A 115343-nucleotide genomic window follows, 5' to 3' on the forward strand; every position below is an offset into this window, starting at 1 on the left:
GAGTCTATGGGTCTTAATCCCTTCAAAGTCAGGGACGTTCCGGAACGGGTCAGTTGCTTAGGATCGCCTTCATCCAGAAGTCTTAATCCCTTCAAAGTCAGGGACGTTCCGGAACGATTGTCCAGTAGGCCAGACCGTATTCATCGACGTCTTAATCCCTTCAAAGTCAGGGACGTTCCGGAACTCTTTTTGGCCTCGGGGTAACTGTTTGCTAAAGGTCTTAATCCCTTCAAAGTCAGGGACGTTCCGGAACGGATGGGAATTACTTGATCTTGATGTTAGGTTGTCTTAATCCCTTCAAAGTCAGGGACGTTCCGGAACGCACAAACTTTCTTTTCATAATGAGAACCCAGTCTTAATCCCTTCAAAGTCAGGGACGTTCCGGAACTCTGAGGAGACATCTACTACAAAGGAGTGACTAGTCTTAATCCCTTCAAAGTCAGGGACGTTCCGGAACGGATGAAATAAAAAAAGAGTTGGAAAGACAATTGTCTTAATCCCTTCAAAGTCAGGGACGTTCCGGAACACATTGGGTGCGGGTGTGGTGAATTTGGCAAGTCTTAATCCCTTCAAAGTCAGGGACGTTCCGGAACCACTGGCGGAGCGTGCAGATTTAAATTAACTCGTCTTAATCCCTTCAAAGTCAGGGACGTTCCGGAACACAACGCAAACAGGGCAAGGTGTTTATACCCTGTCTTAATCCCTTCAAAGTCAGGGACGTTCCGGAACGATGAACAGAATCCCTTCATCCCAACTGCTAATGTCTTAATCCCTTCAAAGTCAGGGACGTTCCGGAACGATCATCACTGGTCGCATCTTCATAAAGAAATCGTCTTAATCCCTTCAAAGTCAGGGACGTTCCGGTACTGAAAGCCGGTGCCATCATTACCGAATTCTTCGTCTTAATCCCTTCAAAGTCAGGGACGTTCCGGAACTCAGGGTGTTGTTCATTGCAATTTTTCTCTCTGTCTTAATCCCTTCAAAGTCAGGGACGTTCCGGAACTTAATTCAGACGTGCAGCCAGCTAAGGCCAAGGTCTTAATCCCTTCAAAGTCAGGGACGTTCCGGAACAAAGAAATCCGGTGCATTGCAGGCTCCCGGTCGTCTTAATCCCTTCAAAGTCAGGGACGTTCCGGAACGTCTACGAACAGAGAAACGGCTCAAAGTGGTATGTCTTAATCCCTTCAAAGTCAGGGACGTTCCGGAACAGTCGCTGAGTATTATTGAACCTATTGAACTAGTCTTAATCCCTTCAAAGTCAGGGACGTTCCGGAACGGAAGATTATTGATGGACTGGGTGTTGAGCATATGTCTTAATCCCTTCAAAGTCAGGGACGTTCCGGAACTCGCTATGCCGCAAACAATCCAAACAACCTTGTCTTAATCCCTTCAAAGTCAGGGACGTTCCGGAACTTCATGGGAGAGTCAGGCACTGGAGAAGACGGGTCTTAATCCCTTCAAAGTCAGGGACGTTCCGGAACCTCAAACATCTGGTCAGGAACGCCGTGATCCTCGTCTTAATCCCTTCAAAGTCAGGGACGTTCCGGAACCCTGCCAGAAATGATCTGGCAGACCAGCAAAGTCTTAATCCCTTCAAAGTCAGGGACGTTCCGGAACCGAAGGCTAGTATGCAGGATCAAATCGACGTGTCTTAATCCCTTCAAAGTCAGGGACGTTCCGGAACACTTTGTGGTGCAAATAGATCAAAAAACAGAGTCGTCTTAATCCCTTCAAAGTCAGGGACGTTCCGGAACAGATCGCCAAAGGTCTCACATCACAGGTCTATGTCTTAATCCCTTCAAAGTCAGGGACGTTCCGGAACATCAAACCGACGCGGTTAAAGACCGAGTTGGAGTCTTAATCCCTTCAAAGTCAGGGACGTTCCGGAACATTCACTCGAGAATGACCCCTGCCCTCTGCCATGTCTTAATCCCTTCAAAGTCAGGGACGTTCCGGAACACATAACTGAGCAGGATGTCGAAAATGCAAGAAGTCTTAATCCCTTCAAAGTCAGGGACGTTCCGGAACGCAACCCGATGTGAAACAAAAGAAATGGCCTGTCTTAATCCCTTCAAAGTCAGGGACGTTCCGGAACTTATAGAATTTCATGGTGGAACTCCTTTTCGGGGTCTTAATCCCTTCAAAGTCAGGGACGTTCCGGAACTCAATTCAGACGTGCAGACAGCAAGGGCCAAGCGTCTTAATCCCTTCAAAGTCAGGGACGTTCCGGAACTGTAACCTCCGGCGATCTGATCGTGGAATATGTGTCTTAATCCCTTCAAAGTCAGGGACGTTCCGGAACTGAACCTGAATGGTATGGAAGTCAAAGACGAATGTCTTAATCCCTTCAAAGTCAGGGACGTTCCGGAACGACACCTACGGGGTCAGTCAGGAAATTGAGCTGTCTTAATCCCTTCAAAGTCAGGGACGTTCCGGAACAAAAAACAATAACTTAACCTATGTTTTTTGTTGTCTTAATCCCTTCAAAGTCAGGGACGTTCCGGAACAGAACAAGCCTTTAAAACGTGCGTGGTCGCTCGTCTTAATCCCTTCAAAGTCAGGGACGTTCCGGAACAGGTACTGGAATAAAAAGGTAGTCCCCTGCGGGTCTTAATCCCTTCAAAGTCAGGGACGTTCCGGAACGCTTTGAGGCAGAAAACGCCCTTGAAGCCATGTCTTAATCCCTTCAAAGTCAGGGACGTTCCGGAACGGGCGATGGGAGGTATCAGCGACTGTACCATGGTCTTAATCCCTTCAAAGTCAGGGACGTTCCGGAACTTATGTCGGGTGCTTCAAAGAACCACGAAGTTGTCTTAATCCCTTCAAAGTCAGGGACGTTCCGGAACTTTTAGGGGGGCTGAGCAACCAAAAGAAGCGGTCTTAATCCCTTCAAAGTCAGGGACGTTCCGGAACGCGTAAGCAAACCCCATATCAAACTGGGCCGTGTCTTAATCCCTTCAAAGTCAGGGACGTTCCGGAACGGCGCAACCGAGTGCAAACCAAACAACACCCCGTCTTAATCCCTTCAAAGTCAGGGACGTTCCGGAACTAATTAAACCGAAAAGGAGTTCATTATGAACGGTCTTAATCCCTTCAAAGTCAGGGACGTTCCGGAACGAATATCTGGCTGACATCAAGAACGAAGACCTCGTCTTAATCCCTTCAAAGTCAGGGACGTTCCGGAACTATTTGCCAGAATCCCTGACCCTCAACCAGATGTCTTAATCCCTTCAAAGTCAGGGACGTTCCGGAACAAGGACCTTTGTCGAGGGACAAGGACAAAGGTTGTCTTAATCCCTTCAAAGTCAGGGACGTTCCGGAACTCCAGAGTCAAAATAGTACTTTAAACTCAATGGGTTGCAAAGAGGGTTAGCTAGTACTGTAAAAATGAACAGTAAAAAACAGCCGTTTTTCATACTTTTCATACCTTAGTTGGCAAGGGGATCTGTAAGTGACTGATTTATATCTTGCTTGTATAAAAGAGCAACAAAGTCGCTTCCAAAAACTGAGCTAGCTCTGTTGTTGGCCCAATTGAACATGGAATTGCTCGAAGCGAGCATTAAACCTCCGCATTTCTTCAATACTTAACTCCTGACCGCGTTTGTGTTCGGGAATATCTATGCAAAGATGCCAATATTCGGCCCCCAAGTCACACACAATAGCAGCCAGGTGCACGGGCAGTAATCCATAAACCCTATCGCCGCAATTAATAGTGCGGGCATTTATATGTTGGATGGTATGGTCAAAAACCAGCCCGGTTGACTTTGCCCATTCTACAGCACCGGGGTGACGGGTTATCAAATACACAGCCATATATTATGTTGCTACAAATCGATATAACTTGATTTGAATTTACTATAAGGTGTATTTCCAAATAAGTCTCACAAGCTTGTGAAACATCACATTGGCCGCAAAGCTTTCATGATTATGGTTGACGTTTTTCAGGGGAACTTAATGACAAAACCAACCGCTTACCGAAATATATTGTTTGTGGCGTCCGGAATGTCGCCACAGATACTGACTGAAACGCTGTATGCTTTAGTTGTGCAGGATACGCCTTTTATTCCTGATGAAATACATCTTGTTACCACTCTGGAGGGGCGTGAAAAGGCGCAGGCAGGCTTACTGAATTCTGGCCAGGGCCAGTTTTATCAGTTTTGTCAGGATTACGGGTTTTCACCAAACGCTTTCAGCGAAGGCAATATTCATGTCATATGCGATGCACAGGGAAATGCCTTACCTGATATTAAAACCCCTTCCGACAATGAAGCTACTGCAGACACTATTACTGGCCTTATTCAGCGATTCACCGTCGACCAGGATACCCGGCTGCATGTATCGCTGGCTGGAGGGCGAAAAACCATGAGTTATTACACAGGTTATGCTCTGTCGCTTTATGGTCGCAAGCAAGATCAGCTTTCGCACGTCTTGGTCAGTGAGGGCTACGAGAGTTGTCACGATTTTTATTATCCGACACCTGAGAGTCGCAAAGTTAGGAACCGGCATGGTGAAACCTGTGATGCAGCTGATGCCGAAGTAACGCTGGCACAGATTCCTTTTGTGCGGTTACGTGAAGATCTGCCCGAGCGTTTTTTACAAGGTAAGGCGTGTTTCAGTGAAACCATCCGTATTATGGGCAAGATAGACGAGCCTCGGTCACTGGTTATTAATGTCCAGGAGTCCACCATTACCGCATCGGGTTGCGTTATATCAATATCCGACCTTGAGCTTGCTTTTATCTTAATGTTTGTTCGAGACTTGCAAGATCATGGCGATGAGGCAGGGTATGAATTGCCTGGCATAACGGCCAGCCCTGCGATTGGACGAGCTTATTTACGATCTTTGTGTGAAATCAAAGGCATTGACTATGTCGAGAATTGGCAACAGCTGGAGGGCAAGCTGATTGACCAGGATGTGAATTCCAGAACACTTAAATCATTAACAGATGGAATGATGAAAGCTTCATTCTATAGTCAGCGTCGTAATGAGTTAATGCGATTGCTGAAAATTGAACTGGGTAAAAAGCTGGCTGAATGTTATTTACCCCAGCCTGCGAATGGCCGGGGTGGTGAACATCGCCTGCTGCTGGATGCCAGTCAGGTGTCTGTTATTATTTGAATTTCAAACTATCAAAACCACAAATTATAAATAGAATATATGGAAAAAGAATCTCTGCAAAAACTTGAGGCACGTTATCTACTTTCGACTCCCGTATTTCTCGGCGGGGCAGAGAGTGACAGCTGTGCGAATAAAATCAGGCCACCTTCTGTCAAAGGCGTATTGCGCTTCTGGTGGCGAGCGTTGGCATGGAGTCGTTTATTTAATGGCGATGCAAACCAGACACTAAAGCAGGTTCATCAGGAAGAGGGCGCTCTGTTTGGTCATGCTGCCGGAGGGAGCAGCAACAACAAAGCCAGTAACAAAGGCTGTCAGGCCGCTTTTCGTTTGAGAATACATGAAGACAACAGCGAGCAAGGTAAAGATCCACTGAAACGGGTTGATTATCTGCTTGGTCAGGGAATGATAGAACGTAATAAAAATTTCAAGTATCTGAATTCTGGCGGCTGCTTCTCAGTAAGCTGTTATCCACGGCAAATAATGACTAAGCAACAGCATAAGGAACTGGAACTGGCATTGCTGTGCCTTGGCTTGTTTGGAGGGCTTGGGGCTCGTTCTCGCAAAGGTTTTGGGAGTTTGTCCATCCAGTCTTTACAAGGTGGTCGTTATTCAGCACCTGCAAATGCCGAAGCTTATAAGGCTTTGGTCAAAGAGTTGTTGAAAAGTGTTGATGGTGCCCGAGCGCAACCCGTCTATTCCGCTTTTTCATCCTGTAGCCGGGTTGATGTGTCCACTATGGGCAAGCAGCCGGAATTGTTGTTGGAGAAATTGAACAAAGAGTTGCAGCAATACCGGGGCTGGTTTACCGAAGAGAAGAATTTTTACAAGGATCATGATTGGGCATATGAAGTTGCTGAAGGACAGCAAAAATCAGACTTGCCTAAGCGAACCGTGTTTGGATTACCTCATAATTATTACCTGAGTAAAGCCAGGGTTAAGGTTGGTATAAACGCCGACAGTGGTCGTCGTGCAACCCCGCTGTTCTGTCATGCTCACCAGTTTGAAGACGGCAGTGCGCTATTAGTGCAAACCTTGCTGCAATCTGATTTTTTGCATCACAGCCTCAAGGTTGAAGTTTCTGCTAACCGAAAAACGAGCAAGGTTAACGCTGATGTGGACTGGTCGGTTATTCGTACCTTTATGGACCGCTTTGAAGATAAAGAGGTGATCTATGGAAAGTAAGTATTTTCATATCACTCTGGGTCCCGTTCAAGGCTTTGTTGCTCAGGCGCGAAGAACCCGTGACTTTTGGGCAGGTTCATTTTTGTTGTCCTGGTTATCGGGTGTTGCCATGGTGGCCGTCAAAAAACAGGAAGGCGACATAAAATTCCCCATCCCGGCTGAAGGATACCTCGAGTGGCTGGAGGGCAACGGGGAAAATGCTGCTCCACAACAAGGCTCTATTCCTAACCGCTTTAAAGCCGTGAGTATGAAAGTGCCGGCTGACTTTAACCCCGAGCAGGTGGTTCAGTCTATTCGTGAAGCCTGGCAGGCTCTGGCGGAGCATGTCTGGCAAAAAGACCTGAAATCACTGGACGTTGACTTGACCGAAACCCGCAAAATCTGGGACCGGCAGATCAATAATTTCTGGGAAATCAGCTGGTGTCTGAGCGATGAGGCAGTTGCCTCCAACCTGCTTGACAGGCGTAAGAACTGGCGAACTTATCAGCCACCTCAGGAACCGGGTGTTAAGTGCATGATGATGGATGGCTGGCAAGAGTTGTCTGGTGCCAAACGTCCTGGCCGGGCAGGTCAGGGAGAGCGCCCATTCTGGAAAGCGGTCAGGCAGCAAATAGGAAAGGTTGATCTGCGTTCAGGTGAAGAGCTGTGCGCCATTGCTTTTGTTAAACGTCGGTTTGCTCATAACTTTGCAACCTTTCAGGCAGAAATGCCGGGAAGCTGGATGCTGTACGGCTGGCAGGTTCCTGTCAATGTGCCTTCCGTGAGCTATCTGGCTGCAACACACTGGCTGGAAGAAACCTTTAAACAGGCAAAAAAGCCGGAGCAATGGGATGCTATCTGGGCACTGCATCATGCTTTGGAACCGTTTGAAGCTAGCGACGGTCATTGTGCAGAAGTACCCGTATGCATTCGCAAAGCGACAGAGGATCATTCTGAAAAAGATCAGTGGCAGCGGTTTGACGGTCAATACCTGTTTGACTTTATCCTGCAATCAAAAGGTTGGCAGGAACCTGACTGGCAGCCACAGATGGAGGATGTATATCAGTGCCTGAAAAAAGTGCAGCAGATAACCGACTCCAGCCCTAGTCCTTTTTATGCAGTATTGCTCATGGATGGTGACTCACTGGGTAGCCAGATGAGTGATCCCGAGAAGCAGGTACCTATCAGCCAGGCCCTTAACCAGTTTACCAGCAATGTGTCGGACATTGTTCGCAAGCATAACGGATTTCTGGTGTATGCAGGAGGTGACGATGTCCTTGCTCTGCTGCCTATGGAAGACGCAATGCCCTGCGCATTAGCACTGCGCAGTGACTATTTGGAATGTTTCAGAAAGTTCGGAAAAGGCATGGCAACCAGTACTTTGTCAGGGGCTATTGAGTACTGTCATGTAAAGTCGCCTTTGATGAAGGGCCTGTTCGATGCTCATGGCCTGCTGGATGATATTGCCAAGGATCAGACAGGCAGGGATTCACTGGCGGTCAGAGTCTGGAAGCCGGGTGGTTTGCATCTGGAGTGGAGCTGCCCTTGGGAAAAAGTGCTGAACGGCAACAAGCTTGTGATTAACCAGTTAGCCAGCAAGCTCTGTCACACTGATGCAGAAGCTGAACAAGACCAAAAAGCCATTAACGGTTTTGCTTGGGGCTTTTTTCAGAAGGCGGAAAAACTGTTCAAGGATATGCAGCTGAATAAAGGTGAAGACGTTTTGCCTGTAGATGCAGTGCAGTCATTGCTCACAGCCATGTACCTGCATACCGGTCAACTGTCTAATAAAGACCAGGAAGCAGCGGGTCAGTTGGCTAAAGAGTTGATCAGTCAGTGTCAATTATGGGTGCGCGAATATCATGGGAAGGACAGCCAATACCATGAGCGTGCTGGCTTGTCGATAGACGCACTCAAGTTAGTCCGTTTTCTGGTAACCAAGGGACAGGATAAAGAGGGGCAAGCATTATGAGTACACATTGGCGTTTAACGTTTACCCCGGTAGATAGCTGGTATTTCCGAGAGTCAAGGCCACACGGTGCGGCTGGTGCTGACCGCCTGGAAAGTCTGTTTCCTCCCCCTGTAAGAACGGTTGCCGGTGCGATTCGTACCCGCATAGGGGAATGTCTGGATGTAGACTGGCAGACATTTCGTGAAGGTGAAGCGTGCTTTGGTGATATCAGCATTAATGAGTTGCTGGGCGACAGTGTAGATACAGGATCATTATCGTTTTCTCCAGTGGCAGTGACCACAAACAATCAGCCACTTTTTTCCTGGCCTGCCTGTTTGCTGGAGAAGAAATCACTGGCAACAGGTAGCCAAAGTGCCGACTATGTCCGGCTGGTACCCGGTAGTCCTGTGATGTGTGATCTGGGTAACGTCCGTCTGCCAGAACTGGCACAGCCTTGTTCCGGTGCCAAAGTGCCGGAGCGTGATTACCTTGATCAGACATTGCTGCAAAAGATATTGGCTGGCGGTTTGCCTGCTGACTCTGGCAAGGGTATTACCCGCCAGTCTGACCTGTTTTCACTGGAACCACGACTGGGTATCGGCCTGGATAAGCAAAGTGCCACTGTTGAGCAGGGGTTGTTGTACCAGACCAGCCATCTGCGGCTCGCAGATGAGGTTGCTGTGAGTATTTTGGTGAGTGGGCTGCCAGAAATTGTGGCAAAAAAAATGCAGGAAAACTTGCAGGCATCACCCTTTATACGCTTTGGTGCCGAGGGACGAATGGCCCGTGTCACTCTGCAGCCGGAAGCACAACCTGCTTTGCCTGACTGCCCCAAGGCCAAGGGCAATGAGCAGGGTCTGATGTTGATGCTGCTGTCCGATGGTGATTTTGGTGATACACAGCAATCTCCATTGCCCGGATTTAAGCCCGTTATTCAAGATGGTGTACAGCACTGGCAAGGTTCCATTAATGGCCTTGAGGTTGTTTTGCATTGTGTTATGACAGGCAAGCCGCTTCGACGAGGTGGCTGGGACTTGAAACAGGGTTGCCCCGGTGTAATGAAAAGCTATGTGCCAGCCGGTAGTTGCTACTTCATCAAGCCACTGGAAGGCACCCTGACCGAAGCGCTGGCATTACACGGCACCCGCATTGGTGATCAGACATCATGGGGTTACGGGCAAATTGCCTGCGGACTCTGGATATAATTCGAATCAAAAAAGGTATTACCATGACCACAGAAACCGCATTCTTTACCCTGATGGCTGAAACGAGCATTCACGCCGGTGCCAGTGAAGCAGAAGGTGCCGTAGATTTGCCCATTCAGCGCGAAAAACACACCGGTTGGCCCTGTATTTTTGGCTCCGGTGTTAAAGGCGCTATGCGTGCTAAAGCTGAAAACATTGAAGGTATAGACTCGAAAACAGTATTTGGACCGGGTCCCAAAGAGAACAACGGCAGCGACCATGCCGGAAGCCTGCTGGTAAGTGATGCACGTCTTTTATTTCTGCCTGTTCGTTCCCTGACAGGGCACTATCGCTGGGTGTCTTGTCCGGCACTGCTCAGGCGACTGGAGAGAGATTTGCAGCGGGCTGGACGTGAAGGCTTTTCCTTCGATATTGAATTGAATGACAACGAGGTGTTAGTGGGCAAAGCAGGTAAAGCTGACCGTCTGTACCTTGAAGAGTACGCCTTTGATGTGAAAGGCCATGTGGACGATTCTGTTTTGAAACAGCTGCAAGGTTTGCTGGGCGATGACTATCAGAATGACCTTTCAAACAAGCTGGCCATTGTCAGTGACGATAACTTTGTTCATCTTTGTCAGGCTGCTGTGCCAGTGCATGCCCATATTGCGATTGAATCCGAGACTAAAACGGTGCGTGACGGCGCACTTTGGCACGAAGAATCTCTGGCTCCGGATACGGTAATGTACATGACACTGGTTGCCCATAAAGGACGTTCAGGGGCAATGACTGCAAAAGATGTGATGAACGAAATCAGTGAGAAATTGTTCCGGGAGCCCTACCTTCAGGTTGGGGGCAATGAAACCACAGGTATGGGATGGTTCAAAGTTAACCCTGTGGAGGAGGTAGCCTGATATGAGTCTTAAGGTTAAGGTCCGCCATAAGGGTGAAGGTGTAAAAATTGATAAGCCCCGCACCGTTCAGCAACAGCGGGCAGCGTTCTCTTATGAAAGGGTTTCACAAGTAGTAGCACTCAAGAACCCTGATGCTGCAAAAGTATTCAAAGCCAAAGCCAACTCATTGCCTGCCATGGTGCAGATGAATGGGCTTGGCCAGTCTCTGGCATTTGCCAAAAGTAAAGCTGATCCGCAAAAAGCGGAAGGCATTGCCTGGCAGCATTTGTATGATCTGGTTAGCGACTGGCATGGCCGTGAAACAGGTTGCTATCCGGATACTGATGTTCTTGAAGGCATCATGTCTCAGGACATGCACGTCTATCGCCAGGCTCAGGCTGAAACTCAGGCATTAATGGTCTGGGTAAAGCAGTTTGCCAGAGCAGAAATTCGCATTAGTGAAGAAGGTGGTGAAGAATGACACTGTTTTTACCACTTTATGACCAGTCTCAATGCAGTAAGCCAGCGTTTCCCTACCACAAGGGACTTTATTTTGAACGTTTTTTTTCATACCCCGGGCAATGGTCAGTTGATACAGACAAAAACCGCAAAAAAGATTGGATAAAATACATAACCGGTTCTTGCGGTGATGGCAATGAGATAACCCGTTTTGCCGAACGTCAGGTTCGTCTGGTTAATAGCCTGAAAGGGTTGTATCAGGTGTATCAACTGGATTGGCATTTTGTAACGGGTATGGGTAATCCGCATCCGGTGGAAAACGGTTTTCTCTGGCATCCCACGCTGGGTACTCCCTACCTGCAAGGGTCATCAGTAAAAGGTTTGCTGCGCAGCTGGATGGAGCAGGAAGGGGCTGACAAAGCTCAAATGCATCGCTGGTTTGGCAGCGAGTCCAAAAAAACAGAAGAACAGTTTAAGGATAATCAGGCCGGTGGTTTGATTTTTCATGATGTTGTGCCAACGAAATCTCCAACTGTTGCCCTTGATATCATGACACCACACATGGACAAGTGGTACGAAAAAGGTGGGTCTGGCAAGCCCGCTAATGATCCTCAGACTATTCCTGCCGACTGGCATAACCCGGTGCCGGTTCCGTTTTTGGTCACTAAAGAGGCCAGCTTTTTGTTTGCCATTTCACCGCGTACCAAAGCTATGGAAGGAGAAATGGAGGCCGTGATGGAACAAATGGCTGGGGCTCTGGAATGGCTGGGGTTAGGTTCCAAAACATCGGTTGGTTATGGTTCCATGAGTCCTGACGAAAGGGCTCAAAAAGACTTTGCAGATGAGCTGGCAGAGCAGTTGGAGAAGGAACAGGAAGAAAAACATAAGTCCAGCCTGACTCCTGCACAGTTATCACTTTTCGATCTGGAACAGCAATTGAACAGTGATATTGACAGAAAAATTGTAGAAGCTGGTGGTGTCTGTAAACAGCAGTTAAAACGGGTAGTTGATCAAGCTGATCAGGAGGGCTGGATTATCGGTGAACTGGAGGAACTGCGTGAGCTTGCGATTAAAGTACTGAAACAACATGGACCCGACCCGAAAAAAGGGAAAGGTAAAGAGTTGATGAAAACCATCCGTGCTTTACAGGAGCGGGCAAATTAATGCTGACATTACCAATGGCACGCTATCGTTTCCGGGTTCGCATGCACGACACACTGAAACTACCGGAGTTTTCCGGGTCGCTGATGCGTAGCGTGTTTGGAAGCGCTCTGAAACGATTAGCTTGTTCTAATCACGAAAAGCAACCTTGTACAGACCAATGCGCCTATAGACGGCTGTTTGATCCGGAGCGTCCTGAACAGGGGCGTTTTCCGGAAAACCCACCTCCCTATGTGATTCAACCTCCAAGGCAAACACTTGTGGAAGCTGGGCAATGCCTGCAGTTTTCTATGGTGCTAATGGGAAAAGCGCTGGAGGATTTTCCTATTGTTGTGCAGGCTTGGCAGCAAGCATTGGCAGCAGGGCTGGGTAAAAAGAGGGTAACGGGACAGTTGCTGGACATTACTCTGGTAAACGAGGAACAACCCCAGAGGGTGTATTCTTCCCTTGACTGTCAATATCAGCCGCATAAACCGGAAGTATTGTTACCTGCAGACTATTCTGGCTCTGTCACGATGAATCTGCTCACACCGCTCCGGTTGCAGCAACAAAAGCAGTTTATTAAACCTCAGGGTCTCACTACAGAGATGCTGGCAAAAGCACTGTTGCGCCGTACTCGCCTGGCAGGTGAGGTTTATCTGGACCTGAAATCACCGGACTGGCACCAGTTTGCTCAATGGTTTGAACCGGTAACAATGCAAAGTGAGCTGAACTGGCAAACAGTTGAACGCTACTCAAGCCGACAGAAACAGTCTATGAAGCTGGGCGGATTATTGGGTGTTATTCGATTGAATTATGTTCCTGCTGAATTGCAGCCCTGGTTAAAACTCGGGGAATATTTGCATCTCGGCAAGAACAGTTCATTTGGACTGGGGCAATACTACTTGAGTGTCGTATAACTGCAAGAGCAGTTGTTATAGAAGGATTAAAGAATGAATAATAAAAATTGCAAGACATTAATGGTGTGCATTGCCAGCAAACAGAATGCTGCTAATATTCTGCCAGTTATGACTATGAAACCTGACATTGTTGTATTAGCTGTGTCTGAAGAAATGAAATCTGCGTCAGAATCGCTGGAGCAATGGTTTCAGACACATGGTTATTTTCATCGCGAGCAGGTTATTTGCAGACCGGGTTTGCCGAGTCAGGGCATTGAGAGTATCAGCGAGTACGCACTGGAGCTTTTAATCAATATCGAAGAGCAGTGGCCAGAACATAAAGTGATACTGAATACAACCGGCGGCAACAAATTGATGACGCTTGGCATTGTGGATGCTTTTCGGCAAGGTGGCGTAAACAATATCATCTATGCTGACACCCAACACAGCGTTTTGGAAGTCATTGAGCCTGCCAAGACAGCACCTGTTTCCATTCCTTCTGTCTTCAATATTGAAAGCTATCTTGCAGGTAACGACCGAATTGCCCGAAAAGCAAAGAGCGATGATCAGGCCTGGTGTGACTTGGCGATGGAGAGAAAACCCCTGACAAAGTGGCTTGGTAATAATATTGATAAGCTATTGACCGAAAAAAAGAGGGGGATTTTGCGTCAAATTAATATTGCAGCCTCTCGTGCTTTGGAAGGAGGTGAAGCCATCAAGCCTTATGAAAACCAACAGGAGCTTGGCCATGTCAATAAAGATGCAAAAACTGTTTTGAAAAAGCTGAAAGAGCACGGTGTATTGCAGTGGTCTGAAGATCATGAAACAACGATTTACTTTGATGATGAGGAATCAGCAAATTATTTAAAGGGAGGCTGGCTTGAGGAGTATGTCTGGCATATTGCCCAGGACTCTAATGCTGAATATGTTGCCAGTGGTTTGCAAATTCATAGTGAGAAGTATCGTAAAGACGACCCTAGAAATGAGCTCGATCTGGTACTGGTACATAACAACCGTGCGTTACTTGTAGAGTGTAAAACAGGTCAAATTCAGAACGAATCTGACATTATTTACAAACTCGATAGTATTGCTTCACACGCTGGCGGTTTATTCTGCGAACGATTGTTAGTGAGTGCCAGTAAGTTGGATTATGAAAACCGGGATGGGCGAAAAATTAAGGTGACATCCCGTGCAAATAGTTACTCTATTGATGTACTTCAATATCTTGAAATAAAAAAATTCCGGCAATTGATTGACCACTGGTTGCTTAATGGTGAGTTACCCAGAGACTGAAGTAGCTTATAGAATCATTGCAGAGGGGAAAATGAATCATTTTTGTTGTTTTTTACTGTACAAAATAACAGTATATGCTAACCTCCTTTGCAAGTCTTTGAATTTAAAGTACTATTTTGGCTTTGGAGGTTCCGGAACATCCCTGACTTTGAAGGGATTAAGACTTGATCTCTTTCGCTTTGCCTTTGCCGTAGGTCGGTTCCGGAACATCCCTGACTTTGAAGGGATTAAGACGTGCCACTCCATGATGTAGTGGTCAAGTAAAAACGGACACCTCATTAAGCTGCTTTTTTCAATTTTTGCTTCTCGAAGTCTACTGGACTCATATAGTCCAGATGGGAATGCAATCTGTTATTGTTGTAGAACAAAATGTAATCAATAACATGCGCCTCTACTTCTACCCGAGTATCATAAATATAATGATCCGTTCTTTCCCTTTTCAGGCTGCCAAAGAACCGCTCCATCACAGAGTTATCCCAGCAATTACCCTTGCGACTCATACTACAGACCATCCCATACTCCCTGAGTTGATTCTGATACTCCAGAGACGCGTACTGGCTGCCACGATCTGAATGGTGCATCACGCCATCTCCAGGCTTTCTGCCCCAGTAAGCCATTCTCAAAGCTTCCAGAGGCAGCTCCGTCGTCATACGGTTACTCATCGACCAACCGACGACTTTCCGCGAAAACAGATCAACGACAGCCGCCAGATAAACCCAGCCTTCACGAGTCCAGAGGTAGCTGATATCAGCTACGTATACTCTGTCCGGTGCTGAAACTGAAAACTCACGATTCAAAAGGTTTGCCGCCACTGGGCAGTTTGTGTTTGCTGTTGGTTGTCACCTTGAATTTTTTGGCCACCCGAACCCGCAGGCCAAGCCGTCGCATCAGGGTTTTGGCCTGATAATGCCCTATGCTGTAACCTTTTGAACGCAGGGCTTTCGCCATTCGACGACTTCCATAAGAGTCATCTGATTGAGCAAAAATCTCTCATTTGTTAGCTACCTTTTTCTGTGCTAACGTATGTGAGTACATAAATAATAGGAATTTGCTATGGAAACTAGAATTCAGTTCCGGGTTGATGAGGAAACAAAGCGTCTGGCACAACAGATGGCTAAGAGCCAAGGGCGCACTATTAGTGATGCCTGCCGTGAATTTACAGAGCAATTGGCTGAGCAACAGCGAAAAGCTTTGTCTCAAGATTCTTGGATTACCAAACAAGTGAATTTGGCATTTGAGAAACTAGATTCTAATAACTCCGATTTTATTGACCATGAAACAGCCAAAGATGAAATGACAAAACGCAAGGCGAAAATTCGTAAACGAGGTGGTCATTAATGATTTATTGGGAAGTTGAATCTTTAAATGATCGAGAAAAAATATTTGAATTCATTTACGAATTTAACCCTATTGCTGCTGAAAAGACTGATGAAATCATCGAAGCTAAAGTTGAGAACTTGCTAGAACAACCAAATATGGGTGTCCAGCGTGATGGAATTCGTGGGAGATTATTAATTATTCCAGAAGTATCAATGATTGTTTCTTACTATGTGGATGATTCGAATATCCACGTTATGCGTGTGCTTCATCAAAAACAGAAATTTCCAACGGACTGATTGTTTGGTATTGGCAGCTAACGCCAATTTCAGCCGCGCGCCGCCAGGCGCGTCGGGTGGAGGGCGAAGCCCGGAACGAACTGGAAATTTTTGGTACGCCCGGCATTGGCATGAACTTATGGGGTGAAAGTCCCCTGTGGGTAAACCAGCATCGGATCTTGCGCCTAATAAGCCAACCGATGATAACCACTAGCTTAAGGCAAGTGCAATCCCGCGAGGGATTGTGCGGAGGCAGTCTGACTGCAAAGGTGCGAGCCGACGGTCAGAAATCGCATACAAGGCCGAGTCTCGTGGGCGAGTAGCCAACGATCACAAAGCCCTCTGGTTTGAGAGACACGGTAAATGCGGCGGTTGTGCACTGACAGTTCATGTTCTTATCCGGAGAGGTCTGTTCAACATGCGATTGGTTATCCCCAGTTCTCAGCCACTGGTTACAACAGGCTCGGCGAGCAAGATTCATCACCCTGTTCGAGCAAACCCGATGACAACCAATAGCGCCCAAAGGAGTAATCCTGTGTGGTGATTGAACAGAAGTCAGCAGACGTCATAGTAGTTGTTCGACAGGAGTCGTCAGCGAAGGACTGAACACCGATGACAAAGAGGAGACTGATTCCCTCAGCCCAGTGCAGCCGTCCGGCGAAACACTGTGTCTGGCGACAGAATCTTTAACCAGCTTTGAACCACGATCTACTAAGTTGTGCACTGGAGCCTGCCAACTTACTGAAGGCATGGAAACAGGTCAGAAGCAACAAGGGTGCTCCCGGCATTGATGGAGTCACCATTGAGGCTTACCCTGACTTTGCTAAACAGCATTGGTCCTCAGTGCGCCAAGCCTTACTGGATGGAACATATAAGCCGTCTCCGGTGCTTCGGGCTATCATTGAGAAACCCGATGGAGGAGAAAGGTTGCTTGGAATTCCTACCGTTCAGGATAGGGTTATACAACAGGCCATAGTGCAGGTGTTAACCCCCATCTTTGATCCCGGATTTTCAAACAGCAGCTTTGGTTACAGACCGGGAAGATCTGCACATGATGCTGTGCAACAGGTTAAACGCTATATCAAACAGGGGCTGCATCAGGCGGTTGACGTTGATCTGAGTCAATTCTTTGATACCGTCAGCCATGATGTGCTCATGTCGAGAATCGCTCATAAGATTAACGACAAGCGCCTGCTAAGACTGATTGGTCGCTGCCTCCGTGCTGGCGTCATGATTGATGGGCAATGCTACCCGACACGGGTGGGTATGCCACAAGGTGGTCCACTTTCACCGCTGCTGTCGAATGTACTTCTTGATGACCTGGACAAGGAACTGGAATACCGGGGTCACTGTTTCGCAAGATATTGCGATGACTTCGTGATATTGGTTCACAGCCAACGGGCAGGGGAAAGGGTGATGGAAAGCATCACCCGGTACCTTGAGCGTCGACTGAAACTGACAATCAACCCGACCAAAAGCAAAGTGGTGAAATCCATGCATATTCTGGTCAGCTTGAACACCTATTCTGGTTCATTTGAACACCCTGGATCTCCTACGCATCACCCAGTCTGATTTTTAGTCCAAGTGTTCAAGTGTTTCCAGTTTTCCCAGCTTCTTGCGCATGGATTCCCCTTTCAGCGTAATCCTGTGGGCGTTGTGCATCAGGCGATCCAGAATGGCGTCTGCCAGAGTCTCATCACCGATGCTGCCATGCCATTGCCGGGTCGGTAGCTGGCTGGTAACCAACGTTGAACTTTGTTCGTGACGGTCATCCATCACTTCCAGTAAATCGTTGCGTTGCTGCTGGGTCAGAGGTTCCAGCCCCCAGTCATCCAGTATCAACAAATCCACCTTCGCCAGTTGCTTGAGTTGCCTGCTGTAGCTGCCATCACCATGGGCAAGGCTCAGCTCTTCCAGTAAGCGCGAGAGTCGGTAATAGCGGACACTGTAACCCTGTATTCAGGCCCGGTGTCCCAGTGCACAAGCCAGGTAACTTTTACCACTGCCACAAGGTCCGGTAATCAGCAGGTTCCTGTGCCTATTTAACCAATCCTCGCTGGACAATGTGGCTATTTGGACTTTCTTCAACCCCCGGGGATGTTCGTAGTCAATGTCGTCTACCCGCGCAGTCAGCTTAAACCTGGCCGCCCTCAGTAACCGGGCAAGACGTTTGTTATTGCGCTCGGTCTCTTCCTGTTCTGTCAGGAGGGCCAGCCGCTCCACAAAGCTCAGGCTGTCGTAGGTGCCGGGCTGCTCCAGTTGCTGAGCCAGGGCATCGGCCATGCCTGTCAGGCGCAGTGACCGCAGACGGGTCAGAGTTTGATTCATCATGATACGTCTCCGGTTACTGATAGCTGGCTGCACCACGAACATTTTCGTGGCTGTCATGAAGAGGTAGTGTCGTTTGTTTCACCTCAGGTTGAAAAGCCTGTTTGTCTTTACCTGATTGCAGGATCGCCCGGATATTCTTGAGTCGGTAACCTTTGATTTTCCGGGCATGGGCGCAAGCATTGTTTAACCGGTCAGCTCCGTAATCCCGTTTGAGGTTCAATAACCCCAGGCAAGACCGATAAGCCTGCTCCGGATGCTCACGACTGTTCAACAGATACTGAGTTATCCAGTGAACATCGGGGCCCAGCTGTTTTGCCCACTCCAGCAGTCGTTCCGGTGACCACTCCTGGTGCTTGCTATGTCGTTCAGGCATATGGGCTGATTGAGTGGTAAAACCGGTTGTGAACTTACGGGGGTGACAGGCCACAACTTCACCTTTGCAGAAGACAGTGACCGTATGTTCTGTTGCCTGAACTTCCACCTCTTTCTTGACCAGCTGATGAGGCACTGAGTAGTAATGGCCTTTACAGTGAATGTGATAGTCAATGTTCACCCTGGCTTTGCTGAACTCAGCGTACTCAAAGGCCTGTTTGGGCAAAGGTCGCAAAGCGGGTTCATCCAGTTGCTCAAAGGTACTTCGTCGTGTACCTGGCAGTTTTTGAAAGGGCTTAAGGTTGAGTTCAGTCAATAGCTCCCGTATACGACTGTTCAGTTCTGCCAGGGTAAAGAAGGTCTCATGACGAAGTCTGGCCAGTATCCAGCGTTCAACCAACTGCACACCCACTTCGGCTTTCGCCTTGTCCTTGGGCTTGTTGGGCCGAGCTGGAATGACCGCCACCTGGTAGTGGTTGGCCAGGTGTTGGTAAGCCGGGTTCAGGTCCGGTTCATAACGGCAAGCCTTACTGACACCGCTCCTGAGGTTGTCTGGTACCACGACAGCTGGAATACCACCAAAGAACTCAAAGGCCCGAACATGAGACCCCAGCCAGTCTTCGGACTTCTGGGACAGGGTGGCTTCTGCGTAGGTGTAGTTAGAGGCTCCCATCACCGCTACGAAAATCTGGGCGTTATGAGCGATCTCACCGGTCTTTGGATTAACGACAGTGACCGTAAGACCGGCGTAGTCTACAAACAATTTTTCACCCGCCTTGTGATGCTGTCGCATGGAACGTTTCTGGCAGCCCAGCCACTGGTTGTAGCGGTGACAAAACTGCGAGTAGCTGTAGGCATTGAGAGTGCTCTCCTGGCAGTACTCCTCCCAGAGTGTTTGCTTGGTCACCTCCTTGCGCTTGAGTGACTGGTGAATAACGCCCCAGTCCGGGTCGACCAGACCTTGGCGGCTCGACAGTGGGGCCTCAGGGAACAATGTTTGCACCAGGGTAGCCTCAGAGCAATCTGAGGACAGAGGTCAGCTCAGTGGCGACCGCTCAAAGGCCTGAACGTAGTTGGACACAGTGCCAACACTAACCCGCGTGCTGCGAGCTATTTGCCGGATGCTGAGGCGGTACTCAAAGCGCATCCGGAGTATTTCTTGAAGTTTTCGCATGGAAATCCTGTTATCTGGCATGGCTGCTGTCCTTTCTGTTTAGAAAGGTCAGCGGCTAAAGTTCAAGGAAATCAATGCGTAAGAGATAATCTACCGAAAGAAGAGGTTTCAGATTCTGGAGGCTTGAACACGGATTCTGGGCAGTTGAACAGCAACTCTGGAAATCTCCAAAAAGTGTTCAAGAGTTAACAGAATGGGTGTTCAAGTGCTGCCAGAATAGGTGTTCAAGAGTTAGCAGAATCAGTGTTCAAGCGATGCCAGAATATGCAATGGGCAAATACAAGAAATTGAGGGGGCGAAAGTGGCGAGCTTCCCGATGTTTGGGAAGGGTGGCCAAAAGAGCTCCGTTGTTAATGGCGCACTGGCGTATTGGCTGTGTGTCAGCGGTTGGATGAGAAGAGCCGTATGAGCTGAGAGGTTCGAGTACGGTTCTGTGAGCGCCTGAGGGGGAGGTTCCCTTGGGCGACTCGACTGGGGGTTGGAGTTACAACTGGTAGCTCCTTCTACCCGATCCTGAGGGGGAGGTTCCCTTGGGCGACTCGACTGGGGAGGGCTGGAGAAAGACCAGCCCTTACCCGATTTATGCGCCGATTGGCACAGTGATTAAACTTGAGAGGCATTGCCGAGAACTTCAGAAGCCCATTGATTAAGGCTTTTTCCTTTGGCTTCAGCAGCAGTGGCAGCAGCGGCATGAACTTCGGGTGTAACCCGTAACATAAGGTTGCCTGAGTATGGTCTTTGAACTGGACGACCTGTTTTCTCACTAATAGCTATATATTCGTTAACTGCCTCATGGAATGCAGTTTCTAGTTCATCAACGGAAGAACCATGAAAACCAACAATATCCTTTATGCCTGCCAGATGACCAACAAAGATGCGATCCTCACTGTCGTACTCGACTCTGGCTATGTAACCTCTGTATTTCATCATATTCATGGTGTGATCCCCGCTTGTTCCAGAAAGCGTCGAGCATCCTTGATACGATACCTTAACGATGCTTTATCTGGGTGTGGTCTATGGAAGTCAGCACGTACATCATTAAGTACAAAGCTGACTGAAGAACCTCCTTTGGTTGTACGTTCAGCCCCCAATGACAGAAACAACGCTTCGACCTTGCGCCACTCAATGTTGCCATTTATCGGGTCAGCAAAGATTGCCTTTAGTGTTTTTCTGCTTGCATTATTCATAATGAGAAATGATAGCTAAATGTGCAATCATTGCAAAATTTATTTTAGGCGTATAACAGTCGTTTATAAGAATCAGTTTCGCACAACATACTGTAGATTCGACATACGTACCAGTGGATAACCCCTTACCACGTGATTTTTACTGTATTTTTCCTTTTGAAGGCTCTTATCTTCTGAATCGTACTTTGTGATTTGTATATTTTTCGGTTAAGCAATCTGTATGGTTGCAGATTGCCTTATTTTCCTTAAAAACAACAAGTTAACTGTTGAGTTGATTTTCTGTATGTCCGAACTAACTTTCCAGAAGCTTCACTGCTTCCAACTTTCTTTCATTGCTGGTATGCAGATAGCGTGCTGTTGTTTCCAGGGATTCATGCCCCATGAGTTCTTTGATGGTGACAAGATCAACTCGCGCATGGGCAAGCCGCGTTCCAAAAGTGTGGCGAAGATCATGAAACCGGAAATGGGTTAGACTGGCATCTCCCCTTACCTGATCCCACGCTTTCTTGATATTGTCAAATCTGTCACCGGTTACCGGCGATGGAAAGACAAGTTCGCAGTGTTTGTTCTGAGAGAGCCAGTTCTGAAGCACCAATGATATCTCAGGATTCAGTGGGATTTGACGGGTTTGACCAGATTTTGCGTGGCTGCCTCTAACTGTAAGAAGCTGCGCGTGAAAGTCCAGGTCGGAGACTCGTAAGTCAAATATCTCTCCTAAACGTAAGCCTGTATTCAGGGCTAATATAATCATTGGCTTGATATGGTCGGTGAAATTGCTGTCATGAGGCTTTGGAGCTTCTTTGTTCCGTTCCTGACACCAGGCAATGTAAGATTCGCGCTCTTTACGCATTCTGTTTTGTCTTTCTTCCAGTGCAAGCATCAGCTGCTTTTGCTCGATGTCAGATAGATAACGAATTTTCTTGCTCTTGTCTTCTCGGACATTTTTAACCATGGGCATGGGAGATTGATCAAGCAGACCCGCCCTGACTGCTTTTGTAAGTACACCTCTGAGGCTGGTCATGATTCGGTTTGCACCTGCAGGTTTGCCTTTATAGGCCCGTTTCCAAACATCAATTTCCCAAGCTGTAATTTCATTCATCGGCTTGTCAAGAAGGCTGGCAAAATGCCTTTCTATGGAAGCGATGACTTTTTTCGCAGTTGGCTCAGGAGTGACTTCAAGGAAGCCTTTATGGAGGAAGAGTCTAAGAGAACTTTGTGACTGTTGCTTTATGGAGTTTTTCTGCTCTTGCTTTTGCTCAAGAGGATCAGTCCCAAGAGCGACAACACCGGCGAGCCTTTTTGCAGCCTCTCTGGCCTTTTCAACAGTAATGGTTCCGTACTTGCCAATGGTGGTTCGCCGGTTAGTGAACGAAATGGGGGACTTGTACTCAAAGCTGAAAAATTTGCCTGTCTTTCGTACCCTGACAGAAAACCCCTTTATCTCAGAGTCGTAGAGCACTGTTTCTGGCATTCTGGAAACACTTGTTTCGGTTAACTTCTTGATAGCCATGGACTGAGCCGATTTCTTTGCCCGATATCCGGGTCGTCAATAGGTCGGATTGGGGGAGATAGCGTCAGAAAATATAGCACAGCATGAGGTAATGAAATTTTCGTGAAGTCCATTGCTATTAAAGGGCTGTGGTTAATAGTTCGTTGCTTGGTGTTGTCAGAGATTAGCTGATGTAAGGCGGTAACATACTCTCCTAAGGGGCAGGTCGGAGGTTCGAATCCTCCAGGGAGCGCCAATAAAATCAAGGGGTTATGGGCGATAAGCCCTTAGTGTATTGGGTGAAAAGGGCTGTTTGAGAACAAAAATGAGAACAAAACGGGCGTTTAAGGGTAGGATGTCGTTCACTTTTTGGTGCTGCTTCCTTTCACTTTTGGGGCCTTCCTGATGTAGATTTTCCTGCCTTTCATAGTCTTGTGTCCTGAGTATTGTTCTTCGTGATCCGGCACCCCTTTGGCCTTCATATTTCTCCCGCCCCAGCCTCTGGGCGTATTGTTGCTGCTCTTTGTACAGATACTGGTTTATCTTTTGGCCAGAAAAAGCAAGCCAGAGTAATATCAGGCCAAGCCCGAAACACCAGATTGCGAATGGACTGGCTTGTTTTTGAGATGTTGTCATAAGAAAGATGCAATCGGATGTTCAGGATTTTGGCGAGCAAAGAATCGGGATTCTGCCTTTCAATAAACGTCCGCCGCCCAATCGTGCAACGTATTCCAGATTGGGCAGTTCACCAAGCAGTTGCGGTGGAAACAAGTCTCCGGTTTCTTCCAATTGCTGTTCACTTAGATTGCCGGTGAATTCCATAGGGCGGTTAGCGTCGGTGCAGATGCCCTGATTGCGGATAAAGCCATCATTTCCCATAGTGATGAGATCAACAGAGCCACTTTCAATCCCGATAGCCGCTTTGTGGTGACCACCGGTTTAGTGTCACTTGATAGAGGTACCGAAAACATTGCAAAAATCATTGAGCTATGGAAGGAAGAGTAACCCCACCAGGTTCAGGAAATTCTGGGCTATTCTCTGATGCACCACCAATAATGAGATTCACCTATGTCGTTCCTTTATTTTTCCAGAACAGACATTCAACACGGATTGTCTTGTTATTTTCTGGCAAACAAGAAGGGCGTGATGGGTATTTTGGTTCTTTCCCTGCTGGCTATGCTAGTTGTGCCGTTATGCTATTCCTCAACGCTTATTGACCGTTATCATCCCGATGGGCGCAAGGTTCGGATTGAGATCAATGATTGGAGAACACGTAATAACACACTGACATTGACAGGAGGCCAGCCCGCTGGCAACGCCGACTTTCCCGGTGTCGGGAGCGGAGGCTTCTTTTATTTGCCTCCTCCTCCCTGGGGAGGTGGAAGACAATCGGGATTATTCGAAATTGACCTGACTATTCTGCAACCCGTCATCAACTGGCTGATGTCCATAGGTAAGGATTCTGGTGCCGCCACGACTTGCCCGGAGGATGGTCAACCCTCTGGCAACAAACCCAACGCGGGATCAAATGACGCAACTAACCAACACCATCAACAGGAAAAAAGAGAAGCACCTGAAAATCGGGAGAACAAATCACCGGGAGAAGGTAATGGTAGCAGCGGCGATGGCAATAACAGAAAAGACGACAATGGAGAGCAGAGTAAAAATAATGCTTCGACTCAGGACCTTGAGCTACTTGCCAACCAGCTTTTAGCCATCATTGAAAGCGACGAATCCAACGCCGCTTTTAAATTCAGGGAAATGTTAGAGAAGCTGGACATGCCTCAGCGTTTGCAGGTTCTGGAAACAAAAGGCACAAACATCAGCGGCAATACCGTTACTCCTCTAGAGGCGATATTGGCACTGCCGCGTTCTTCCCATGAGCACTCAACACGCAACCGATTTATCGGGCAGCTGATAGAAGCCGCTGGCAACAAACGCCAGATGATTTTGTCTGAGATTGTTTTGGACATAATCCACAAGGTCAATCAATCTCACCAACAACCACAGATAGGGGATTTTGAAAAAGGTTGCTTTACTGAGTACTTTATTCAATTGTTCCTGCTTCATTCAAACCCGGTTGAGCGTATTCGCAATCTATTAGAAGAAATATCAGATTTAGCCATAAGGAATGAGATTATAAATAATGCACAATCATTAACACTCCCCACCTCTTTTCTGGATACCTTGAAACAATTTAACCAGCACTCATCGTTCCATGAATTAATGTGCTTATCAAATGAACTGCGCATACAAAATTATTACATCGCTGTCAATTCTTTCGACGATAATGCACTGCGTGTGGATAAAGAAGAACCTGCAGACATTATTGATGCAGAGTGCACGGTATGTCAGGAGCAGTTTGTACGATCATCAAATATGGTTATAGTAAAAACGCCCTGCAATCACCTTTATCACGCAGGTTGTTTAAATCAGTGGCTGAAAAAAAGGAAGCACGATTGTTCAATTAGAAATTGTCCTTCATGTCGGACAGAATTAAATGCCTTAACTAAAAACCTTTCCGAATTTAACGAACTATTAAGAAAATACGACGGCTGTCATTCTTTAGCTATTGCAGAAAGAGCCGTTGAGGAATGGAATAAAGCAAAAACAAGTTATGAAACCCTATACCATTTTGTCCAGTTTTGCCGACATAGCAGCCGGGCATCTGATGATTCACAGTTTGTAAAACTCTTGCGACGCATCCTTCATCCCGTGACAAAAGCCAAGATTTACCATAAAGGTGAGGCCAACTCAGCCACCTTCAGCGCCAATAACCACCGTGTGGTGACCGCCAGTGACGATGGCACTGCGAAAATCTATGTTTATCAGTCCGATGGATCATGGAAGGAAGAACTCACTGTCCGCCACGATGGTCCGGTCAAATTAGCCAGCTTCAGCGCCGATAGTCGCCGTGTGTTGACCGGCAGTGACGATGGGACAGCAAAAATCTATGTTCAGAAGGAGGATGGATCATGGCAAGAAGAAATCACTATCCGCCACGACGGGCCCATTAATTCAGCCAGCTTCAGCACCGATAGCAGCCGTGCGTTGACCGCCAGTGACGATGGGACAGCAAAAATCCATGTTCAAAAGGAGGGAGGATCATGGGAAGAAGAAGTGACCATCAACCATGATGGTCCGATCCACTTAGCCAGCTTCAGTGCTGATGGTAGCCATGTGGTAACTGCCGACAAAGATAACCTGGTAAAAATCACAGGCAAATCCGCCAATGGATCATGGCAAGTAAAACTTATCGTTCACCATGAGGGCTCTGTCAACTCAGCCATCTTTAGCCCCGATAACCGCTATGTGTTGACCGCCAGTAACGATGGCATGGCAAAAATCATTGGCCAGAAAGACGACAAGTTATGGGAAGAAGAATTTACAATGGGTCACATTAGCACCGATGGCCCGATCGCATCAGCCGCCTTCAGTCCCGATAGCCGACATGTGCTGACTGTCGGCAAGGATAACCTTGTTAAAATCATTGGCAAGTGGGCCGATGGATCATGGCTGGAAAAAGCCATCATTTCCCATAGTGATGGCATCAACACAGCCACCTTCAGTCCCGATAGCCGCCATGTGGTGACCGCCAGTTACGACAAAGAGGCAAAAATCTACGGCGAAAAGACCGATGTATTATGGGAAGAAGAAATCACTATCCATCACAATCATTGGGTCAGCTCAGCCACCTTCAGTCCCGATAGCCAACATGCAGTAACCAGCAGTTATGATGGAACGGCAAAAATCCATAGCCACAAGAATGATGGATCATGGGAAGAAGGGCGCACTATCCGTCATACGGGTTGGGTTGCTTCAGCCATCTTTAGTGCCGATGGCCGCTTTGTGATGACCTTTGGTGTTGATGGTACCGCGAAAATCAATTACCTGAAGGGCGCTATCCAATTCACTATCCGCCACCCCTTTGCAATCCCCTCAGCCGGTTTCAGTGCCGATAGCCGCTTTGTGCTGACCCAAAGTTTGTTGCCAGTATCTGATGGTCCCGCCAGCATTGTGAAGATTACTGAACTATGGAAGAATGATTGAGAAGGGCATGGTTGGTATTTTTGTTCTTTCAATGCTGGCTATGATGGTTGTGCCCTTATGCTATTCCTCAACCCTTATTGATCGTCATCATCCCGATGGTCACAGGGTTCGGATTGAAATCAATGATGGGAGAACACGCAATAGCACCCTGACATTGACGAGAGGCAAGCACGCTGGCAACGCCGATTTTCCCGATGTCGGCAACGGAGGCTTCTTTTATTCGCCTCCTCATCCCTGGGGAGGTGGAGGCGGCAGGCCATCGGGATTATTCGAAATTGACCTGACTATTCTGCAACCCGTCATCAACTGGCTGATGTCCATAGGTAAGGATTCTGTTTCGTTTGAGCAACAGACATCCCCGGCACATTTGCAAATCACCCGTGTTAATGCCGATGGCTCTGCCAGTGAAGCGGCTATACCCCTTGACTGGCTGAACTTCCTGGATAGTGAACAGCTGCCCGATGTAGATTTTTGGGACACTCTCCTCAAAGAAAAGTAAAAAAAAAGAAAAGAAAAAAGGAAAAGAAAAGGACATCCATATAAAAAAAAGAAAAAAAAAAGAAAAAGACATCCACATAAGAAAAGAAAAGGACATCCATATAAATCCAATATAAATCCATATAAAATATAAACTAATAAATACGGTTCAAAAACCGAGAGCCCAGAAGTCCATTAAGCCCTGACAGCCACTCAAAAGAGGATATTAATCGTTTATCATAACAAACAACAAGCGAATCACTCAAAAAGGGGGGGGAAGTCAGAAATAGCAGAGCTCCCCAGATGACAGGAGAAGCAAATAACAACGGGAAAATTAGGCAATCAACTTATGCAACGAAATAAACGACTACAGGTAAACAATCCCTTTACCCATTGCTGCCCCATTTCCCGAGCAAAAGTTTTCATGGCTTCCAGCCTGCCCAATGCCCGATAGAAGCGATTATTCCATCTCATGGTTTTGAGCCATTCATTTGAATCAATTTCCAATCGGGTCAGAATGGGCGGGATATCTGAAGGGATTGAACCTTTCTTATCAGATCGGACTGCACGGCCACTCCAGTCAAGCAGCTCAAGATAATCGTGAAGAATATAAGGTAATGCCTTATCCGGATTTTGCCCCCGTGATCGAAAAGGCATGAGGGTGATTGGCTGCTTTCGGGTATCAGAACCTTCCAAATTTTCTATTCGTTCCTGTATCGACGTGTAGTCTGATCCTTCTGGAGTTTCCGCCATTTCAGCACGGAGCGGATTCAGGTCAACATAGGCCATGCAGGTCAACAACGCTGCCTCATCCAACAACGCCTGACTTTTAAACCGCCCTTCCCAGAAGCGACCTTTACAGCCATCTTCCTGGTTAGCCTCACGGGCAAGATATTCGTTCAGGCAACGCATGAACCAGCTGATGTTCGTTAAACGATTTCGATACTCTTCAACAAATTCGTCCACGCGAGCCAGTTCCGAATGACTCAGCTGGTTAGCAGCAAGATACCTCTGAACCAGAAGCGGCCCTGTGAAAAGCCTTGTCCATCGACTCAAAATTTCGTCTCTTGTCCACTCTCTGGCAGGTTTTTGATTAATATGCAAAACCACATGATAGTGATTCGACATGACAGCATAGGCGCAGACTTCTATAGAAAAGATTGAAACCAGTTCTCTGAGTTTATCTACAATCCACTGCCGACGGTGCTCGTAGTTTTTGCCTGTTAAATAATCCTCTCCACACAAATACGCTCTGCGTACGCATTGAGCTATGCAGTGATAATAAGGCGTGGAACCTGGGTCGATCAAAGAACTTCGTGCACGGGTCATAACCTCTCCTGCCGGAACTAAAACTCAGCAACGGAAAAGATAGACGAACTGATTTTTTTGTCAAATACAAGGGTGTCCTATTATTTTTTTCTCCTATTATTTTTTTTCAAATATAAGGGTGTCCTATTATTTTTCCTTTTTGTCAAATATAAGGGTGTCCTATTATTTTATTTTTTTGTCAAATATAAGGGTGTCCTATTATTTTTTCGTCAAATATAAGGGTGCCCTATTATTTTTCCTTTCCTATTATTTTTCATTATTTTTATTTTCAGGGTGTCCTATTATTTTTCATTTTTATTTTCAGGGTGTCCTATTATTTTTTTTTTCAGGGTGTCCTATGATTTTTGCTGGCTGCATACCGCTGGCAGGGAGAGTCCATCCTGAACAACAGCCACTTTGTTTGGGTTGATCGGGATCAGTAGCAGAAATTATTGTGATTACAATAAGTCAGAAGCCGGTAACACCAGGCTTTCAATAGAGACGATTACAGCGGCGATGGGTAGAGGCGGTCTTCAATGATATCTCCGGTAGAGGCATTTACGACCAATCTTTTCTTATAGCGGCTTTCGTCCAGATAATAAATTTCTCGGACTGGCTGTTTTTTCCAGCGAGCCAGACGGGTTTTCAGGATCACCATGCTCTTGTGAGTATCCCTGGCCTTTGTTATGACCTGATTCAGGGACAGCAGTTTACCCTGAGGTTTCATTGTGTAGTTGTATTCGTCAATGATCATGCCAGTATAGGCATCAAGCGTCGTAGACCAGCGCTTGTGTTTCTTGTCTATAAAGTCAACGATTTGAACCAGCTGGCCATTTTGCATGTCGGTCCTTGTTTTCAGTATGGCTACAACAGAATGTTTACTTTTGACTTTGGCTATGATTTTTTCCAGCGGCATGGGCGACTGTAATTGAGCAACTTCAATGATCCTGCCTGATCGGGCATCAACCACTGCACGCTGGTTTCTGTTCATACTGTCAGTGAAGTCTATGACCCTGACCTTACGTTTGTCTTCTTCAGTCATACGTACACTCTGAATGATGACCTCACCGTACTTCTTTCGAATCTGAATGATGATCTGTTCCAATGGCCACAGGTGGTTAGCTTCCACAGGTGTTGGCGATTCGGCCCTGCCGTCAGTCACTAATAATAACGACATGATCAGTGACAGGGTCAAGGCTCGAGAGAAACAGGACAGGAATTGTCTGTACATAACACAGTACCTGCGTTTTATATTGCAGATGCGAAGCCGCAGAAGAGGTCTTATGCAAACTGGAACATAAAACCGAATTATGAATTTACATCTTTCCGACAGGCTTCCGGCTGAATGGTTTTGTTTTCAGTCAAACTCATTGAAGCCATATACTAGCTGTTAATGTAGATTTGAATGGTTGGAATGCAAGCCTGAGTCTTCTCCAATATTAACTGACCATCGCCCGATAAAGGCTGTCCAAAACTCTAACAACTCGTCCCTTCGCTCCGCGTGAGAGCGCATAAGGGCCGGGAACCGGACTTTGATAACAAAGACAGCTTATGGGAGTCCGTGTTTTGCGACAGCCTTGACAGGGCGAGCAGAGTCAATCTTGATAAGCTTTGCGGACTTCTTCGGCAATAACATGGATACCACGCTCTACCGTTTCATTATCGCGTGAGTAAGTCATCCTCAGACATTCATGCTTGTGTTGCCAGTCATCATCCATGCCCGGGAAGAAATAGTGGCCGGAGACGACCAGAACGTTACGTTTTTTCAGTCGCTCGTAAAGTTCCTGACTGCTGATGGGCAGTCCTTCAAACCAGAGCCACAGGAACATGGCACCTTCCGGTTTGTGTATTTTCCAGTTCACGCCATTGAGATACTTATGTAATAGAGAAACGGCAAATCTGACCTTGTCTTCATAGTAAGGACGAATCACATTTTTACTAAGATCTATGATGCTGTCATCACGGATCATATCCAGCACAATCAGGCTACCAAAGCTGTTGGGAGCCAGATTCATGATGGCGTTAATACCAGACAATGCTTTGATAACCTGTTCGTTGGCAATGACGATGCCGGTTCTGGCAGCGGGCAGCCCAAGCTTGGAAAGGCTAAGGCAGAGAATGGTGTTCTCATTCCATTCCGGGTTGGCATTACTGAAGATCAGATTCGGGAACGGGGTGCCGTAGGCGCCGTCAATGATCAGAGGAATGTTATGGGCTCTGGCTATTTCGTCCAGCCGACTGACTTCCGAGTCGGTCAGGACATTGCCGGTTGGGTTGGTCGGGCGGGAAGCGCAGAGTGCACCGGTCCGTTCATCGACTTTCAGGCTGCTGAAATCAACATGGTATTTGAACATGTATTTATCAATGATCCTGATTTCAGGCTTGTTAGCGATGAAGAAATTTTCACTCAGACCTGCATCACCGTAGCCAATATATTCAGGCGCCAGTGGTAACTGAATACAACGATGACTGCCATCATCATAATCACCAGCAAACATATTGAAGAGCATGAAAAATGCCGCCTGACTGCCGTTGCTCAGAGCAATGTTTTCCGGTCCCAGCTGCCAGCCAAACTGACGGTTCAGAAAGCGAGCCGTCTCATGAATAAATTCTTTTTCTCCCTGGGGGGGGTCATAGGTCCCGATCAGACGGGTGAACTCAGATTGACTATCCAGAATTTTCCGAAGTCGCTGACGAAAAGCCTCTTCCACTTCAGGAATATGGGCCGGATTGCCTCCACCCATCATGATCATATCCTGGCCGCCGGCCAGTGCATTTCCCAGGTCATCCATAAGTTGGAGAATGCCCGAATGACTGGTAAATTTCGTGCCAAATGTGGAAAGCTTCATGCTTGTCTCAGGTCAACATAAAATCGAAAGGCTTTTGCTCATTCGCAGTAAAGCCCGGAAAGGGTTATCCTGCTGAAGGCTGTATTGAGTGAAGATTGCCGTCAGGGTGCAAGACTGTCGCAAAAGTGCTTCGCTTTGCCCGCTACTTGTGCGCTAGTCCCGGTGCTTGCGGACACTCGAGTCGTTTGAATCGCAGCGCTCTTATACCAGGAAATATCCCGGCAGTTTAACTGAGATTGTGCTTTTGTGCATAAGATATTTTATGCCCCCCCCCCCCGCCCTGCTCATCGTTTGACGTGGGGTGGGGTTCCGGCGAACTGTTTGCAAGTTACTCGGGTAGAGGATCTTCTGCAATAGCATTCATTTTGATAAGAGGCTCCCTTTGGAGAGAACGTTTGCTTTTGTACCTGACGTAGCTGATAACAATGCCCGCACCAACAAGGGCAACTACGCCAGTGGTTATCAGAGCGGTTTGCCAGTCATGCATACCTGACGAGTCGAGTCTTTTCCTGTCGTCCGAAAACTCAAGACCTGCCGGAGTTGAATTGTTGTTGGTTGGCTGTATTTGTGTCACGAGGCTTTGTGAATGGGTGGGCAGGCTGCTGGCTGGTGATGAATCTGGATGCTCTCTGGTGCTGTTACCCTCAGTATTTATGTGTTTGAAAATTTTATCCTTGCTACTGTTACTGCGTTTGCCAGAAGGGGTTGGCGAAGCCGGCGGTGATGTGCCATTGAAATTTTTGTGTGAACTTGCCGTTATCGACTCTAAATCAGATTTACTTCTGAGGGATAAGCCAGAGGTCACTGGTTTCTCTGCCCGGGAGCTCAGATCGGGTGTTGTGACAGAATGCGTTGCAGACTCTCTGAAACTGCTCTCATAGCTTGTTTCTGTAGGCTTTTCTGAAAAGCGACGGCTGTCTGAAGAGGGTGTGCCAGGAAAGTGATTCCTGCGCTTGTCGAAGTCTGACAGCTCAGAGGGGGTGAGTCCTGTTGTTGGAATGGCAAACCCTCTCGGGCAGGAAGCCCTCCCGTTAGAAAATACTAAACCACCGATGATGTTAGTATGTTCAAGCTGGTAGCAGGGATCATCCTCTAATATGGTATCATACAGGTTGTTTCTGTCGCCTGAGAGTGTGACAGGCAGTGTCAGATCGCCCCGACGTTCTATGGACAATCGCTTGCCAAGAAGCCGGTTTGATTTCAACACCAGCTTTTGATAACCGGTCAAAGACAGTGCTGCCTGATAACCCTGGATAAGATTGCCCGTCATATCCACAGTCAACGGGAATTGCCATTCTACACTGCTCTGGTTCGGACCATCAATGCTGATGCCTCTTGTATTCACGTCATCTTCTGTTGTCACAAACTCACTGTTGCTAATGCTGACTTTAACGTGTTCGGGAAGAGCCAGGTTCATAGCCTTTGGCGCATTTCCGAGGATGTAATTATCTTTGAATTCCAGAGCCCGGATAAATTCTGGTTTGGGTGTGGCATCCCGGTAGGTAAGGTCAATATCCACAGCCGTTTCAACGGGATTTCCCTTGTCGTAGCAGGAATAGACCTTATTGTTCGAAAAGCCAATCAGGGTTCTGTTCCTGAAAAGCGCTGAATAGACGTTTTCCGATTCATCGGCGAGAGAAAGGCTGATAGCCGGTTTCAGGATCTGAAAGAACTCATTCCTGAAAATATTGGCCATGTAGCCATTGTCCGGGACTTCCACGGACTTCAGGTTCAACTCCCCTTTCAGCATCTCAGCGTGCACTTCGTGGCTGGGAATAGTGACAAACTCCGAATCATATTTGCAAAATTTGCCAACATCTACCTTAAAGTTGTCTAGTGCAGGTGATGTGGTCAAACCTGTGATCAGGATGCCTGCACCGTTAAAGTGAATCAGCTCAAATATGGGAGGTTTGTTCTCGTTTTTTTTGTATTTCTCATCCAACCAGCCTTCTCCGCAAGTATGTCCATGTCCGGACTCAACTTTTCTCTTCAGGGCAGTAAAATAGCCGTCTGCCAATGAACCGTCACTGCGGTCCAGTGGCACCCCGATGAGCATTTGCCCTGCTTTTAAATTGATGGTTTTTCTGACCTGAAAGTGTTCAAGCCAGTTACCGGGCAGGGCTGAAGGCAGATCGTCGTCTTTATCGGCAATGACCGGCCGTTTCGAAGCGCAGCCTTCACCAGCGGAAACCGCTTCTGACTTCATGCCGACACCCACCAGAATAAACGCGGTGTTGGTGGTCTCTTCCCATGGTTTGCCACTATTGAAATCATCAATGTCTTCGTCGAGATAGCTGCTACTGGTCGGGGTATTGATAACACATCGGTCAATGGATTGTCTGGTCCTGGCAGAAACTTGCCTGAGTGCTTTTACAGTTGCCTGTAGCATGGCTTCTGAGGTGAGCAGGTCCTCGCCTAAGGGTTTTCCTTTGCACAACTCGGAAAGTTCCAGTCTGCCTGTTGCGACAGTGGTTTGAGGTTGGCTGGCACTGTAAGTGGGGCTTGCGGTTGTTGCAGTGGTGGGGAAAGCTGGGGAAGATTCAGCAAATAAGGCCGTTATAAAAATAATAATGCAGAGAGACAGTAAGTATTTCATGGCGTCCTCATTACACAATAAGTGTCGTAAAACAAAAACGGTTAGTACAGACAATCATTCATGCCGAAAAATGGCTGCTCAATATCAAGCAGGTACTGTTGTTTTTGTTAGATAATGTTTTTATTTGCTAAGGGAGTATAGACGGTGTTATCCATTGGTAGGTTTTTTTGAGAATTAATCGAAATACTGGCGCAAAAACGTTTTCTTCAGGGGTGAGTGATTTACAGCGAAACCTCGCCTGTATCCTGCCTCATGATTTGACTGGAGGCAGGGTATTCCGGTGACCTGTTTGCATTGCTCAGAACTCGGATTTTGGCCCTGATAGTGTCATTTCAGCACCAAATCTCGCCAAGAAATAGTTTCTCATTTTGTACTTAAGGTATCCGCCAATAATACCCAGGGTCGCAATCGAGACTCCGCCGATGAATATCGCTGTGAGTGGCCAGGCGTTGGAGTCTTCCGGGTTGTTACTTTCTGTATAAGCAGAGAACTGAAAATAAGCGCTCTCAGTTGTATCGCCGAATGCTGCCTGTATTTCAGTCACGGCGCTGAGTAAAGCGGGGGTTGGTTTACTGCTGGATGATGGATCAGGATACAACCCCCGCTTTTGATGACCTGCCAGAGACAACGCAGCCTGATAACCTTTTATAAGTTTTCCGGTTACATTAAGGGTTAATGAGGCTTGCCAGTTCTTGCTGCTCTGGTCCGGGCCATTGATGCTGATACCTTTTGTATCCCTGTCACTGACTTTTGTCGTCACAAAAAGATTGTTGATAATGCTGGCTTTAACCTGTTCCGGAAGCACAAGGTTTATGGCTTGCGCTGCATTTCCCAGGATGTGATTGTCATTAAATTCCAGAGCCTGAATGACCCCGGACTCTGATGAGGCATCCTGATAGGCAATGTTAATATTCACGGCCGTTTCAACTTGGCCCGGGTAGCAGGAATAGACCTGATTGTTCGAAAAACCAATCAGGGTTGTTTTGTCAAATAACCTTGAATCTACGTCTCCGGATTCCTCCGCCAGAGAAATGCTAACGACGGGCTGAAGGATTTGAAAGAGCTCATTCCCGAAAATATTGACCATATAGCCATTATCCGGAACTTCCGGCGATTTCAGGTCCAGTTCTCCTTTCAGTATTTCAGTGTGCATTTCGTGGCCTGGAGCGGCTCTATGGGTATTAAGCCAATCCCGATCGCAAAGCGTTTTTGTTTGGAGGTCAGCATGATAAGTACCAGTGAATGATGGTAACGTGGTTAAACCAGTAATCAGGATGTTTGTACCACTAAAATGAATCATCTCCCCTTTGTAAAAAAGACTTCTGAGGTTGTATAAGTGTTTGGAGCAGTTATTTGCCGGGTCAATTTTTCTCTTCAGACCTGCAAAATAACCCTCTGCAAATGCACCGTTGCTGCTGTCCAGTGGCACCCCGATCAGCATCTGTCCCGCTTTTAAATAAATGGTTTTTCTGAGCTGAAACTGTTCAAGCCAGTCCCTGGGTAAAACCGAAGGCTGCCCCCTCTGTTTTCCGGCAATGACCGGTTTCGTCGGAGCGCAGTCCTCTGCTGCTCTGACAGGTTCTGATTTTATGCCGACACCTACCAGCAGGAAAGCGGTATTGGCGGTGTCTTCTCTTGATTTGTTGGTATTGAATCCATTGATGCTTTCATCAAGATAGTTTCCCTTGGTCGGGGTCTCGATAACACAACGGTCGATGGGCTGTGTAGACCTGGCCAGGACCTGTTCCAGAGCCTTTACCGTTGCCCTTTTCATGGCCACAGTGCTGAGCAGTTCCTGATTCTCGATATTTCCTGAGCAGAGCTCGTAAAGCCTAAGTTCACTTGTTGCGGCAGTGGTTTGACTTGTTGGTATTGTCGGCAAAGCCGGACAAGATTCAGCAGACAGGACCGTTATAAGAGCGAGAATGCCAAGAGACAGTAAAAGCTTCATCGTTTCCTCGTTAGACAACATTGCTCGTAGAGTAAAAGCATTTTCTATAGACAATCATTCATACCCTGTCAGGACTACTGGTTTAATCTCAACCAGGTAATATCGTTTTTACTGGACAGCACTTTTTATTCAACAGAGGAGTATAGGTAGCAGGCAGAAATAAGGCTGATAAAAATCATTATTTTGCAAAAGGTTTTATTGGCAGGCTGAAACTGACTGTCCTATTAAAACCATTCACCTTTTTGATGGCACGAAGAGTCTTGAAGATATTGATATTTCTGCCGCTGGTTTTTCTGGTCTGGTGGGGCCCTGCTCAAGCTTCAGGGGAAGGACAGCCGGGAGTGGCTTTTTGTCATGAAGCCTTGTTGCTGATTTTTCTGACTCCCTTGTTTAGCGCCCATATTCCTGTTTATAACGGCCTTATGCCAAAAACGATCCAGGCGATAGGCGGCAGCTCTCAGGATAGGGTTTTTGAGGCGGCTAGTAATCTGAACTCTTTTTATGGTGCCTTGAACGGAATTCTGCAGTTCGGCGCCGATGTGAGCCGGTGCAGTGATAAGAGCTCAACTGATGATAATAGCGGGGGGGGTAACAGAAAAGGCACAGGTATGAAAGAGGCGTCGTCTGAGCCAGATAGGCTTGTTGCGGCCGGGGCGGAGGATCACAAGGAGGATAATAGCGATGGACGAAGCTCGGGACCTGGAGATAAAAAGATTTCTCATCTGTGCTGGTATTGCCAGAAAAAGGCGATTCGCTGGAAATACTCCTGTTGTGGCAAATGTCTTTGTGAAGACTGCTATCGGTTCTTTGGAGCCTCACCTGCCAGGTGTCCATGCTGTGGCAAGAGCAGAAGGCCCAGGGTTCACTGTAATCTTTGCCCTCCTGGGCATAGAACTATGGTACTTAATCAGGGGGGCAGGGCTCATTTTTTTTCGGAGCATTTGCAACAGTGTTCCAGAGGAAGAGTCCATGAAATGTGTCGGCATTGTAGCGAGAACCTGGAATTAAATCTTCCCCGGCAACAGCTCATAAATGCTTTGCTGCAACACTGTTTTAGCGCCTGTATTTTTCCCCGATGTGAGAGTGTTTTAACAGCAGAAACAGACAATACTGCTCATTTTGAGTCCTCACACCAGGGGCAGGTGCAATGTCCGGTATCAGGCTGTACTCTCAATCGGTTCGGACACATTCACCAGCCTTCCGCTTTTCACATGAATAGCCATTTGCAATACAGCTGTTGTTTTTGTGTGGTAACTTTCAACAACCAACAAGCCTTGCAGGCTCATCTGCCCCGCCATATCGAGTCATACCGGTGTGGTTCATGCCAGGGTGATGAGGGGGCTGAGTCCCTGCTTCGTGTGCTACTGATGGGAGGTCATCTTCAACAGCTCGACAATGCGGATTATACGGTTGATCTGCCACTGATGTCAGAAATGGCAGTGGTTAATCACTGGGCCTTTTTCCATTGTCAGATCAGTTGTCCGATATGCTCTCGGGCACTGCAGGGTTGTGATAGTGTGGTCGTCCAGGAGCATATTGATAATACCTGTTCAAGAGTTGAGCGTCTCTCCGGGTCAGATCAGAATCGGGGAGGCTTAAATACTGATTACGAGTTTGAGGATGGGGATAGTTCAGAGTAATATTCAGTCACTGTTGTCTATTTCACCATTCCAATAAACTGGAGCACAGCTCCATTGGGGTGATGGATATATTGAAGCCCGGTAAATCCCTGTGTCTGAAAAGTATTCTTCAGACGATTCAACATTGGGTAGCGCATCTTGGCCAGTAACTTGCCGGAAAGTTTGTCGAAGAAGAGGATGTCCAGCCCCCGTATACCCTGCTGAACAGACACTTTGAAAGCTGGGAATTCATTGATTTCCATGGGCTGATCTCTGGAAGTAGGACTCAGCATCAGTGGCAGCGTGACAGCGTACCCCCTGGTGCCCGGATCTTTTTGAAAATAAAAGTTCAGGGCCGCTTCCTGGGCGCTGGCCTGGGTCATTGGCGAAATAAGCAGGACGCAGAGGCTGGCCAGTACCAGAGTGATCCTTTTCATCAGTGTTCCTTTCGTCAGAGTCTCTGCAAATATGTCTCGACTGTAAGGTTTAAAACTTGACATCCTCTCCAATTTGAACAGTCGGCATGATGCTAAGGAATCATTACGCCGGGTATCACTAGGAACAGCGCTGAATTGATGATAGAAAGTACAATACTCATGATCAGTGCCCAGCCAAAATTTTTCACATGAAAACTGTCCATAAAGTAATTAACGATCATCAACATCAAGGCATTGAGTATCAGGATAAATAAACCCAGAGTCAGGATGGTGATGGGCAGGGTCAGGAAAAACAGAATCGGTTTGACAAAGGTATTCACCACTGCCAGCAGGATAGATACTAATATCGCACTTCCGTAGTTTTCAATCTCTACGCCTTTAAGGATTCTGGCGGTGATAAAAACAGCCAGACCATTGATCAGGAAGTATAAAATCAGGCTCAGCATGGCAAACGTTCTCCAGATGGCATCAATGGCTTGTGCACTTTACACCATCCTGAAGTCAAAGACAGAAAAACAGGTGTTAGTCCTGAATTTATCGTTCCCACGCTGGAGATGTGAACCAGAGTTTTGCGACACCCTCTTTAGCGAAATTCTTTGGTTCAGTATTGAATAGTACTAAAGTACTGTTCAAATCGACATGTCTATGTAGAATACCCTGGTCTTGTGCGCATTTGACCTTCTGTTGAAGGCCAAACAAAACGACAAATAAGCGAGATACTGTGCTGTCTCTGACAGCATATTTCACATTATAAAAAACTGGTAGTGACTGAGTTCCGGCCAAACCGGGACCCTGGAGTGAAACATAATGCAAAAAATAATGGTATTTCTGACGTTTATGCTGGCCTTTAGCACCAGCCTTTTTGCTTCTGACACAGAGCTTTGGCAAGAGTCTACCCTGAATGAAATCATTGAGCGCAAAACCCTCCGTGTTGGCATGGAAGCGGGCTACATGCCTTTTGAAATGACCAATAAGCGCGGTGATATTGTCGGCTTTGATGTAGACATTGCCCGTCAGATGGCCAAAGCCATGGGTGTTGAGCTGGAACTGGTCAACACTGCCTGGGATGGAATCATTCCTGCCCTGCTGACCGGCAAGTTTGATATTATTATGTCCGGCATGACCCTGACTCCTCAGCGTAACCTGCAGATCAACTTTGCCCAGCCTTACATTGTCGTCGGTCAAAGTATCCTGCTGCGCAAGGGGCTGGAAGGTGAAATCAAGAGCTACAAGGATCTGAATAACAAGAAGTACACTGTTGCCACCAAATTGGGTACTACCGGTGAACAGGCGACCAAACGTTACCTGAGTAAAGCCAATATTCGCCTGTTTGAAACAGAAGCCGATGGTGCTCTGGAAGTTGCTAACGGCAAGGCAGATGCTTTCGTTTATGACTTTCCTTTCAATGCGATTTACTCCAGCCAGAATGAAGGCAAGCTGACTCACCTGGACACCGCCTTCACTCATGAGCCTCTGGCCTGGGGTATTCGTAAAGGTGATCCTGATTTTGAAAACTGGCTGAATAACTTTATGAGCCAGATCAAGGCCGATGGCACCTACGATAAGATTTATGCCAAGTGGTTCCAAAGCTCCGAATGGCAGAAGACTCTGAACTAAGTGCTGAGCAGTAAACCCTTGACCGGCCGTCCGCTGCAAATGGAAAAACAACCGAACCAGGTTCTGTGGAACCTGGTTTTCGGTGCGTTATTGCTGCTGATGGGCGTGGGTATCTATAAGTCAAGCCAATCGATTGAGTATATCTGGCGCTGGGAGCGCATTCCTCAGTACGTTTTCTTCAAGGCAGAAAATCCACTCAGGGCTGAATACGACGGCACTGTTAAAACCAACGACAGTGGACAACTTGTTCTGGTGAATGACTTTGATGACTCAGAGCAGACGGTCATTAAAGGCTTTGCCGACGTTCAGGTTTATGACGGTGATCTGGTCTTTGAAGGGGATTTGCTGGCTGTCAATTATGAATGGAAGGCCGGACCCATAGCCAATGGTTTGGTGATGACCATAAAGCTGTCGCTGGTCTCTATTGTCTTTGCCATTCTCCTGGGAGTGATTTCAGGGTTGGCGAGAATTTCTCCCAATCCGGCGTTGAGAAATCTCTCGATACTCTATATCGAGGTGATTCGTGGCACCCCGTTGCTGGTGCAGATTTTCATTGTTTATTTCTTTATTGGTACGGTTCTTCATCTGGATCGCTTTACAGCCGGTGTTGCAGCACTGTCGATCTTCACCGGCGCCTACATTGCAGAGATTATTCGAGCCGGTATTGAGTCGATTCACAAAGGTCAGATGGAGGCTGGGCGCAGTCTTGGAATGAGTCGTGGTGCAACCCTGCGCTATATCATTCTGCCCCAGGCTTTTAAACGTGTTCTGCCACCCTTGGCCGGTCAGTTTATTAACCTGATCAAGGACTCTTCACTGGTTTCGGTGATTTCCCTGACCGATCTGACCAAAGCCGGTCGGGAAACGGTGAGCAGCACCTTCAGTCCCTTTGAAGTCTGGTTCACGGTTGCGGCACTTTACCTGGTACTGACCGGTATCCTGTCGTTTGTCGTCAGAAGAATGGAGGTGAAGTATGCTGCAAGAAACTGACGCTATCATTTCCGTGACGAGCATTCACAAGGTCTACCCCAATGGGGTTCATGCCCTGAAAAATGTCAGTCAGACCATCAGGGAAGGAGAGGTGGTGGTTGTGGTTGGGCCCAGTGGCTCGGGCAAATCGACTTTTCTGCGTACCCTGAATCAGCTGGAAACCATCAATGCCGGTGAAATCGTCGTGGACGGAATCTCCCTGACCACGCCCGGTGATGTCAATAAGTTGAGGGAAGAAGTGGGCATGGTGTTCCAGTCCTTCAACCTGTTTCCTCACCTGAGTGTGCTGGACAACATCTGTCTTGCACCGATGAAAGTGCGTGGTATCTCCAGAAGCGACGCTGAAGACAGGGCCTTAGCATTGTTGGCCAAAGTCGGTTTGTCTGACAAAGCCAGGAGTTTTCCACCTCAATTATCGGGTGGTCAGCAGCAGCGTGTAGCCATAGCCCGGGCACTGGCCATGCAGCCGAAGATCATGTTGTTTGATGAGCCGACTTCAGCACTGGACCCGGAAATGGTCGGTGAGGTTCTGGAGGTGATGAAACAACTGGCTCGCTCAGGTATGACCATGGTTGTGGTCACTCACGAAATGGGCTTTGCCCGTGAAGTGGCCGACCGGGTTCTGTTTATGGAGTCCGGTGAGCTGTTGGAAGACAGTGTTCCTGATCGCTTTTTTGGGAGTCCTGACAGTGAACGCCTGCAGGCTTTTCTGAGTCAGGTCATCTGAGTCATCACCGGGTTCTGGAAGATATGGCTTTGAGGATCAGGGCCATGCCTTCCAGTGCAGCATGACTCCCTTTAGCGGTAATACAGGGCCAGTACTGGCAAAATGCCCAGTGGCAGCCATGCAGCAGCGACCCGATTGGATTCGGAGGACAGTCTTAATTCAGGGGGTATGCATTTGCAGGTACTCTTTCCGTCAATCCAGCTGACTTTTGCATCCCGCCATGTGCCACCCTGTGCCTTGCAAACGGGAAGCTTAGGGTTCTTGTGTGAATCGCCTCCCGGACAGGCAAGAAAGTAATACCTGGCACACCCTTGAAAATTATCATAATTGTTCGATTCTTCCAGATGCGCTTGCCAGACAGTCTTGCCATTTTCATCGGTGTCGGGAGCACATTGCTGACCCCAGGGTGAATCAGATACACAGTCATCGCGACTCGGACACAGGGGTTCAACAACATTCAGTGTGTGCCAGGTAGCGTCAACAAACCAGAGGCGTCCGGTTTTTTGATCGACCTCAAGACCTGCAATCTGGCCTGCGGGCGTTTGAATGCAGCCTATGTAGGTATGGTTTCCTGTAGTGTCGAGACTTATGGCGTGGATCTTTCCGGTCTCAGAATCACTGACAAACAGCCTCTTGTTAGAAATAACCAGACCGCTGGGGCTTTTTAGTTCAAGTCCGGTGACACTGAGTTCGGTGAAGCTGGCACCTACTATTCTGGTATAGGCGGCATATTTTTCACGCCATTCATTTTTGGGCTTTACATCCCCCTCTTCGGTTCCGCTTTCAGTATCAAGAACGTTAATTACGCCTTTTTCTGGATTGGCTACAAACAAATACTTGTCGTATCTGGCCATATGTCCGGGGACAATATTGCTTCCGGGCTTTAAGTTCATGGTTGTATTGGCGTACCGATACAGAAAGGCATGGGTATGTTCATGTCCACCATAGCCATGGGAGCGGGTAATATTGCTGTACACAATACTTCCATATTTAGAGTCGGGGCCTGCGTCCCACGACCAGTAACCTGCTTGCCTGCCTTCCCAGGTGATACCCATTGCGTAGGGTTCCTGATGAAGCATGTCGATATGGGAGCCAAAAGGTTTTGTGGCGAGATCATCGGGGAAAAAATCATTGTTTTTAATAGCAAAGGTTTTAAGGTTGTTTTCCCAAAGAGTCGGTCCCATAAAGTCCGAACAGATTCGCTGAGTGAAATCGTATCCCATAAAGGCAGATGCCGTATAATCGTTACAGCTACCACCGGTGGTAGCAAAGGTTCCGGTCTGGCTTATATTATGAACCTCCTGCCCTTCAAATTCGGGGACATCACCCAGGGTGGGTGAGCCACCAAAGGCGATATCAGTGGGTCGGTGCATAAAATGACAGGAAGCCAGGTCACGACGATGTTCCGGTTTGTATGAAGAAGCGGACTTTACACCGGGACAGTAAAAAATACTTATGCTGTCATCGCCGCTGTTCAGCACAAAGAACTGACCTCTTGCATTGGGGTTCTCTGCCACTGCTACAGGCTTGTTCAGGCCTCCGATTCTGGAACTACCCCATTGACGAATTGATGGGCCGAAATGGCCATTTTTCAGTTTGGGTCCGAACTCCGGTATACAGTCCTTTTCATCATCAGAAGGTTTGCAGCGTTTATCGACAGGACACCGGCCGTATCCTGCCGACGCTCCGTCGTCAGGTTTAACAGTGAGAGAACAATCAGCAGACTGAGACCTGGCCGGTGTTGCATTCATCAACAATGGCAGAATCGCCAGGGTGAGAAAAAACAACGGTCGTCGCGTCACTGAGTCTGGTTTGAAGAAGTTACAATTTTTGAAATTCATGGAGCACACTTCTCTAAAAAGGTTTAGTTTCTGAGGTGCTCATTCAAAGTAGCCTGCTTCGGGGCAGTTTCCAGTAAATCCATAAAACCCTGGGGGATCCAGCCCTGGTACTCATCCGGCGGGTCCACGTTGTCCTTGGAAGGCATTTCCAGAGTCGTAGACAGACAGTCGAAGCGTTCAGCCAGGGCTGCCCGGCATTTTCCTGTTTCTATCAAGTCATCGAAGTATTAGAATCCCGCCGCCTTTCAGTTTTGATCATTGCTTTGGGGTTTCTGATTGTTTTTCCAATTGCAGGGGGTAGGTAAATGGAATGTCGTCTGGGTTGTGGTGCCTGTTGTATAGCACCTTCGATTTCTTCTGCCATACCAGGTATGCCTGAGGGAAAGCCTGCCGGGGTTTGCTGTATTCAGCTTGATGACAATAATCTTTGCAAAATTTTTGGTCAGTCAGGTCGTCCGGAAGTCTGTTCCGGTTTCAAGGCTGACCGCGCTGTATGCGGGCAGGAAAATTCTGTCGCTTTAAGTAATTTGATCGTGCTGGAGACACTGACCCGTTAAAGAAAAGCCGGATACTGTAGCCCGGCTCCAGGATAATCAGGCTCTGTTGATCAGCTCCACATCGGGTAATGGATATTCATCCACCACCACTTTGTCGACAGCGGGCATGACCTCCGCTTTGCCTTTGACCACCGTTTTGCCGTTCTGGTTCACTACGTTCGTGGAGATAGTGGCGCGTTTGCGACGTTCATTAATCTCAATCACTTCCAATTCAACGGTTATCGTGTCACCGATTTTGACAGGACGCATGAATTTCACTTCCTGTGACAGGTAAATGCCGCCGGGACCGGGCAGTTGGGTGGCGAGGGCACAGGAGATCAGGGATGACGTCCACATTCCGTGTGCAATACGACCCTCAAACTGAGTCTTGGCGGCATAATCCTTGTCCAGATGCACAGGATTGGTATCGCCGGAAACCTTGGCGAACAGCAGCAGATCCTGCTCGGTCAGTGTCCGGGTCAGAGTGTCTTTATCCCCGATTTTTAGCTCATCAAACGGGGTGTTTTCCAGTTTACGCATTATCATTGGCCCTTAAAGGCAACATAACAAGAAAGGGCGGCAGTAAACACTACCGGCTGACAAATCCATTAATGCCCCGAAAAGCTTTTTACGATCAGGACTCTGTGAGCTCCGGGGCGGAATTATTCACTGAGCAATATTCCTGACTCATGACTGTTTGATTGATCCATTGTAACAAGCGTTTTATTACTTGCTGAGAATTCGTTTCGTTCAACATTTCGTGACGGCCTTCAGGATACAGGCTCAGTGTGACATTTCTTAAACCGGCTTTCCGTAATGCTTTGGTAAGTTTCTGTTGCCCCAAAGGAGCGCTGACTGGATCTTTTTCACCGCCCATGACCAGAAAAGGCAGCTTCGATTCGATTTGTTTAAGATGGTGGGTGGCCCCGATATGAAGTAAACCCTGGAAAAGGTCGTGCCACAATTGATTGCTGCAGGAGAAACCACAGAGCTCATCGGAGATATAATCATCCACCGCTTGTGGGTCTCTGCTGAGCCAGTCAAACTCAGTACGGTTTGGCTTGAATCGGCGGTTATAACTGGAGAAGGTTAGTTGTTTGATCAGGGGGCTTATGCCTTTCTTGCCCTGTCTCAGGCATTCCAGTTTGGCGACCAGCAGGCCGACTTCCAGTAACAGTCTGGGGGCATAATTTGAGCCGGAGAGAATAGCTCCAGCCAGCCTGGGAGTATGATGGATCAGGTAGCTCTGCAAGATATAGCTCCCCATACTGTGACCCATGAGAACCAGCGGGGCGCTGGGAAACTTTTTCTGGATAAACTCAACAACGGTTGCCAGATCATCCACTACTTTATGCCAGCCTCGTTGCCCGGCGAAATAGCCTGCACCCTCTTGCTCAATACAAGCGCCATGCCCTCTATGATCATGGGCGAAGACAAGGTAGCCTGCCTGATTCAGTTCTGAGGCAAAAGAGCGGTAACGCTGTCCATATTCCGCCATGCCATGGCTGATGTGAACAATGCCTTTGCGGTCCACACATTCAGGCAGGTTATTCCAGCAATAGAGAGGAATGCTGTGGTCGTCGCTTTTCAGTGTGTAGATTTTCATGCCGTGGAGCTGCTCTCGTTATTGTTGAATTTTTGCTCTTTAGCCATGACTACAGGTTAGTACCTCTATAAGACAGGCGAGACAGGGCGGCTCAAGACTTATAAAGTCAGAGGACACTTTATGGCAAAAATGAAACAATTAGTAAATGGTTTAATGATTTTTTCTACCGGCTCACTACCGGGAAAACAGAAAAAATGATCATCTTCGACACCCCGTCGCTTCTGGCGAATGACTCTCAGAAGCCGCTTCATTCCCTGCAAGCGTATGAAAGAAAATCGGATATCAGAGCCCGGACCGAGTATAATTGGGCGTTTTGATTGAATTGCATTTTCCGGGAGATATGAGTGTCCGGCCGAAACAGCCCTGAGCCTATCCAGAGCCCTGAACCCACCCAGCGTCAAGAAAGGTCATCGCCCAGCGAACATTCCCCAGAGCGCGACCCTGCAAAGGGCGGCCAGCTGAACAAGAAAGCATTATACGACGCTCTGGACCAGTGCATGGTCAGGGATCGTTTTCCTGTTCGCAGGCAGATTCAGAGACTGAAAACCGGCGACCAGGCAGCGATGGATAAGCTGCAGGAAAGAATCAATCGATCCACTTCCAGAGTTCAGGAAAGGCGACAGGCTGTGCCTGACATTGAATACGATGAGGCGCTGCCCGTCGTAGCCCGTCGTGACGAGATCCGTAAGGCGATTGAAAAACATCAGGTGGTTGTTATTGCTGGCGAAACAGGTTCCGGTAAAACCACCCAGATTCCGAAAATCTGTCTTGAAGCTGGCCGGGGTATTGTTGGCCAGATAGGTCACACCCAGCCGAGAAGGCTGGCCGCGCGATCAGTCGCCAGCCGGATAGCGCAGGAGCTGAAAGTGCCTGTGGGAGAGCAGGTAGGTTATCAGGTTCGATTCACCGATCATGGCAATGAGAATACCCTGATTAAACTGATGACTGACGGTATTCTGCTGGCAGAGATTCAGAATGATCGTTTTCTGAACTGCTACGATACTCTCATCATTGATGAAGCCCATGAGCGCAGTCTGAATATTGATTTCCTGCTGGGTTATCTGAAAATCCTGTTACCCAAACGACCTGACCTGAAGTTGATTATTACTTCGGCCACCATTGATGTTGAGCGTTTCTCCAAACATTTCGATAATGCACCTGTTATTGAGGTTTCTGGCCGAACCTATCCCGTGGAAGTCAATTATCGCCCAGTGGAAGAACTGGAGCTGGAAGGTCGGGATGCCGACCTGAGAGTTCAACAGGGTATATTATCCTGTCTGCGGGAGATTGAGCAGCTGGAACGTTCCGGCGAAGGCGGACGTCTGGGGGATGTGCTGGTCTTTCTCAGCGGTGAACGGGAAATCCGGGAAACCAATAAATTCCTCAAGGATGCGCGGCTGGCTCATACCGAGATTCTTCCCCTTTATGCCCGCCTGTCTGCAGCAGAACAGAACCGTATCTTTCAGCCTCATGGTGGTGGCCGAAGAGTGATCCTGTCGACCAACGTAGCGGAAACCTCCCTGACCGTGCCGGGTATTCGCTATGTTATTGACCCGGGCATGGCAAGAATCAGTCGTTACAGTGTCCGTTCAAAAGTTCAACGACTACCTGTTGAGCCGATATCCCAGGCTTCTGCCAATCAGCGAAAAGGGCGATGTGGTCGTGTAGCAGAAGGTGTTTGCTACCGACTTTATTCTGAAGAGGACTTTCTGGGGCGTCCTGAATTTACCGATGCCGAAATTGTCAGAACCAATCTGGCGGCGGTTATTTTACAGATGCTGCGGTTGGGTCTGGGTGATATTGCTGCCTTTCCTTTTGTTGATGCACCTGATGCCAGGGCGATTAACGACGGTTTCAAACTGTTGCAGGAGCTAGGTGCCGTCAGTGACAAACGTCGTATGACTCGAATCGGCCAGCAGATCTCCAGATTGCCGGTAGATCCCCGAATGGCTCGGATGCTGGTGGAAGCGGATAAAAACCGTGCTCTTGGCGAATTACTCGTCATCGCCAGTGCTCTGGCGATTCAGGACCCAAGAGAGCGTCCGGCAGAGAAAAAGCAGGCCGCCGATCAGCGACACCGTGAACATTATCACGACGACTCCGACTTCATGAGCCTGGTTCAGCTCTGGAATAACTACGAAGAACAGCGTCAGACGCTGTCCCAGAACCAGTTGCGTAAATATTGCAAACAACAGTTCCTGTCGTTTATGAGAATGCGAGAGTGGCGGGACCTGCATCGACAATTAGCGCTGGCCTGCAAAGAAGTCGGTCTGAAAACCAATGAAGACGAGGCCAGTTACGCTGATATTCATAAATCCCTGCTGGCGGGTTTGTTGTCTCATCTGGGCAGCAAAGATGACGACGCAGATTATATGGGAGCACGTAACCGTCGTTTTTATGTGTTCCCGTCTTCAACGCTTTATAAGCGCAAGCCCAAGTGGTTGATGACGGCAGAGCTGGTGGAAACCTCCAGACTTTATGCCCGCACTAATGCCAAAGTGGAGCCCCAGTGGATTGAGCCGCTGGCGGGTCATCTGATCAAAAGAAATTATTTTGAGCCCCACTGGGAGAAGAAAAGAGCCCAGGTGGTGGCTTTTGAGCAGGTGACTTTATACGGCCTGATTATTGTCGGTCGTCGTCGGGTCGGTTATGGCGCCATTGATCCTGTGGTATCCCGTGAGATTTTTATCCGGGAAGCTCTGGTAGAGGGTCATTATCATTCACAGGGCAAGTTTCAGTCTCACAACCTGTCGTTGATTCAGGAAGTGGATGAACTGGAAGCCAAGTCTCGACGCAGAGATATTCTGGTCGACCCGGAAACTCTTTATCAATTCTACGATGAGAAGCTGCCAGCCAATCTCCACAACGGAGCGGGCTTTGAAAAGTGGCGAAAAGAGGCTGAGAAACAGGATGCTCTGCTGTTGTACCTCACCAAAGAGTATCTGATGAGGCATGATGCTGATGAGGTGACCGAGAACAAGTACCCTGACCTTTTCCGCTGGGAAGGGTTGGAATTGCCGCTGTCGTATCATTTTGAGCCAGGTGCTCTGGATGATGGGGTGACGCTGACATTACCGGTACAGGCCCTGAGACTATTGCCTAAACACCGGCTGGAATGGCTGGTGCCCGGTATGCTTTACGACAAGTGTGTGGCCCTGGTACGAGCCTTGCCCAAGGCGGTGCGCAAAAACTTTGTCCCGGTACCGGATTATGTTCGGGGCGCTATGGAGTCTATGTCTATCTGCGATGAGCCACTGACCGATATTCTGGGTCATCATCTGCATCGTATGTCCGGTATGCGTATTTTGGATGAGCACTGGGACACTGATGATCTGCCCGATCATTTGCAGATGAACTTCCGGCTGATGGATGAAAGCGGGAAGGTGCTGGGACAGGGCCGTGATCTGATCAAGCTCAAAGAAAAGTTTGGTCGGGAGTCTGAAGACAGTATGCGCAGACTCACGGACAGTTCATTGCAGCAGGAAGGTCTGAAAGATTGGAGCTGTGGTGATCTGCCGGAAGAGATAACCCGCAAAGTGGGTGGTCTGGTGCTTAAAACCTATCCCGCTCTGGTGGATCAGAACAGCTCTGTGGCCGTTAAACTGTTTGAAGACAAAGCTATGGCTGAAGCGACTCACCGTATGGGGGTGACTCGTCTGCTTCAGTTCAGGCTGTCCAGTCAGCTGAAGTTTGCCCTGACGAAAATGAACCATCTGAAACAGGTGAAACTGCTGACCACAGGCATCATGCAGGCCAGAGCACTGGAGGAAGATCTTCAGGCGTTTTTGATTTCGGAGGTGTTTGTTCGTGATCCTGCCCTGTTATCCGGGAATAATGGGCCGAGGGATGAAGCGGCTTTCAATGCTCTGATTGAAGATCGAAAAGGTCATCTGGTGCCTTTTGCCGAAGAGGTCGATGGCCTGTTGTTTGGGATTTTCCAGAAGACTCACAACATCAGCAAGCAGCTGAAGGGCAAAATATCCTTTGATCGGGCATTTTCACTTTCCGATATCAAACAGCATCTGGGGCAGCTGATCTATCCCGGTTTTCTCTGTGAAGCAGGCATTGAGTGGCTCAGGCACTATCCAAGGTTCCTCGAAGGCATTGAGGTAAGGCTGGAGAAATTGCCTGCCCAGGTCAATAAAGACCGGGCCTGGTCAGAGGAGTTGGCGACCCTTTTTAAAGCCTGGGAAAAACGTAGAGCCATTCATGAGAAACATAAAATAGTGGATGAAAACCTCATGCTTTATCGCTGGATGCTTGAGGAATACCGTGTCTCGTTATTTGCCCAGAAACTGGGAACCCGTTTCCCGGTATCCGACAAACGCCTCAGGAAACTCTGGCTGGAGGTTCAGGAAGTCTGAAAAAAGTCGTTAACCTTCAGAGAAAGTCGTTAAACACAGTTTGGCAGGGAGGCCACACCCATGAAAGAGCTTTTGAAGGGGGCTATTCTCATCCTGGCTGCTTTGGGGCTTGGTTTTACCGTTGCCAATGAGATGGATCTTTTTGAAGAACAGAATGATACTGACTCCGGGCAGCACGGCTATGACGCAGAAGATCTGTATCACAATGAAACGACTCAGTATCCGGACCCGTACTTTGACTCAGAAGGTGAGGATGAGGCTGATGAAGAAAGGTTCGATGAAGACAAGTACGACGATGACCAATACGATGATGACGAATACAGTGATGATTCTGATCATGATCAAAGCGTCGCAGAGCAGGACTATTAATACCTTCTGCAGTCAATATTCTGCAAGGGCATAGTTTTCACCATGCGCTTGCAGTCAAAAGATAAAGTGAAATCAGAAAAGCGAATGCTGGCTTGCCAGTAGAGGGTATGGCGTCACTTACAAGATACTCAAGGTTACCCTCACTTGCTATATTCACGGTCAGGGTTGATTTCAATACCTGCACGCTTCCTTGCTCAGGAAATGCTTCAAAGACATAAACATCACCGTTATTATATTTTGGTTTTAAAATAACTAAATGATGAACTCCACTCTGACATGGCCAGCTATTGACGACTTCACCTTCGTCACCCAATCGGGTAATGACACTGTTGGCTTCGCAAAATGCAACGATTGGAAAATCTGATTCCTTGTAAATATAGAGATTCTGACTCTCGTTATAGCGAACATTCCAAACGAGTTCAAAAGGTTGTTTAATTGAATGGCTATGCGTCGTTGGAACAGTTGTTGTATAAGTTGTTACTTCAGAATAATTCCCTGTCTCAGTGTAATTCGCTGTTTCAGTATAATTGCTTGTCTTAAAGTAAGTTGTTGGTTCAGGAGAAGCTGTTGTTTCAGGTTTTTTATAACTGCATTCGGGGCTATAGGGGTCACAGATATATACTGCAAGGCGCATATTATGAGATCGGCAATAGCCACCTTCAAGGCTATCGAGTGAAGATTTGGTACCATTTGCTGTGGATATAAAATAGTAGAAATGATCCTCTTTATAGACTGGCTTGTCTTTGTAGGAAACGAGTTCTTTAAATTCTGCTGTGTACGCTCTTAGCCCACTAGGGTCATTGCATTGGATCAAAAGTTTGCTTGTAGACTTGGTTTTATTCACTTTACATTGCTCATAGTCAGCTTTATCGACTTTCCACAGGTTGACATACATATCATCACGATTTTTACTGCTCCACCTGGGCGTTGCATAAGTGAAACGATTATCACAAACAAAATACTGAATTGATCCAAGCCTTATGGATAAGGTTTTATTCACATTTTTTGAAAATCCATCAACACTCCAAATTATTGAAGGCCTGAAAGTCTCTGATTGAGCTTTAACCAAGTGGGGTACTATGGCGAGTCCGAATAAGGTCACTAAAATGCATTTTCTCCATGACACGGGAAAAGACAGACGGATCATAACAGGAACCTGGCGGAGTTTTTCAAGATAGTTGTCCCGAAAACTGAATTTTAGGCTGCCTTTTTCTCGTTAATTCTTGCTTCAGACAACCGCTCAGGATTCAGTGCAACCGCACCTACAGGCTCCCAGTTTCTGATAACTCCTGACCAGCGCGTTGGATTAGCTTCTCGCGCTTTGGTATACACCTGTTTCCGGTGATTCAGGATTTCCTGATCTCTTTTCTCATGCCGTTGCGCAGGTGTCACAAAGCGGATTGAGCTATGGCGGTGTTCATTGTTATAAAAGCGCTCAAACTTCAGCATCCACTGTCGACTGTGTTCTAACGTCAGAAAACCTTGAGATGGCCACTGAGGACAGTACTTCACCGTTTTAAAGATCGATTCTGCAAATGCGTTATCGTTACTCACCCTTGGGCGACTATGAGAGGGAATAATGCCCAATTCCTCAAGCTTGGCCTTAAAGGTACTCGACGTCATTGGAGCCCCATTGTCTGAGTGCAGTACAAGCGGTGTTTTAGTGCATTTTTCAGCCACCATTGTCCGGTTAATCAGTTCACTGGCTAACTCACCAGACTCACGGCTATGAATCTCCCAACCAACAATCTTACGACTGTAAACGTCCAGTATCAGGTAGAGGTACCAGAACTGGCCGCGTACCCTGGAAGGTATGTAACTGATGTCCCAACACCAGACCTGGTTAGGGCCAGTAGCAACATAGGTTGTCGGCTTGTTGCTTTTCGATCGCTTTCTTGAACGACCGCGGTGGTGCAACTGACCATACTTTTTCAACACACGGTAAAAGCTAGATTCAGAAGCAACGTATACTCCCTTGTCTGCAAGGGCTGGCACGATCTGCGATGGTGGCAGGCTCGCATACTCATCTTCATTACTGATAGTCAGAATACGTTGCTCCTCTTCCTCAGTCAGTTTGTTAGAGGGTACCGGGCGCAAGGCATCCGGGCGTTTGTCCGTTAACACTGCACCATTGTCATCGCGCCAGCGATTCAGTGTTTTCAGGGATATTTCCAATTGTTCAGCAGCCTTCCAGCGAGAAGCGCCGTTTGCTATAGCCTCATCAAACCATGTCAGCAGTTGGCGGCGCTTATCGACAGGTGTCAGTTGTCCTCGCTGTCTATCCCGTAGAAGGCATCGAGCTTTTTTGATAGCACCAGCAGGGCTGCAGCTTCTGCCAACGCCTTGTCTTTACGGCGAAGCTCTTTTTCAAGGCTCTGATTGCGCTTACGCTCTTGTTTTAATTGCTTGCTTTCCTGGTCTGCACGCTGAGAAGCCTGAACAGCACCTGAAATACAAGCGTGCTTCCACTCCTTGACTTGTTGAGGATAAAGCCCTTTTTTACGGCAGTATTCACTTAACTCTGTTTCTGACAAAGCAGCGGTTTCGACGACCACGGCAAACTTGCTTTCAGCAGACCATTGTTCTGATTTTTGTTCGTTCCCTGGCACAGGTAATCCTTTGTCCCGTAGTTTTTTACGCCAATTATACAGGGTTTGTTCGCTGATACCTTCCTCTCTGGCAACATCCGGCACAGAGCGATTGTGTGGTGGTAACAGTTTTTTCAAAACAGCTGATTTACGTTCCTCTGAAAAACGAGGCATATTCAACGTCCATCGCCCACTGTCTAGCTTTTATTGGTTAATCAGTGAGCGGGACAACTATCCTGACACAGCGGGCTGGCCTTTTTTGAATATACCGGACTGTATAGCATTACATTGGTTTGTGCGCCATGGTAAACAAATGAATACTGACAAAAGAAGCTTATACGATCAAAGTCATCTATTGCGCTCTATTTTTGTTTGGTAGCTGTATTTGGATTGCCTTGAGCTGACAATCATTATCCAGGTGATCTTGAAATAAGTGCCCTGCAAGAATTCATGCGAAAGTATGATCCGGATTTTAAAATTCTGAGCAATGAGTAAAAAGTGTCACAAAACCTTCTTTTTCTCGTCACATCCAAGAAATATTTCCAGCCCAATATACTCACCCGCAGTTAACAAAAAAACAGCCATGAGCGTCTTGCAGCCGTGCTCCGGAATCTGGGGAGGTGGTAGGGCTTATCAGGCTGCGAATAATAAAAAATGCCAACACATCGCTCTTTAGAGCCAAGTAATAAATACAAAAGCACGATATAAATGGAGTTTTGAATGAAACTTAAACCTGTTTCTCTGGCAGTAGCCGCTGTTGCTGCAGGTCTGACCCTGTCTTCTGCCCACGCTGGTGTTGTTAAGACGGAAGGCGAAGATATTATCGTCAGCACCAAGAACGGTGGTCTTCAGCTGAAAACAGATGACGGCGCCTTTTCCTTTAAGGTAAGCGGCAAGCTGCAGTGGGACTACGCAAGCCTTGATGATCTCTATGTCGCAGACACTGGTAATGACGCTGAAGCCCGTAAAGGCTATATTCGCCGTGCCGAGATTGGTTTCAGTGGTAAGGCTTACACCGACTGGAAATACAAGCTCAAGCTGAAAACCAAAAGCGACGACTCAATCGAACTGGATGATGCCAAGATCACTTATGTTGGCTTCAAACCGGTAGAAGTGACTCTGGGTCGCTGGGGTCGTGATTACGGACTGGAAAATACCGTAAGCTCTTCCTGGATCATGGCGATTGAGCGTCCAATGATCTACGACTTTCTGCAGGGCGATGAAGGTAATGACTACGGTATTCAGGTAGCGACCGGTGGTGATAACTATACCGCAGTGTTTGGCATTCACCATGATGGACAGGCGGAAGAAGACAAGCCGGAAGTAGAACGGACTGCCAGCTACATCGTGCGTGCTACCTATGCTCCCATCATGAATGATGACATGCTGCTTCATCTGGGTCTGAACTATTACAACAAGAATCCGGATGGTGGTTCTGATGTTGACTTAAAGTCCTCCCTGGGCGTTAAAAAAGGTGAAGATGATCTGGGCGTAACGGTCACAAACGTTGATAAAGATTCTGAATATGTTTTGGAATTGGCGGGTCAGTTCCAATCACTCCAGCTTCAGGGTGAGTATGCGGTCAGAGACTTGAAGTCTGATGACGCTAACAGCGACGCAAAAGTCTCGGGCTATTACGGGCAGATTTCTTACATGTTGGACGGTGGCAAGCGTACCTATAAAGAAGGTGCTTTTGGTAAGCCAACCGGTGGTCAGTGGGAAGTGTTCGCACGTTACACTCAGGCCACTATCGACCAGGATAGCGTGAGTGATGATCTTGAACTGAAAACCACTACTCTGGGCGTGAACTACTTTGCGACCAAGAATATCCGCGCCAGCCTGAACTATGTTCAAGGCAAAACCAATGAAAACATAGAGAATGATAAGGGAAGCGCTATCGTATCCCGCCTGCAATACGTGTTCTGATCCCCATTCAGTTCCTTAGTGTCTGAGCCTGGCCCTGCTTTTGCGGGGCCTTTTTGGCTAAGCCAAAATGTTCTGCAGCCGGTTCTCCGGGGGGATATCTTATCCGCATACATGGTCATAATTGAGATTCTGGAACCAGCCCGGACAGAGCTGTTCCAGTTGATCTTCTGTGATCATTTGTACTCCTTATCGATCACTGACCCAACGGTAATATACGCCTGTTGAGGGTGGTTGAGCCTGGTGGGGTACATCAGCCTGAGTTTGTGCTCTTTGATCAATGGTTGCAGGTATTTTTTGCGCAGAGATTCGCCACTTCGATTCAGCAGTTTTTCCAGTTCTTCCAGTTGTAATGTTCGCAGCGCACACAAGTTAAGGATGGCTTGGCGCACCTCTTCGCAGGGGGCTCGCTTTTTTGTAGCTACAGGTTCTGCCAGAGTCGAAAGCTGGTTCTCTAAAGGTCCGGACCTTTCGGGGTGAGGTCCGGACCCTTCCCTTTCAGACCGGGATCTTTCCATCCCCATTTCTTCGAAAAACCGTTCTAACATCGTATCTTCCGCCATAGCCTGGGCGGTGAAATAAATTGTTCCACGACCACTACCATCTTGATATAGAAGCTTTTTGTCAACAAGAGAGGCAAGCAGGGCTGAGAGATCTCGAGGGTGAATATCCAGAATAGACATCATTCTGGCATGATCCACTGTCTTTTCAATATGAGCAGTAATCAGGATAAGCTGCTCTTGCTTGCCTAATTTATCAAAAACTACTTCCCCCAGGATTTCGGCATCCCGGCTCTCCTCAACCTGCTCAGCCATCATCCGGCGAACCATCTCTTCACTCACCTGCATATCACCACTGTTAAAGCGACGATAGGTGCCGATCATGGGGTTACCCTTGATTTAGACTGGCTTTTGCTTACGATTGGCGGGTGGAACATGAATGTGGATGAGAGACTTCCCCTCAATCTCGAGAACCTTGACCAAAGGATCCCGAATAATACAAGCGCTGACTTTCTGTGGATTGTTCAGGGTATCCCAAAACTCTTTCAGAACTTTCGGGGTGTCGGTAATACCTTCCAGAACAAATCGGTGACCCGATTTTTCTTCAAGGCCCAGAAAAATATCGCCGCCCTCGGTATTGGCAAAAGCACAGTAGGTTTCCCACATGTCTTTCGGGATAGCACCTTTGCCATCCCGCCCCTGTGCCAGTTTACACTCCACGTCCACACTTTCCCGCATGGCGGCAATATCTTCAAGCGTTTCGATAATCAGCATTCAAATTCCTGATGGCTGCCCATACCCGGCAGTGGTTATGTTACCGTTTATGCAGCTTGTTGTAGCAGGTAAACCATGATTTCATTATTTTCTTCTGAAAGCTCATTAATACCAACTCGATCAGTGGAGAATGAGACTATCTGTTTTACGGAGAGAACGCTCCGTTTATTCCAGCAAACGATTGATGAGCAGGGCTATTTCACGTCATTTTTTATAAAAAAGTCAAAAAATGAATTAAAGTGGCCGAGAAATTTGACGAAATAGAATTTTAGACCTTAAATGAATGAATAAGAGTTTGCTTATTGCAATTCATATTATTCAGAGCTGTTTGTTACATTGCGTTGATGACAAGGAAAGTCGTTACAATGGATGCAGCAGATCAGGTATTGATCATAGAAGACGCTCAACAGCGCCGACATGATCTAAGTACCGTTATCGAATTTATGGGGTATCGTACCAGGGCCGTCAGTTCCGCCTACTGGGAAGATGCTATCAGCGAGTCCAACAAAGAAGGATTCTGTGCGCTTTTTCTTGGCGATTTTCTCCAGGCAGAAAGCTCAATGCAGGGCATGATCGCCCGTATACAGAACTGGAGTGGCGGGGTTCCCGTCATTCGCATAGCCGAACCCCTTCCGGAAAACCTCCAATCTTCACTCCGCAGGCAGGTCATTGCCCGTATCGACTGGCCTTGCAATCGTTCACAGTTGCTCTCTTGCCTGCATTATGGTCAGGTGTATCGCGAACAATGGCGTCAACTTCACCAGACTGGTATGAATCAGCAAGTAGAGCTGTTCCGTGGGCTGGTGGGTAAAAGTGACAAAGTTCGCAAAGTTCGCGCTTCCATGGCACAGGTGGCTGACCGTGACGTCAATGTTATGGTGACCGGTGAGTCAGGAACAGGCAAGGAGCTGGTGGCCAGGAATCTGCACGATCACTCCCACCGTCGGGATATGCCTTTTGTGCCGGTAAACTGTGGCGCTATTCCTAATGAATTGCTGGAAAGTGAGCTTTTTGGCCATGAGAAGGGTTCTTTTACCGGTGCGGTCAGCTCAAGAAAAGGGCGGTTTGAGCTGGCGCAGGGTGGCACTCTGTTTCTTGATGAAATTGGTGATATGCCGCTGCACATGCAGGTTAAGTTGCTTAGGGTTTTGCAGGAGCGCACCATTGAAAGAGTGGGGGGTTCCGAACAGATTCCTGTGGATGTCAGAATCATAGCGGCTACTCATAAAAACCTTTCTGAAATGATTGAGTCCGGTGAGTTCAGGGAAGACTTGTACTACCGGCTGAATGTATTCCCCATTGAAATGCCTGCTCTCAGGGATCGTCCGGAAGATATTCCGCTGATTCTCAACGAGCTGGTCAGTGCAATGGAAAAACAGAGTCGCGGCTCCATTCGTCTGAGTTCTGCTGCGATTATGTCGCTATGCCGTCATGACTGGCCGGGTAATGTCAGGGAAATGTCCAATTTGCTGGAAAGACTGGCGATTATGTATCCCTACGGTGTCGTAGGTGTTCAGGATCTGCCACAGAATTTTCGTCATATGGAAGCTATTACTGATGATGACGGTGTTGCCGAGCTGTTCCCGGATAGTATTCAACCTGCAGGAACCGGAAAAGTCGATGATTTGGCGATTCTTCCTGTGGGCGGCCTGAATCTGAAGGAATTTTTGACACGGCTGGAAAAAAGCCTGATCCAGCAAGCTCTGAGTGACTGCAACAGCGTTGTGGCCAGAGCGGCTGACAAACTTCAGATTCGCCGGACGACACTGGTTGAGAAAATGAGAAAGTATGGCCTTCATCGTTATGAAGAGACCATGCGTTAATCAGATCGGTTCAAAAAAATGGCTATCAGCGTGAGCTGATAGCCATTTTTTTTGTCTTAACTTACCAGGTTCGATTTTATGACGGCCTCGTCTGCTTTTGAAAAAAAGTAGACGAGGCCGTTTTTGTATTTTTAGAATCCCGAAAAATTTTACCTGGTAGCTGTCTTTTTTATCTAAAAGTAAGTCGGTTTTATCAATTATCAAACAAGTAAAAAGATAAAATTTTTGACGTTTTTTATCTCTGGATAAAGTGTTTTTATCCATCATTGGAAATTAACTTTATTTTGTCGTTTTTTAAATCTCTCAGTTTCGGAATTTATTTTGTCAATTAAGTAACACTTTTTATCCCTCTGGAAAATATTATGCGACAGTAATTCGTCACTATAAAATGACACTGTCAAATAACTTTCTTTTTATTTTTCAATGAAACGACGTTTGATGTCTTCTTTTGAGATCGATTTTGACTCTGTCAAAAATGTAACATGACGGAAATTCGACCGGTAAAAATAAATCTCAATAAAAACAGCAGGTTATGATCTTTAGGCTGGGGCTGGTCAAAATGATGTCACGTCAGCTATGTGACCATGACTGAAAAACAGGCGTTTTAAAAAATTGGCACGGCTCTTGTTATTAATAAAGTACAGGCAGTAAAAAAAGAAAAAACGTTTTTGATTCCAGATTTTATGCAGTAATCACTGAAAAGAAGCTGAAAGCCATGAACTCATCAACAAAACAGATTATTGCAGTTGCGGGGTGTAAGGGTGGAGTAGGTAAAACATTAGTTGCAGTCAATCTCGCACTGGCTCTCACAAACAACGGAAGACGTGTGGTTTTAATGGATGGAAACCTGGCTGTCCCCGATGTTGGAATAAGTCTTGGGCTTGAGAAGAAGCTGGATATGACTCACTTCGATGCCAACGACTCTTTTTCCACTTTTATTCAGGATGGGCCCTCGGGTCTGAAGGTGCTGTCGCCAAAAGGGGAGCCTATCTGGAGGGAGACCGTAGAAACTGGTCATGCTGTCCGAATGATAGAAAGCCTGGAGTCTCTGGCTCCTACTCTTGATACCCTTGTTATTGATACCGCACCTGGATTGGCTCCGGACAATGTAGCTCTTATTCAGGCTGCGGGAGAAATTCTTATCGTTATCAATCAGGAAGTTGTATCACTGCTGGATGCCGTGAGAATGATACGTATGCTTTACCGAATATACGGTGTTCGTCGTTTTGGAGTGATTGTCAACGCCGTTAATAACCGTCGGTATGGATCGAACCAGTTTGAAAGGTTGCAATCCTATCTGAATGATGAAGTAGAAATTATTCTCCGTTATCTGGGGGCGATTCCATTCGACAAGGCTGTCGCAGAATCACTCACCCGTCAGCAGGCACTTCTGCAGGTAAATCCGGATTGCCGGGCTTCGAAAGCCATTTTGCGTATTGCACATCAGATGATGGCGATACCAGTAACACCGCCAAGAGGTCGTATCGAATTCTTCTTGCCAACAAGAATAAAAGAGAGGGTATAAGCATGGATGCTACAGCACAGGGAGTGCAGGCAACTCAAGCCAATCAGGAAAAGAGTCAGAAACTGATTCAGACCGAAATGGTTGAAACTCATAAGGCTCTGGTAAAAAGAATTGCGAATCATCTGGCCGCGAGGATGCCGGCCAGCGTTCAGATCGATGACCTGGTTCAATCAGGCATGATCGGTCTGCTGGAAGCGGCCTCAAAGTACGATGCCAGTAAAGGTGCCAGTTTCGAAACATTTGCGGGCATTCGTATCCGTGGTGCCATGCTGGATGAAATCCGAAAAGGTGACTGGGGGCCAAGATCCGTTTACAGAAACAGTCGCAGAGTGACTGAGGCGATTCAGAAGGTTGAAGCCCGCCTTGGAAGAGATGCCAGAGACTTCGAAGTGGCCAAGGAGCTGGAAGTCAATCTGGATGAGTTCTACACCATTCTCAGTGACCTTCGTGGTTGCCGACTGTTCAGTTTTGAAGAACTGTTCGACAGCGAAGAGTCCAGAATGCAGGCTCGCTCTGGAGATAGAGGCCCATCAGCCGATATTCAGGAAGAGAAGTTCAAGTATGCCCTGGTAGAAGCTTTAGAGAAGTTACCCGAGCGGGAAAAGCTGGTCTTGATGCTGTATTACGATGAGGAGATGAATCTCAAGGAAATTGGTAAGGTTCTGGGCGTCAGTGAGTCCAGGGTCAGCCAGATTCACTCTCAGGCAGCCGTCAGATTAAGAGCCAAGCTCCATCACTGGTTAGGTTAAACCACCAGTGTACCTGTGGGGACTCGTGGGTATGGGGTCCCCAAGCTCTAAAGCAAGCATTTTTTGTTTCTATCCAAGGTCAGTGCTTCTCCAAACCCTGTGGCTGGAATGAATGATTCGTAGAGTAGACGGTATTTTTTGACTCTATATGCTCTCTGGCAGTGAGCAGCAAGCTTTTAGCTTCCTATTATTCCAAGTACGCAGGTCCTTACTCCATATACTTTTTTATTAAGTAGTCTTATAACGGACCTGTATTAATATGAAATGGAATTCTTACCTTGCAGGGTGCTTTCTGGCCCTTACCTCCTGCTTCCTGTCTGCACAAGAAGCGCCAGTGAATATCAAGAACGTTGTTACCATTAACACTCATCAGGCCAAGCGCCTTCATGAATTGGGGGCTTTATTTATAGATGTGAGACCTTATCAACAGTGGGAGTGGGGGCATATTGACCGGTCTCAAAGTCTGGATTTAAGGGCGGGCTTCAGACAGCTGTTTAAGCCCGGCACTTTGGATAAAAAGACGCCTATTGTCATCTACGGAAACAGTACCTACCACATGAGGGGAGCCATAGCGAGTTACCTTGCCGCACTCTGGGGTTACCAGAGAGTGTTCTTTTTCAGGGACGGCTACTTTTCCTGGTTGGCACTTGATTATCCGGTAACACTTTATTCAGAACTGGAAACAGAAGAAGTCATCAGTTGGAAGCCAGGAAAGCAAAAGATAGATGATATGAGTGATTCGCAGACATTCTCGTCCATTTTGATGAAATAAGTTATTTCAAGTTATAAAAAAGGCGTCATGTGGCGTTTTTTTTATAACTTGCAGAAACCCATGGTATACAAGAGCCAGTTGATGCCTATAATTTTTTATTCAATATTGTGTCGAATATAACCAGTGGAGCGACACCCGCATGTCTCCCTTCTTCATTTGCCTGAATCGTTAAGCCGTAAACCCGTTCATCTCCAGCCACTTTAAACTCCCATAATGGCTCGCTCTTATATTTAAAGCATTTGTAGCCTGTAGCGCCTTCTTCATGGGCTGCATACCGGCCTGTTTCGTGAATGCTTTGCATTTTTTTAAGGGCATTATCGGATATTGTGCTTTTGATTGCATCTGATGAAGGGTCAAAATAGGCATAGGCAACAATGTTTTTTTTACCCGTATCTTTACTTGACGGCGTAAATCCTCTTTTGTAAATAGGTCTGATGTATTGGTGGTCTATCGGTATATCCTCTTTCCAGGGCCTCGCAGGCAACTGGTCCTTCGGCATAATGATATCCTTGAGTTTCCTGGCTATTGCCCCAATACTTCGACTTTTTTTAGGGCGTTTTTTTTTCTTGATCTGTGTTAAGTCATGATAGAAGGGTAAATACGGCTGCTTCCAGTCGTCGGGGTAATTGACGTTGGTTTTGGTTGAAAACGCTAAGTCTTGAGCGTTGTCGCACTTATCCATAGATTTTTTGATGTCCACTGGCATCTTCTTTTTCTCGGTTCTGATTATTTTTTCTAACAAACGACTAGTGTCTATTTTCTTTCTGTAGGCGAAGTAACGGGTTATTTTTTTCGGTAAAGGCACCAATGCAAGTGTAGAACCTAACATGCACAGAAGGTAAAATGTATAGGAAGCTACAGACGCTAAATTAAAGAGCTTCATAGTAAAGCTGTTGTTGTTTGCTTCTCTCCTGGCTCTTACTCTTTCAGCAAGCTCCCTGGCTTCAGTCCGCTTGTGCTCGTTGAGGCATGCTTGACGATCCTTTATGCATTGTTGGAACATTTTTTTTATTTCTACAGGGCTAAGAATGGCTGCAGATTTTCTAATCTGGGAATTAATGTATTTTCTGTGCTGCAGGATATCCTCTTTTTTGTGATCACTATTAACTTTTAATGCAGTTGATGTCTGTCTTTCTAAATCATCAAGTTTGCTTTTTAATGATTGTAACAAGCTCACAAATACAGTATTGCGTCCTTTTATTAAGTGGTCCAGTTCTCTAGCATAGGCTTTGTAATCTCCGGATTCTTTCTGATACATGAAAATTTGTTTTAATGCCGTATCGTAGCTATCGAGTTCATCGAGCAGATTTTTCATACAGGGGCTTAGAGGGAAGTACTCATATTTCTTAAGAACAGTGAGTTGCTTCTCATCAAAAACAAGCATTCCGAAATCATTGTTGTGTATATGGATGTAGTTGTTAGTCTGTTCCAGAATCTTTTTTAACTGTAATGTCTTGGACTCCAAACGGACAAGGTCTTTATATTTTTTCATTACAGGAACCGATTCAGGGTTCTGAATACCAAGCACTATGCCGGTCTCATCTGATTTTTTATAAACCCCGGTCATTCTATTCTCAGGACCGATCTGCTCCATCAGGCTTGGTTGGTGACAGGACTGAGACTGAATTTCTCTTTTAAGCGCTGTTCTTTTTTTGTGAATTATTTCTGTGGGGGCTGAGCACTTATCTGCCAGGCACACTGCCTGAGCATCATCTTTTCGGTTTGTTTTCTCTAACTTTGTGACCCAGTCTGGAAGGCCAGCTTTTGGGCAAGTGTTGAGTTCAGCTTTTGCCGGGGAAGCCATGCTACAAACGTTACTTCTTCCATTGCTTAGTGCATGCACTGACTGCAAGCCTGAAAAAAGACCAAGAGCAAAAACGAAGCGCTCTGTTATCGACATGTCAGAAAAGCTTTTACCACGGATCGCAGCCGTTTGTTTCTTTGTGGTTTCTTGGGGAAGGGTGTTTTTTCTTACTTCCCGACGACCCCATTGTTTTTTCTTACCCGGTTTTGTGGATTGTTTTGGTACAGAGCCAGATCGTCCATGGATTAAGGTGCTGTGACTGGAAACAGGAAGTGACATCGAAATTCTCCTTAATATGTGTATGTCAGATCAGAGCAAGTAAATCTTGTTTGGATTGGATTTTAGATTGGCAGATTTCAGTAAAGTTCCCTTGTTTCATTCATTTTTTAATGCATGATCCTGAACGCCAGTTCATAAAAACAGAGACGATTATTGCTGGCGATAACAAAGGCAGATGGCCGACCGGTCAGAGAGAATAGACTGTTGCCCGACTGGGAAAGTTGCAGTTTGCCAGTCTGCAGGGGAACTGAGTGGGCTGGTATTAATTGTGTTACTGATGTGCATGGTTACACCTCCATTGGTCAATGAATATTGTCAGAGCTGGATTTCCAGATTGCTCTTTCATCGGATGGAGTGTGAGCTAACATAGCTTGCAAAATTCCTGAGGTTAATTGCATGTGTCTCCGAGTCTGATAATAGCGTTAAATTTATTGCTTGTTTGATCGTTCAACTATAAAAAAGTTCCATTCATTTTCTTTTCAGAGCCAGATTACTCTCCTTCATGAGTATTCAAGGCATCAGCCTGCTGGCTCAATCTACAGTTCTTGTCGAACATACTGTCTTTCACTCTCAGCAGCGTTGTTTCAAGGCGATCTCTGCTATGGGCTGTTTTTGAAAGAAAGTAACTTTTGATTTTCTTATCGCAAAATCTAATAAAGCTATACTAACGCACATCAAGATAGATGAAAGGGTGGGAATGATGAGGAAATATAAACTTGATGCCCCCTCTGCGGCGGAGGCAGGGTGCTTTGTCCCACCTGGTTCCGGTTTTTTTGGCGGGTAAGACTATAGTGCGCTTGAACTGAGATAGATAAAATGGTGGTAACCATGAAGAAATATCAACTAATACTGCTTGTTGTTTACCTTGGTTTTATGAGTACCAGTTATGCCGGTCGACAACTGACCGAACTTGATTGTCACTATCTACACACGCCTCATAAGAAAGATTGGTACGCTTGGTATTTTGCACCCGACAGTGATCCAACGGCTGCCACCGGGAATCAATGTAATCTTTTCGATGTCAATGGCTATTGTCCTACTGGCAAGCGTTATCACTGTTGCATGGGTGTTGGTGGACTGAGTAAAGCTCAGGATACAAATTATTTCGCTGGTGTCAGCATACTTAGCAAAGACTGGCTGCTGTATAAAGTTTACTCAACATTAGGCGATGTCTTTCGGGGCGTCGGTGGTGAGATTAGCGAAGCCTTTGAAAAATGCTTGAATCTTGAGTAACTAATGGCTGTGAGAGGTTATCTGATAATCAATTCCCGAAACTTTTCCCCACTCCTGCGGCAGTGGCGTCTGCGGCACTGGTTCTGAGAAAGTCGTGACGACTTTGTGTCATGGCTCTCTTCCCGGGTCTAAATCTTTTCTCAGAGCTGTCTGACAGCTCTGAGTGTCGAGTCTTTATTTAATGTTGTTGAAGCCCATTCGGTTCAAGGCGCTGGCCGCTATTATTACCATCTGTTTTTTGGGGTTGCTCAGTGTCAGTGGTTCGTTGTGGTTTGCAGCGACCACAGAGAGTGATGCCGCCGCTATCAACCTTGCCGGATCATTGAGAATGCAGGCATGGCGTCTGGTAGACCGGGTCAACTCTGAGGAGACCAGCCACAACGGATTGAGCCAGTTAATCAAGATCTATGACAGCAGCCTTGACAGTCCTACTTTGAGGCATTTGGCTGACAGAACCGATATTATTGGCCGTCGTTATCAGGCTCTGGTCAGTGAATGGCACAGTGAGATGCGACCTTTATTGCGAGATAAAGTCGGATGGCGAGAGTTTGCGGATAAGGTTCCCGGTTTTGTTGATCGTCTGAACGATCTGGTGACCTCGTCACAGTTGCATACCGAGCGAAAACTGCACTGGCTGATGATACTGGCGATTTTTTCACTTTGTTCCATTCTGGCCATTGGGGCTTTGACGATACGTTACATCCAATTGAACCTGATCAAGCCGGTTGAACAGCTCAGTTATGCGGCAAAGAAGGTCCGTCTTGGTAAGTTTAACCACCTGCGTCTCAACTATAAGAATGCCAATGAAATGGGGCAGCTGACAGAGACCTTCTCTGCCATGGCCGACAGCCTCTCGCTTCTTTACAGTGATCTCGAGGCCCAGGTATCAGGGAAGACTCGATCACTGGAACATTCAAACACGGCTTTGCAACTATTGTATGAAACGTCCCGGATGTATGAAACGTCCCGGACGTTGGGCATGAACCCCTACGACGAAGATCAACTGGCGTTGTTGCTGGAACGCTGGAAGCGGCTGCTCGGACTTAAAAGTGCCTGCGTCTGTTTGACTGGCAATGCAGGGAGCATGAAATTACAGCGGATTTTTCCGCAAAGCGAGGCTTTTAATGATGTCTGCAACACGGGTCAGTGTGAAGACTGTATTCGAGAACCCTCATCGGATGTCCAGTTTTCACTTTTTTTCAAGACGATCTCTGCTACGGGCTGTTTTTGAAAGAAAGTAACTTTTGATTTTCTTATCGCAAAATCTAATAAAACTATACTGACGTACATCAGGATAGATGAAAGGGTGGGAATGATGAGGAAATATAAACTGCTTCTATTGGTCTGCCTTGGTTTTATTGAGCTCAGCTATGCGGGCTCACAATTGAACGAAGGTGAGTGCGACGATCTATATACTCCTTCAGGTACATTCTGGTACTTTACCTCCGCCAGTGATCCATACGGTGCCCTCGGGGCTCAATGTACTCTTCTGTATACATGGGGTGATCAGGGTTGTCCTGCAGGTGTGCATTATCGGTGTTGTATCACCATAGCTGGAGCGAACAAAACTTCAGATACAGATTATTTCGGTGGTGTGAATACCTATAAAACTGACTGGTTAGTTTATAAACAGTATTCAACCAAAAATGAACTCTTTCATGACGTCAACCATGGCGAGCTTAAAAGAGTCTACGAAGAATGTTTAAAAAAATGATTATCCTGACAGGACATCTGCCAGGCCTCTTCTCGACACCCCAAACTTTTCCCCGTCGCTGCGATATTGCCTTCGAAACAGTAGGTGAATTGACTGGTTTCATGAGTCCATTGTTCAGGGCTGCATAAATCGAAAAGCCGGGTAAGACTACACTCTGCGGGCACTGAAAACAGACTAATTGGTGGCAGCGATGAGGAAATACCAACGTTTGCGGATAAGGTTCCCGGTTTTGTTGATCGTCTCAACGATCTGGTGACCTCATTACAGTTGCATACCGAGCGAAAAGTGCACTGGCTGGTGGTACGAGAGAAGTTCTTCGACCGTTTGATGGCCCTTGCGACTGACGGCATAGAGCTGAATCGAGTCAGGTCAATGTCAGCGAATTTACCCAATCTAGATAGTTAATTACTTCGGAACGAGCGTCTTTTTCGATATAATCCTGCCCGGGTTTATGGCTGTTAGAGTGTTTTTTGAACAGCTACCAGCAATCGTAAACTGCTATGAAATTTCAGCCGTATAAGGGGGTAGAGGCTTCAGGTCTCTGAATCACTCAATTGACTGACAGACTTTAGGGAAAACGACTTGCTCGAAGTGGCTAAGCTGGGGTGTGAACGAGACGATCGTGTTCTTTTTTCAAACCTCTCCATTCAACTTTCCCCCGGTGAGCTGCTACAGATAGAAGGCTGTAACGGAGCCGGTAAAACCACGCTTTTGAGAGTGCTGGCAGGCCTCTGTGGTGATTATCGTGGCGAGGTGATCTGGCAGGGGCAGAAGCTTTCCAGCGTTTATGCAGACTTTCGGCTGTCAACCTTTTACTTTGGTCACAAACCTGCCGTTAAAACCGAACTCACTCCAATAGAAAATATTCTCTGGCGCTCAAACCTTCGTAACGAACGTTACCCGGAGCCTTGGATTTTTTCTGCGCTGGAGCAAGTGAACCTTGCTGGCTATGAAGAAGTTCCCTGCGGACAACTTTCTGCAGGGCAGCACAGACGGGTGGCTCTGGCAGACCTCTCACTTTCAAACGTGCCGCTCTGGATTCTCGATGAGCCCTTTACGGCTATTGATGTTGATGGTGTGGCCTGGCTTGAGCAATTGCTGGCCCGGCATATTGAAAAAAACGGCGCTGTGGTGATGACCAGCCACCAGAGCCTGTCAAAGCTGTCTGACCGGGTCAGAAAGCTTCGTCTTGAGGCCTATGCAAGTTCCGATGAAGAGGCCGGTCATGAAGAGTCGGGGGCCTGGTTATGAGTGACACTTCATTGCAGGGCAGCAGCTCATTACAGGGCGGTCGGGCATTTCTGGGATTGGTTAAAAGAGACCTGGTCCTGGCCTTTCGGACACCGGGACAGACTCTGAATCCGGTGGCATTTTATCTGATGGTCGCCAGTCTTTTTCCTCTGGGTATCGCCCCTGAAAAAGAACTTTTGTCTCAGTTAGCCGGAGGCATTGTCTGGATAGGCGCTCTGCTGGCGGTTCTTCTCTCCCTGGATTCCCTGTTCAGAAGTGACCAGGAAGACGGCTCACTGGATCAGCTATTGTTATCGCCACACCCGTTGCCTTTACTGGTGTTGGCTAAAATTTCTGCGCACTGGCTGACCACCGGCGTAGCACTGATAGTTATGGCCCCCTTACTGGCCTTGATGCTGCATTTACCAGCTCAGGCTTTTCCTGCATTAATACTGAGTCTGCTGGTGGGTACACCCCTAATGAGTCTCGCCGGAGGTATTGGTGCAGCGCTGACAGTGCGTGTTCAGAGGGGAGGAATACTACTGACATTGCTGTCTTTACCTTTATATATTCCTGTTTTGATATTCGGGACAGGGGCTGTTCAGACGGCAGTTGAGGGTATGTCCTATTCAGGGCATTTGTTGTGGATGGCAGCATTGCTGATGTTTGGATTGTGTCTGGCGCCACTGGCGATAGCCGCATCACTGAGAATAGTTGCAGACTGAGCAACAGGAACCAGTCACGGTAGAGTAAATAATGAACTGGACTTTTTTTCACAAACTGGGATCACCCAAATGGTTTTACGAGATCAGTGGCAAGTGGTTGCCCTGGTTGGCCATTCTGGCAGCCCTGTTGATGGCCACCGGCTTGATCTGGGGTCTGATGTTTGCGCCACCGGACTATCTGCAAGGCAATAGTTACCGGATCATATTTATCCACGTTCCTACCGCCTTTCTGGCTTCTGCTATCTACGTGATGATGGCCTGTGCAGGGGTTGTCACTCTGGTATGGAAAATGAAGCTGGCTGACATGGTACTGAAGTGCTGTGCACCCATCGGGGCTTCATTCTGCCTGATGGCTCTGGTAACCGGTGCTATCTGGGGCAAGCCGACCTGGGGTACCTGGTGGGTTTGGGACGCCAGGCTGACCTCTATGTTGATTCTGCTGTTCCTCTACATGGGTGTCATCGCTCTTCGTGGTGCTATGAGGAACACCAATACTGCGGCAAAAGCCTGTGCCATTCTGACTCTGGTTGGGGTGATCAATATCCCGGTCATCAAATTTTCAGTCCAGTGGTGGAATACCCTTCATCAGGGCGCCACGCTCAAGTTGACTGAAAAGCCGTCCATGGCACCTGAGATGCTTTGGCCTCTGCTGATCAGTATTGCGGCTTTTTATCTGTTTTTTATCGTCGTCCTTATTCTCCGTTTGCGAACTGAAATACTGGACCGTGAGCGCCGAACCAAATGGGTTCACAAGACCGTATTGGCCAAACTGGAGAACTGAAAACTATGTATTTTGAAAGTCTGGCCAGTTTGATACACATGGATGGTCACGGTGTTTTTGTTTGGGCGGCCTACGGCATTGGTGTACTGATCATTGCCTACAACATAATTTCTCCGTTGCGGGCCAGAAAGCGGATCCTTTCCCAGGTTCTGCGTCAGGTGCGCAGCAGCCGGTCCAGAGACCGGAGCTTAACAGCGAACAGGCGCCAAAGCTTGACAGCTGACAGAAAGCAAAAAATGACAATAACCCGTCAGCGGGAAGACAGAGTCAACATTGAAGATCAAGGTGTCCGGGAGGGAGAAGTGGAATGAATCCAGTTCGCAAACAACGCTTATTATTAGTGCTTTTATTGGTGGCCGGCGTCGGTATTGCTGTGGCTCTTGCTCTGTTTGCCCTGAAGGAAAACATCAACCATTACTTTTCTCCAGCCCAGATGGCCAGAGGCGAAGCGCCCGTCGGTCAGAGGATCCGTGGTGGCGGTATCGTCGTTCCGGGTTCGGTCATACGTGATCCGAACAGCCTGAAAGCCAGATTCCGAATCAGTGATGGCGATGGCGAAGTGGAAGTGGAATATACCGGAATCCTGCCAGACCTTTTCAAAGAAGGTCAGGGCATTGTCGGAACCGGCAAACTGGATGAAAACCGTCGTTTTGTAGCCGAGGAGCTGTTAGCCAAGCATGATGAAAACTATATGCCTCCGGAAGTACAGAAGGCCATCGACAAAGCTCATGGTTCGAAGTCAGGCAATCCGTCAGATAAGCCTGATGGCGCCCCGTCATACCCACAGGAGAGTCAACAGCCCCTTGAGAGCCTTCACTCTCAGGCATCGGAGAGCAAGTAATGAATCCTGAACTGGGGCTGTTTGCCCTGATACTGGCAACCTGTCTGGCTCTGCTGCAAAGTATTATCCCACTGGCAGGTAGCTACAATGGCCGACTGAACTGGATGGCTACCGGTAAAACGCTGGCAACAGGTCAGTTTGTTTTTGTCCTGTTGTCGTTCATGTGTCTGGTAGTTGCTTTTCTTTCGGATGACTTTTCGGTTCAGTACGTAGCCAGCAACTCGAACTCCCTGTTGCCTGTTTACTACAAGGTCACTGCCGTCTGGGGTGGCCATGAAGGTTCTCTGTTGCTCTGGGTTCTGACCCTGACCGGTTGGGGACAGGCGGTTGCTCTGCGCAGTAATAAACTGCCTCCGGAACTGTCTGCAAGAGTGTTATCGGTCATGGGTATGATCAGCGTTGGCTTTATGCTGTTTATCCTGCTGACCTCAAACCCGTTCGCCCGTATTCTGCCATTTCCTCCTGCCGACGGTTCTGATCTGAACCCGCTGCTGCAGGATCTGGGTATGATTGTGCATCCGCCCATGTTGTATATGGGCTATGTTGGTTTTGCGGTCGCTTTTGCCTTTGCTATTGCGGCATTGCTCGGTGGCCAGCTGGACAGCGCCTGGGCACGCTGGGCTCGCCCCTGGACAACTGTGGCATGGTGTTTCCTGACAGCAGGTATTTCCCTCGGTAGCTGGTGGGCCTATTACGAGCTGGGCTGGGGTGGCTGGTGGTTCTGGGACCCTGTGGAAAATGCTTCCCTGATGCCATGGCTGACGGGTACGGCACTGATTCACTCTTTGGCAGTGACTGAAAAACGCGGGCTGTTCAAGAGCTGGACACTGCTGCTGGCGATCACCACATTTTCCCTGAGTCTGTTCGGTACTTTCCTGGTTCGTTCCGGTGTGCTGACCTCGGTTCACGCCTTTGCCAACGATCCTGAGCGTGGTCTCTTTATTCTGGGCTATCTGCTGGTGGTGGTGGGTGCTTCCCTGACCCTGTTTGCATTCAGGGCACCGGAAGTGAGAAGTAAAATCAGTTTCTCCCTGCTTTCCCGTGAAACCCTGCTGTTGCTGAATAACATTATTCTGGTGACCAGCTGCGCCACGGTACTGCTGGGTACTATGTTCCCACTGCTGCTGGATGCCTTGGATCTGGGCATGATTTCTGTAGGCCCTCCCTACTTTAATCTGCTGTTTGTTCCTCTCGCCATGCTGCTGGCTGCCTGTCTGGGTATCGGTATTCTGCTGAACTGGAAAAAAGGCTCCGTCAGCTGGCTGAAACAGCAGGTGCGCTGGATTCTTATTGTCTCTGTGATCGGCGGCGTCGCATTCAGCTTCCTGTACGGAGATCGCTTCCGGGTGAGTGAAGCGCTGGCGATTGGGCTTGTCCTCTGGATGGTACTCACCATTGGCAAGGATGTACGTAATAAAACCCGTAATACCGGTCTGCTGAGAGGACTGACAAAGCTCAAGCCAGCCTACTATGGCATGCAGCTGGCACACTTGGGTCTGGCGGTTACCTTTATTGGTGTGGCACTGACGTCTGGTTACAGTGTTCAAAAAGATCTGCGAATGAGTCCGGGTGACTCTGCCCAGGTCGGCGAATACGTCTTCCGGTTTGATGGTGTGAGTCAGCGTCAGGGGCCTAACTATGTAGCGGACTACGGCACTATAAGTGTCTTTGAAGATGAGAAGAAAATAGCTGTCCTCGAACCGGAAAAGCGTATTTATACCGTGCAGAACATGCCGATGACTGATGCGGATATTGATCCGGGCTTAACCCGTGATCTCTATGTCGCCCTGGGCGAGCCACTGGGTGGCGATAGTTGGGCAGTCCGTCTCCACGTTAAGCCTTATGTTCGTTTCATCTGGCTGGGTTCGATCTTTATGGCTCTGGGTGGTTTGTTGGCGATTTCTGACAAGCGATATCGTGTCCGTCTCAGGAACAGGAAAGAGGCTTTACTGGGTAACAAAAAGCCCTCCCGGGATTCAGGTAAGGATGCGGCCATCACGACAGGAGGTCAGGCGTGAAGCGTTGGAAACTGTTTCTACCATTAGGTTTCTTTCTGACGTTCTGTGTGCTGCTTTATATCGGTTTGTTCATGGAAGATAAAAGTGAACTGCCTTCTATGCTGCTGAATAAACCTGTTCCGGAATTCAGCCTCAAAAAGCTGAAGCAGCCTGAACAGAGCGTTACTGAAGCAGCGTTGAAAGGCAAGGTTCTGCTGCTGAATGTCTGGGGTTCATGGTGTCCGGCCTGTAAGGTTGAGCACCCTTACCTGGTAAAGCTTGCCCGGGAAGGCATCAATATTGTTGGCGTCAACTACAAGGATGAGCGTCAGGATGCTCTGAAGTGGCTGGATCGCCTCGAAGATCCTTACCTTTTTAACATTGTTGATAAGGATGGCAGGCTGGGTCTGGACCTGGGTGTTTACGGCGCACCGGAAACCTTTCTGATCGACAAAAAGGGTGTGATTCGCCACAAGCACATCGGGATTATTGATAACCGGGTCTGGAAGGAAGATCTCAAGCCTCGTTACGACGCCCTGCAGAAGGAGTTAGTGCAATGACTCACGACTATTTGTTCAGGCACTCATCGCTGCTGAAATCTGCAAGTGTCACTCTATCTTTCAGACTCATAGTGGCGCTGTTTCTCGCGGTGCTGGTCAGCCCGGGCGCCTTCGCCGGGGTCATTGATAACTACCAGTTTGATTCTCCCCGGCAGCAGGAGCAGTTTTTCCGTCTGAACGAAGAACTGCGCTGCCCTCAATGTCAGAATCAGTCTATTGCTGATTCCAATGCGCCTATTGCTCAGGATCTGCGTCGTGAAGTTCACCGTATGATTGTTGAAGAGAAGGCTGATGATGACACCGTTATCCAGTTTATGCTGGATCGGTACGGTGACTTTGTACTCTACAAGCCCCGAATGGATGCCCGCACCATCGCCCTCTGGTTTGGTCCTCTGATTCTGCTGTTGCTGGGCATTTTCATACTGTTCAGAATCCTGAAACAGCATCGTCCCGGGATCGAAGATGAAACGCTGGACGAGCAGGACAAAGCCGTGCTGGAAAAGATACTGGGTGGTAAAGATAAATGACGCAGTTCTGGATAATCGCTTCCATTTTAACTCTCATGGGTATGGCTCTCGTAGTTGTGCCACTGTGGCTCCGCAGTCGACGCAGTGCGGATCAGGGTGTTTCTGACAAGGCTTCCAATATTGCTTATTTCAAGGAGCAGGAAGCCGAACTGAAAAAGCAGCTGGATCAGGGTTTGCTGACACCGGAAGATGCTGAACAGATTCGCACTGAGCTGGAAAAGAAGCTGCTGGAGGATGTGGCTGATAAGAAAGAGAAGCTCAGTTACACCGGCAGTAGTAACAAAGGCCTGGCTCTGTTTCTGGCCTTCCTGATTCCAGCCATCGCTGTGCCCGTTTACCTTTACCTCGGTTCACAGACAGAACTGTCTGTCGTTGAGATGATGAACCGGGATGTGCCCCATGAAGAGATGATCTCTACCCTGGAAGCCTGGAGTGACAAGCGACCTGACAATGCCCAGGCCTGGTATATGCTGGCAAGTGGTTACATGGCCAGGGGTGAGGTTAATAAGGCGATTGACGCTTATAAGAAGCTTTACACCGTCACCGAAGGCAGTCCTCAGGCGGCGGCCCAACTGGCTCAGGTGCTGTTCCTGGCGAACCGCAACCAGATCAATGGTGAGGTGCGTGGCCTCTATCAGGATGCACTGAGCAAGGATGAAAGCAACACCACGGCATTAGGGCTCAAGGGTATTGATGCTTTTGAGCAGGAAGACTTCCAGCAGGCAGTTCAGGCCTGGACCAAAGCCCTCTCTTTTGAAAATGATATGGCTGCCCGACAGTCCTTGTCTGCCGGTATTACCAAAGCACGCAAGCTGATGGGTGAAACGGTTGCAGAATTGCGGATCAATGTCGAGTTGGCGCCTGAACTCAGTGACCTTCCTGGCAAAGCCAGAGTCATTGTTTTTGCTCGTGAGAGCGGTGCCAAAAAGCCCCCTATTGCTGCTGTTCCTCTGCAGGTCAGTGACCTTCCCAAAGAGGTGATACTGGACGATAACGCCGCCATGATGATGGGCTCAGGCAGCCTGTCGGATTCAGAAAGTCTGGATGTGGTCGCTCGTATTACACTTTCAGGCGATGTGGCTCAGGCTGATTATCAGGCTGAGGTGCGTGATGTGAAAATCAAGGATAACGGCGTCATCCAGCTGCGGATTGCACCTGCCAGCTGATCTTGCTGCCCTTCTAAATTCTTTAAATTTGCTGCCTCGTTGACTGACCGGGCAGCGTTATTTTTCTTTCTGTTCACCTCGTTCCATTTCTACCTCTTCGTGCCTGTTCAATGTGATTCAGTCTCTGATGACCGGCTCAATGTTAGGAAAGGTCATTTTCCAGGAGGGCATGGTCTGTGGTCCGGGAGAGGACTGATAGTCCATCCGTCGGTCATGTTTCATCCTGTATTGGTTGTGATTGATGCGGTTCTGGCGGCTGATGCCAGATTCTTCCTCAGTCAATACCGGAGCGGGGCGCTGGTCGTTATAGAAGCTGTCATCCTGAACCATTGGTTCGGTGACACAGCCTGCTAAAAGGCTGCACAGTATGATTGTTGTTGTCGGTAAGAGCAGTAGTTTTGTCATAGTGAGTGTTTTCCTGTCTTGTATTTATTAAGAGTGATAGGCAATTATAGACGTTGTTATCAAAGGGGCAGGTTCAAAAAAAAAAAAAAATAAGACACCCAAAAAAAACCATAAAAAATAAAACACCCATTGAATAAAACATTTAAAAACTGTATCCCCAAAAAAGGATCTGAAAACCTATCTTCGAATAGCTTATCACCGAGCCACACAACAGGATTCGACGAACAGAGGCTGCTCAAGCCATGATTTAGACAATACAAACCTATTCCGACTTAAAGTCGAGGAAGGATAAAGAGAAAGTGTTTAATTCCTTAACTGACTTCTACGCTAACCTGTCAGGTACAAACGACTGCAGGCGTTTAACCCTCGAAGCCACTTCTGTCCAACTTCAAGTGCAAAGGCCTTCATCGCTTCCAGACGGCCAACTGCCCGATAAAAACGATTATTCCATTGCATGGTTTTCAGCCACTCATCCGGATCAATGTCCAATCTTTCAAGAATAGGAGGGGTACACGACGGGATGGAACCTTTCTTATCTGTCCTGACAACGCGGCCACTCCAGTCAACCAGTTCCAGATAGTCGTGAAGAAGGTAGGGAAGGGCAACGTCCGTATCCTGTCCTTGTAAACAGAAAGGTTTCAGGGTCAGCGGCTGCCTTTTGGTTTCAGAATGTTCAATCTGCTCCACTCGTTCCTGAATCGACGTGTAGTCTGATTCTTCCGGTGTTTCTACCTTTCCAGCCCGAATCGGATTCAAGTCAACGTAGGTCATGCAGGTCAGTAACGCTGCTTCGTCCAGCAATGCCTGGCTTTTAAAGCGTCCTTCCCAGAAGCGTCCTTTACACTGGTCTTCTTTATTAGCCTCACGAGCAAGATGTTCATTCAGGCAGCGCATAAACCAGCTGATATCCATTAAACGACGTCGGTATTCCTCAGCATATTCATCGATACGGGCCAACTCAGCGCTGCCCAGTTTGTCAGCGGCCAGATGCCTTTGCACCAGAAGCGGGCCTGCGAACAAGGTCGTCCAACGATGAAGCACTTCATTCCGTGACCAGCCTCTGGCAGATGACTGATTGATGTGCAAAACCACATGATAATGATTCGACATGACAGCGTAAGCGCAGACTTCGATAGCAAAGACTGAAACCAGTTCCCGGAGTTTATCCACCACCCACTGGCGGCGATGCTCGTAGTTCTTGCCAGTCAGGTGGTTCTCTCCGCAGAGGTAAGCCTGACGAACACATCTTGCCATACAGTGGTAATAAGGCGTTGAGCCGGGGTCAATCAGAGTATTGCGAGCTTGGGCCATGAACTCACCTGTTTGGGAAAAAAATCAATCGTAGGTGAAAAGTAGACCAGGTGGATGGTAAAGCAAATTTATGGGTGTCTTTTTTTTTCCGGAACCAAATTAATTAACTTCTGTCAAAACATACGATCAAATTCTGTGGCGCCAAGGTCTGTCCAGAGAATTCACTATCAAGCTGGCATTTAATGGTTTGCAGATCCCGCAGATGACTTGTCCGCACTTTAACTGAAAAAACTTTCATGGAGGAATTAATCATGATAAATCCAAACTCAACTCATCCAGTTGATCGTTATCAAAATAGCCAACCTGCTGAAGCAGGTAATAATTGCCCTATATGCAAAAAAGTGTTTGGCAGAAATGTGACTGTCACTGCTTGTTGTTCAAAAAAAATTGACACTGGCTGTTTGCGACAGGCGTTTCAAGCTACTCCACTGGAGGCAAGGCTTAAATGCCCATTATGCAAAGCCAGGCAGCCTGATTCAGCGCAATCAGAACCTTCATTAGTCAGCGCAGGGGCGCAGCGAAACATACCAGGTTCCCTTAACGAGCCTCAGGGTGCCTGTTTGTCACAATCGGCCTCAGGAGGTTTTTCCGCTGCTCAAATAGCAGAGATGCCGACACTTCACGGAGGACAGATTTATACTCTGCCTAACGGAGGACAGATTTATGCTCTGCCTACTCAGGGGATGAGACAAAAGTGTATTCAGGGCAACAGTCGAAGGCAGACGGACGAAACCTGGGCACTGAGAAACGATCTGGTAAAGGCTTTGAATAATGGGTTGTGGGATGAAGTATATCGTTTGCAACGCATTATCCGGGAGACCGGGGCAAGGCAGACGGACAGAATGCCCTCGGTAAGGCTGACGCAAGACGCCAAGCTGGCACTGAGTCACAAGCTGATAGAGGCTGTGCATAATGGCTTGTGGGATAACGCAGATCTTTTACAGCAGGTTATCAAGAGCACCGGGGCATGGCTGACGTACGACGACCAGCAGGCACTGGCTAACAAGCTGATGGAGGCTGTGAATAATGAGTCTTGGGATATCGCAGATCGTTTACAGCAGATTTTTAAAGGCACCTGGGCAATACTGCCGAACGACGACATGAAGGCACTGAGCCACAAGCTGATAGAGGCTGTGAATAATGGATCGTGGGAAAACGCATATAATTTGCTAGGCATTATCCAGGGCACCATGACAAGGCTGACAGACGACGACCAGCGTGCACTGATTAACATGTTGATAGAGGCTGTGAATAATGGCTTATGGGAAAGAGCATTTAGTCTTCAACGCATTATTCAGGGCACCGGGGCAAGGTTGATGGACAATGGCACCATGGCAAGGCTGACGGACGACGACCAGCGGGCACTGAGTAATATGCTGATAGAGGCTGTGCAAAATGGGTTGTGGGATGACGCAAATAGTTTTCAAGGCATTATCCAGAGCACCGGGGCAAGGCCGACAGACGACGACCAGCGGACACTGAGTAACATGCTGATAGAGGCTGTGAATAATGAGTCCTGGGATAAGGCTCATAAAATTCAATGCATTTTCGAGGGCATCGGAGCAAGGCTGATGGACGATGGCAAGGTGACAAGGCTGACGTACGAAGCTCAGCAGGCACTGAGTGACAAGTTGATTGAGGCCCTGGAAAATGAGTCTTTGGATAAAGCAGATAGTTTCCAGAAGATTATTAAGAGCAGCGGAGCAAGGACGACGTACAAAGTTCGTGATCTAGTGGAACTTAAGCTGGTTCAAACCATAACAAATAGTCATTTGAGAGGAAACACATCGCGAATGGAAGGCATTATGCGCGGCATCGGGATGAATATCCCTCCATCAGTCGAGCGGGCTATACGTATCATGTTTTATGGGACTCGTAGAGCAATGTTCGACTATTAGCAAAATTGCCGTAAGCTTTCGCCAAATCGAGGGGGTTGCATAAGTAGTAAGCAAAGCTGATAAAAGGCAAAAAGTGTCGAGAAAATGCAGTTTACAGGGATTGACTGAGCATATGAGCCACTTTTTAAAGCAGTATCCGCTTTGCTTGCTATTTTTGCGACAGTCTCGTTAGGGCGGCTGGCATCAATCCCGTATTAGCTTTAATACCTTGGTTACGGAACTAAATTAATTAACTGCTGTCAAAAACATAGGATCAAATTAAGTGGCGCTAAGGTCTGCCAGGAGAATTCACTATCAAGCTGGTATTTAATAGTTTGCAGATCCCGCAGATGACTTCTTCGCACTTTAACTGAAAAAACTTTCATGTAGGAATTAATCATGATAAATCCAAACTCCACTAACCCATTTGATCATTCTCAAAATAGCCAACCTGCTGAAGCAGGTAATAGCTGCCCTATATGCAAAATAGTGTTTGGCAGAGATGTGACCGTCACCGCTTGTTGTTCGAAAAAAATTGATACAGCCTATTTGCTACAGGCGCTTCAAGCTACTCCACTGGAGGTAAGGCTAAGATGCCCATTGTGCAACGCCGGGCAGCTTGATTCAGCGCAATCAGAACCTTTCTCAGTTAGCGTCGGGGCGCAACGGAACATACCAGGTTCGCTTAACGAGCCTCTGATTGCCTGTTCCTCACAATCGGCCTCTGGTAATTTTTCCGCTACCCAAAAAGCAGAGACAACAACAAGTCATGAAAGACAGATGGATACCCTGCCTCCTACGGAACTTCAACAAGACAGTGTTCAGGACACCAGTGCAAGCCTGACGGAAGACGATTATTGGGCACTGATTAGCAATCTGACAGAGGCTCTGAATAATGGGTTATGGGATAAGGCATATAACATTCAACGCGCTATTCAGGACACTGGAATAAAGCTGAAGCCCAATTACATCTGGGTGGAGCATGACGCTAAACTGGCACTGGGTAACATGCTCATAGAGGCCGTGGATACTGGGTTTTGGGAGAAGGCAGATCTTTTACAGCAGATTTTTAAGAGCACCGGGGCAACGCCGAGGTACGACGTCCAGAAGGCACTGGGTAACAGGCTGATAGAGGCTGTGAATAATGAGTTGTGGGATGAAGCAGATAGTTTGCGGTGCATTATCCAGGGCTCCGGTGCAAAGCTGAGCATCGATGTCCAGAAGGCACTATGTAACAGGCTGATAGAGGCTGTGAATAATGGGTTGTGGGATAAAGCATACAGTTTGCAATGCATTATCCAGGACACCATGGTAAGGATGCCGAACAATTTTAGGGATGCACTGTGTAACAAGCTCATTGAGGCCGTGGATGATAAGTCCTGGGATAAAGCGGATATTTTACGGCAGATTATTAAGGGCACCAGGGCCATACCGCAGTTCGAACACGAGCGGGCTCTGGGTAATAAGCTGATGGAGGCTGTGAATAATGGGTTGTGGGATGAAGTATATAGCTTGCAACGCATTATCCAGGACACCGGGGCACGGCCGACGGGCAAAATTCTCTGGGTAAGGCCGACGCACGAAGCCGAGCGGGCACTGAGTAACATGCTGATAGAGGCTTTGAATAATGGGTCGTGGGATAACGCAGATCTTTTACAGCAGGTTATTAAAAGCATCGGGGCAAGTCTGACGGACGCCGATGAACGGATACTGAGTCACAAGCTGATAGAGGCTGTGAATAAAGGGTTGTGGGATAACACAGATAGAATTCAACGCATTTTCCAGGGCACCGGGGCGAGGCTGTCGGATGACGACCAGCAGGCACTGGCTAACAAACTGATGGAGGCGTTGAATAATGAGTCTTGGGATATCGCAGATCGTTTACAGCAGATTTTTAAAGGCACCTGGACAATACTGCCGAACGACGACATGAAGGCACTGAGTCACAAGCTGATAGAGGCTGTGAATAATGGATCGTGGGAAAACGCATATAATTTGCAAAGCATTATACAGGGCACCATGACAAGGCTGACGGACGACGACCAGCGGGTACTGATTAACATGTTGATAGAGGCTGTGAACAATGGGTTATGGGAGAGAGCATTTAGTTTGCAACGCATTATCCAGGGCGCCGGGGCAAGGTTGATGGACGATGGCACCATGGCAAGGCTGGCGGACGACGCCCAGCGGGCACTGAGTAACAAGCTGATAGAGGCTGTGCAAAATGGGTCGTGGGATGACGCAAATAGTTTTCAAGGCATTATGCAGAGCACCGGGGCAAGGTTGATGGACGATGACACCGTGGCAAGGCTGACGGACGACGACCAGCGGGTACTCAGTGACAAGCTGGTTGGGGCTGTGCTAAAGAGGTTGTGGGATAAGGCAGACAGTTTTCAAGGCATTATCCAGATCACCGGGGCAAGGCTGACAGACGACGACCAGCGGGCACTGAGTGACATGCGGGTACAGGCTATGTATAACGATTCCTGGGATAACGCAGATAGAATTCGATGCATTCTGGAGAGCATCGGAGCAGGGCCGATGGACGATGGCAAGGCTGATGCTCGGAGCTCAGCAGGCACTGAGTGACAAGCTGATAGAGGCCTTGGATAATGAGTCTTGGGATAAAGCAGATATTTTCCAGAAGATTATCAAGAGCAGCGGAGCAAGGACGGCGTACAAAGTTCGTGATCTACTGGAATTTAAGGTGTTACGAAGCTTAACGATTATTCAGTTAAGAGAAAAGTTTGGCAGAAATGTGACTGTCATTCGCTGTTGACGGTATAAAACTTAAACGGTTAGCTGCTGGTCGGGACAACGAAAAGCTTGAGGGATTATTAAGTTTCATAGTACTTATTTGGTGCTTAAGCCCTAATAAGGAGTGAGTATTTTTTAAAGGAGTTTTAATTATGTTTCCTGCACAGTCAAGGATCTTTATTCCGGTTCGACCTTTACCATCAGTATCCCAAAATTCTATCAAAAAATTGGATGTCAAGAATGATAAGGGTGACACTGAGTTCAGTATTGATCTGGATGAAATGCATGCTCGGGCCAGCCAAGAGAGTTATCTGGTTTGGGCAGGAATTGTCAGCGATAAAGCTGATCAAATAAATCATTTTGAAATAACGGTGGCCAGGGGTGAGTCAGTTTTTCTGAAGTTTCAGCCAGAGTCAGGGTATGATTGCAAGTTTCGTATGACTGCCATCAGGCACCGGGATGTGAAAATATTTCTGGTCAACGACTACACCGATAAGCGAGTGATAAAGGCTTCCAGGATAGTTGGCGAACATGGGCAAGATAAAATATTTGTTCTGGCTGATGAGGTGCCAGATTACGCTGAAAGATTACGAAGTTTTCACCCCTTGTTACCTTACATCCAAGGCGCTGACGTAAAGGAATTAATAAGCCGTCTGGCACTAAAGGGGTTTTATCTTAAAGATGGTTTTGTCCGCTGTAATGGCTGTGAATACCGTAAAACCTTGAAGGAGTTTACCGATTATATGGACTCCTCAGGGAGTTATCTGGCATCAATGAAATCAATGCTGGCTGTTCTTCAGACCCTATTGGGCAAAAGCGATGGTGAACACGATGATGACAATTGTTATCTGGCCAAAACGGATAAGAAAACATTTCTCCGTGTCAGTTACCCGCTAGATCCCAAAGTCGATGGTGGGTACAGTGAACAGGGGCACTACCTTGTCTGCCAGGCTGGTCGCAAAAATTACATCGAGTGCCCAAGCTATACCGAACGGTGGCCATACAAGAAACTGAAAGAAATTTATGCAGAGCATCCGCAAAAGAAGTACCGTGATCGTTTCCTCAATCACGATAGTCAATCTTTTCTGTTTACAACAACGGTTCCAAAATCGGCAATGCTGTCTCAGGATGATTTAATTTATGAGGCTTCGCAGATTAAAACCGATCTTGATGGGTTGCGACAGAAGTATAATGATTTTCAGCGCTTTGTGGATCAGTTATCGGATCATAATCCAGGGTTAGCCAAAGCATTAAATTTGCCTGCGACACAAAGCCTTTTATCCCCTGAAATTGGCATGCTTTTTTCCAGAATCATCTTCAAAATCGGCGAGAAATCGGCCAAAAACCTGTCGTGTCATGATAAACAGGGCTTGCGCCATTTGCTTGATCAATTGCTGACATTTATCGAACATCAAGGTGGTGATGTTGGCGATAAAGGCTTTAAGTGTCTCGGTATATACGCCGACGAAAACGATGCTGAAAAAGCTGCCTGCAGGGAATTTTCAGCACTGTCAGGGCAAAGCGAAATATCACCAATGCAGCAGCAGTGGCAGGAGCTTAAAACAGGGTTTGCCCAGGCTATTACCCCCACAATACTGAGCCCTTTGCTTAAGATACTCACTACCGACGGGATGGGTGATCACGTCATGAGTAAAATCTTTGGCATCAGTGTGGACCCTGTTTCACCGCCTTTGGTGCCAGCCCTTGCATCCCGGATGTCCGTGCGAAGACGCAAGGCATCGTGAGGGACCGCTCATGCATATTCGGGGTCAATTCCGCGAGAAGCCAAGGTCAGCAAGCGGATCACTGAAAGGTGTCGCTCAGAAAATCAAAAAGGTTTTATTCTCTTTTCACGCGCCTGAGCAAATAGTAAAGAAGAACAAGATCTGGCGGTCCAGCAGTCATTGTTGATATGCAGTCCCGAACCATCGCTCAGTGACACAGCCTGCTAACAGGCTGCAAGCATTATTGTTGTGGATACGAGCGGTAGTTTCCTCATCGTGGTTGTTCTCCAGATCTTAAATGAGAGGGAGTTTGATGCTCTTCCACGGGCAGACCGAAATGGAACTTTCCTGAAGACTGGTGGTCAAATACCAGGTTTAAACAATTTTGCAGGGAAGTATTAATAATGGATAACTTAAAGCCAGGTAACTCAGTTAATCATTCTCAAAACAGACAGCCTGCTGAAGCGAACGGCAGGTGCTGTATATGTCAGCGCGTGTTTGGCAGAGCTGTGACACTCATTCCATGTTGTAACAATAAAATTCACAGAGATTGTATGCAGAAGTTGTTTCAACATACTCCACTTGAGGCAAGGTCAACCTGCCCGCTATGTAGAAAAAACTTGCCTGAGTTAACAGAAATATTGGGTCCTGAACCCGGTGATCAGGGCACTGGGGCAAGGGGGATGCAAGAAGCCCCCGAAGAACTGAGTTATGAGCTGACAGAGGCCCTGATTAATGGGGATTGGGATGAAGTAGATCGTTTAGTAAGCATTATTCGGGATGCCAAGGTAAGTCTCACGAACGAACCCCGGCAGGTACTGGGTAACATGCTGATAGGGGCCCGGAAACGTTGGGATTGGGGTAGTGTAAGTTGTTTACTGGGCATTATTCAGGACACTGAGACAAGTCTGCTGGACGACGACCAGCAGGTACTGAGCAACATGCTGTTAGAGAGCCTGAAAACCAGGCGTTGGACTGATGCGAATGGTTTGCTACGCATTATCCGTGATGCCAGGGCAAGTGTGACGGACTACGTCAGGCAGGAAATGAGTAACATGCTTATAAATAGCCAGAATTATGGTGATTGTCATGGAGCATCTCGTTTAAAAAGTATTCTGGGCATTATTGAGTGTTCCGAGACAAGTCCGAAGGACGACGCCCGGCGGGAACTCGAAGAAGCACAGGTGGACTTACCCGATTCCTGTAACGAGCCGACGGATACTCATTCCTCACAAATGGCTTCTGCCAGTGTCTCCGACGCGACTACTCAAAGAGCAGAGACAATAACAAATCAGGAAAGGCCGGTTGATACCCTGCTGCCTCAGGGAACACAACAACTCAGTGATCAGGGCACTGGGGCAAGGGGGATGCAAGAAGCCCCCGAAGAACTAGGTTATGAGCTGACAGAGGCCCTGATTAATAGGGATTGGGATGAAGTAGATCGTTTAGTACGCATTATTCGGGATGCCAGGGTAAGTCTCACGAACGGCCTCCAGCAGGTATTGGGTAACATGCTGATAGAGGCCCGGAAGCGTTGGGATTGGGATAGTGTAGGTCGTTTTCTGGGCATTATTCAGGACACTGAGACAAGTCTGCTGGAAGACGACCAGCAGGTACTGAGCAACATGCTGTTAGAGAGCCTGAAAACCAGGCGTTGGACTGATGCGAATGGTTTGCTACGCATTATCCGGGATGCAAGGGCAAGTGTGACGGACTACGTCAGGCAGGAAATGAGTAACATGCTTATAAAGAGCCAGAATTATGGTGATTGTCATGAAGCATCTCGTTTAGAAAGTATTCTGGGCATTATTGAGTGTTCCGAGACAAGTCCGACTGACGACGCCCAGCGAGGCACACAGGCACATGACACCTAAAATAAAAAAAAGACACCCATTAAAGCCTCGTCAGAGGTACATGACACCCATAAACACCCATAAATAAAAAAAAAAAAATAAGACACCCATTAAATAATTAAGACATCTAAAAACTGTATTCCTAAAAAAGGATCTAAAAACCTATCTTCGAATAGTCTATCAGCGAGCCATACAGAAGCATCCCACGAACAGAGGCTGCTCAGGCCATGATTCAGACAACACAAACTTATTCCAACTTAAAGTCGAGGAGGGATAAAGAGAAAGTGTTTAATTTCTTAACTGACTTCTACGCTAACCTGTCAGGTACAAACGGCTACAGACGTTTAAGCCTTGAAGCCACTTCTGTCCGGCTTCAAGTGCGTAAGCCTTCATCGCCTCCAGACGGCCAACTGCCCGATAAAAACGATTATTCCATTGCATGGTTTTCAGCCACTCATCCGGATCAATGTCCAACCTTTGAAGAATAGGAGGGGTACACGACGGGATGGAACCTTTCTTATCTGTCCTGACAATGCGGCCACTCCAGTCAACCAGTTCCAGATAGTCGTGAAGAAGGTAGGGAAGGGCAACGTCCGTATTCTGACCCTGCAAACAAAAAGGTTTCAGGGTCAGCGGCTGATTTTTAGTCTCAGAATGTGTAACCTGCTCCACCCGTTCCTGAATCGACGTGTACTCTGACTCTTCCGGTGTTTCTAGCTTTCCAGCCCGAATCGGATTCAAGTCAACGTAGGTCATGCAGGTCAGTAACGCTGCTTCGTCCAGCAATGCCTGGCTTTTAAAGCGTCCTTCCCAGAAGCGTCCTTTACACTGGTCTTCTTTATTGGCCTCACGAGCAAGATGTTCATTCAGGCAGCGCATAAACCAGCTGATATCCGTTAAACGACGCCGGTATTCTTCAACATATTCACCGACACGGGTCAGCTCAGCGCTGCCCAGTTTGTCAGTAGCCAAATGCCTTTGCACAAGAAGTGGACCTGCAAACAAGGTCGTCCAACGATGAAGCACTTCATTCCGTGACCAGCCTCTGGCAGATGACTGATTGATGTGCAAAACCACGTGATAATGATTTGACATGACAGCGTAAGCGCAGACTTCGATAGCAAAGACTGAAACCAGTTCCCGAAGTTTATCCACCACCCATTGGCGGCGATGCTCGTAATTCTTGCCAGTCAGATGGTTCTCTCCACAGAGGTAAGCCTGACGAACACATCTTGCCATGCAGTGGTAGTAAGGAGTTGAGCTGGGATCAATCAGGGTATTGCGAGCTTGCGCCATGAACTCACCTGTCTGGGCAAAAAATCAGTTGTAGGTGAAAAGTAGACTATGTGTATGGTAAAGCAAATTTATGGGTGTCTTTTTTTCTTGGGTGTCTTTTTTTCTTTATTTCTTGCTGAACTTGCCTGAAGGCTGATGATCAAAGCTTTCGGTTACAACGACTTTTCCTGATGGGCATAATCTGTGTACACTCGTAGAGAATTGTTACCTACTGATAACCAGGCAGCTGTGGTCCTGATAGCTACGAACTAAGGAAAAGATGCGTCTTAAATCGATCAAACTGGCCGGTTTCAAATCCTTCGTGGATCCCACAACGGTTCATTTTCCCTCCAATATGTGCGGTGTCGTTGGTCCCAACGGCTGCGGCAAGTCCAATATTATTGACGCCGTGCGCTGGGTTATGGGGGAATCTTCTGCCAAGCACCTTCGTGGTGAATCCATGACCGACGTTATCTTCAAGGGCTCCAATAGTCGCAAGCCTTCAGCAAAGGCGACGGTAGAGTTGATCTTTGATAACAACGAAGGTCGGGTCACTGGCGAATTTGCTGCCTACAGCGAGATTTCAGTTCGCAGGATGCTCACCTCGGAAGCCAAGAACTTTTACTTCCTCAATGGCAACAAGTGTCGCCGGAAAGATGTTATGGATATCTTTCTGGGAACCGGCCTGGGTCCGCGCAGTTACTCCATCATCAGTCAGGGTATCGTTTCCACGCTGATTGAGTCCAAGCCGGAAGAGCTCAGAGTCTTTATTGAGGAAGCTGCCGGTATCTCCAAGTACAAGGAGCGCCGCCGTGAGACAGAAAACCGCATTCGCCGAACCAATGAAAACCTTGAAAGACTGACTGACCTGCGTGAGGAGCTGGGGCGTCGTCTCGGGCATTTGCAGAGACAGGCCGAAGCGGCAGAAAAGTACAAAGAATACAAGGCCGATGAACGACTGAAAAAAGCCCAGCTTCAGGCCCTGCGCTGGCAAGGCATCGATGAAAAGGTCAGGAATCAGGAACATGTGATTTCCGAGCTGGAAGTCCAGCTGGAAGCTGCCGTCAGTGAACAGCGCTCTTCCGACACCGGGATGGAAAAAGACCGCGCCCAGCAAATGGAGCTGAGTGATCATTTCCATGAAACCCAGGCCAGGTATTATGGCACGGGCAATGAAATCACCCGGATTGAGCAGACGCTTCGCCACAAGGAAGAGCGCGCCAAAGAACTGAGCCACGACCTGCAACAGCTTGAACAAAGCTGGCAGGAAGCCCGGGAACAGATGGCTGAAGATCAGTCTCAGCTGGAAATTCTGGAAGCAGAAAAATTGCAGATTGAGCCTGAGCTGGAGATGCTTCAGGAGCAGGAATACCAGTCTGGTGACTCTCTTGCCCAGGTGGAAGCGGAAGTGCTTCGTGTGCAACAGGAATGGGATCAGTTTAATCAACGCTCCCATGAGCCTCAGAAGGCGGCTGAAGTAGAACAGTCCAGGATTCAACATGCTGAAACCGTACTGGAGCGTTTGCAGGAGCGTGAACAGCGTCTGCGTGAAGAGAGCAGCAGTCTTGGCGGTGGTGAAGACATTGAAGAGATGGAATTGCTCTCCGAAAAGCTGACCGAGTTGGAGCTGACTCGCGAAAATCACGAACTGAAACTGGAAGAGGTTACCTCAGACATAGAGGAAAACCGCCTTCAATTTGATCAGTTACAGGAAGATCGTGACAGCCATCGCAATGAGCTGAGTATGATCAGAGGGCGTCATGCTTCTCTGGAAGCTCTGCAGCAGGCGGCTATGGGGCAGGACACCGGGGTCATGGTCTGGTTGCAGCAGCATGGACTGGCATCGGCACCCAGGCTGGCCGAAAAACTGCAGGTGGAGTCAGGCTGGGAACTGGCCGTTGAAACCGTTCTTGGAGAAAGCCTGCAGGCACTCTGTGTGGATGATCTGGACCCTGTTGCAGGGTTTTTGAATTCTCTGGAACAGGGCACAGCGGTTTTGCTGGATGCTTCTGCCCATCAGGTCACTGAGAGTGGCAAAGGGGGACTGGATAGCCTGGCCAGCAAAGTACAGTCAGGCAGTGAGGCCAAAGGGTTATTGGCAGGCATTTATGTCACTGATTCACTGGAAGCGGCTCTATCTGCTCGAGCTTCCCTGCAGGCTCACGAATCCATCGTCACGAGAGAGGGTATCTGGCTGTCCAGAAACTGGCTTAGAGTTTGTCGTGAAACAGACAATCACTCCGGTGTTCTGGCCCGTCAGCAGGAGCTTGAAGAGCTTGGCAGCCGAATGGAATCTTTGGAAGCGTTTAGCCTGCAGGTAGAAGAACGTCTGGCTGATGCCAGAACTCTGGCCGAGCAGCTGGAAACCCGCCGACAGCAGACTCAACACCAGATCACTGAGCTTAACCGAACCCAGGGTGAGGTCAGAGCGGATCTCGGTGCCCGAAAAGTCAGGCTCGAGCAGTTTTCAGAAAGACGTACCCGACTTCAGCACGAGATTGCTGAATGTCAGGAGCTCAGTCAGGCTGAACAGGAAAGTATCGGAGAGTCTCGTTTGCGACTTCAGGACGCTCTGGATCGAATGGAAATGGACAGTGGTCTGAAAGAGGATTTGCTGGAAAAAAGAGAGAAGGGCCGGGAGAAGCTGGAACAGTTGCGGCAGACTTCCCGTCAGGATAAGGATCGTCTGCATCAGCTGGCCTTGAGGCAGCAAACCATCAACAGTCAGGCGGAATCCCTGCGGGCGGCTATCGAGCGACTCAGCCAGCAATCCACAAAGCTGCGGGAGCGCCGGGAGTTGCTTCAGGCGTCACTGTCGGAGTCCCATTCTCCTGAAGGAGAGTTGCAGGAACAGCTGGAGATTCTTCTGGCCAGAAGGCTGGAAGAAGAGGAAGCCATGCAGAAGGCTCGCAGCGAACTGGAAGACGTTGAACAACGACTGCAACAAATGGAAAGGAGCCGACAGTCAGCTGAGCAAAAAGCCCAGACGGCCCGTTCAAGACTTGAGAAATTAAGAATGGACTGGCAAGGCATGCAGGTCCGGCGTACGACCTTGTCGGATCAATTGCGGGAAGACCAGTTTGATCTGGATACCGTTCTGGCCAACATGCCGGAAGAAGCCACCGAGAAAACCTGGGAGCAGGAGCTGGAAAGACTGCAGGCGCGGATTGAAAGGCTGGGAGCGATCAACCTGGCAGCGATCGAAGAATACGAAACCCAGTCGGAACGCAAAACCTATCTGGATGCACAGAATCAGGATCTGGAGTCCGCACTGGAAACATTGGAAAATGCTATCCGCAAAATCGACCGGGAGACCCGCCAGCGTTTTAAAGTGACCTTTGATAAGGTCAATTCCGGCTTGCAGGAGCTGTTCCCCAGAGTCTTTGGCGGTGGCCGGGCATATCTGCAGTTGACCGGTGAAGATTTGCTGGATACCGGGGTGGCGATTATGGCGCAACCACCGGGTAAGAAGAACAGTACCATTCATTTGCTGTCTGGTGGTGAAAAAGCGCTGACGGCGATTGCCCTGGTTTTTGCCATCTTCCAGTTGAACCCCTCACCCTTCTGTATGCTTGATGAGGTGGATGCGCCATTGGATGATGCCAATGTGGGCCGTTACGCCAAAATGGTTTCGGAAATGAGTGACAAGGTTCAGTTCATCTATATCACTCACAACAAGATCGCCATGCAGGCAGCGAATCAACTCGTGGGTGTAACGATGCAGGAACCCGGTGTCTCCAGGCCCGTATCTGTGGATGTGGAAGAGGCCGCAGCCATGGCAGAACTCTGAGTCTCGGGAACAGTCTTTACAGGCTGTATTCTAATATATTGGTTTGTTATTCGTTGTTAAGATTCAGAAATTTGTTGCTGTGCAACCCTCTTGTGAATGGTGAACTGTTTACAGAGTTGCACTGGCGGCTGGAAAAAGTTATCACTATTCAGGTGCCTGCCCATTTGGCCAGGTGCCTGAAGAAGATTGTTAATGATATCCGTGGTCTGCGCTTGAAGGGACAACAAATACTCGCCAGAATAGGGTTTCAGGTCAGAGCGATTCGTTTGTCCTGATTCTGGCACTTTCCGAACAGCGATGTGAAAGTAATGATTAAGGACGTGTTTCAGCAGCAGTCTTGGACAATAGTCATAGACAACGGTCTGATTACAAGATTTTTTGCTGTAACATAGTAGCACATTTTACTGATTTACAATTTTCAGATTTTTTTGCGTTTTCGGGTTGTTGATTTTCAGGCAGCAACAATCCATTGGGTAAGCAGGCGGCATGGACATGAGTTTACGAGATTGGTTGGTAGTAATCGGAATCGTCGTCATTATTGGCGTTCTGGCTGATGGATACCGCCGTATGCGTCTGGCTAGAAAAAGAGCGTCAGAACTGTCTTTCGGTCTTGAAGATGTAAAAGGTAACGAAGACGAATTTGGTAGTGAATTGCCCAATGGTGGAGCCAGAAAGTCTGAGGGAAGCCCCCAGAAGCTGGAAACAGTCAAGGGCTGGGTACGTTCGGAAGAATCATCCCATTTGCCTGTAAGGGAGCGAATCGAGCCGGAAATATCCAGTCTTGAATCAGAAATAGTAGCGCCTGCCAGGCCAGTGACATCGTTGCAGGCGCAGCCTGTCGAAGCGTCAGAGGTTCAGAAAGCGTCGGAACCCTTACCCGTCCTGACCCAGGTGGATGATGTCTCGGAAGTGCTTTCTGCCAGGCCCGGAGCTGGAGTTGAAGAGCCCACTCCAGAGATTGAAAAACCAGCCCCCGGAGTTGAAGAGCGCACACCTGTGCAGGAAAGCGTTACTTTGACGCCCGGGTTTGTTGAAGAACCCCAGGTGGCTGTCCCACCTGTTACAACGACCAAACCTGCAAGAGCGGAAAAAAATCACCGTCCTGTCAATCAGGAAAAACTGGCGGATCGTCCTGCTGCCAGTGAAATTCTGGTCATCAATCTGCTGGCTAAAGGTGGCGAAAAGTTTAACGGAGCAAGGTTGCTCCAAAGCCTGCTGGCTTCGGGCATGCGCTATGGTGATATGTCGATCTTTCATCGTTATGCCAACAAAGATGGAACCGGGCAGATTCTGTTCAGCATGGCAAACGGGGTAGAGCCGGGCACTTTTGACATCGGCAAACTGGAATCGACTGATACACCGGCAGTCAGTATCTTTATGGGATTGCCGGGGCCCCGTGAGCCACTCAAATCGTTTATGCTGATGGAAGAAACGGTTCGTCAGTTAGCACTGGATCTGGGTGGAGAGCTAAAAGACGAGCACTTCAGTGTACTGACTCAACAGACGCTGGAGCACTATCGTCAACGCATTCGTGATTTCGAAAGAAAACAGTTAACCCAGAAGATGGTTGACTGATTTCTTTCTAGCCTTCATCAATCCAAATCCTCTCCCGGACTGAGGGTCGCAAAACTCCAACATCTCGTTTCCTCGCGATCAGGCTCCTTCGACGTCGGCGAGGAAACCAGAAACGGCTTCGTACCTCCCGGGAATTGTCAGTTTAATAGCTCAAGGCTGTTTACAATCACTTCAGGCCGCTTAAGTAACAGAATCATGACCCAGACTAAGCTCTCTCTCAAGGAAGCCGAACAACAAGCTCAGAAGCTGCGAGAACAGATTGATGATCATAACTATCGTTATTATGTAATCGACGATCCCGTCATTGCCGACGCCAGTTATGATCGCCTGATGCAACAGCTGAAGTCCATCGAAGCGGACTTTCCGGAGCTGGTCACACCTGAATCACCCACCCAGCGTGTGGGTGCCGCACCTCTGTCGGCGTTTGGACAGATTCGTCATGAACTGCCCATGTTGTCACTGGATAACGCTTTTAACCAGGATGATCTCAATGACTTTGACCGCAGGGTACGGGAGCGTCTGGGCACTGGTTCAGTGGTGGAATATGCCTGCGAACCCAAGCTGGACGGCATTGCGGTCAGCCTTCTGTACGAGAGGGGTTCACTGGTGCGAGGTGCTACCCGGGGGGATGGCAGGACCGGTGAAGATATCACTCTGAATGTGCGCACCATCGTTTCTATTCCTCTGAAGTTGCTGGGCGATGGTTGGCCTGATCGTCTGGAAGTCCGTGGTGAAATCTTTATGCCCAGGGAAGGTTTTGAAAGACTCAATCAGAGAGCTAAAGCCAGGGATGAAAAAGTGTTTGTCAATCCACGTAATGCAGCAGCGGGCAGTCTGAGGCAGCTTGACTCAAAAATAACGGCGAAAAGACCCCTGGAGATTTATTGTTATGGTGCCGGCATTGTTGAAGGGGGTGAGTTACCAGACAGACATGCCGATATTCTTGAGTGTTTTAGAACCTGGGGCCTGCGGGTAAACCCTGAACTGCGCGTAGTGAAAGGGGCTGCTGCCTGCGCTGAATATTTCTCCAGAATAGAAGACAAGCGCGAAGCCTTGCCCTACGAAATTGATGGTATCGTTTACAAGGTCAACAGTCTGGCCCAGCAGGAACAACTGGGGTTTGTCGCCCGTGCTCCCCGCTGGGCCATTGCTCGCAAGTTTCCCGCCCAGGAAGAAATGACCATTTTGAAAGACGTCGAGTTCCAGGTGGGAAGAACCGGTGCCATTACCCCGGTTGCCAGACTCGAGCCGGTGTTTGTGGGTGGGGTCACCGTCAGCAATGCAACCCTTCATAATATGGCCGAGGTAGCACGTCTGGGGCTGAAAATCGGTGATACCGTTGTGATTCACCGTGCCGGGGATGTGATTCCGAAGGTGGTTCGGGTCATTCCCGACCGAAGACCGGATGATGCCAGAGATATTGAGTTGCCTGAACACTGCCCGGTTTGTCATTCAGACGTTGAAAGAGATGAAGACGAAGCAGCAGCCCGATGCACCGGCGGTCTTTATTGTTCCGCCCAGCGTAAGGAAGCTATCAAGCACTTTGCTTCCAGAAAAGCCATGGATATCGATGGCCTGGGTGATAAGCTGGTGGAGCAGTTTGTCGACAAAGGTCTTGTGAATACTGTCGCTGATCTCCACAAGCTCGAAGTAGAGCCTGTTGCATCCCTGGAGCGCATGGGTAAGAAATCAGCCACTAACCTGATCAATGCTCTGAAGGTTAGTCAGAAAACGACACTGGCCAGATTTATCTACAGCCTCGGCATTCGTGAGGTAGGTGAAGCGACTGCCCGGAGTCTGGTGGCTCATTATCGTGATCTTGAGGCGATCAGGTCAGCGACCCTTGAGCAGTTACAGGAAGTGGATGACGTTGGCCCGGTCGTTGCCGCTCATATTGAAAAGTTTTTTAAGCAGGAACATAATCTTGAAGTGATTGATGAACTGCTGAAGGTTGGGGTGCACTGGGAAGAAGAAGCCGAACCGGAAGCCGACGTGGTTCAACCACTGGCAGGTGAGGTTTGGGTGCTGACAGGTACCCTGCTCACTATGACCCGTGATGAAGGCAAGGCTGTATTACAGAAGCTGGGAGCCAAAGTCACCGGCTCTGTTTCAGCAAAAACCACGGCGTTACTGGCCGGAGAAAAGGCAGGATCCAAGCTGACTAAAGCTCAAAATCTCGGCGTTCGTGTCGTCACAGAAGATGAGTTTGCTCATTTGCTGAAGGAATGGGGAGTTTGATAAGTGAAACGAAGGTTGGCACTGATCGTAACCATAGCCGGATTTCTTTTTCTGACCGGCTGTGCCACCAGTACAACACCACCTGCCAACCCTCATAACCTCTGTAGTATTTTTAAAGAAAAGCGTAGCTGGTATCGCCATGCTAAAAAAGCCAATGAAAAATGGGGGACTCCCATCCAGGTCATGATGGCTATTATGTATCAGGAGTCCGCTTATCGTCATGATGTAAGGCCCCCCAGACCCCGTTTCCTGTTCATACCACTGCCCAGAAGTTCATCGGCCTACGGCTATGCCCAGGCCCTGGACGGCACCTGGGAGATGTATCTGAAAGAGAATGGTGGCTGGTTCAAGGCGCGGGATGACTTTGAGGATGCCATTGATTTTATTGGCTGGTATACCCATAAAACGCGTACTATCAATGGTGTCTCTCTGTGGCATACCGATCTGCTGTACCTGAATTACCATGAGGGTTGGGGCGGCTACAAACGGGGTAGTCACAAGAAAAAAACCTGGCTGTTGAATACCTCTAAAAAAGTGCACAGCCGAGCCTCAAACTACGGTGCCCAGCTTCGACGTTGCCGTCTTTGAGCAAGAAGCCTCCAAGGATTCAGCGACTGATCGCAGTTCGGGACGTTATCGTCATTTTCGCTTTCTTCAAGAGATCATCAAAGGCCTCTGAATGACTTTCATCCCGAAAAATAGCGCCAGTTAAACGGGTCGCTGAATGGTAATGATCTTACCCAGCGCAGCGTAATCATTACCACCCAGTCGAGAAATGGGATCTACCTGAGTTGCATCAATGACCAGCCGTTCGCCTTTAGATGCGACTTTATCCGACAGATACGCTTGTTTGATTTCGCCGAATACAAGTCCCTGTTTGTTCTTGCCGATTTCCTGATACTCATAGAGTTGGCAGTACAAAGCGATATCACATTCAGATAAGCGAGGCAGTGATTGTTGCCAATCATTGTTGGTTGTCAGATGAATACGCTCTAATTCAGATTGGCCATAGTCCAGCGTTCGAGCTGTCTCAGTCATTTCTTCTGCTAATGAGGAAGGTGCAATATGAACAACAAACGATCTGCTACGCAAAATATTGCGACGTGTGTCTTTTATTTCGCCAGAGGGCTTACTTCCGACAGAAAACATAATCAGCGGTGGGTTACTGCTGATTGCGGTAAAAAATGAAAACGGTGCCAGATTAAAATCGCCCTCTTCATTAGCAGTGAGCACCCAGGCCACAGGCCGGGGAATCACAGTTTGGGTCAATAAGTGATAGGCTTGTGTATCAGACATTTCTTCTACGTTAAGGTGCATAACACGCTTCCCTGGAAAAATCAGCTCTCTGTTTTTGCAAGCTGTTTCTTATACTTTTCAATCGAATTCGGGCTTTGGTGGCCCAGGGGCTTTTGAGGTTTTGTTCGCAGGCTTGAGAAAGGTTCACAGACCCGTATCATTGCAGTTCGCACAAGCCCTGATACGAATCTTTTATGCCCCGCCTCATGCTCCGTGACAAGCACTGGTTGAAGCTTCAGCCAATTCTCAAACAAGCCCGTATAAATAACAAGCCTGATCGTATGCTTTATCTCATTCGTATAGGTATTCCATGGCGTGACCTACTGTGAGTTTGGAAAGCGGAATACCGTTTTCCAGAAGTTTAACGACCGTCTGCCAGGGGCAAATGGTTGAAGGTGTTTAAGTGGACACCGTGCCGGCCTCGTCGGCCTCAGAGTTCGTGTTGTAGGAAACAACAGTCACCGAGGGGCAGACTCATAAATCAAAAATGACTGACCATCAAGACTGAATAGCTGACCATCAAGGCTGTCCAGTCCACTCAAAGGATTGATCATGGAACCATTGATAGACCTCCAGGTATTGAAAACCTGGCAGACTTTCGCTGAAGTGGGCGTTACCATGGCACCGGCTGAATCCTCAGTGACTTCACACTCTCCTGCCAATGGTAGTGGATCAACGGCTTTCAAGCCGTATTGTTGTGGTCGCCACCACCATGAAGGTGGATATTGTCGCCACGGATTGACCGCCTTGAGATGGTTACAGGCCAGTGCCAGTTTAATGTGTCCTTCGATACCTATAGCTGTATTTTTTGAGCGTATCCGATTGCCTGCCAGATTAAAAAGAGGAGGTAGCAAGTTGACTTTAGTATCATAACTACCTCTGAGAAGGAAACCATCTCTAAAACGAGCTAATCCTGTTGGAAGAGGTTTCTTGCCTAGCGTATTGTTGTTGATATCAACAATGTTTCTGAAAATATCCATACTGCTCCCTGCCGGTAGGTAAAAGTCACCCGCGTGTGCCATCTCGCCCTTGAATCTATTTCCAATAACAGCGATCTTCTGTAACTGCTGCGTACCGGCATAATAAATATCTATCCCTTTGGGAACAATATCCCTCCCACCGTAGAGTATGGATTTGCCTATCATAGTGTTATCGGCAAACCGCAGGCCCGAACTCTGGTTCACCGATGCATCAAGGGGGCCTGCGCAAGAGAAGTAAAGTCCGGCCCGTCTGACAGAGACATGGAACAGGTTATTTTCTACAATCAGTTTCCGGTTATAACAACCAGCATAAATAATAGAAAAAGCCCCCACATTGTTATCAGGTCCAACGGGCTGGAAAGTAACATGCCTTATGTGACTGTCTCTGGTTTTATCGAAATCGTGCATGTCATCAATAAAGACCATAGATAGATCTCTAAAACCTGCATCAACTCTGATAACTATTTCAAAACCATCGTCTGCTGCACCAATGATGTTCTGACCGTTCTTCAAAACTATTGCTTTATCAATAAGATACTCAACCTGGGTTTTATCCACCGGAGGGAGAGAGGATGTAGAAGTAGATGACGCAGTAGACAGAGTCTCGGAAGAGAGCAGTATAACAGTGTCTTCAGGAATCCGTTTGATCGTCTCACTCAGATCCTCTGTCTCCCCTGTCGGATCAGCAGTGAGAACAATACACTGTCGTCCACTAAAAAGTTTGCTGTACTGGTTCAGCCGCTGAATAACCCCCGTCGTTAGTCCCGTAAGAGAGTCACACAATACTGTCGGCAGAGGAGAATAGGGTGCTGTAGAAGAAGAGGTTGTGGCTGGAGAAGAGTTGACGTTTGGAGATTGAGTCGTCCGGGCTTCTGCAAACAAAGCCATCAACAGGAGTAAAGGGACGACTAATCGGGCTAATAAATAGTGTTTCAGCGTGATCATGCTCAGGACCCCTTGAAGCAATCGACATGAAGTCTAGACTCTGTATTTATACTTATCCATCAAAAAAATTGTTCCATTCAGTGCTGTAAAGACTTTTCAGATTTTAATAAAAAAACCTTCACCATTGGCAACGTTTACACACTGATTTTAATCACAGATCTCAGGGTAAATATTAAGCCCCACCCACAGCACAAAAACCTAATCTTGTTCGTCCTGAACAACCATCTTGTGCAGGGTGTTCACGTTTGGCATTCCGGGGAGCATTTGGATTAAAAGGCAGAGATGAGGCATGGGGCTTGATAGACGTTGATCCAGCCGCTTCCCACAAATGTTCGAATGTGTTTGCTAAGCGTTATCAACCGGGATTTGCTTCAGTGAGTACATGGTCTTCGGCAGGCTTTGATGTTGCCTGTCATTCTGATTTGCCGACTTCCAAAGCCACGAATAATATTGGCACAGCAGGATTAACCTCAGGTCAGAAGCCAGGTACCCGGCAGTCAGCAGTCCAGTCGCTACCCAAAATGTGGCAGTGGATTGAGTGGAAAGAGATTCTATACTCTGTTGACACATTAAGCTCGATCGTGGTTTGGCACAAAGCTCTTTGCAAGTCGGTAATATGAATTTTTAAAGCAGTGTTACCGGCTTCCTGATATAAACATTCCAAAAGCATGAGGCTCATTTCCTACTGTTGAAGACATTGCCTTTATTTATGAAGACATTAAATAGGATTATCGTGGTAAGGATTCATCTGTTGTGACTTTAAAATATCAGACAGAGTACAGTTATGAATATTTCCAGATACAGTTTGGTCATCACTTTATTGTCAATAATTTATGCCTTACCCTGTCATGTCTACGCCACAGATGCGCCAGCAGGCAGTTCCACAGATGCGCCAACAGGCAGTCCGACAGATGCGCCAACAGGCAGTCCCACAGATACGAAGGTTTCAAGTTGCTCTGATTTAGCCAGCGATGTGGATAAGAAGGTGTGTGACTATCATTTGTCGGCTTTTGAGGCTCTGATCAGGGAAAAAAACGATCAGATATCTCCAACAACATCATACTCAACGGCTTCACCTAGTGCTTCTCCAATTCCCGAAACGGTCAATATAAAAAAAATATCGGCTACAACAAGGCTGGATAAAGAGGTTTTTGAAACCAGCATTCCAACATTGTTTATCTTTGATGCGCAATCACCCGGACAGGAACACCCCGCCGTTTATGAATTGCCATTGACTGTGCCCGATAGTGGCGACGATATCAGGGGAGTAAAGAGTTTTCAGTTGCCTGATAACTCAGCTTTTGTGGGGAACAGTAAAGATATTCGGCCAGAGTTCGTAATCGAGGGAGGTATACAGAATCATTATGTGATGTCGGCACCCAATAATGATGCTGTCTACTATCTGGCGAATATCGAAATTGATTCCAGAAATCCTCTGGACAGCGGCGGTTCTTCAGCGACGGCTGCCTCAGACTCCACCGGTAAAGAGAATCATATACCTTTAGGCATTCTTGAACTGGAAGGTGCGGGTATTTTTGTTGCAGACAACATCAAGGTGGTACTGGATCCGGCAGATTATCGTAAGACTCTCCAACCAGTAAAGCTGGGATGTACAAATTTTGCTGACGGGAGAGGAACAGAAGAGACTTTCGTCTATCGATTTATGGACTCTGAATTTGATCTACTGCAAGGCTTAAAAAAAACAAAATATGGTTTTCACGCTGCAATAAGTGTTTCCTGTTATCAACAAACAGGGCAAGTGCGATTGACCATGAGAAACACTACAACCGTTATATTTGTACCCCCTGGAGATCCAATATCCTCTTATGGACCAGGCAGTGGTAAGTTGTTCTCTATTTCCTTATGGCCAAGAAACAACATTATGCGCTTTGTCGGTTCTTCCTGTAACAGAGTCGTTGATCAGTTTGACAATGATCTATCCATTAACTCAGCTGATCCATCGCGTCCCGATCTGTATATGGGTAACATCTGGAACAGTATCTGTACTGAGATTAATGTGATTCATGGAGCCTTTGGATTAAAAGACAGAGAACTGGCATGGGGTTGGATATTAACTGATTACAACAGTGATTATGGCTGTGATCCTGCAGTGAAAAAGACTTATCAACCAAGGTTTGCTTCATTGAGCGAATGGTCTGAAGCAGGTGTTGAAGTTGCAGCTAATTGCACAATGCCAACATCTACTTCTATAACCCCGGTGCCCTACGCTATTGTTGGTGCCGATGCTCAGGTAAAGAATGATGCCAGTGCGGCAGGATTAACCCCGGGGCAAATAGCAGGCATAGGACTCGCCGCTGTTTTTGTGGACCAGGTCATTACTCAAGGCTGGTTCTATCTTTCACATCGGATCAGGCAAGACTGGATTAGACATACCAGTCAGGCGTTAGCCGCTACATTGGGGGTGGGGCTGCCGGTAATCCAGTTGATGCCAAAATGCATCAGTCGGTTGAGAGGTAGGAGTGCAGTGCACACTCTATTGACAGAAGAAAAGCAGCCATAGTTTGTTGCTAGCCTCCTGTAAGTCGGTAATCTGGATTAGCGTAAATCGCCGTAAACCATCGCCCTTTTAGGGCGGTGATATAAGGCGTGAAGGCCGCGCCGCGCAGGCCGGGCCGCGCAGGTGCAGAGCCTTCCGCTTGCGTGTTTGTAGATCCAAGGGGCACCCGGTGACTGCTGATGGAGGCTTATGCGTGGGAATGCATACCTCCACTGAAAAGCAGACTCTACACCGTGAGATAGGTATGGGTTCCCTAGCTGGGACCCACAAGGTCCGAAAGCATGGGAATCAGAGTTTTGTGACACCCTCGACAAGGGGGGAGTGTCACCCTTTATTTGTGAAATATCCGGTCTAGCAGCCTGTCGGACTTAAGACTGTCCTACTGCGGTTGCAATAAATTGGTCTAAAAATCTCTGTTTCTTCGTCAAATAGCTCGCTATTCTCCTCAGAAACAGAGATTTTTATCCTCAATTTCTTGCAATCCTCGCTACGGACGCTTAAGTCCGACAGGCTGCTAGGATTTACGACGAACTTAAAGAGAATTATCACAGTAAAGATGCTGCAGTTTTGGCTTTTAAAAAATCAGACAGAGTACAGTTATGAATATTTCCAGACCCGGCCTGGCGGTTGCTCTACTCTCGGCAATGTATGCTTTTCCCTGTCATGCTTTCACTACTGTTGGGCCAACGTTCAGTTCCACATATCCATATGTTTTTAGTTGTTCAGAATTAACCAGTAGTTTCGACAAAGAGGTGTGTGATCAACATTTACCTGCTCTCAAGGCACTCATCAGAAAAAAAAACAGCCAGGTATCTCCGACAACGTCTTCCCCGCTAGCTTACTCAAGTATTCCTCCAAATAGTTCCCTGAGCACTGCTCCAGGTACCTACTTGATAGATGAAACGGTCAAGATAAGAAAAATATCCGCTACGACAAAAAGACTGGGTCATGAGATTTTTAGAACTAGTGATCCAACCTTGTTTATCTTTGATGCAGAGCAAGTCCCCGGAAAGGGGCAACCGGCCATCTATGAATTACCGTTGAAAGGTGGCGTCAGTGGCAGTTCCGGAAGTGTCAACAGTTTTCAGTTACCGAATAACTCTGCTTTTGTTGGGAACGGCACGACTGTTCGGCCTCAATTTGTTATTGAGGGCGGTATACTGAGTCATTACGTGATGTCGGCACCCAATAATGATTCTGTCTATTATTTGGCGAATATTGAAATTGATTCCAGGAATCCTCGCAAAAAGGCTGTTAGATCAACAACAGCTCCTACAGGATCCCCCGTTACAACTCCCACTTCAAAGGCTCACATACCCGCAGGCGTTCTGAACCTGAAGGGCGCAGGTATCTTTGTTGCAAATAACATCAAGGTAGTACTTGATCCGGCGGATAATCAGGATGATATTGATCTGGTCATACTGGGGTGCGCAAATTCTGCTGACAGGAAAGGAACAGAGGAGCATTTTATCTATCAATTTACGGAGACCATATTTGATCTCCGGAAAAGCCTGAAAGAGGTAAAACGTTTTAAAAATGCTGCATTGAATGTCGATTGCAATGAGAAAACGGGGCATGTGGAATTGACCATGCAAGACACCACAACAGTGATATTTGTACCCACTGAACCTCTGTTAGCCCGTCCGCCACATAGCAATGGTGTCGTGTTCTCTATGAATTTATCGCCCAGGGAAAACGTTTTGCGCCTGGACGATTCTACCTGTAACAGTGTTGTTGATCAGCATGGCAATGATTTATCGGTCGACTTAACGGATTTATTTCGTCCCTATCACTATATGGGGGTGTTCCGGGGAGGCAGTGACTGTTCTGATATTAAAAGAATCCATGGAGCGTTTGGAATAAAAGACAGAGAGGAAGCGTGGGGCTTGATAGATGTTGATCACACCGATCTGCACAGGTGTTCGACTGAGCGTTATCAACTGGGATTTGCTCCTGTGAGTGCATGGCTGAAGGCAGGCTTGGATGTTGCCTGCAATTGCACCATGCCAACATCGGTTTCATTCAGTTCATTCCCAACCTATCTTTATACAACGCAGGTAGCATACACTTCACACACACTGATTCCGGGTAAAGGTGCTCTGTCTATTGACAGTAATGGCACTAAAGGATTGACCGAACTGGAGAAAGCAGGCATTGGTATTGCCGCAGTTACTTTGGATCAGGCCATTACTCATAGCTGGTTCTATCTTTCAAACCGTATCAAGCAAGCCTGGATAAGGCATACCAGTCAGGTATTAGCTGCTACATTAGGTTTGGGTATTCCCGCCATCCAGTTGCTACCGAAATGTAGAAGTGGATTGAAAAAAGCAGATATAGAGATTGGTCTATTGAAAGATCCCGCTCTAGAGATGTAGTTTGTCGAAAAAACACCACTTCCAAAGGAATGGGACTCATTCCATCTTAGGGAGGGCATTACCTTTATTTATAAAATATGCAGTGCAGGATAAATAGTAGCCTTCGGATGGATTATTAAAGAAAGGGTGCTTATATTTTTAATGTTTAAAAATTAGACAGGGTGCAGTTATGAATATTTCCAGATCCGGGCAAGGGGCTGTCCTATTGTTAGCAATCCATACCTTCTCCTGTCATGCTTCACCCACAGCTTGCTCAACGGAAAGTTCCACATGTACAAAATTTTCAAGTTGTTCTGAATTAGCCAGTGATACCGATAGGAGCTTTTGCATGCACCATTTAGATGCTTTTAAGGATCTCATCAGGCAAAAGAACAATCAGGTACCTCCGACAACATTTACGCCGGGCACTTCTCCAGGGATACACCCAGGTACCCCCTCAGTGTCTGCGCCCATTGCTGAAACGGTCGAGATAAGAAAAATATTCGCTACAGCAGAACCATTGGGTCAAGAGATTTTTAAAACGGACGTTCCAACCCTGTTTATATTTGATGCAGAGCAATCGTCAGGAGAGGAGCAACCAGCCGTTTATGAATTACCACTTAAGACCATCAGTCGCGGTCGTAGAACATTTAATACTTTTCAATTACCGGATAACTCGGCTTTCGTGGGAAACAATGCAGATATTCTGCCGGAATTTGTGATTGGGAGAGGCAAACATCATCATTTCATGATCTCGGCAACCCGTAGTAATTCTGTCTACTATCTGGCGAATATCGAAATTGATTCCAGAAATCCTTTAGATATGGGGAGGGGTTTAGCAACAGGGCAGCCGTTTACAACCCCGACCACACAGAATCACACTCCATTCGGTATTATGGATCTCAGAGGTGCGGGTATTTTTGTTGCTGACAACATTAAAGTGGTAATGGACCCAGCGGATAGTGATATGAAGATCGGGCTGGTAGAGCTGGGCTGTCCCAATTATGCTGACGGGTTTGGAACCGAGGAAAATTTCATCTACCGATTTATGCGCTCTGAGTTTTATCTGTCACAAGGTGAGCAAGGACCAACACGCCGTCAAAACGCTGCATTGAGTGTCAGATGTCTTCAGAAAACAGGGCAAGTGGCGCTGACCTTGAAAGACACCACAACATTCATATCTGTACCCACTGGCAGGACAGCAACCGATTCACCAAAAAGCAGTAGTGAGTTGTTCTATATAGCCTTATATTTCAGGAAAAACGTTCTGAACTTCGTCGATTCTACCTGTAACAGCGTCGTTGATCAGTTTGGCAATGATTTATCCATTGATCGGGATAATCCATCGGATCCTGATCACTATATGGGGCGCGTCTTTAATAATAATTTCTGTTTTGATTTCAAAATGATAAATGGAGCATTTGGATTAAAAGGCAGAGAGCAAGCATGGGGTTTTGTACCGGCTGTTGAGAACGTCGGTAAGCGTAGCTGCTGGGGTAAGAAAAGATATCAGGCTGGATTTGCTTCAGTGAGCGAATGGTCTTCGGCAGGTTCTGATGTTGCCTGTCATTGCAGTATGCCAACATCTACTTCATCCATTTCAAACACTTCAGTCAGTTCATTCACAACTTCTTCCTTTACGACTCAGGTTTCACCCGCACTGACTCCTGATGTTGTTGTTACAGGCGCTCTGGTTATGAATAAGACTGATGCCGAAGGATTAAAGGCATTAGAAAAATTAACCACGGGGGAGAAAGTATGCGTTGGAGCTGGCGTGTTTCTTGCCGACCAGATCGTTACTCAGTCCTGGTTCCATCTTTCAAAACGGATCAGGCAAGCCTGGATAAGGCATACCAGTCAGGCATTAGCTATTACGTTTGGTTTGGGTTTTCCGGCATTTCAGTGGCTACCGGGATGTATCAGTGGATTGAGAGGAAGGTCAGGGCACGCCGTATTGGGGGATAAAGAGCCATTGGGATATCAAGATATATTTGAACCACGCTAGTGTAGTGCGACCTAATTAACAGTACATAAAGACTCCTAACGGTCTACTATGGATGTTATTCCAACCACTGCCTGTTTTTACTATGCGAGTTGCCACAGAGATAATACTTGATGCTTCTGAAGAAATACGACTCAGAAAGATTACTTCATCAAATACTTGCCCTCTTCGCTTGGCCCGCCGTGCCCAGATTGTTCTTCTCTCTGCAGAAGGAAAAAGCAATCTTGAGATTGCGCAAATACTGAAGATCGGTCGTCATCAGGTCAGCCGCTGGCGTGACCGATATGCTCAGGAAGGCTTCTCCGGGATTGAACAGGATCGAGCTCGCAGTGGCCGTAAAAAGAAGATTGATGCTGCTGAGATTGTGAGTCTGACCACAAACACCCTTCCGGAAAATGCCACTCACTGGAGCACCCGAACTATGGCTGCTGTTAGCGGTATCAGTGAGAGAAGTGTTCGCCGGATATGGCATGCATATGGCCTCAAGCCTCACCTGGAAAAGACATTCAAGGTGTCCCGAGACCCGAAATTTGTGGAGAAGCTTGAAGATATTGTCGGACTCTATCTGTCTCCTCCTGAACATGCGTTGGTGCTGTGCTGTGATGAAAAAAGTCAGGTTCAGGCACTCGATCGAACACAGCCTGGCTTACCGTTGAAGAAAGGGCGTGCCGCAACAATGACTCATGATTATAAACGACATGGTACAACCACTCTCTTTGCAGCACTGAATGTACTTGATGGTGCTGTCATCGGTCAGTGCCAGCAGCGTCATACCCATGTGGAATGGTTGAAGTTTCTTAAACAGATAAATAGGGAAACGGCAAAAGACAAAGAGCTGCACCTGATTTGCGACAACTATGCGACTCACAAACACCCGAAGGTGCGAGAATGGCTGGAAAAACATCCTCGTTTTCATATGCACTTTACGCCAACGTCAGCATCATGGTTAAACATGGTTGAGAGATTTTTTCGGGATCTCACGAGTCAGCGTTTACGCCGTGGTGTGTTTGTCAGTGTGCCACAGCTAGTCAGTGCGATTGATGAATATATTGAAAAGCATAATCAAAATCCAAAGCCGTTTATCTGGACTGCTAAGGCAAATGATATCTTAGAAAAAGTCGTTCGGGCTAATCGCCGGTTAAGTTGCAAAAAGAACGACGCACTACACTAGGAGCCCATATGATCCGCCTCCGGAAGGTTTTTCTGAACCCTCCACAATTCGGTGGTCCGGGTTATTTACTATGGGACAGGACTTTTCCTGTATTTATGAAATATCCGGTCTAGCAGCCTGTCGGACTTAAGACTGTCCTACGCGGCAGCTGCTCCTGCGTTGCTCTAGCTCCTGCATCCATGCAGTCGTGCGGTTGCAATAAATTGGTCTAAAAATCCCTGTTTCTTCGTCAAATAGCTCGCTATTCTCCTCAGAAACAGAGATTTTTATCCTCAATTTCTTGCAATCCTCGCTACGGACGCTTAAGTCCGACAGGCTGCTAGGATAAGTAACGCCCCTAAAAAGTATGGTTAAGGAAAGGATACTTCTGTTTTAACGTTTAAAAATCAGACAGAGTGCAGTTATGAATATTTCCGGAATCGGGTTAGCTGTTGCGCTATTGTCAGCAATTTGTGGCTTCTCTTGTCATGCTATCACTACTGTTGGGCCAACGGTCGGTTCCGAATATACAAAGTTTTTAAGTTGTTCAAAATTAACCAGTAGTTTCGACAGAAAGGTGTGCAGTCAACATTTACCCGCTCTCAAGGCTCTTATCAGGAAGAAGAATAATCAGTCACCTTCGGCAACACCTTCTCCAAGTGCGTCTCCGGTTACCTCCCAAAATATATCGGCAAGTGCTTCCTCAAATATTTCCTTGCAAACTCCCACAAGCTCTTTTCCAGCCGCTACTCCAATTTCTGAGACGGTCAGGATAAGAAAAATATCCGCTACAACAGAAAGATTGAGTCATGAGGTTTTTAGGGTCACCCATCCAACCTTGTTCATCTTTGATGCAGAGCGAGTATCAGGAAAGGGTGAACACGCCGTCTATGAATTACCACTGACAGAGCCTGACAGTGGCAATCCCAGGATGACCAGGAGTTTTCAATTGCCTGTTAATTCGGCTTTTGTGGGGAACAGAGAGGATATTCTGCCTGAATTTGTGATTGCGGGAGGCATGCAGAATCATCACGTGATGTCGGCAACCTGTAATGATTCCGTCTATTATCTGGCGAATATCAAAATCAATTCCAGAAATTCTCAAGAGCAGGGTGGTTCATTAGCAACAGCTGCCACAGTATCCCCCGGTTCAACCCCGACCACGCAGTATCATGCGCCTCCGGGTATTCTGGATTTGAGGGGGGCAGGTATTTTTGTTGCAGACAATATCAAGGTGGTACTTGATCATGCGGATAATGGGATGAGGGTTAATACAGTAGACCTGGGGTGTACTGATTATGCTGATGGGAGAGGAGCAGAAGAGTATTTCATCTATCGATTTACAGACTCTGACATTGAACTTCAGCCAGGGTTAAATAATGTTCATAACGCTGCATTGAATCTTGAATGTTATAAGGAAACAGGGCAAGTGCGGTTGACTATGAAAAACACTACAACGGTCTTGTCTGTATCCACTGAAACTGATGCTGCAGGACGCGGGATGCCCCAGGGCAGTAGTGTGTTGTTCTCCATTAGCTTGTTGCCTAAGGAAAATATTCTGAGCTTTGTCAATTCTACCTGTAACAGTGTCGTTGATCAGTTTGGTAACGACCTGTCCATCGACCCTGCTAATCCATCGGATCCCGATCACTATATGGGCGGCGTCTTTGGCAGTGACTGTTCTGATATCAAAATGGTTCAGGGAGCGTTCGGATTAAAAGACAGTGATCAGGCATGGGGTTGGATACCGGTTGAACATGCCGAAAAAGAGAGCTGTTGGGCTCAATATGAGAAGAGTTATCGAGCGGGTTTTGCTCCAGTGGGTGTATGGTCTAAGGCAGGTTTTAATGTTGCATGCACTGCTTCTCCCTTTGCAACTCAGATACCTTACACAACGGCTGATGCAGATGCTCTGGTCGGGAATAAAATCAGCAGATCAAAATTAACCGGATTAGAGATCATAGGTATATCTTGCCTGTTCGGCGGGAGCCAGTTCATTGCTCAAATCTGGTTCCGGCTTTCAGACCGTATCAGGCAAGCCTGGATAAGGCATACCAGTCAGGTGTTGGCGGCTACATTGGGTTTGGGTCTCCCGGCACTCCAGTTGGTTCCGAAATGTGTCAGTGGATTGAGAGGGTACAGTGTATCGCCGATAAAACACTCTCTGTTACATGATGATTTTGATTCACTCTAAGTACCCCACCGTACGAAATCACATTTTCTGACCTGTTTTTCAGGCGTTCGTGGCAACTGCTCCTGCGTTGCTGTAATTCCTCATTCGGTTAAAAAAATACGACAATGGATATTCTTTTTGCTAGAGAAGACTTTGCCTTTATTTATTAAATATCTGGTCTAGGATGAATAACGGTCTTAGGAAGGATTGTTACGTTAAGGACGCTTCTATCTTGACTTTTAAAAAATCGACAGATTGCTGTTATGATAATTTTCAGGTTAGATATAGTAGTTGCTTTACTGTTATCAATTTATGCCTTCCCCAGTTGTGCTTTTCCTGCCGTTAGTTCAACGGTCAGCTCCACATATACAGAGGTTTCGAGTTGTTCTGAGTTGACCAGTCGTGTCGACAGAAACGTGTGCAGTCATCATTTAGCCGCTTTCAAGGCACTTATCAGGGAAAAGAACAATCGTCTTTCTCTAATTCCTGAAACGGTTATGATACGAAAAATATCCGCTACATCAGAAAGATTGAGTCATGAGGTTTTTGAAACGCTCCATCCAACCCTCTTTATCTTTGATGCAGAGCAATTACATGAAAAGAAACAGCCAGTCGTCTATGAATTGCCATTGCCAGAGGATGCCAGAATCAGCCACGAAGGGGGATCAACTTTTCACTTGCCGGATAACTCGGCTTTTGTGGGAAATGGAGCAGATATTCTGCCTGAGTTTGTTACTCAGGGAGGCTTACAGGACCACTACGTGATGTCGGCGACTCATAGTGATTCTGTCTATTATCTGGCTAATGTTGAAATTGATTCCAGAAACCCTTCAGTCGCAGACAGTACGCAAGCAACTGCGCCATCTGCGTACCCCTCTTCAACCCCGACCAGACAGAATTATGCAGCGTCAGGTATTCTAAATCTGATGGGTGCGGGTATCTTTGTAGCAGACAACGTCAAAGTGGTACTGGGTCCGGTAGATAACAAGGCGCAGATTAAACCCGTAAAATTGGGGTGTACAAGCTTTGCTGGTGGACAAGGATCAGAAGAAAACTTCATCTTTCGATTTATGCACTCTGAATTTAATCTCCTGCAAGGCGTAAAAGGACCAGCACATATTCAAAACGCTGCATTGAATGTTGAATGTTCTGATAAAACAGGGCGAGTGCAGTTGACTATGAAAAACACTAGAACCGTTCTATCCGTACCCACTGATACGCCAACACCTGATTCGTCACAAGGCAGTGCTGTCTTGTTTGCTATAAACGTATGGCCCGGAGAAAACGTTCTGAGCTTTGTCGATTCTACCTGTAACAGCGTCGTTGATCAGTTTGGCAATGATCTATCGATCGACTTGGTTCAGTCATCGGATCCTGATCATTATATGGGGGGTATCCGGTGCAGTAGTAACTGTTCTGATATTGAAATAATTCAGGGAGCATTTGGATTAAAAGACAGAGAACAGGCGTGGGGTCTGATAGAGGTTGATGATGCCGATAAACACAAGGGTATGTCCGCATTGGAGGAGCGTTATCAAGTCGGCTTTGCTCCTGTAAGTGCATGGTCTGAGGCAGGTTTAGATGTTGCTTGTAATTGCACTATGTCAGCGCCTGCTTCATCCAGTTCATTAATAGCATTGCCCTGTACAGCTCAGTTAGCCAACGCTTCATTTATAGCCGGTCCCGATTCGGATGAAGCAGGCTTCATAGTTAATGAAAATGACAATGCAGGATCAGACGAAAATCAGAGATTGAAAGTAGTCGTAGTGTCTTCCCTGCTTGCTGTGGACCAGGTCATTACAAATACCTGGTTCTATTTTTCATACCGAATCAAGCAAAACTGGATCAGGTATAGCAGCCAGGCCTTAGCGGCTATCTTGGGACTGGGTATTCCGGGAATCGTAGCCGTGGAGATAAAGAGTTTTATCCGTGCATTGAGAATGAAAGACCTCACTGTAGTACTGGTCATTGAGCCAAAGTAGTTTTTCGTTTCATACTCATTGCTTTGCAGTAGGACAGCCAATTTATAAGACCAGTTCGTTTAAGTCTGGTCGATAATAGACTCATAGTTTTGAGCTTCTTTGACAGGTATGATATTGACGCTCTCGGTTTGGGAATCAAAAACAATAGAGACTTCGCCTGATTTCAATAACCCAAGTACCTGCTGAATACGACTTTCCTGATCCTGCTCAAAACCGTTGTCGGTCCCTTCCCGGCTGACAAATTCAGCAATCAGGTTGTGCAGTGTTTCTGTGTTTAGTTCCTGATAAGGAATAATCATTCTTCAGCTCCTGAATATGGCCTTATGGATATAATTCCAGATCGGTGACCAGAAAGTGGTCTCCCCTGGACTCCCAGACCACATTAATGTCCCAGAGTGCGAAGCCATGCCTTCGCCCGGTGGTATCTCTGAGGTAGGCCGGGCGTGGATCCTGCCCCAATACCTGTTGAATCAGTTCCACCAGAGAGCGTCCGGTCCGGCGTTCATAAGCCAGGCATTTAATCATGGCCTCTTCGCTGAATTCCACTGCTGCCATGATGGCGGGTAAAGGTGCAAAGCCACCTTTAGCTTCTGGCAGAGCATCGGCGTAGGGCAGGTAGGGTTTGATATCAATAACCGGTGTGCCATCCAGCAGATCAGCTTCTGCCAGTCTCAGTATCAACTTGCCGTTCCCCGATTGGATGCTTTTCAGTTTTACCACAGACAGGCCAATGGGGTTAGGACGATGGGTCGAACGAGTGGCAAAAACGCCCATGCGCTGTTTACCACCAAGTCGGGGAGGGCGAATGGTAGGGCGCCAGCCTTGATTCATGGTTTCGTGAAAAACAAAATGAACCCAGAGGTGAGAGAAACCTTCCAGACCACGTACCAGGTTCTCCTGGTTGAAGGGTGGTAACAGTTCCAGCTCTGACTCTGCCGCTGTGACAATGCCCGGTTGGCGGGGGATTCCAAATTTTTGCCGGTAGCAGGAGTGAATCACTCCAATTTGTTGAAACTGGAAACTGCTTTTGCTCACATTTAACCCGTAATCGCTGTTTTGACCGGGCAATATAATGGAAAAATGAGGCTCTTAACAGGTCTTAGCCTCATGACGGGTCATTGTTTCAAAGCAACTGTGCTGGGCCTGATCAGGATTTCTCTAGAAAGATCAGGAGCCTGACAGAGACTATCAGACTCCTGTTGTTTTCAGGAAGTCTTTTTTCTCCAGAAGGTTGCCTGGGCAAGGGTATGCTGGTGTTTTCTGGCGGTTTCCCGGATGACAAAAGGAATATCTCTGGGTGGTTTAATCTCCTCAAAATGTTGGCCCAGAACTCTTTTCAGCCCGTCATAGGTTGTCAGGGCCTCACCATTCTCACGTATTCCTCCCAGCCATTTATCCTTTGACGTGTATTCTTCCAGCCAGGTATAGGGCGAAGTCAGCACCAGCAGTCCCTCCGGACGGATTCGCTCATGAACAGAAGAAAGGAATTTATGGGGATCGTTGAGTCGATCAATCAGATTCCCGGCAAAGACAAGGTCATAGTTATTGTATTTGGTTTTGAGATTACAGGCGTCTCCCTGGGTAAACAGAACACGACTGACATCAATGTTATCGGCAAAGTCAGTCAGTTTGGCTTCACGGTATTCACCCAGTTCTCCCTCAAAGGGCACAAAGTATCGAATTTTTCCATTCTGCTGAAGCCTGGAGGCCGCAGAGATAAAACGAGCTGAGAAGTCGATTCCATCAACATGTTTGAACCAGCGGGCCAGCTCAAAACTGCTTCTCCCTACCGAGCAGCCCAGATCCAGTGCCCGGGTGCAGTTGAGGTCTGTCAACAGCTCATGGCAGACTTCGGCACAGGCCCGGGGGAAATTTTCAACACCAAAGTAGCTTTCACCATAATGAAATTCCAGATACTGAGCCACCAGCACATCGGTTTCGTAGGGGTTCAGGTTGGCATTAAGCTCAGCAGTGGATTCAACATAGCGAAAACCGGCATGCTGGAAAAAATGTCGCCTGAAAGCATATCGGGAATCCCGGATCGCATAGTTACCTGTCGAGATCCAGCAGCCACCTTTGATCAGGTTATGCCGGCCGTCAAATGTGGGGGTTGAAAAGTCATCGTAGTAGGGATGAACCTTGAAGCCTTCAAAGGCATCAATGGGAGTCGTTGTCCATTGCCAGACATTGCCAATGACATCATAAAAGTCCCCCGTCCTGAACTGGTTAACCGGACAGGAAGAGGCCCAGTATTCGAGGTTGATGTTGCCAGGAGCCTGTTTCCAATAAGGTTGGTCTGTATCAATGCTGTCTCGCAAACAATACCATTCAGTTTCGGACGGCAGTTGTATCTGCAGCCCTGTCATTTCTGACTTCCATCGGCAGAAAGCCTGAGCCTCATGGCAGTTGACATCCACGGGCCAGTTCCAGGGCATGTCTATCTCTTCCAGCATGGTCCGGTATCGGTAATTTTCATCACCGGGAACCCAAAACTCAGGGTGAATGGCTTCGGCAAAGGTAGCCCACGCCCAGCCCTCGTCGGTCCAATATTTTTCGGCGTTGTAGCCCCCATCCCGGACAAACTCAAGAAACTCCTGGTTGCTGACCAGGTACTGGCTGGCCTTGAAGGCAGGGATAGTTTCTTCATAGTGACCGTATTCGTTGTCCCAGCCATAAAGAGCATGATCATATGGCTTGCCGAGAATCTGGTGGCCACCGGCATGTTCAATCAACTGATTTTCCGGCGCTGCCCCGGAAGTTTTGCAGGGTTGCCAGTCCGGGTGAGGCGTGACGTAAGCCAGGGGTAGCTGACGAATGAGAACCGATGAGGTCTCCAGGTGGATGCGCTCATGCTCAATGCCCATCATGATCAGCCAGGCTGGACTTTCCCAGGTGATGGGTATTTCCAAAGGCATGGTTTCTATAAATTCAACGATGAGTGCCCTGACTTTTTGACGGTATTCCTTCATGGCTGGAACCGTTGGCCAGTCGTAGTTGTTTTCGTCCAGATCATCCCAGGACATTTCATCAACGCCGATGGCTACCATTGCCTCAATATCGGTATCTACTCGTTCATTAATCAGGCGGGCAGCAATCAGTTTGTTGATAAAAAATGCTGCGGTATGGCCGTAGTAGAAAATCAGGGGGTGTCTCTGGGAAATAGCCTTACGATAGTAGGCCTCATCACCGGTGAGTGTTTCAAAAAGACGATCGTAGATATCGTAGGTTTCGCAGAAATACTGAATCAGCTCCTGGCGCTTTGCTTCCGGAGTGCCTGAATCGAGTATCAGCGTTCTTGTGGGGATCTGGAGTGGCGAGGTGTTTTCAGTAGACGTCACATTTGGCACGAGCTAACCTCCAAAGCAATTTAACAATGCGTTACGGTTTGACCAGAGACTATTAAAATATCCTATATGGTCTAGAGCTTAAAGGCAGTAGTATCAAGGTTGACCGATATGTCAATTTCAGCCAGTTAACTAATGCCTTTCGCGCTGCCACAGATCATACGTTTTCAAAGTGTTGTTGGATGACAGGTTATCAATGGATTGCTCTGGAAAGAGTTGAAAGGTCTGTCAGTTATTCAATGACAGACCTATATAATCCATTCAGGGTTTGAACTCAGCTATTGCGGCCCTGATCCTGCGAATGCCTTCCTCCAGAGTAGATCGACTGCAGCCAAAGTTCAGTCTCAGGTAGTCACGGTCTCCAAACTGGGCACCGGGGGAGAATCCCACACCGGCATCTTCAAAGAAGCGGTGTGGATCATCCAGGCCCAGTTCGCTGACATTAATCCAGGCCAGGTAGGTAGACTGCAGTGGCAGCATACTTAAGCCCTTAATGTCATTGATTTCGGACATCAGTAAATCGTGGTTACCCCGAAGATAGTCGAGCAGACTCTGGCGCCAGGGTTCGCCATGTTCGTAGGCGGCTCTGGCAGCCGTCAAGCCTATCAGCATGTTATCCGGATCAGGGACGATACCCTTGCGCACTCTTTGAAATTCCATGCGCAATGTGCCATCTGGTATTACGGCAAAGGCACAGCCAAAGCCGGCCAGATTAAATGTCTTGGAAGGCGACATCAGGGTGATAGATGTGTCCCGGGTGAATTCACTCAGACTGGCATAGGGGATGTGTTCGGCATTACGATCAAGAATCAGGTCGCAATGCACTTCGTCAGAACAGACGACAATGCTGTACTTTTTGCAGAGCGCCTCGATAGTCTCCAGTTCTTCCCGGGTAAGTACCCGGCCATTGGGGTTCTGAGGATTACATAGCATCAACAGCCGGGTGTCGTCGGTGATCCTGTGTTCAAAGGCTTCCAAATCCAGCTGCCACTGATTGTCCCTGATCACCCAGTCCAGTCCGATCATCTGGCGTCCTCCCAACCTGGGTGCCATCAGAAAGGGGTAGTAAACCGGCAGAGGCACTGCAACGGTCTCTCCGGGACCAGCGACGCTTCTCACCGCAATATTGAGTGCGGTCACCAGTCCCGGCAGCCAGACAATCCAGTCTTTTTCAATCTGCCAGCCGTAGAGGTTTTGCATTCGCTCGACAATTCGATCTTCCAGACCCTCATCGGCCAGGGTATAGCCAAAAACACCGTGGTCAACACGTTGTTGCACAGCTTCAATGATTTCAGGGGCGGATTTGAAGTCCATATCCGCCACCCAGAAAGGCAAGATATCTCTATCTTTGTAGCGATCCCACTTAAGGCTTGAGGTATGACTTCGGTCGATAAAAGTATCGAAATCTGTGGACACGGATACTTCCCCCGGGGTTGGATTGAATGTGTTTCACTGATACTACCTGCAGTCAGTCTTTTTTGAAATCTGATTTATCAGGATGGCTTTGCCGATTTTATCCGTTTTGCTGTCTCGCTGGTCAGCTCAGGGTGGTAAATCCTGCCAGGAGGCTGGAAAATCACGGTTTTGTAGACAATGCTCAGAGAACCTGAAGTTTCTCTGTGGAGAAGTCCCGAGTTGATTGCCAGAGGCGTTGTCTATTCGCTGTTGTCAGGAGCCTTGTTGGGGAGTCTGATCATTCTTCCTGGATTGATGTCGGAATATTCTGCTATTGAGCTGGTAGCAGGACGCTTTGCAGTATTTGGTTTATGGGTCTCTGTCATTGTCCTTTTTCGTCGCGAGATTATTAAAAGAGTCCGGCAAGATGGTATCGTGCCATGGATTTGGGTGGCCCTGCTGACGAATCTTCTTTATTACCTGTTTCTTGTCATCAGTATCCGGAGCCTCGGCGGCGTTTTTGCCTGTATTCTGATAGCCGCCTTACCCATGATTTTTCAGAAATGCTTTTTGGAAAGAAAGGCTGCCAGCCAGCTCACTATGCCTCTACTGCTGTTGATTGGAGCCTTTTTTCTGTTGATTTCCCAGAAGTTTGATCAGGTTAATCCGGACTCACATGAGCAGAGTATGGTCTATGGATTGTTCTGTCTACTGCTGGCGAGTATCTGCTGGCTCACAGGTACCCGCATACAGTTGTTAATGGCTACTGAGCGCCCCGATATTGATCCTTCCGATCGTTATCTGTTAACCGGACTGGGCTCTGTATTGGCATTGCCCATGATTTATCCACTGACCTGGCTGGACCACCCTGAATTCACCCTGTTTTCGGGAGGTGTTGTCAATATTGACTGGGCTTACTTCGGAGGAGGGGGGTTGGTAGCAGGGATATTAGCCACCGGTTTGGCCCGGATATGCAGACGCAAAGCAGTGTCGCACAACAGTGATTCAGGATTTTATCCCTGCACAACCCTTGAGGTTTTATTTGGAGTGCTTTTTGTCTTCATGCTGGAAGGGCGCATACCCAACAATCAGGAGTGGGCAGTCATTGCCATCCTGGTTTCGAGTATGGCTCTTTTTTACCGGAACCGAACTGTTTCTCAATTTAATACCAGTTCAGGATAGTTGTTTCTGATCTCGTCCCGGTTACCTCTGAAGAGAATTCTTTCCTGTTTCTGCTCCAGCTGATACTCGTACATGGGGTCATAGTAGCCAACCAATAATTGCTCAATCAGTGGCCGATAACCATCAATGACACCATGAACTTCATGTTGCTGAAGGGCTGAAGAGAGAAGCTCTCCCAGCTCCTGATAACGGGCTCCACCCAATCTTCTGCGAATCCGGCAAAGGCTGTCAGTCAGCTCCTCGCTGAAGCGGGCAAAGCCCTCTTCTTTACCGTAAACGGTCTGGTATTCGGCCAGGTTATTGCTGACATACTCCTGAAGACCTATCTCTACACGCTCTTCTATAGAAGCTTCCAGCAGAATAATGGAGGACTTTTGCATCTTGTTGCTGAACACCCGGGACAGGCTACAGCGCCCGATCAGCTTGCTTTCGTCTTCCAGAAGCAGAGCGCGCCCTGGTTTAAAGTGGCGGTGCTTGAGCATGGCGATAGAAAGACGATTTTCAAAGTCAATCTGAGTGGGCTGGCCACCATAACGACGACCGAAGCTCGACCCCCGATGGTTGGCCAAATCCTCCAGATCAATGCTGTCTTCAATGTCATAAATCAGACGAGTTTTGCCGGTACCGGTTTTGCCACTGAGAATCATAAAGGGAATGTCTTCAACAGACTTTTCCAGTTCATCGATCAGGAACCTTCTCAGTGCCTTGTAGCCCCCTTTGATCAGAGGGTAAGGGGATCCGGACTCGGCCAGCCAGGATTGGGTAATATGAGAGCGCTGACCGCCACGAAAACAGAATAGGTAGCCTTCTGGATGCTTTTGTACAAATTGCTGCCAGTGGGTCACTCTTTCATCACGCACATCGTCAGTGGCTAGCTGATAACCCAGGGCGACGGCAGCATCTTGCCCCCGCTGCCTGTACTCAGTACCAATCACTTCACGCTGGTAATCATCCAGGATTGGCAGGCTGGTCGCCAGTGGGAATGAACCTTTGTTGAATTCAACAGGTGCCCGAACATCCATCAGTGGCACATCATTCAGGAACAGGGCGAGGTAGTCGTGAGTATCCGGGCGTTGCTGGGTCATAAGGTTCCGTAACAGCTCAACGGGAGCGGGCTGGGTTCTTGTCCAAAAGCCCTATAGTTTCGCTGGAACCTGTCTGTTTAAGCAAGTGTGGATTGTTTCTATCGGATATAGAAGGGCAGAGTACAGCCAAACTTACCGGAACAAAACCAGGCAGCACAATACAGGCTGTGTATAGGAATCAGAGTTTGGCTGCTGTGTATATCTGAGTGCAACATTCTGCACAAGGTTTACATCGCCATAGCGATTGCCCAAATGGCTTTCTGACAACAGGTTTTTAACATTTGATGAGCATTAAAACTGCATGATTTCTATTTCAAGCTGTCTGTTGCCTCTGGGTTTGGCTTTGTGGAGAAGGTGGTAGAGGCTTGCTAAAGATACGAACGTAAAAAAGCCCAGACCGGTGGTTACTGTAATAATCGTAGGGTCAGGTCTGTATCCAAAGGCAGCAACAACTGACATAGGCAGTTTTTCACGACTGAGTATTTCATAACCATTGCCAACGATTAAATTTTTTCCCAAGTCCCAGAGAGTGCTCGATTGACCCGCAATTTTTTCAAATTCATGCCAGGCATTCGAGAACAGTCCAGCTCCCAGACTGGCGATTACAATCCATGAAAATGCTCTCAAACAGGCGCTATCGGTTTCCGGGTTGAATGGTATTAGTTTTGTAGCAATGACTCCCATAGGAATAAAAGACAAGGAAATGGCTTCGTATTTTTTATCAAGGATCAGCGGTAAGGTGGCCAGAGCGCCTTCTCCGGCTTCGCGAAAAGTATATGAGACAACATTGATCAGCAACCCTGACAAGAGAAGTTCTTTTTTACCTGTGACACCTCCAGCGAGCCCGAGAGCCCAGCCACCAGCGCAGATGCTGGCTTTTAATGATGTTAAGCCAGTAATAAGTTCAACCCATTTCTCGGGGATTTCCATCCCTGACTGCGAGAGTAAGACACCCGAAGTGAATACACCGCCCATGGTAATGAGACTGGTGCCAAGCGCTGTCCCCAAAATCTTATATTTGGCTTCTGGTTTAACTCTGAT

General features: G+C 47.6%; 90 protein-coding genes, 2 pseudogenes and 1 CRISPR repeat array (2 of these 93 cut by a window edge). Of the genes and pseudogenes, 55 read left to right on the forward strand and 37 right to left on the reverse strand.

What is annotated here, in order from left to right; genetic code table 11:
• A CRISPR array of direct repeats spans positions 1–3323; the repeat unit is 36 nt; unit sequence GTCTTAATCCCTTCAAAGTCAGGGACGTTCCGGAAC; it begins 1350 nt to the left of the window's first position.
• A 187-nt stretch (positions 3324–3510) separates the two neighbouring features.
• Entirely contained in the window at positions 3511–3813 is a 303-nt protein-coding gene (gene csx16, locus ACOMHB_RS09930) for a CRISPR-associated protein Csx16 (protein WP_448216484.1), read from the reverse strand.
• 141 nt (positions 3814–3954) lie between these two features.
• Between csx16 and csm6 the strand changes: the two genes are divergently transcribed.
• The 9 genes from csm6 to ACOMHB_RS09975 are packed head-to-tail and all read left to right on the forward strand — an operon-like array spanning position 3955 to position 14095.
• On the forward strand, positions 3955–5118 hold the full coding sequence (csm6, locus tag ACOMHB_RS09935) for a CRISPR-associated ring nuclease Csm6 (protein ID WP_448216485.1): 1164 nt from the start codon (positions 3955–3957) through the stop codon (positions 5116–5118).
• A 39-nt stretch (positions 5119–5157) separates the two neighbouring features.
• The gene (gene cmr1, locus ACOMHB_RS09940) at positions 5158–6300 is read left to right on the forward strand and encodes a type III-B CRISPR module RAMP protein Cmr1 (protein WP_448216486.1); all 1143 of its coding nucleotides are present in this window, start codon (positions 5158–5160) and stop codon (positions 6298–6300) included.
• Entirely contained in the window at positions 6290–8251 is a 1962-nt protein-coding gene (gene cas10, locus ACOMHB_RS09945; protein ID WP_448216487.1) for a type III-B CRISPR-associated protein Cas10/Cmr2, read from the forward strand. The genes cmr1 and cas10 overlap by 11 nt, the downstream gene beginning before the upstream one ends.
• Positions 8248–9435, forward strand: a complete 1188-nt coding sequence (locus tag ACOMHB_RS09950) for a type III-B CRISPR module-associated Cmr3 family protein (protein ID WP_448216488.1) — start codon at positions 8248–8250, stop codon at positions 9433–9435. Before cas10 ends, ACOMHB_RS09950 begins: the two co-directional genes overlap by 4 nt.
• A 23-nt stretch (positions 9436–9458) precedes the next feature.
• Positions 9459–10325, forward strand: a complete 867-nt coding sequence (cmr4, locus tag ACOMHB_RS09955) for a type III-B CRISPR module RAMP protein Cmr4 (protein WP_448216489.1) — start codon at positions 9459–9461, stop codon at positions 10323–10325.
• 1 nt (position 10326) lies between these two features.
• Complete coding sequence (gene cmr5, locus ACOMHB_RS09960; protein ID WP_448216490.1) at positions 10327–10785, forward strand: type III-B CRISPR module-associated protein Cmr5; 459 nt, start codon at positions 10327–10329, stop codon at positions 10783–10785.
• Positions 10782–11927 (forward strand): type III-B CRISPR module RAMP protein Cmr6, encoded by a 1146-nt coding sequence (gene cmr6 / locus ACOMHB_RS09965; RefSeq protein ID WP_448216491.1) that lies wholly within the window; start codon positions 10782–10784, stop codon positions 11925–11927. Before cmr5 ends, cmr6 begins: the two co-directional genes overlap by 4 nt.
• The gene (cas6, locus tag ACOMHB_RS09970; protein WP_448216492.1) at positions 11927–12823 is read left to right on the forward strand and encodes a CRISPR system precrRNA processing endoribonuclease RAMP protein Cas6; all 897 of its coding nucleotides are present in this window, start codon (positions 11927–11929) and stop codon (positions 12821–12823) included. Before cmr6 ends, cas6 begins: the two co-directional genes overlap by 1 nt.
• A gap of 33 nt (positions 12824–12856) precedes the next feature.
• Positions 12857–14095, forward strand: a complete 1239-nt coding sequence (locus ACOMHB_RS09975; protein ID WP_448216493.1) for a Card1-like endonuclease domain-containing protein — start codon at positions 12857–12859, stop codon at positions 14093–14095.
• 278 nt (positions 14096–14373) lie between these two features.
• Here ACOMHB_RS09975 and ACOMHB_RS09980 read toward each other — a convergent pair whose 3' ends face one another.
• The gene (locus tag ACOMHB_RS09980; RefSeq protein WP_448216494.1) at positions 14374–14892 is read right to left on the reverse strand and encodes an IS3 family transposase; all 519 of its coding nucleotides are present in this window, start codon (positions 14890–14892) and stop codon (positions 14374–14376) included.
• The gene (locus ACOMHB_RS09985; protein WP_448218627.1) at positions 14882–15082 is read right to left on the reverse strand and encodes an IS3 family transposase; all 201 of its coding nucleotides are present in this window, start codon (positions 15080–15082) and stop codon (positions 14882–14884) included. Before ACOMHB_RS09985 ends, ACOMHB_RS09980 begins: the two co-directional genes overlap by 11 nt.
• Positions 15083–15148: 66 nt before the next feature.
• On the opposite strand from ACOMHB_RS09985, the gene ACOMHB_RS09990 reads away from it, so the two are divergent.
• From ACOMHB_RS09990 to ltrA, 3 genes are all read left to right on the forward strand, one after another.
• Positions 15149–15433 (forward strand): type II toxin-antitoxin system RelB/DinJ family antitoxin, encoded by a 285-nt coding sequence (locus ACOMHB_RS09990; protein WP_448216495.1) that lies wholly within the window; start codon positions 15149–15151, stop codon positions 15431–15433.
• The gene (locus tag ACOMHB_RS09995) at positions 15433–15711 is read left to right on the forward strand and encodes a type II toxin-antitoxin system RelE/ParE family toxin (RefSeq protein WP_448216496.1); all 279 of its coding nucleotides are present in this window, start codon (positions 15433–15435) and stop codon (positions 15709–15711) included. Before ACOMHB_RS09990 ends, ACOMHB_RS09995 begins: the two co-directional genes overlap by 1 nt.
• Positions 15712–16386: 675 nt before the next feature.
• Positions 16387–17262: a group II intron reverse transcriptase/maturase gene (ltrA, locus tag ACOMHB_RS10000; protein ID WP_448216497.1), complete on the forward strand. Its 876-nt coding sequence runs from the start codon at positions 16387–16389 to the stop codon at positions 17260–17262.
• Between the two features lie 3 nt (positions 17263–17265).
• Here ltrA and istB read toward each other — a convergent pair.
• From istB to ACOMHB_RS10035, 7 genes and pseudogenes are all read right to left on the reverse strand, one after another.
• Positions 17266–18024 (reverse strand): annotated as a pseudogene (gene istB, locus ACOMHB_RS10005) (IS21-like element helper ATPase IstB).
• Between the two features lie 10 nt (positions 18025–18034).
• Positions 18035–19588 (reverse strand): annotated as a pseudogene (gene istA / locus ACOMHB_RS10010) (IS21 family transposase).
• A gap of 582 nt (positions 19589–20170) precedes the next feature.
• Positions 20171–20503 (reverse strand): type II toxin-antitoxin system HicB family antitoxin, encoded by a 333-nt coding sequence (locus ACOMHB_RS10015; protein ID WP_448216498.1) that lies wholly within the window; start codon positions 20501–20503, stop codon positions 20171–20173.
• Positions 20500–20754 (reverse strand): type II toxin-antitoxin system HicA family toxin, encoded by a 255-nt coding sequence (locus ACOMHB_RS10020; RefSeq protein WP_448216499.1) that lies wholly within the window; start codon positions 20752–20754, stop codon positions 20500–20502. The genes ACOMHB_RS10015 and ACOMHB_RS10020 overlap by 4 nt, the downstream gene beginning before the upstream one ends.
• A 292-nt stretch (positions 20755–21046) precedes the next feature.
• On the reverse strand, positions 21047–22264 hold the full coding sequence (locus ACOMHB_RS10025; protein ID WP_448216500.1) for a site-specific integrase: 1218 nt from the start codon (positions 22262–22264) through the stop codon (positions 21047–21049).
• Between the two features lie 249 nt (positions 22265–22513).
• On the reverse strand, positions 22514–22879 hold the full coding sequence (locus ACOMHB_RS10030; protein WP_448216501.1) for a hypothetical protein: 366 nt from the start codon (positions 22877–22879) through the stop codon (positions 22514–22516).
• Between the two features lie 21 nt (positions 22880–22900).
• Complete coding sequence (locus ACOMHB_RS10035) at positions 22901–23122, reverse strand: hypothetical protein (RefSeq protein WP_448216502.1); 222 nt, start codon at positions 23120–23122, stop codon at positions 22901–22903.
• A 189-nt stretch (positions 23123–23311) separates the two neighbouring features.
• Between ACOMHB_RS10035 and ACOMHB_RS10040 the strand changes: the two genes are divergently transcribed.
• Both ACOMHB_RS10040 and ACOMHB_RS10045 read left to right on the forward strand, forming a co-directional pair.
• The gene (locus ACOMHB_RS10040) at positions 23312–26293 is read left to right on the forward strand and encodes an RING finger domain-containing protein (RefSeq protein ID WP_448216503.1); all 2982 of its coding nucleotides are present in this window, start codon (positions 23312–23314) and stop codon (positions 26291–26293) included.
• Positions 26294–26300: 7 nt separating this feature from the next.
• Positions 26301–26792 (forward strand): hypothetical protein, encoded by a 492-nt coding sequence (locus tag ACOMHB_RS10045; RefSeq protein WP_448216504.1) that lies wholly within the window; start codon positions 26301–26303, stop codon positions 26790–26792.
• Positions 26793–27112: 320 nt separating this feature from the next.
• Here the strand turns inward: ACOMHB_RS10045 and ACOMHB_RS10050 are convergent, their stop codons facing one another.
• The 5 genes from ACOMHB_RS10050 to ACOMHB_RS10070 form a co-directional block, all read right to left on the reverse strand.
• On the reverse strand, positions 27113–28099 hold the full coding sequence (locus ACOMHB_RS10050; RefSeq protein ID WP_448216505.1) for a transposase: 987 nt from the start codon (positions 28097–28099) through the stop codon (positions 27113–27115).
• 484 nt (positions 28100–28583) lie between these two features.
• Complete coding sequence (locus ACOMHB_RS10055; protein ID WP_448216506.1) at positions 28584–29309, reverse strand: hypothetical protein; 726 nt, start codon at positions 29307–29309, stop codon at positions 28584–28586.
• Positions 29310–29673: 364 nt separating this feature from the next.
• A complete protein-coding gene (locus tag ACOMHB_RS10060) occupies positions 29674–30927 on the reverse strand; it encodes a valine--pyruvate transaminase (protein WP_422133121.1) in 1254 nt (417 codons plus the stop codon).
• Between the two features lie 328 nt (positions 30928–31255).
• A complete protein-coding gene (locus ACOMHB_RS10065; protein ID WP_448216507.1) occupies positions 31256–33523 on the reverse strand; it encodes a hypothetical protein in 2268 nt (755 codons plus the stop codon).
• A 298-nt stretch (positions 33524–33821) separates the two neighbouring features.
• Positions 33822–35474, reverse strand: a complete 1653-nt coding sequence (locus ACOMHB_RS10070; RefSeq protein ID WP_448216508.1) for a hypothetical protein — start codon at positions 35472–35474, stop codon at positions 33822–33824.
• 1247 nt (positions 35475–36721) lie between these two features.
• On the opposite strand from ACOMHB_RS10070, the gene ACOMHB_RS10075 reads away from it, so the two are divergent.
• Complete coding sequence (locus ACOMHB_RS10075; protein ID WP_448216509.1) at positions 36722–37114, forward strand: hypothetical protein; 393 nt, start codon at positions 36722–36724, stop codon at positions 37112–37114.
• Positions 37115–37131: 17 nt separating this feature from the next.
• Here the strand turns inward: ACOMHB_RS10075 and ACOMHB_RS10080 are convergent, their stop codons facing one another.
• Positions 37132–37530: a hypothetical protein gene (locus ACOMHB_RS10080; RefSeq protein ID WP_422133125.1), complete on the reverse strand. Its 399-nt coding sequence runs from the start codon at positions 37528–37530 to the stop codon at positions 37132–37134.
• Positions 37531–37622: 92 nt separating this feature from the next.
• Positions 37623–37976, reverse strand: coding sequence for a phage holin family protein (locus ACOMHB_RS10085; protein ID WP_422133126.1), 354 nt, complete (start codon positions 37974–37976; stop codon positions 37623–37625).
• Positions 37977–38337: 361 nt separating this feature from the next.
• Between ACOMHB_RS10085 and ACOMHB_RS10090 the strand changes: the two genes are divergently transcribed.
• Genes ACOMHB_RS10090 through ACOMHB_RS10100 form a run of 3 tightly spaced genes read left to right on the forward strand, consistent with a single transcriptional unit; the run spans position 38338 to position 40864 of the window.
• The gene (locus ACOMHB_RS10090; RefSeq protein WP_422133128.1) at positions 38338–39147 is read left to right on the forward strand and encodes a transporter substrate-binding domain-containing protein; all 810 of its coding nucleotides are present in this window, start codon (positions 38338–38340) and stop codon (positions 39145–39147) included.
• A gap of 18 nt (positions 39148–39165) precedes the next feature.
• On the forward strand, positions 39166–40137 hold the full coding sequence (locus tag ACOMHB_RS10095) for an amino acid ABC transporter permease (RefSeq protein ID WP_422410621.1): 972 nt from the start codon (positions 39166–39168) through the stop codon (positions 40135–40137).
• Positions 40121–40864, forward strand: coding sequence for an amino acid ABC transporter ATP-binding protein (locus ACOMHB_RS10100; protein ID WP_448216510.1), 744 nt, complete (start codon positions 40121–40123; stop codon positions 40862–40864). Before ACOMHB_RS10095 ends, ACOMHB_RS10100 begins: the two co-directional genes overlap by 17 nt.
• Before the next feature lie 71 nt (positions 40865–40935).
• Here the strand turns inward: ACOMHB_RS10100 and ACOMHB_RS10105 are convergent, their stop codons facing one another.
• Complete coding sequence (locus tag ACOMHB_RS10105; protein ID WP_448216511.1) at positions 40936–42705, reverse strand: YncE family protein; 1770 nt, start codon at positions 42703–42705, stop codon at positions 40936–40938.
• Between the two features lie 305 nt (positions 42706–43010).
• Between ACOMHB_RS10105 and ACOMHB_RS10110 the strand changes: the two genes are divergently transcribed.
• The gene (locus ACOMHB_RS10110) at positions 43011–43262 is read left to right on the forward strand and encodes a YkgJ family cysteine cluster protein (RefSeq protein WP_448216512.1); all 252 of its coding nucleotides are present in this window, start codon (positions 43011–43013) and stop codon (positions 43260–43262) included.
• Between the two features lie 36 nt (positions 43263–43298).
• On the opposite strand, the gene ACOMHB_RS10115 is transcribed toward ACOMHB_RS10110, so the two are convergent.
• Together ACOMHB_RS10115 and ACOMHB_RS10120 are read right to left on the reverse strand one after the other, a co-directional pair.
• Entirely contained in the window at positions 43299–43781 is a 483-nt protein-coding gene (locus ACOMHB_RS10115; RefSeq protein WP_422137555.1) for a MaoC family dehydratase, read from the reverse strand.
• Between the two features lie 94 nt (positions 43782–43875).
• Positions 43876–44847, reverse strand: coding sequence for an alpha/beta hydrolase (locus tag ACOMHB_RS10120; RefSeq protein WP_448216513.1), 972 nt, complete (start codon positions 44845–44847; stop codon positions 43876–43878).
• 344 nt (positions 44848–45191) lie between these two features.
• On the opposite strand from ACOMHB_RS10120, the gene hrpA reads away from it, so the two are divergent.
• Both hrpA and ACOMHB_RS10130 read left to right on the forward strand, forming a co-directional pair.
• Positions 45192–49211: an ATP-dependent RNA helicase HrpA gene (hrpA, locus tag ACOMHB_RS10125; RefSeq protein ID WP_448216514.1), complete on the forward strand. Its 4020-nt coding sequence runs from the start codon at positions 45192–45194 to the stop codon at positions 49209–49211.
• A gap of 60 nt (positions 49212–49271) precedes the next feature.
• Positions 49272–49580, forward strand: coding sequence for a hypothetical protein (locus tag ACOMHB_RS10130; protein WP_448216515.1), 309 nt, complete (start codon positions 49272–49274; stop codon positions 49578–49580).
• Between the two features lie 37 nt (positions 49581–49617).
• Here ACOMHB_RS10130 and ACOMHB_RS10135 read toward each other — a convergent pair whose 3' ends face one another.
• Positions 49618–50727, reverse strand: coding sequence for a cupredoxin domain-containing protein (locus ACOMHB_RS10135; protein WP_448216516.1), 1110 nt, complete (start codon positions 50725–50727; stop codon positions 49618–49620).
• 50 nt (positions 50728–50777) lie between these two features.
• Positions 50778–52342, reverse strand: a protein-coding gene (locus ACOMHB_RS10140) for an IS3 family transposase (RefSeq protein ID WP_448215008.1) whose coding sequence is annotated in 2 segments (ribosomal slippage) — positions 50778–51889 and positions 51889–52342 — 1566 coding nt in all. Because the reading frame shifts where the segments join, the coding sequence is not laid out codon by codon here.
• Between the two features lie 546 nt (positions 52343–52888).
• Between ACOMHB_RS10140 and ACOMHB_RS10145 the strand changes: the two genes are divergently transcribed.
• Positions 52889–54094 carry an OprO/OprP family phosphate-selective porin gene (locus ACOMHB_RS10145; protein ID WP_448216517.1) on the forward strand — a complete coding sequence of 402 codons (1206 nt, stop codon included), beginning with the start codon at positions 52889–52891 and terminating at the stop codon, positions 54092–54094.
• Between the two features lie 173 nt (positions 54095–54267).
• Here ACOMHB_RS10145 and ACOMHB_RS10150 read toward each other — a convergent pair whose 3' ends face one another.
• Positions 54268–54975 carry a hypothetical protein gene (locus tag ACOMHB_RS10150; protein WP_448216518.1) on the reverse strand — a complete coding sequence of 236 codons (708 nt, stop codon included), beginning with the start codon at positions 54973–54975 and terminating at the stop codon, positions 54268–54270.
• A gap of 15 nt (positions 54976–54990) precedes the next feature.
• A complete protein-coding gene (locus ACOMHB_RS10155; RefSeq protein WP_448216519.1) occupies positions 54991–55365 on the reverse strand; it encodes an AlbA family DNA-binding domain-containing protein in 375 nt (124 codons plus the stop codon).
• Positions 55366–55730: 365 nt separating this feature from the next.
• On the opposite strand from ACOMHB_RS10155, the gene ACOMHB_RS10160 reads away from it, so the two are divergent.
• Positions 55731–57188: a sigma-54 dependent transcriptional regulator gene (locus ACOMHB_RS10160; RefSeq protein ID WP_422133141.1), complete on the forward strand. Its 1458-nt coding sequence runs from the start codon at positions 55731–55733 to the stop codon at positions 57186–57188.
• On the opposite strand, the gene ACOMHB_RS10165 is transcribed toward ACOMHB_RS10160, so the two are convergent.
• On the reverse strand, positions 57189–57455 hold the full coding sequence (locus tag ACOMHB_RS10165; protein WP_448216520.1) for a hypothetical protein: 267 nt from the start codon (positions 57453–57455) through the stop codon (positions 57189–57191).
• Positions 57456–57903: 448 nt separating this feature from the next.
• Here ACOMHB_RS10165 and ACOMHB_RS10170 point away from each other — a divergent pair, with 448 nt between their 5' ends.
• The 3 genes from ACOMHB_RS10170 to ACOMHB_RS10180 all read left to right on the forward strand — a co-directional run bounded on the left by ACOMHB_RS10170 (position 57904) and on the right by ACOMHB_RS10180 (position 60234).
• The gene (locus ACOMHB_RS10170; RefSeq protein WP_422137563.1) at positions 57904–58713 is read left to right on the forward strand and encodes a MinD/ParA family ATP-binding protein; all 810 of its coding nucleotides are present in this window, start codon (positions 57904–57906) and stop codon (positions 58711–58713) included.
• Between the two features lie 2 nt (positions 58714–58715).
• Positions 58716–59462, forward strand: coding sequence for an RNA polymerase sigma factor FliA (locus ACOMHB_RS10175; protein ID WP_448216521.1), 747 nt, complete (start codon positions 58716–58718; stop codon positions 59460–59462).
• 259 nt (positions 59463–59721) lie between these two features.
• Entirely contained in the window at positions 59722–60234 is a 513-nt protein-coding gene (locus ACOMHB_RS10180; protein ID WP_448216522.1) for a rhodanese-like domain-containing protein, read from the forward strand.
• A gap of 85 nt (positions 60235–60319) precedes the next feature.
• Here the strand turns inward: ACOMHB_RS10180 and ACOMHB_RS10185 are convergent, their stop codons facing one another.
• Entirely contained in the window at positions 60320–62317 is a 1998-nt protein-coding gene (locus tag ACOMHB_RS10185; RefSeq protein WP_448216523.1) for a hypothetical protein, read from the reverse strand.
• Between the two features lie 828 nt (positions 62318–63145).
• Between ACOMHB_RS10185 and ACOMHB_RS10190 the strand changes: the two genes are divergently transcribed.
• From ACOMHB_RS10190 to ccmI, 12 genes are all read left to right on the forward strand, one after another.
• Positions 63146–63550, forward strand: coding sequence for a hypothetical protein (locus ACOMHB_RS10190; protein WP_448216524.1), 405 nt, complete (start codon positions 63146–63148; stop codon positions 63548–63550).
• A gap of 181 nt (positions 63551–63731) precedes the next feature.
• The gene (locus tag ACOMHB_RS10195) at positions 63732–64781 is read left to right on the forward strand and encodes a type IV pili methyl-accepting chemotaxis transducer N-terminal domain-containing protein (RefSeq protein ID WP_448216525.1); all 1050 of its coding nucleotides are present in this window, start codon (positions 63732–63734) and stop codon (positions 64779–64781) included.
• An 81-nt stretch (positions 64782–64862) separates the two neighbouring features.
• Positions 64863–65264, forward strand: coding sequence for a hypothetical protein (locus ACOMHB_RS10200; protein ID WP_448216526.1), 402 nt, complete (start codon positions 64863–64865; stop codon positions 65262–65264).
• Positions 65265–65846: 582 nt separating this feature from the next.
• Positions 65847–66515, forward strand: coding sequence for a cytochrome c biogenesis heme-transporting ATPase CcmA (ccmA, locus tag ACOMHB_RS10205; protein ID WP_448216527.1), 669 nt, complete (start codon positions 65847–65849; stop codon positions 66513–66515).
• Positions 66512–67219, forward strand: a complete 708-nt coding sequence (gene ccmB / locus ACOMHB_RS10210; protein WP_448216528.1) for a heme exporter protein CcmB — start codon at positions 66512–66514, stop codon at positions 67217–67219. Before ccmA ends, ccmB begins: the two co-directional genes overlap by 4 nt.
• 31 nt (positions 67220–67250) lie before the next feature.
• On the forward strand, positions 67251–68000 hold the full coding sequence (locus ACOMHB_RS10215) for a heme ABC transporter permease (protein ID WP_448216529.1): 750 nt from the start codon (positions 67251–67253) through the stop codon (positions 67998–68000).
• Positions 68001–68005: 5 nt separating this feature from the next.
• Positions 68006–68311: a heme exporter protein CcmD gene (gene ccmD / locus ACOMHB_RS10220; RefSeq protein WP_448216530.1), complete on the forward strand. Its 306-nt coding sequence runs from the start codon at positions 68006–68008 to the stop codon at positions 68309–68311.
• A complete protein-coding gene (ccmE, locus tag ACOMHB_RS10225; protein WP_422133157.1) occupies positions 68308–68841 on the forward strand; it encodes a cytochrome c maturation protein CcmE in 534 nt (177 codons plus the stop codon). Before ccmD ends, ccmE begins: the two co-directional genes overlap by 4 nt.
• On the forward strand, positions 68841–70859 hold the full coding sequence (locus ACOMHB_RS10230) for a heme lyase CcmF/NrfE family subunit (protein WP_422474642.1): 2019 nt from the start codon (positions 68841–68843) through the stop codon (positions 70857–70859). Before ccmE ends, ACOMHB_RS10230 begins: the two co-directional genes overlap by 1 nt.
• Entirely contained in the window at positions 70856–71398 is a 543-nt protein-coding gene (locus ACOMHB_RS10235; protein ID WP_448216531.1) for a DsbE family thiol:disulfide interchange protein, read from the forward strand. The genes ACOMHB_RS10230 and ACOMHB_RS10235 overlap by 4 nt, the downstream gene beginning before the upstream one ends.
• A complete protein-coding gene (locus ACOMHB_RS10240) occupies positions 71395–71925 on the forward strand; it encodes a cytochrome c-type biogenesis protein (protein ID WP_448216532.1) in 531 nt (176 codons plus the stop codon). Before ACOMHB_RS10235 ends, ACOMHB_RS10240 begins: the two co-directional genes overlap by 4 nt.
• Positions 71922–73091, forward strand: coding sequence for a c-type cytochrome biogenesis protein CcmI (gene ccmI / locus ACOMHB_RS10245; protein ID WP_448216533.1), 1170 nt, complete (start codon positions 71922–71924; stop codon positions 73089–73091). Before ACOMHB_RS10240 ends, ccmI begins: the two co-directional genes overlap by 4 nt.
• A gap of 117 nt (positions 73092–73208) precedes the next feature.
• Here the strand turns inward: ccmI and ACOMHB_RS10250 are convergent, their stop codons facing one another.
• Complete coding sequence (locus ACOMHB_RS10250) at positions 73209–73496, reverse strand: hypothetical protein (RefSeq protein WP_448216534.1); 288 nt, start codon at positions 73494–73496, stop codon at positions 73209–73211.
• 327 nt (positions 73497–73823) lie between these two features.
• Positions 73824–74807 carry a transposase gene (locus ACOMHB_RS10255; protein ID WP_448216535.1) on the reverse strand — a complete coding sequence of 328 codons (984 nt, stop codon included), beginning with the start codon at positions 74805–74807 and terminating at the stop codon, positions 73824–73826.
• Positions 74808–75058: 251 nt separating this feature from the next.
• Between ACOMHB_RS10255 and ACOMHB_RS10260 the strand changes: the two genes are divergently transcribed.
• The 4 genes from ACOMHB_RS10260 to ACOMHB_RS10275 all read left to right on the forward strand — a co-directional run bounded on the left by ACOMHB_RS10260 (position 75059) and on the right by ACOMHB_RS10275 (position 83039).
• Entirely contained in the window at positions 75059–76705 is a 1647-nt protein-coding gene (locus ACOMHB_RS10260) for an RING finger protein (protein WP_448216536.1), read from the forward strand.
• A 378-nt stretch (positions 76706–77083) separates the two neighbouring features.
• Positions 77084–79273, forward strand: a complete 2190-nt coding sequence (locus ACOMHB_RS10265) for an RING finger protein (protein ID WP_448216537.1) — start codon at positions 77084–77086, stop codon at positions 79271–79273.
• A gap of 320 nt (positions 79274–79593) precedes the next feature.
• Complete coding sequence (locus ACOMHB_RS10270) at positions 79594–81186, forward strand: hypothetical protein (RefSeq protein WP_448216538.1); 1593 nt, start codon at positions 79594–79596, stop codon at positions 81184–81186.
• Between the two features lie 533 nt (positions 81187–81719).
• Positions 81720–83039, forward strand: coding sequence for a hypothetical protein (locus ACOMHB_RS10275; protein WP_448216539.1), 1320 nt, complete (start codon positions 81720–81722; stop codon positions 83037–83039).
• A 291-nt stretch (positions 83040–83330) separates the two neighbouring features.
• Here the strand turns inward: ACOMHB_RS10275 and ACOMHB_RS10280 are convergent, their stop codons facing one another.
• On the reverse strand, positions 83331–84314 hold the full coding sequence (locus ACOMHB_RS10280; protein WP_448216540.1) for a transposase: 984 nt from the start codon (positions 84312–84314) through the stop codon (positions 83331–83333).
• 259 nt (positions 84315–84573) lie between these two features.
• Between ACOMHB_RS10280 and smc the strand changes: the two genes are divergently transcribed.
• The 5 genes from smc to ACOMHB_RS10305 all read left to right on the forward strand — a co-directional run bounded on the left by smc (position 84574) and on the right by ACOMHB_RS10305 (position 92484).
• Complete coding sequence (gene smc / locus ACOMHB_RS10285; protein WP_448216541.1) at positions 84574–88083, forward strand: chromosome segregation protein SMC; 3510 nt, start codon at positions 84574–84576, stop codon at positions 88081–88083.
• Between the two features lie 92 nt (positions 88084–88175).
• On the forward strand, positions 88176–88358 hold the full coding sequence (locus ACOMHB_RS10290; RefSeq protein ID WP_448216542.1) for a hypothetical protein: 183 nt from the start codon (positions 88176–88178) through the stop codon (positions 88356–88358).
• Positions 88359–88575: 217 nt separating this feature from the next.
• Positions 88576–89658 (forward strand): cell division protein ZipA, encoded by a 1083-nt coding sequence (zipA, locus tag ACOMHB_RS10295; protein WP_448216543.1) that lies wholly within the window; start codon positions 88576–88578, stop codon positions 89656–89658.
• A 195-nt stretch (positions 89659–89853) separates the two neighbouring features.
• Complete coding sequence (ligA, locus tag ACOMHB_RS10300; RefSeq protein ID WP_448216544.1) at positions 89854–91896, forward strand: NAD-dependent DNA ligase LigA; 2043 nt, start codon at positions 89854–89856, stop codon at positions 91894–91896.
• A 3-nt stretch (positions 91897–91899) separates the two neighbouring features.
• Positions 91900–92484, forward strand: a complete 585-nt coding sequence (locus tag ACOMHB_RS10305; protein WP_422137584.1) for a transglycosylase SLT domain-containing protein — start codon at positions 91900–91902, stop codon at positions 92482–92484.
• Between the two features lie 120 nt (positions 92485–92604).
• Here ACOMHB_RS10305 and ACOMHB_RS10310 read toward each other — a convergent pair whose 3' ends face one another.
• Together ACOMHB_RS10310 and ACOMHB_RS10315 are read right to left on the reverse strand one after the other, a co-directional pair.
• Complete coding sequence (locus ACOMHB_RS10310; protein ID WP_448216545.1) at positions 92605–93192, reverse strand: flavin reductase family protein; 588 nt, start codon at positions 93190–93192, stop codon at positions 92605–92607.
• A 458-nt stretch (positions 93193–93650) separates the two neighbouring features.
• Entirely contained in the window at positions 93651–95117 is a 1467-nt protein-coding gene (locus ACOMHB_RS10315) for a hypothetical protein (protein WP_448216546.1), read from the reverse strand.
• Between the two features lie 374 nt (positions 95118–95491).
• Between ACOMHB_RS10315 and ACOMHB_RS10320 the strand changes: the two genes are divergently transcribed.
• The 7 genes from ACOMHB_RS10320 (at position 95492) to ACOMHB_RS10350 (ending at position 107296) form a co-directional block, all read left to right on the forward strand.
• Positions 95492–95737, forward strand: coding sequence for a hypothetical protein (locus ACOMHB_RS10320; protein ID WP_448216547.1), 246 nt, complete (start codon positions 95492–95494; stop codon positions 95735–95737).
• 164 nt (positions 95738–95901) lie between these two features.
• On the forward strand, positions 95902–97638 hold the full coding sequence (locus ACOMHB_RS10325) for a PT domain-containing protein (protein WP_448216548.1): 1737 nt from the start codon (positions 95902–95904) through the stop codon (positions 97636–97638).
• Between the two features lie 974 nt (positions 97639–98612).
• Positions 98613–100010: a hypothetical protein gene (locus ACOMHB_RS10330; protein ID WP_448216549.1), complete on the forward strand. Its 1398-nt coding sequence runs from the start codon at positions 98613–98615 to the stop codon at positions 100008–100010.
• 328 nt (positions 100011–100338) lie between these two features.
• On the forward strand, positions 100339–101994 hold the full coding sequence (locus ACOMHB_RS10335; protein ID WP_448216550.1) for a hypothetical protein: 1656 nt from the start codon (positions 100339–100341) through the stop codon (positions 101992–101994).
• A gap of 82 nt (positions 101995–102076) precedes the next feature.
• Positions 102077–103162 (forward strand): IS630 family transposase, encoded by a 1086-nt coding sequence (locus ACOMHB_RS10340; protein ID WP_448218589.1) that lies wholly within the window; start codon positions 102077–102079, stop codon positions 103160–103162.
• A gap of 781 nt (positions 103163–103943) precedes the next feature.
• Complete coding sequence (locus tag ACOMHB_RS10345; protein ID WP_448216551.1) at positions 103944–105335, forward strand: hypothetical protein; 1392 nt, start codon at positions 103944–103946, stop codon at positions 105333–105335.
• A gap of 476 nt (positions 105336–105811) precedes the next feature.
• A complete protein-coding gene (locus tag ACOMHB_RS10350; RefSeq protein WP_448216552.1) occupies positions 105812–107296 on the forward strand; it encodes a hypothetical protein in 1485 nt (494 codons plus the stop codon).
• A gap of 59 nt (positions 107297–107355) precedes the next feature.
• Here ACOMHB_RS10350 and ACOMHB_RS10355 read toward each other — a convergent pair whose 3' ends face one another.
• The 4 genes from ACOMHB_RS10355 to ACOMHB_RS10370 all read right to left on the reverse strand — a co-directional run bounded on the left by ACOMHB_RS10355 (position 107356) and on the right by ACOMHB_RS10370 (position 112056).
• Positions 107356–107595, reverse strand: a complete 240-nt coding sequence (locus tag ACOMHB_RS10355; protein WP_448216553.1) for a YheU family protein — start codon at positions 107593–107595, stop codon at positions 107356–107358.
• Positions 107596–107617: 22 nt separating this feature from the next.
• Complete coding sequence (gene tsaA, locus ACOMHB_RS10360; protein ID WP_448216554.1) at positions 107618–108331, reverse strand: tRNA (N6-threonylcarbamoyladenosine(37)-N6)-methyltransferase TrmO; 714 nt, start codon at positions 108329–108331, stop codon at positions 107618–107620.
• Positions 108332–108501: 170 nt separating this feature from the next.
• Positions 108502–110643, reverse strand: a complete 2142-nt coding sequence (ovoA, locus tag ACOMHB_RS10365; protein ID WP_448216555.1) for a 5-histidylcysteine sulfoxide synthase — start codon at positions 110641–110643, stop codon at positions 108502–108504.
• A gap of 258 nt (positions 110644–110901) precedes the next feature.
• Positions 110902–112056 (reverse strand): MalY/PatB family protein, encoded by a 1155-nt coding sequence (locus ACOMHB_RS10370; protein WP_448216556.1) that lies wholly within the window; start codon positions 112054–112056, stop codon positions 110902–110904.
• A 177-nt stretch (positions 112057–112233) separates the two neighbouring features.
• Between ACOMHB_RS10370 and ACOMHB_RS10375 the strand changes: the two genes are divergently transcribed.
• The gene (locus tag ACOMHB_RS10375) at positions 112234–113217 is read left to right on the forward strand and encodes a hypothetical protein (protein ID WP_448216557.1); all 984 of its coding nucleotides are present in this window, start codon (positions 112234–112236) and stop codon (positions 113215–113217) included.
• On the opposite strand, the gene mnmH is transcribed toward ACOMHB_RS10375, so the two are convergent.
• Positions 113193–114302 carry a tRNA 2-selenouridine(34) synthase MnmH gene (gene mnmH, locus ACOMHB_RS10380; RefSeq protein WP_448216558.1) on the reverse strand — a complete coding sequence of 370 codons (1110 nt, stop codon included), beginning with the start codon at positions 114300–114302 and terminating at the stop codon, positions 113193–113195. The two genes, ACOMHB_RS10375 and mnmH, sit on opposite strands and share 25 nt — an antisense overlap.
• 291 nt (positions 114303–114593) lie before the next feature.
• On the reverse strand, positions 114594–115343 hold the 3' portion of the coding sequence (locus ACOMHB_RS10385; RefSeq protein ID WP_448216559.1) for a hypothetical protein. The gene runs 171 nt beyond the window's last position; 750 of the gene's 921 nt are visible here — the last part of the coding sequence; its start codon lies off the right edge, out of view; its stop codon occupies positions 114594–114596.

This window comes from Endozoicomonas sp. 2B-B (genome assembly GCF_053470045.1).

Excerpts from the sequence above, each read along its gene's own strand:
- csx16 (WP_448216484.1), bottom strand. The coding sequence starts at position 3,813 with ATGGCTGTGTATTTGATAACCCGTCACCCCGGTGCTGTAGAATGGGCA.
- csm6 (WP_448216485.1), top strand. The coding sequence starts at position 3,955 with ATGACAAAACCAACCGCTTACCGAAATATATTGTTTGTGGCGTCCGGA.
- cmr1 (WP_448216486.1), top strand. The coding sequence starts at position 5,158 with ATGGAAAAAGAATCTCTGCAAAAACTTGAGGCACGTTATCTACTTTCG.
- cas10 (WP_448216487.1), top strand. The coding sequence starts at position 6,290 with ATGGAAAGTAAGTATTTTCATATCACTCTGGGTCCCGTTCAAGGCTTT.
- ACOMHB_RS09950 (WP_448216488.1), top strand. The coding sequence starts at position 8,248 with ATGAGTACACATTGGCGTTTAACGTTTACCCCGGTAGATAGCTGGTAT.
- cmr4 (WP_448216489.1), top strand. The coding sequence starts at position 9,459 with ATGACCACAGAAACCGCATTCTTTACCCTGATGGCTGAAACGAGCATT.
- cmr5 (WP_448216490.1), top strand. The coding sequence starts at position 10,327 with ATGAGTCTTAAGGTTAAGGTCCGCCATAAGGGTGAAGGTGTAAAAATT.
- cmr6 (WP_448216491.1), top strand. The coding sequence starts at position 10,782 with ATGACACTGTTTTTACCACTTTATGACCAGTCTCAATGCAGTAAGCCA.
- cas6 (WP_448216492.1), top strand. The coding sequence starts at position 11,927 with ATGCTGACATTACCAATGGCACGCTATCGTTTCCGGGTTCGCATGCAC.
- ACOMHB_RS09975 (WP_448216493.1), top strand. The coding sequence starts at position 12,857 with ATGAATAATAAAAATTGCAAGACATTAATGGTGTGCATTGCCAGCAAA.
- ACOMHB_RS09990 (WP_448216495.1), top strand. The coding sequence starts at position 15,149 with ATGGAAACTAGAATTCAGTTCCGGGTTGATGAGGAAACAAAGCGTCTG.
- ACOMHB_RS09995 (WP_448216496.1), top strand. The coding sequence starts at position 15,433 with ATGATTTATTGGGAAGTTGAATCTTTAAATGATCGAGAAAAAATATTT.
- ACOMHB_RS10015 (WP_448216498.1), bottom strand. The coding sequence starts at position 20,503 with ATGAATATGATGAAATACAGAGGTTACATAGCCAGAGTCGAGTACGAC.
- ACOMHB_RS10020 (WP_448216499.1), bottom strand. The coding sequence starts at position 20,754 with ATGAATAATGCAAGCAGAAAAACACTAAAGGCAATCTTTGCTGACCCG.
- ACOMHB_RS10025 (WP_448216500.1), bottom strand. The coding sequence starts at position 22,264 with ATGGCTATCAAGAAGTTAACCGAAACAAGTGTTTCCAGAATGCCAGAA.
- ACOMHB_RS10030 (WP_448216501.1), bottom strand. The coding sequence starts at position 22,879 with ATGACAACATCTCAAAAACAAGCCAGTCCATTCGCAATCTGGTGTTTC.
- ACOMHB_RS10035 (WP_448216502.1), bottom strand. The coding sequence starts at position 23,122 with ATGGGAAATGATGGCTTTATCCGCAATCAGGGCATCTGCACCGACGCT.
- ACOMHB_RS10040 (WP_448216503.1), top strand. The coding sequence starts at position 23,312 with ATGTCGTTCCTTTATTTTTCCAGAACAGACATTCAACACGGATTGTCT.
- ACOMHB_RS10045 (WP_448216504.1), top strand. The coding sequence starts at position 26,301 with ATGGTTGGTATTTTTGTTCTTTCAATGCTGGCTATGATGGTTGTGCCC.
- ACOMHB_RS10050 (WP_448216505.1), bottom strand. The coding sequence starts at position 28,099 with ATGACCCGTGCACGAAGTTCTTTGATCGACCCAGGTTCCACGCCTTAT.
- ACOMHB_RS10055 (WP_448216506.1), bottom strand. The coding sequence starts at position 29,309 with ATGTACAGACAATTCCTGTCCTGTTTCTCTCGAGCCTTGACCCTGTCA.
- ACOMHB_RS10060 (WP_422133121.1), bottom strand. The coding sequence starts at position 30,927 with ATGAAGCTTTCCACATTTGGCACGAAATTTACCAGTCATTCGGGCATT.
- ACOMHB_RS10065 (WP_448216507.1), bottom strand. The coding sequence starts at position 33,523 with ATGAAATACTTACTGTCTCTCTGCATTATTATTTTTATAACGGCCTTA.
- ACOMHB_RS10070 (WP_448216508.1), bottom strand. The coding sequence starts at position 35,474 with ATGAAGCTTTTACTGTCTCTTGGCATTCTCGCTCTTATAACGGTCCTG.
- ACOMHB_RS10080 (WP_422133125.1), bottom strand. The coding sequence starts at position 37,530 with ATGAAAAGGATCACTCTGGTACTGGCCAGCCTCTGCGTCCTGCTTATT.
- ACOMHB_RS10085 (WP_422133126.1), bottom strand. The coding sequence starts at position 37,976 with ATGCTGAGCCTGATTTTATACTTCCTGATCAATGGTCTGGCTGTTTTT.
- ACOMHB_RS10090 (WP_422133128.1), top strand. The coding sequence starts at position 38,338 with ATGCAAAAAATAATGGTATTTCTGACGTTTATGCTGGCCTTTAGCACC.
- ACOMHB_RS10100 (WP_448216510.1), top strand. The coding sequence starts at position 40,121 with ATGCTGCAAGAAACTGACGCTATCATTTCCGTGACGAGCATTCACAAG.
- ACOMHB_RS10105 (WP_448216511.1), bottom strand. The coding sequence starts at position 42,705 with ATGAATTTCAAAAATTGTAACTTCTTCAAACCAGACTCAGTGACGCGA.
- ACOMHB_RS10110 (WP_448216512.1), top strand. The coding sequence starts at position 43,011 with ATGGAATGTCGTCTGGGTTGTGGTGCCTGTTGTATAGCACCTTCGATT.
- ACOMHB_RS10115 (WP_422137555.1), bottom strand. The coding sequence starts at position 43,781 with ATGCGTAAACTGGAAAACACCCCGTTTGATGAGCTAAAAATCGGGGAT.
- ACOMHB_RS10120 (WP_448216513.1), bottom strand. The coding sequence starts at position 44,847 with ATGAAAATCTACACACTGAAAAGCGACGACCACAGCATTCCTCTCTAT.
- ACOMHB_RS10130 (WP_448216515.1), top strand. The coding sequence starts at position 49,272 with ATGAAAGAGCTTTTGAAGGGGGCTATTCTCATCCTGGCTGCTTTGGGG.
- ACOMHB_RS10135 (WP_448216516.1), bottom strand. The coding sequence starts at position 50,727 with ATGATCCGTCTGTCTTTTCCCGTGTCATGGAGAAAATGCATTTTAGTG.
- ACOMHB_RS10145 (WP_448216517.1), top strand. The coding sequence starts at position 52,889 with ATGAAACTTAAACCTGTTTCTCTGGCAGTAGCCGCTGTTGCTGCAGGT.
- ACOMHB_RS10150 (WP_448216518.1), bottom strand. The coding sequence starts at position 54,975 with ATGATCGGCACCTATCGTCGCTTTAACAGTGGTGATATGCAGGTGAGT.
- ACOMHB_RS10155 (WP_448216519.1), bottom strand. The coding sequence starts at position 55,365 with ATGCTGATTATCGAAACGCTTGAAGATATTGCCGCCATGCGGGAAAGT.
- ACOMHB_RS10160 (WP_422133141.1), top strand. The coding sequence starts at position 55,731 with ATGGATGCAGCAGATCAGGTATTGATCATAGAAGACGCTCAACAGCGC.
- ACOMHB_RS10165 (WP_448216520.1), bottom strand. The coding sequence starts at position 57,455 with ATGATGGATAAAAACACTTTATCCAGAGATAAAAAACGTCAAAAATTT.
- ACOMHB_RS10170 (WP_422137563.1), top strand. The coding sequence starts at position 57,904 with ATGAACTCATCAACAAAACAGATTATTGCAGTTGCGGGGTGTAAGGGT.
- ACOMHB_RS10175 (WP_448216521.1), top strand. The coding sequence starts at position 58,716 with ATGGATGCTACAGCACAGGGAGTGCAGGCAACTCAAGCCAATCAGGAA.
- ACOMHB_RS10180 (WP_448216522.1), top strand. The coding sequence starts at position 59,722 with ATGAAATGGAATTCTTACCTTGCAGGGTGCTTTCTGGCCCTTACCTCC.
- ACOMHB_RS10185 (WP_448216523.1), bottom strand. The coding sequence starts at position 62,317 with ATGTCACTTCCTGTTTCCAGTCACAGCACCTTAATCCATGGACGATCT.
- ACOMHB_RS10190 (WP_448216524.1), top strand. The coding sequence starts at position 63,146 with ATGAAGAAATATCAACTAATACTGCTTGTTGTTTACCTTGGTTTTATG.
- ACOMHB_RS10195 (WP_448216525.1), top strand. The coding sequence starts at position 63,732 with ATGTTGTTGAAGCCCATTCGGTTCAAGGCGCTGGCCGCTATTATTACC.
- ACOMHB_RS10200 (WP_448216526.1), top strand. The coding sequence starts at position 64,863 with ATGATGAGGAAATATAAACTGCTTCTATTGGTCTGCCTTGGTTTTATT.
- ccmB (WP_448216528.1), top strand. The coding sequence starts at position 66,512 with ATGAGTGACACTTCATTGCAGGGCAGCAGCTCATTACAGGGCGGTCGG.
- ACOMHB_RS10215 (WP_448216529.1), top strand. The coding sequence starts at position 67,251 with ATGAACTGGACTTTTTTTCACAAACTGGGATCACCCAAATGGTTTTAC.
- ccmD (WP_448216530.1), top strand. The coding sequence starts at position 68,006 with ATGTATTTTGAAAGTCTGGCCAGTTTGATACACATGGATGGTCACGGT.
- ccmE (WP_422133157.1), top strand. The coding sequence starts at position 68,308 with ATGAATCCAGTTCGCAAACAACGCTTATTATTAGTGCTTTTATTGGTG.
- ACOMHB_RS10230 (WP_422474642.1), top strand. The coding sequence starts at position 68,841 with ATGAATCCTGAACTGGGGCTGTTTGCCCTGATACTGGCAACCTGTCTG.
- ACOMHB_RS10240 (WP_448216532.1), top strand. The coding sequence starts at position 71,395 with ATGACTCACGACTATTTGTTCAGGCACTCATCGCTGCTGAAATCTGCA.
- ccmI (WP_448216533.1), top strand. The coding sequence starts at position 71,922 with ATGACGCAGTTCTGGATAATCGCTTCCATTTTAACTCTCATGGGTATG.
- ACOMHB_RS10250 (WP_448216534.1), bottom strand. The coding sequence starts at position 73,496 with ATGACAAAACTACTGCTCTTACCGACAACAACAATCATACTGTGCAGC.
- ACOMHB_RS10255 (WP_448216535.1), bottom strand. The coding sequence starts at position 74,807 with ATGGCCCAAGCTCGCAATACTCTGATTGACCCCGGCTCAACGCCTTAT.
- ACOMHB_RS10260 (WP_448216536.1), top strand. The coding sequence starts at position 75,059 with ATGATAAATCCAAACTCAACTCATCCAGTTGATCGTTATCAAAATAGC.
- ACOMHB_RS10265 (WP_448216537.1), top strand. The coding sequence starts at position 77,084 with ATGATAAATCCAAACTCCACTAACCCATTTGATCATTCTCAAAATAGC.
- ACOMHB_RS10270 (WP_448216538.1), top strand. The coding sequence starts at position 79,594 with ATGTTTCCTGCACAGTCAAGGATCTTTATTCCGGTTCGACCTTTACCA.
- ACOMHB_RS10275 (WP_448216539.1), top strand. The coding sequence starts at position 81,720 with ATGCAGAAGTTGTTTCAACATACTCCACTTGAGGCAAGGTCAACCTGC.
- ACOMHB_RS10280 (WP_448216540.1), bottom strand. The coding sequence starts at position 84,314 with ATGGCGCAAGCTCGCAATACCCTGATTGATCCCAGCTCAACTCCTTAC.
- smc (WP_448216541.1), top strand. The coding sequence starts at position 84,574 with ATGCGTCTTAAATCGATCAAACTGGCCGGTTTCAAATCCTTCGTGGAT.
- zipA (WP_448216543.1), top strand. The coding sequence starts at position 88,576 with ATGAGTTTACGAGATTGGTTGGTAGTAATCGGAATCGTCGTCATTATT.
- ligA (WP_448216544.1), top strand. The coding sequence starts at position 89,854 with ATGACCCAGACTAAGCTCTCTCTCAAGGAAGCCGAACAACAAGCTCAG.
- ACOMHB_RS10310 (WP_448216545.1), bottom strand. The coding sequence starts at position 93,192 with ATGTCTGATACACAAGCCTATCACTTATTGACCCAAACTGTGATTCCC.
- ACOMHB_RS10315 (WP_448216546.1), bottom strand. The coding sequence starts at position 95,117 with ATGATCACGCTGAAACACTATTTATTAGCCCGATTAGTCGTCCCTTTA.
- ACOMHB_RS10325 (WP_448216548.1), top strand. The coding sequence starts at position 95,902 with ATGAATATTTCCAGATACAGTTTGGTCATCACTTTATTGTCAATAATT.
- ACOMHB_RS10335 (WP_448216550.1), top strand. The coding sequence starts at position 100,339 with ATGCACCATTTAGATGCTTTTAAGGATCTCATCAGGCAAAAGAACAAT.
- ACOMHB_RS10340 (WP_448218589.1), top strand. The coding sequence starts at position 102,077 with ATGCGAGTTGCCACAGAGATAATACTTGATGCTTCTGAAGAAATACGA.
- ACOMHB_RS10350 (WP_448216552.1), top strand. The coding sequence starts at position 105,812 with ATGATACGAAAAATATCCGCTACATCAGAAAGATTGAGTCATGAGGTT.
- ACOMHB_RS10355 (WP_448216553.1), bottom strand. The coding sequence starts at position 107,595 with ATGATTATTCCTTATCAGGAACTAAACACAGAAACACTGCACAACCTG.
- ACOMHB_RS10375 (WP_448216557.1), top strand. The coding sequence starts at position 112,234 with ATGCTCAGAGAACCTGAAGTTTCTCTGTGGAGAAGTCCCGAGTTGATT.
- mnmH (WP_448216558.1), bottom strand. The coding sequence starts at position 114,302 with ATGACCCAGCAACGCCCGGATACTCACGACTACCTCGCCCTGTTCCTG.